Origin of the sequence: Ornithinibacillus californiensis (genome assembly GCF_001038485.1) — a bacterium.
Classification (GTDB): domain Bacteria; phylum Bacillota; class Bacilli; order Bacillales; family Amphibacillaceae; genus Ornithinibacillus; species Ornithinibacillus californiensis.
In genome coordinates this window covers 1-108,600 of the sequence record NZ_LDUE01000006.1, presented here as the reverse complement: position 1 = coordinate 108,600, position 108,600 = coordinate 1, and the positions used below count along the sequence as shown (strand labels likewise).

The 108,600-nt window shown below is 35.8% G+C and carries 106 protein-coding genes, 1 rRNA gene and 1 riboswitch; of the genes, 52 read left to right on the top strand and 55 right to left on the bottom strand.

All coding sequences use genetic code 11. From position 1 onward, the window contains the following. Window positions 1–116 (top strand): 5S ribosomal RNA (gene rrf / locus TE34_RS01280). A gap of 202 nt (window positions 117–318) precedes the next feature. Here the strand turns inward: rrf and TE34_RS01275 are convergent. From TE34_RS01275 to TE34_RS01265, 3 genes are all read right to left on the bottom strand, one after another. Continuing rightward, a complete protein-coding gene (locus tag TE34_RS01275) occupies window positions 319–1,899 on the bottom strand; it encodes a flotillin family protein (protein WP_047983014.1) in 1,581 nt (526 codons plus the stop codon). 48 nt (window positions 1,900–1,947) lie between these two features. Beyond that, window positions 1,948–2,484: a hypothetical protein gene (locus TE34_RS01270; protein WP_047983013.1), complete on the bottom strand. Its 537-nt coding sequence runs from the start codon at window positions 2,482–2,484 to the stop codon at window positions 1,948–1,950. Between the two features lie 163 nt (window positions 2,485–2,647). Beyond that, the gene (locus TE34_RS01265) at window positions 2,648–3,931 is read right to left on the bottom strand and encodes a S8 family peptidase (RefSeq protein WP_047983012.1); all 1,284 of its coding nucleotides are present in this window, start codon (window positions 3,929–3,931) and stop codon (window positions 2,648–2,650) included. Window positions 3,932–4,106: 175 nt separating this feature from the next. On the opposite strand from TE34_RS01265, the gene TE34_RS01260 reads away from it, so the two are divergent. Beyond that, complete coding sequence (locus TE34_RS01260) at window positions 4,107–4,334, top strand: hypothetical protein (RefSeq protein ID WP_047983011.1); 228 nt, start codon at window positions 4,107–4,109, stop codon at window positions 4,332–4,334. A 40-nt stretch (window positions 4,335–4,374) separates the two neighbouring features. On the opposite strand, the gene qoxD is transcribed toward TE34_RS01260, so the two are convergent. From qoxD to TE34_RS01225, 8 genes are all read right to left on the bottom strand, one after another. Then, window positions 4,375–4,659, bottom strand: a complete 285-nt coding sequence (gene qoxD, locus TE34_RS01255) for a cytochrome aa3 quinol oxidase subunit IV (RefSeq protein ID WP_047983010.1) — start codon at window positions 4,657–4,659, stop codon at window positions 4,375–4,377. Between the two features lie 2 nt (window positions 4,660–4,661). Then, window positions 4,662–5,258, bottom strand: coding sequence for a cytochrome (ubi)quinol oxidase subunit III (locus TE34_RS01250; protein ID WP_047983009.1), 597 nt, complete (start codon window positions 5,256–5,258; stop codon window positions 4,662–4,664). Then, window positions 5,258–7,204 carry a cytochrome aa3 quinol oxidase subunit I gene (gene qoxB, locus TE34_RS01245; RefSeq protein WP_047983008.1) on the bottom strand — a complete coding sequence of 649 codons (1,947 nt, stop codon included), beginning with the start codon at window positions 7,202–7,204 and terminating at the stop codon, window positions 5,258–5,260. The genes TE34_RS01250 and qoxB overlap by 1 nt, the downstream gene beginning before the upstream one ends. Window positions 7,205–7,255: 51 nt before the next feature. After that, a complete protein-coding gene (qoxA, locus tag TE34_RS01240) occupies window positions 7,256–8,167 on the bottom strand; it encodes a cytochrome aa3 quinol oxidase subunit II (protein ID WP_047983007.1) in 912 nt (303 codons plus the stop codon). Window positions 8,168–8,563: 396 nt separating this feature from the next. Continuing rightward, window positions 8,564–8,689: a YjcZ family sporulation protein gene (locus TE34_RS20515; protein ID WP_084710581.1), complete on the bottom strand. Its 126-nt coding sequence runs from the start codon at window positions 8,687–8,689 to the stop codon at window positions 8,564–8,566. A gap of 161 nt (window positions 8,690–8,850) precedes the next feature. Further along, on the bottom strand, window positions 8,851–9,627 hold the full coding sequence (locus TE34_RS01235) for a DUF2268 domain-containing protein (protein WP_047983006.1): 777 nt from the start codon (window positions 9,625–9,627) through the stop codon (window positions 8,851–8,853). A gap of 65 nt (window positions 9,628–9,692) precedes the next feature. Continuing rightward, window positions 9,693–10,148, bottom strand: coding sequence for an Hsp20/alpha crystallin family protein (locus TE34_RS01230; RefSeq protein WP_047983005.1), 456 nt, complete (start codon window positions 10,146–10,148; stop codon window positions 9,693–9,695). Between the two features lie 109 nt (window positions 10,149–10,257). Further along, entirely contained in the window at window positions 10,258–11,079 is an 822-nt protein-coding gene (locus TE34_RS01225) for an alpha/beta fold hydrolase (protein WP_047983004.1), read from the bottom strand. Between the two features lie 221 nt (window positions 11,080–11,300). On the opposite strand from TE34_RS01225, the gene TE34_RS01220 reads away from it, so the two are divergent. After that, window positions 11,301–12,500, top strand: coding sequence for a S8 family peptidase (locus TE34_RS01220; RefSeq protein WP_047983003.1), 1,200 nt, complete (start codon window positions 11,301–11,303; stop codon window positions 12,498–12,500). Between the two features lie 44 nt (window positions 12,501–12,544). Here the strand turns inward: TE34_RS01220 and TE34_RS01215 are convergent, their stop codons facing one another. Further along, entirely contained in the window at window positions 12,545–14,140 is a 1,596-nt protein-coding gene (locus tag TE34_RS01215) for a BCCT family transporter (protein ID WP_047983002.1), read from the bottom strand. Window positions 14,141–14,313: 173 nt separating this feature from the next. Between TE34_RS01215 and coaW the strand changes: the two genes are divergently transcribed. Further along, on the top strand, window positions 14,314–15,117 hold the full coding sequence (coaW, locus tag TE34_RS01210; RefSeq protein WP_047983001.1) for a type II pantothenate kinase: 804 nt from the start codon (window positions 14,314–14,316) through the stop codon (window positions 15,115–15,117). A 41-nt stretch (window positions 15,118–15,158) separates the two neighbouring features. On the opposite strand, the gene TE34_RS01205 is transcribed toward coaW, so the two are convergent. Further along, on the bottom strand, window positions 15,159–16,409 hold the full coding sequence (locus tag TE34_RS01205) for a DNA polymerase IV (protein WP_047983000.1): 1,251 nt from the start codon (window positions 16,407–16,409) through the stop codon (window positions 15,159–15,161). A gap of 164 nt (window positions 16,410–16,573) precedes the next feature. Here TE34_RS01205 and TE34_RS01200 point away from each other — a divergent pair, with 164 nt between their 5' ends. Beyond that, window positions 16,574–16,930, top strand: coding sequence for a hypothetical protein (locus TE34_RS01200; RefSeq protein WP_047982999.1), 357 nt, complete (start codon window positions 16,574–16,576; stop codon window positions 16,928–16,930). A gap of 47 nt (window positions 16,931–16,977) precedes the next feature. Here the strand turns inward: TE34_RS01200 and TE34_RS01195 are convergent, their stop codons facing one another. Then, a complete protein-coding gene (locus TE34_RS01195) occupies window positions 16,978–18,594 on the bottom strand; it encodes an amidohydrolase (protein ID WP_047982998.1) in 1,617 nt (538 codons plus the stop codon). Between the two features lie 307 nt (window positions 18,595–18,901). Here TE34_RS01195 and TE34_RS01190 point away from each other — a divergent pair, with 307 nt between their 5' ends. Together TE34_RS01190 and abc-f are read left to right on the top strand one after the other, a co-directional pair. After that, entirely contained in the window at window positions 18,902–20,626 is a 1,725-nt protein-coding gene (locus TE34_RS01190) for a methyl-accepting chemotaxis protein (protein WP_047982997.1), read from the top strand. 342 nt (window positions 20,627–20,968) lie between these two features. Beyond that, window positions 20,969–22,546: a ribosomal protection-like ABC-F family protein gene (gene abc-f / locus TE34_RS01185; protein ID WP_047982996.1), complete on the top strand. Its 1,578-nt coding sequence runs from the start codon at window positions 20,969–20,971 to the stop codon at window positions 22,544–22,546. A gap of 265 nt (window positions 22,547–22,811) precedes the next feature. Here the strand turns inward: abc-f and TE34_RS21570 are convergent, their stop codons facing one another. Both TE34_RS21570 and TE34_RS01180 read right to left on the bottom strand, forming a co-directional pair. After that, the gene (locus tag TE34_RS21570) at window positions 22,812–22,946 is read right to left on the bottom strand and encodes a hypothetical protein (RefSeq protein ID WP_269083140.1); all 135 of its coding nucleotides are present in this window, start codon (window positions 22,944–22,946) and stop codon (window positions 22,812–22,814) included. 15 nt (window positions 22,947–22,961) lie between these two features. Next, window positions 22,962–24,224, bottom strand: coding sequence for a helix-turn-helix transcriptional regulator (locus TE34_RS01180; protein ID WP_053074930.1), 1,263 nt, complete (start codon window positions 24,222–24,224; stop codon window positions 22,962–22,964). A 188-nt stretch (window positions 24,225–24,412) separates the two neighbouring features. On the opposite strand from TE34_RS01180, the gene dacB reads away from it, so the two are divergent. Further along, window positions 24,413–25,810: a D-alanyl-D-alanine carboxypeptidase/D-alanyl-D-alanine endopeptidase gene (gene dacB, locus TE34_RS01175; RefSeq protein ID WP_053074929.1), complete on the top strand. Its 1,398-nt coding sequence runs from the start codon at window positions 24,413–24,415 to the stop codon at window positions 25,808–25,810. 19 nt (window positions 25,811–25,829) lie between these two features. Here the strand turns inward: dacB and TE34_RS01170 are convergent, their stop codons facing one another. Next, window positions 25,830–26,306, bottom strand: a complete 477-nt coding sequence (locus tag TE34_RS01170) for an SRPBCC family protein (protein WP_047982995.1) — start codon at window positions 26,304–26,306, stop codon at window positions 25,830–25,832. Between the two features lie 192 nt (window positions 26,307–26,498). On the opposite strand from TE34_RS01170, the gene TE34_RS01165 reads away from it, so the two are divergent. Beyond that, the gene (locus tag TE34_RS01165) at window positions 26,499–28,670 is read left to right on the top strand and encodes a type IA DNA topoisomerase (protein WP_047982994.1); all 2,172 of its coding nucleotides are present in this window, start codon (window positions 26,499–26,501) and stop codon (window positions 28,668–28,670) included. On the opposite strand, the gene uraA is transcribed toward TE34_RS01165, so the two are convergent. Further along, complete coding sequence (uraA, locus tag TE34_RS01160; protein ID WP_047982993.1) at window positions 28,665–29,951, bottom strand: uracil permease; 1,287 nt, start codon at window positions 29,949–29,951, stop codon at window positions 28,665–28,667. The genes TE34_RS01165 and uraA overlap by 6 nt on opposite strands. A gap of 288 nt (window positions 29,952–30,239) precedes the next feature. Here uraA and TE34_RS01155 point away from each other — a divergent pair, with 288 nt between their 5' ends. Continuing rightward, the gene (locus TE34_RS01155) at window positions 30,240–31,520 is read left to right on the top strand and encodes a SpoIID/LytB domain-containing protein (protein ID WP_047982992.1); all 1,281 of its coding nucleotides are present in this window, start codon (window positions 30,240–30,242) and stop codon (window positions 31,518–31,520) included. A gap of 87 nt (window positions 31,521–31,607) precedes the next feature. Here the strand turns inward: TE34_RS01155 and TE34_RS01150 are convergent, their stop codons facing one another. Then, entirely contained in the window at window positions 31,608–32,051 is a 444-nt protein-coding gene (locus TE34_RS01150; protein WP_047982991.1) for a DUF2663 family protein, read from the bottom strand. Between the two features lie 163 nt (window positions 32,052–32,214). Between TE34_RS01150 and TE34_RS01145 the strand changes: the two genes are divergently transcribed. Further along, a complete protein-coding gene (locus TE34_RS01145; RefSeq protein ID WP_047982990.1) occupies window positions 32,215–33,426 on the top strand; it encodes an NAD(P)/FAD-dependent oxidoreductase in 1,212 nt (403 codons plus the stop codon). Between the two features lie 220 nt (window positions 33,427–33,646). Continuing rightward, the gene (locus TE34_RS01140; protein ID WP_047982989.1) at window positions 33,647–34,507 is read left to right on the top strand and encodes a VanW family protein; all 861 of its coding nucleotides are present in this window, start codon (window positions 33,647–33,649) and stop codon (window positions 34,505–34,507) included. 41 nt (window positions 34,508–34,548) lie between these two features. Here TE34_RS01140 and TE34_RS01135 read toward each other — a convergent pair whose 3' ends face one another. Further along, window positions 34,549–35,082: a YceI family protein gene (locus tag TE34_RS01135; protein ID WP_047982988.1), complete on the bottom strand. Its 534-nt coding sequence runs from the start codon at window positions 35,080–35,082 to the stop codon at window positions 34,549–34,551. Window positions 35,083–35,331: 249 nt separating this feature from the next. On the opposite strand from TE34_RS01135, the gene TE34_RS01130 reads away from it, so the two are divergent. The 6 genes from TE34_RS01130 to TE34_RS01105 all read left to right on the top strand — a co-directional run bounded on the left by TE34_RS01130 (window position 35,332) and on the right by TE34_RS01105 (window position 42,895). After that, on the top strand, window positions 35,332–35,607 hold the full coding sequence (locus tag TE34_RS01130; protein ID WP_047982987.1) for a phage holin: 276 nt from the start codon (window positions 35,332–35,334) through the stop codon (window positions 35,605–35,607). Further along, complete coding sequence (locus TE34_RS21355) at window positions 35,582–37,027, top strand: N-acetylmuramoyl-L-alanine amidase family protein (RefSeq protein WP_053074928.1); 1,446 nt, start codon at window positions 35,582–35,584, stop codon at window positions 37,025–37,027. Before TE34_RS01130 ends, TE34_RS21355 begins: the two co-directional genes overlap by 26 nt. A gap of 163 nt (window positions 37,028–37,190) precedes the next feature. Continuing rightward, a complete protein-coding gene (locus TE34_RS01120) occupies window positions 37,191–38,978 on the top strand; it encodes a M3 family oligoendopeptidase (protein WP_047982986.1) in 1,788 nt (595 codons plus the stop codon). 63 nt (window positions 38,979–39,041) lie between these two features. Continuing rightward, window positions 39,042–39,147: riboswitch (TPP riboswitch) on the top strand. 114 nt (window positions 39,148–39,261) lie between these two features. Further along, on the top strand, window positions 39,262–39,834 hold the full coding sequence (gene thiT, locus TE34_RS01115) for an energy-coupled thiamine transporter ThiT (protein WP_047983021.1): 573 nt from the start codon (window positions 39,262–39,264) through the stop codon (window positions 39,832–39,834). 185 nt (window positions 39,835–40,019) lie between these two features. After that, window positions 40,020–41,435 (top strand): hypothetical protein, encoded by a 1,416-nt coding sequence (locus TE34_RS01110; protein ID WP_047982985.1) that lies wholly within the window; start codon window positions 40,020–40,022, stop codon window positions 41,433–41,435. An 80-nt stretch (window positions 41,436–41,515) separates the two neighbouring features. Then, window positions 41,516–42,895, top strand: coding sequence for a Glu/Leu/Phe/Val family dehydrogenase (locus tag TE34_RS01105; protein WP_047982984.1), 1,380 nt, complete (start codon window positions 41,516–41,518; stop codon window positions 42,893–42,895). Window positions 42,896–42,940: 45 nt separating this feature from the next. Here TE34_RS01105 and TE34_RS20895 read toward each other — a convergent pair whose 3' ends face one another. The 13 genes from TE34_RS20895 to TE34_RS21565 all read right to left on the bottom strand — a co-directional run bounded on the left by TE34_RS20895 (window position 42,941) and on the right by TE34_RS21565 (window position 51,866). Beyond that, a complete protein-coding gene (locus TE34_RS20895) occupies window positions 42,941–43,099 on the bottom strand; it encodes a hypothetical protein (protein WP_157037555.1) in 159 nt (52 codons plus the stop codon). After that, window positions 43,096–44,355 (bottom strand): Ger(x)C family spore germination protein, encoded by a 1,260-nt coding sequence (locus TE34_RS01100; RefSeq protein ID WP_047982983.1) that lies wholly within the window; start codon window positions 44,353–44,355, stop codon window positions 43,096–43,098. The genes TE34_RS20895 and TE34_RS01100 overlap by 4 nt, the downstream gene beginning before the upstream one ends. Further along, the gene (locus TE34_RS01095; RefSeq protein WP_047982982.1) at window positions 44,330–45,439 is read right to left on the bottom strand and encodes a GerAB/ArcD/ProY family transporter; all 1,110 of its coding nucleotides are present in this window, start codon (window positions 45,437–45,439) and stop codon (window positions 44,330–44,332) included. The genes TE34_RS01100 and TE34_RS01095 overlap by 26 nt, the downstream gene beginning before the upstream one ends. An 11-nt stretch (window positions 45,440–45,450) precedes the next feature. Then, window positions 45,451–46,971, bottom strand: a complete 1,521-nt coding sequence (locus TE34_RS01090) for a spore germination protein (RefSeq protein WP_047982981.1) — start codon at window positions 46,969–46,971, stop codon at window positions 45,451–45,453. A 99-nt stretch (window positions 46,972–47,070) separates the two neighbouring features. Beyond that, the gene (locus TE34_RS01085; protein WP_047982980.1) at window positions 47,071–47,928 is read right to left on the bottom strand and encodes a DUF421 domain-containing protein; all 858 of its coding nucleotides are present in this window, start codon (window positions 47,926–47,928) and stop codon (window positions 47,071–47,073) included. A 15-nt stretch (window positions 47,929–47,943) separates the two neighbouring features. Then, entirely contained in the window at window positions 47,944–48,147 is a 204-nt protein-coding gene (locus TE34_RS01080; RefSeq protein ID WP_047982979.1) for a DUF1657 domain-containing protein, read from the bottom strand. Between the two features lie 14 nt (window positions 48,148–48,161). Then, entirely contained in the window at window positions 48,162–48,512 is a 351-nt protein-coding gene (gene spoVAE, locus TE34_RS01075) for a stage V sporulation protein AE (RefSeq protein ID WP_047982978.1), read from the bottom strand. 6 nt (window positions 48,513–48,518) lie between these two features. Next, on the bottom strand, window positions 48,519–49,523 hold the full coding sequence (spoVAD, locus tag TE34_RS01070; protein WP_047982977.1) for a stage V sporulation protein AD: 1,005 nt from the start codon (window positions 49,521–49,523) through the stop codon (window positions 48,519–48,521). Continuing rightward, the gene (spoVAC, locus tag TE34_RS01065; protein WP_047982976.1) at window positions 49,524–50,003 is read right to left on the bottom strand and encodes a stage V sporulation protein AC; all 480 of its coding nucleotides are present in this window, start codon (window positions 50,001–50,003) and stop codon (window positions 49,524–49,526) included. It lies immediately after the preceding gene. A gap of 20 nt (window positions 50,004–50,023) precedes the next feature. Further along, window positions 50,024–50,488, bottom strand: a complete 465-nt coding sequence (locus TE34_RS01060; RefSeq protein ID WP_053074927.1) for a hypothetical protein — start codon at window positions 50,486–50,488, stop codon at window positions 50,024–50,026. A 54-nt stretch (window positions 50,489–50,542) separates the two neighbouring features. Continuing rightward, window positions 50,543–50,749 (bottom strand): DUF1657 domain-containing protein, encoded by a 207-nt coding sequence (locus TE34_RS01055; protein WP_047982975.1) that lies wholly within the window; start codon window positions 50,747–50,749, stop codon window positions 50,543–50,545. A 165-nt stretch (window positions 50,750–50,914) separates the two neighbouring features. Then, on the bottom strand, window positions 50,915–51,631 hold the full coding sequence (locus tag TE34_RS01050) for a hypothetical protein (protein WP_053074926.1): 717 nt from the start codon (window positions 51,629–51,631) through the stop codon (window positions 50,915–50,917). Window positions 51,632–51,731: 100 nt separating this feature from the next. Continuing rightward, window positions 51,732–51,866: a hypothetical protein gene (locus TE34_RS21565; RefSeq protein ID WP_269083139.1), complete on the bottom strand. Its 135-nt coding sequence runs from the start codon at window positions 51,864–51,866 to the stop codon at window positions 51,732–51,734. A 110-nt stretch (window positions 51,867–51,976) separates the two neighbouring features. Here TE34_RS21565 and TE34_RS01045 point away from each other — a divergent pair, with 110 nt between their 5' ends. Beyond that, window positions 51,977–52,387 carry a YwpF family protein gene (locus tag TE34_RS01045; protein ID WP_047982974.1) on the top strand — a complete coding sequence of 137 codons (411 nt, stop codon included), beginning with the start codon at window positions 51,977–51,979 and terminating at the stop codon, window positions 52,385–52,387. A 34-nt stretch (window positions 52,388–52,421) separates the two neighbouring features. Here the strand turns inward: TE34_RS01045 and TE34_RS01040 are convergent, their stop codons facing one another. From TE34_RS01040 to TE34_RS01030, 3 genes are all read right to left on the bottom strand, one after another. Next, a complete protein-coding gene (locus tag TE34_RS01040; RefSeq protein WP_047983018.1) occupies window positions 52,422–53,753 on the bottom strand; it encodes a (Fe-S)-binding protein in 1,332 nt (443 codons plus the stop codon). Continuing rightward, window positions 53,753–55,165: a glycolate oxidase subunit GlcD gene (glcD, locus tag TE34_RS01035; RefSeq protein WP_047982973.1), complete on the bottom strand. Its 1,413-nt coding sequence runs from the start codon at window positions 55,163–55,165 to the stop codon at window positions 53,753–53,755. Before glcD ends, TE34_RS01040 begins: the two co-directional genes overlap by 1 nt. Window positions 55,166–55,247: 82 nt before the next feature. After that, complete coding sequence (locus tag TE34_RS01030; RefSeq protein ID WP_047982972.1) at window positions 55,248–56,363, bottom strand: CdaR family transcriptional regulator; 1,116 nt, start codon at window positions 56,361–56,363, stop codon at window positions 55,248–55,250. A 194-nt stretch (window positions 56,364–56,557) separates the two neighbouring features. Here TE34_RS01030 and TE34_RS01025 point away from each other — a divergent pair, with 194 nt between their 5' ends. Both TE34_RS01025 and TE34_RS01020 read left to right on the top strand, forming a co-directional pair. Next, on the top strand, window positions 56,558–57,922 hold the full coding sequence (locus TE34_RS01025; protein WP_047982971.1) for a TrkH family potassium uptake protein: 1,365 nt from the start codon (window positions 56,558–56,560) through the stop codon (window positions 57,920–57,922). A gap of 29 nt (window positions 57,923–57,951) precedes the next feature. Continuing rightward, the gene (locus tag TE34_RS01020; RefSeq protein WP_053074925.1) at window positions 57,952–59,901 is read left to right on the top strand and encodes a sensor domain-containing protein; all 1,950 of its coding nucleotides are present in this window, start codon (window positions 57,952–57,954) and stop codon (window positions 59,899–59,901) included. A 59-nt stretch (window positions 59,902–59,960) separates the two neighbouring features. Here TE34_RS01020 and TE34_RS01015 read toward each other — a convergent pair whose 3' ends face one another. The 3 genes from TE34_RS01015 to lepB all read right to left on the bottom strand — a co-directional run bounded on the left by TE34_RS01015 (window position 59,961) and on the right by lepB (window position 63,201). Beyond that, window positions 59,961–61,112: a S1C family serine protease gene (locus TE34_RS01015; protein ID WP_047982970.1), complete on the bottom strand. Its 1,152-nt coding sequence runs from the start codon at window positions 61,110–61,112 to the stop codon at window positions 59,961–59,963. Between the two features lie 21 nt (window positions 61,113–61,133). Continuing rightward, window positions 61,134–62,294, bottom strand: coding sequence for a hypothetical protein (locus TE34_RS01010; protein ID WP_047982969.1), 1,161 nt, complete (start codon window positions 62,292–62,294; stop codon window positions 61,134–61,136). Window positions 62,295–62,667: 373 nt separating this feature from the next. Next, on the bottom strand, window positions 62,668–63,201 hold the full coding sequence (lepB, locus tag TE34_RS01005; protein ID WP_047982968.1) for a signal peptidase I: 534 nt from the start codon (window positions 63,199–63,201) through the stop codon (window positions 62,668–62,670). A 160-nt stretch (window positions 63,202–63,361) separates the two neighbouring features. On the opposite strand from lepB, the gene TE34_RS01000 reads away from it, so the two are divergent. After that, the gene (locus TE34_RS01000; RefSeq protein ID WP_047982967.1) at window positions 63,362–63,556 is read left to right on the top strand and encodes an aspartyl-phosphate phosphatase Spo0E family protein; all 195 of its coding nucleotides are present in this window, start codon (window positions 63,362–63,364) and stop codon (window positions 63,554–63,556) included. Window positions 63,557–63,614: 58 nt separating this feature from the next. Here TE34_RS01000 and TE34_RS00995 read toward each other — a convergent pair whose 3' ends face one another. Then, a complete protein-coding gene (locus TE34_RS00995; RefSeq protein WP_047982966.1) occupies window positions 63,615–64,772 on the bottom strand; it encodes an aminotransferase A in 1,158 nt (385 codons plus the stop codon). Window positions 64,773–64,800: 28 nt separating this feature from the next. Next, window positions 64,801–65,697: a DMT family transporter gene (locus tag TE34_RS00990; RefSeq protein WP_047982965.1), complete on the bottom strand. Its 897-nt coding sequence runs from the start codon at window positions 65,695–65,697 to the stop codon at window positions 64,801–64,803. Between the two features lie 138 nt (window positions 65,698–65,835). On the opposite strand from TE34_RS00990, the gene TE34_RS00985 reads away from it, so the two are divergent. Next, window positions 65,836–66,195, top strand: a complete 360-nt coding sequence (locus TE34_RS00985; protein WP_047982964.1) for a hypothetical protein — start codon at window positions 65,836–65,838, stop codon at window positions 66,193–66,195. A gap of 95 nt (window positions 66,196–66,290) precedes the next feature. On the opposite strand, the gene TE34_RS00980 is transcribed toward TE34_RS00985, so the two are convergent. The 3 genes from TE34_RS00980 to TE34_RS00965 form a co-directional block, all read right to left on the bottom strand. Continuing rightward, entirely contained in the window at window positions 66,291–66,761 is a 471-nt protein-coding gene (locus tag TE34_RS00980; protein ID WP_047982963.1) for a YkyB family protein, read from the bottom strand. Between the two features lie 97 nt (window positions 66,762–66,858). Beyond that, window positions 66,859–67,446, bottom strand: coding sequence for an SCO family protein (locus TE34_RS00975; protein ID WP_047982962.1), 588 nt, complete (start codon window positions 67,444–67,446; stop codon window positions 66,859–66,861). A gap of 435 nt (window positions 67,447–67,881) precedes the next feature. Further along, the gene (locus TE34_RS00965) at window positions 67,882–68,733 is read right to left on the bottom strand and encodes a metallophosphoesterase (protein WP_047982960.1); all 852 of its coding nucleotides are present in this window, start codon (window positions 68,731–68,733) and stop codon (window positions 67,882–67,884) included. A 454-nt stretch (window positions 68,734–69,187) separates the two neighbouring features. Between TE34_RS00965 and cbpB the strand changes: the two genes are divergently transcribed. From cbpB to TE34_RS00930, 7 genes are all read left to right on the top strand, one after another. After that, the gene (cbpB, locus tag TE34_RS00960) at window positions 69,188–69,643 is read left to right on the top strand and encodes a cyclic-di-AMP-binding protein CbpB (RefSeq protein WP_047982959.1); all 456 of its coding nucleotides are present in this window, start codon (window positions 69,188–69,190) and stop codon (window positions 69,641–69,643) included. 169 nt (window positions 69,644–69,812) lie between these two features. Further along, entirely contained in the window at window positions 69,813–70,529 is a 717-nt protein-coding gene (dapD, locus tag TE34_RS00955; protein WP_047982958.1) for a 2,3,4,5-tetrahydropyridine-2,6-dicarboxylate N-acetyltransferase, read from the top strand. A 16-nt stretch (window positions 70,530–70,545) separates the two neighbouring features. Next, window positions 70,546–71,685 carry an N-acetyldiaminopimelate deacetylase gene (locus tag TE34_RS00950; RefSeq protein WP_047982957.1) on the top strand — a complete coding sequence of 380 codons (1,140 nt, stop codon included), beginning with the start codon at window positions 70,546–70,548 and terminating at the stop codon, window positions 71,683–71,685. A 59-nt stretch (window positions 71,686–71,744) separates the two neighbouring features. Then, complete coding sequence (locus TE34_RS00945) at window positions 71,745–71,987, top strand: YkuS family protein (protein WP_047982956.1); 243 nt, start codon at window positions 71,745–71,747, stop codon at window positions 71,985–71,987. A 161-nt stretch (window positions 71,988–72,148) separates the two neighbouring features. Further along, window positions 72,149–73,897 (top strand): ABC transporter ATP-binding protein, encoded by a 1,749-nt coding sequence (locus TE34_RS00940; protein ID WP_047982955.1) that lies wholly within the window; start codon window positions 72,149–72,151, stop codon window positions 73,895–73,897. 12 nt (window positions 73,898–73,909) lie between these two features. After that, entirely contained in the window at window positions 73,910–75,751 is a 1,842-nt protein-coding gene (locus TE34_RS00935) for an ABC transporter ATP-binding protein (protein ID WP_047982954.1), read from the top strand. Between the two features lie 96 nt (window positions 75,752–75,847). Continuing rightward, window positions 75,848–76,513 (top strand): potassium channel family protein, encoded by a 666-nt coding sequence (locus tag TE34_RS00930; RefSeq protein ID WP_047982953.1) that lies wholly within the window; start codon window positions 75,848–75,850, stop codon window positions 76,511–76,513. Between the two features lie 48 nt (window positions 76,514–76,561). On the opposite strand, the gene rnjA is transcribed toward TE34_RS00930, so the two are convergent. The 3 genes from rnjA to def all read right to left on the bottom strand — a co-directional run bounded on the left by rnjA (window position 76,562) and on the right by def (window position 79,607). After that, window positions 76,562–78,229 (bottom strand): ribonuclease J1, encoded by a 1,668-nt coding sequence (gene rnjA, locus TE34_RS00925; protein ID WP_047982952.1) that lies wholly within the window; start codon window positions 78,227–78,229, stop codon window positions 76,562–76,564. A 2-nt stretch (window positions 78,230–78,231) separates the two neighbouring features. Further along, window positions 78,232–78,441: a DNA-dependent RNA polymerase subunit epsilon gene (locus TE34_RS00920; RefSeq protein WP_047982951.1), complete on the bottom strand. Its 210-nt coding sequence runs from the start codon at window positions 78,439–78,441 to the stop codon at window positions 78,232–78,234. A gap of 614 nt (window positions 78,442–79,055) precedes the next feature. Next, the gene (gene def, locus TE34_RS00915) at window positions 79,056–79,607 is read right to left on the bottom strand and encodes a peptide deformylase (protein WP_047982950.1); all 552 of its coding nucleotides are present in this window, start codon (window positions 79,605–79,607) and stop codon (window positions 79,056–79,058) included. 202 nt (window positions 79,608–79,809) lie between these two features. On the opposite strand from def, the gene TE34_RS00910 reads away from it, so the two are divergent. From TE34_RS00910 to lpdA, 5 genes are all read left to right on the top strand, one after another. Further along, window positions 79,810–80,466, top strand: coding sequence for a YkyA family protein (locus TE34_RS00910; RefSeq protein ID WP_053074924.1), 657 nt, complete (start codon window positions 79,810–79,812; stop codon window positions 80,464–80,466). A 407-nt stretch (window positions 80,467–80,873) separates the two neighbouring features. Beyond that, complete coding sequence (pdhA, locus tag TE34_RS00905) at window positions 80,874–81,917, top strand: pyruvate dehydrogenase (acetyl-transferring) E1 component subunit alpha (RefSeq protein WP_201777664.1); 1,044 nt, start codon at window positions 80,874–80,876, stop codon at window positions 81,915–81,917. 3 nt (window positions 81,918–81,920) lie between these two features. Beyond that, entirely contained in the window at window positions 81,921–82,898 is a 978-nt protein-coding gene (locus tag TE34_RS00900; RefSeq protein ID WP_047982948.1) for an alpha-ketoacid dehydrogenase subunit beta, read from the top strand. 21 nt (window positions 82,899–82,919) lie between these two features. Next, entirely contained in the window at window positions 82,920–84,194 is a 1,275-nt protein-coding gene (locus TE34_RS00895) for a dihydrolipoamide acetyltransferase family protein (protein WP_047982947.1), read from the top strand. Between the two features lie 5 nt (window positions 84,195–84,199). Continuing rightward, window positions 84,200–85,606, top strand: a complete 1,407-nt coding sequence (gene lpdA / locus TE34_RS00890; RefSeq protein ID WP_047982946.1) for a dihydrolipoyl dehydrogenase — start codon at window positions 84,200–84,202, stop codon at window positions 85,604–85,606. A 60-nt stretch (window positions 85,607–85,666) separates the two neighbouring features. On the opposite strand, the gene TE34_RS00885 is transcribed toward lpdA, so the two are convergent. Continuing rightward, window positions 85,667–87,190, bottom strand: coding sequence for a glycine betaine uptake BCCT transporter (locus tag TE34_RS00885; protein WP_047982945.1), 1,524 nt, complete (start codon window positions 87,188–87,190; stop codon window positions 85,667–85,669). Window positions 87,191–87,354: 164 nt separating this feature from the next. On the opposite strand from TE34_RS00885, the gene TE34_RS00880 reads away from it, so the two are divergent. The 4 genes from TE34_RS00880 (at window position 87,355) to TE34_RS00870 (ending at window position 89,872) form a co-directional block, all read left to right on the top strand. Beyond that, window positions 87,355–88,257, top strand: a complete 903-nt coding sequence (locus tag TE34_RS00880; RefSeq protein WP_047982944.1) for a polysaccharide deacetylase family protein — start codon at window positions 87,355–87,357, stop codon at window positions 88,255–88,257. A gap of 144 nt (window positions 88,258–88,401) precedes the next feature. Next, window positions 88,402–88,518: a GapA-binding peptide SR1P gene (locus TE34_RS20505; RefSeq protein WP_084710578.1), complete on the top strand. Its 117-nt coding sequence runs from the start codon at window positions 88,402–88,404 to the stop codon at window positions 88,516–88,518. A gap of 117 nt (window positions 88,519–88,635) precedes the next feature. After that, window positions 88,636–89,598 (top strand): NAD(P)H-dependent flavin oxidoreductase, encoded by a 963-nt coding sequence (locus TE34_RS00875; protein ID WP_047982943.1) that lies wholly within the window; start codon window positions 88,636–88,638, stop codon window positions 89,596–89,598. A 7-nt stretch (window positions 89,599–89,605) separates the two neighbouring features. Beyond that, a complete protein-coding gene (locus TE34_RS00870) occupies window positions 89,606–89,872 on the top strand; it encodes a UPF0223 family protein (RefSeq protein ID WP_047982942.1) in 267 nt (88 codons plus the stop codon). Window positions 89,873–89,912: 40 nt separating this feature from the next. Here the strand turns inward: TE34_RS00870 and TE34_RS00865 are convergent, their stop codons facing one another. Next, the gene (locus TE34_RS00865) at window positions 89,913–90,527 is read right to left on the bottom strand and encodes a YktB family protein (RefSeq protein WP_047982941.1); all 615 of its coding nucleotides are present in this window, start codon (window positions 90,525–90,527) and stop codon (window positions 89,913–89,915) included. 220 nt (window positions 90,528–90,747) lie between these two features. Here TE34_RS00865 and TE34_RS00860 point away from each other — a divergent pair, with 220 nt between their 5' ends. Both TE34_RS00860 and TE34_RS00855 read left to right on the top strand, forming a co-directional pair. Beyond that, a complete protein-coding gene (locus tag TE34_RS00860) occupies window positions 90,748–90,939 on the top strand; it encodes a hypothetical protein (RefSeq protein ID WP_047982940.1) in 192 nt (63 codons plus the stop codon). 129 nt (window positions 90,940–91,068) lie between these two features. Further along, on the top strand, window positions 91,069–91,878 hold the full coding sequence (locus TE34_RS00855) for an inositol monophosphatase family protein (protein WP_047982939.1): 810 nt from the start codon (window positions 91,069–91,071) through the stop codon (window positions 91,876–91,878). Window position 91,879: 1 nt separating this feature from the next. Here the strand turns inward: TE34_RS00855 and TE34_RS00850 are convergent, their stop codons facing one another. After that, window positions 91,880–92,062 (bottom strand): DUF5325 family protein, encoded by a 183-nt coding sequence (locus TE34_RS00850; RefSeq protein ID WP_047982938.1) that lies wholly within the window; start codon window positions 92,060–92,062, stop codon window positions 91,880–91,882. Window positions 92,063–92,247: 185 nt separating this feature from the next. Between TE34_RS00850 and TE34_RS00845 the strand changes: the two genes are divergently transcribed. Continuing rightward, complete coding sequence (locus TE34_RS00845; RefSeq protein ID WP_047982937.1) at window positions 92,248–92,559, top strand: YlaH-like family protein; 312 nt, start codon at window positions 92,248–92,250, stop codon at window positions 92,557–92,559. Between the two features lie 91 nt (window positions 92,560–92,650). Here TE34_RS00845 and TE34_RS00840 read toward each other — a convergent pair whose 3' ends face one another. Next, entirely contained in the window at window positions 92,651–92,854 is a 204-nt protein-coding gene (locus TE34_RS00840; RefSeq protein ID WP_047982936.1) for a YlaI family protein, read from the bottom strand. 112 nt (window positions 92,855–92,966) lie between these two features. Here TE34_RS00840 and TE34_RS00835 point away from each other — a divergent pair, with 112 nt between their 5' ends. Beyond that, complete coding sequence (locus TE34_RS00835) at window positions 92,967–93,218, top strand: hypothetical protein (RefSeq protein WP_047982935.1); 252 nt, start codon at window positions 92,967–92,969, stop codon at window positions 93,216–93,218. Between the two features lie 37 nt (window positions 93,219–93,255). On the opposite strand, the gene TE34_RS00830 is transcribed toward TE34_RS00835, so the two are convergent. Together TE34_RS00830 and TE34_RS00825 are read right to left on the bottom strand one after the other, a co-directional pair. Next, complete coding sequence (locus tag TE34_RS00830) at window positions 93,256–93,867, bottom strand: YhcN/YlaJ family sporulation lipoprotein (RefSeq protein WP_053074923.1); 612 nt, start codon at window positions 93,865–93,867, stop codon at window positions 93,256–93,258. 139 nt (window positions 93,868–94,006) lie between these two features. Continuing rightward, complete coding sequence (locus TE34_RS00825) at window positions 94,007–94,489, bottom strand: molybdopterin-binding protein (protein ID WP_047982934.1); 483 nt, start codon at window positions 94,487–94,489, stop codon at window positions 94,007–94,009. A gap of 244 nt (window positions 94,490–94,733) precedes the next feature. Here TE34_RS00825 and TE34_RS00820 point away from each other — a divergent pair, with 244 nt between their 5' ends. The 3 genes from TE34_RS00820 (at window position 94,734) to pyc (ending at window position 99,773) form a co-directional block, all read left to right on the top strand. Beyond that, the gene (locus TE34_RS00820) at window positions 94,734–95,015 is read left to right on the top strand and encodes a YlaN family protein (protein WP_084710582.1); all 282 of its coding nucleotides are present in this window, start codon (window positions 94,734–94,736) and stop codon (window positions 95,013–95,015) included. A 148-nt stretch (window positions 95,016–95,163) separates the two neighbouring features. Continuing rightward, window positions 95,164–96,345, top strand: a complete 1,182-nt coding sequence (gene ftsW, locus TE34_RS00815) for a putative lipid II flippase FtsW (protein WP_047982932.1) — start codon at window positions 95,164–95,166, stop codon at window positions 96,343–96,345. After that, on the top strand, window positions 96,333–99,773 hold the full coding sequence (gene pyc / locus TE34_RS00810; protein WP_047982931.1) for a pyruvate carboxylase: 3,441 nt from the start codon (window positions 96,333–96,335) through the stop codon (window positions 99,771–99,773). The genes ftsW and pyc overlap by 13 nt, the downstream gene beginning before the upstream one ends. Before the next feature lie 94 nt (window positions 99,774–99,867). Here the strand turns inward: pyc and TE34_RS00805 are convergent, their stop codons facing one another. Further along, window positions 99,868–100,821, bottom strand: coding sequence for a COX15/CtaA family protein (locus tag TE34_RS00805; RefSeq protein WP_047982930.1), 954 nt, complete (start codon window positions 100,819–100,821; stop codon window positions 99,868–99,870). A gap of 831 nt (window positions 100,822–101,652) precedes the next feature. Here TE34_RS00805 and coxB point away from each other — a divergent pair. The 6 genes from coxB to TE34_RS00775 all read left to right on the top strand — a co-directional run bounded on the left by coxB (window position 101,653) and on the right by TE34_RS00775 (window position 107,133). Further along, window positions 101,653–102,705: a cytochrome c oxidase subunit II gene (gene coxB / locus TE34_RS00800; protein WP_047982929.1), complete on the top strand. Its 1,053-nt coding sequence runs from the start codon at window positions 101,653–101,655 to the stop codon at window positions 102,703–102,705. Window positions 102,706–102,756: 51 nt separating this feature from the next. After that, complete coding sequence (gene ctaD / locus TE34_RS00795) at window positions 102,757–104,607, top strand: cytochrome c oxidase subunit I (protein ID WP_047982928.1); 1,851 nt, start codon at window positions 102,757–102,759, stop codon at window positions 104,605–104,607. Window position 104,608: 1 nt separating this feature from the next. Further along, complete coding sequence (locus tag TE34_RS00790) at window positions 104,609–105,232, top strand: cytochrome (ubi)quinol oxidase subunit III (protein WP_047982927.1); 624 nt, start codon at window positions 104,609–104,611, stop codon at window positions 105,230–105,232. 3 nt (window positions 105,233–105,235) lie between these two features. Beyond that, on the top strand, window positions 105,236–105,550 hold the full coding sequence (gene ctaF / locus TE34_RS00785) for a cytochrome c oxidase subunit IVB (protein WP_047982926.1): 315 nt from the start codon (window positions 105,236–105,238) through the stop codon (window positions 105,548–105,550). Between the two features lie 157 nt (window positions 105,551–105,707). Then, complete coding sequence (gene ctaG, locus TE34_RS00780; RefSeq protein WP_047982925.1) at window positions 105,708–106,628, top strand: cytochrome c oxidase assembly factor CtaG; 921 nt, start codon at window positions 105,708–105,710, stop codon at window positions 106,626–106,628. Window positions 106,629–106,677: 49 nt separating this feature from the next. Further along, window positions 106,678–107,133: a DUF420 domain-containing protein gene (locus tag TE34_RS00775; RefSeq protein ID WP_047982924.1), complete on the top strand. Its 456-nt coding sequence runs from the start codon at window positions 106,678–106,680 to the stop codon at window positions 107,131–107,133. A 35-nt stretch (window positions 107,134–107,168) separates the two neighbouring features. On the opposite strand, the gene ytvI is transcribed toward TE34_RS00775, so the two are convergent. After that, window positions 107,169–108,212 (bottom strand): sporulation integral membrane protein YtvI, encoded by a 1,044-nt coding sequence (gene ytvI / locus TE34_RS00770; RefSeq protein ID WP_047982923.1) that lies wholly within the window; start codon window positions 108,210–108,212, stop codon window positions 107,169–107,171. Window positions 108,213–108,600 lie beyond the last annotated feature (388 nt).

The window sequence follows — 108,600 nt, the reverse complement described above, 5'->3', positions numbered from 1 at the left end:
TCTGGTGATGATGGCGAGAAGGTCACACCTGTTCCCATACCGAACACAGCAGTTAAGCTTCTCAGCGCCGATGGTAGTTGGGGCATTGCCCCTGTGAGAGTAGGACGTTGCCAGGCAATAGTAAACCAAGAGATGATTCATTCGTCTCTTGGTTTTTTTGTTAGCAATTTAATAACTAAACTTTCACCAGTATCTTATTCAAGAGTAGATAAGAATTTTCCTTTTAGCGAAGTGAGCTGATATCCTAATTGAGTGATTAGGCAACAATCCTCTGTCATTCCACTAAAAAAGCGCACCCTACAAGGTGCGCTTTGAATGTTATCGAGAAACTTCTTCTTCAGTCTTCTTTTCTGTATCGTTAGCTGTATTATTACTTGGTTCTTCTAACTCGAAAGATAATCCATCACGATCTGAAGCACCTAGTTTACTACTACCAGCTATACCTCCAAGAAGCTCTTTTACATCAATACCTGATGAAGCTTTCAGTGTTTCTTGCAAGGATGCCATTAAATCAGTAGCATAGCCAGTTACCTTGTTAGCACCGCCACCATTTTTCCCATTTCCACCAGTATCAACAACTGTGATCTTATCAATATTTCCTAGTGGACTAGCGATTTCTTTCGCATACTCAGGAAGCATTCGAATGACCATATCAAGAATGGCCGCTTGACCGTATTCCTCGAAGGCTTCAGCGATTTTTCGCTTCGCTTCAGCTTCCGCAAGACCTTTAAGGCGAATTACTTCTGCCTCAGATTCACCTTGAGCACGTTGAGCTTCGGCTTTTGCAAGACCATCTACACGTACTTTTTCTGCATCCGCTTTTGCTTGCGATTCAATTCTATACTGATTTGCATCTGCAGCAGCAATTTGTTTTGCTTTTTCAGCAATCGCCGCTTGCTCAACTGCATAACGATCAGCATCAGCCTTTTTCTTAACTTCTGAGTCGTATTGTCTTTCTCTACGTAAGATCTCTTTTTCTTCTAATTCAATTTGTTTCTGACGTTCAATGATTTTAATTTGCATTTCTTGTTCGGTTACTTCTTGTTGTGCACGAGCATTTTCTAAGTCATATGCTTGATCGGCGCGTGCTTTTGCAACATCTTGTTCACGTCTATATTCAGCAGTTTTTAGTTGGTTTTCTTTTTCTGCTTCTGCAATCTCGGTTGCACGTTCTAATTCAGCTTTTTTAGCTTCTTTAGCCGCCTCTGCTTGTTTAATTCGAGTTTCTTTGTCAGCTTCTGCTGTTGCAATATCAGCATCGCGTTTTACTTGAGCTATTCTCGGCTTACCTAACGATTCTAGATAACCATTTTTGTCTCGAACATCTTTAATGGTAAACGATACAATGTTTAACCCCATTTTAGCTAAATCTTGAGATGCAACACGTTGAACCTCTTGTGAAAACTTTTCACGGTTTTTATAGATTTCTTCAACAGTCATTGATCCAAGGATAGAACGTAGATGTCCTTCTAAAACTTCCTTTGCTTCATTTTCTCGATCTTCCTTTGACTTTCCTAAAAATTGTTCGGCAGCAGTTGCAATTTCATTAATAGTACCGCCAATTTTGATAATAGCAGTACCATCAGCCATAACAGGTACACCCTGTTCTGTATATACTTCTGGAGTCGTTACATCTATTTTACTAGATAGTAAGCTAAGTTGCTCTCCTTGCTGGAACACAGGCAGTACAAATGTTCCTCCACCGCGTATAATTTTAATTTTATTGCCTGATTCGTCGGTATGTACTGTTTTACCATTTCCTAAGTAACTACCAGTAACAATTAATGCCTCATCTGGTCCAGCTGTACGGTACTTTTTAATAAATACAGCAATAAGTGCAATTACAAGAAAGACAGCAATTGCAATAAGAATAGTCACTCCACCTAATAAATCTCCCATTAATTTTCCCCCTTAAAATATACTTAATACGGTATAATCCGTACTAGATCAAGACATCTCGGATTCTAAATCATACGGGATAACGTATAGAACACCGTCTTTAATATCCAAAATCAGTACTTCGGTTCCCTCAGGAATAGGGCTGTTTTCATAACTTGCTGCTGGTCTAGTGATCATGCCGCCCTTACCATCAATAACGATTTCTCCAAACCCGTTTTCAGGAACAGAAATAATAAGCTTTCCTACACGTCCTTTTAGCGATTCTTCGGTTAGTATAAGTGATTCTTCAGCTGATGCTAGCGGAATTAATACAAAGAAATTAAGTAATACATCCATTATTAGGGCGAATCCAATAGAAATAATGAGTATGATTACACTTGAGAAGGGTGTTATTAATTCCAATACATAACCAGATGATGAAAGGAATACTAGAAAGGCTAATATAAGTGTTGGGTTTAAGAAGGGGACTCCTTCGCTGGCAGCATCTAATACATCACCAAAAAAGATAAAAAGGACGGTTAGACAGCCAGAAATGATCAATGTAGTTAGATAAATAGTTTGGATATCAACGCCAAATAATGTCATAAGCATCATCCTATCTGTAGATTCAAAATTTCCGAGTAACTATTATACGTATCTATTGTAACTTAGGTTTCAAAAATTACAAACAATTTTTAAAAAAGTCAGGAATCTGCAAGTATTGTAGACTTACAGATTCCTGGAGATAATGAAAATAGTAGAATGCTATTTATAGTAGATTTGCTGCGTTTAGATAACCGCTTCCTTGTACATTAGGTGGTTGTCCAATATCCGTGCATGCTTGTAATAGTCTTTGTTTTACTTGATTAGGGTTTAGATGAGGTTCTTTTTGAAGTAGTTGTGCAACAATGCCCGCACATATTGGTGTTGCCATAGAGGTACCAGATAAGGAGATATAGTTTGTGCTAACTCGAGCGGCTTTGTTAGTTTTATCAAGAAAAGAACCAGGAGCTCTTAAAGAGGTAATATTTACCCCAGGTGTTATTAGGTCTGGCTTTATATTTCCATCAATTGCAGGTCCACGACTAGAAAACTCTGCTACGATATCGTCTGTACGGTTAGTAGATTCATTATCATCAGCCGCACCAACAGTTATTACTAATGGACTAATACCTGGACTTGCAATCGTTTCATATTTAGGCCCTGAATTACCAGCTGCCACACATACTACAATACCGCTTTCCCAAGCTCTATCAACTGCCTGAACTACTGGATCCTCTTTGGCGGATTCAATAGCTTCTGCGCCTAGCGAGAGGGACAGGATATCAATGTTATATTGATGCCTATTCTGCACACACCATTGAATTCCTTCTATTACAGTTGATAGCGTACCAGACCCCATTTTATCCAGTACTTTTACGCCTACTAAATCTGCCTCTGGAGCAGGTCCTATATAATTTCGATCATTGGAGGATAATCCATTTCCTGCAGCATCACCAGCACAGTGAGTTCCATGCCCGTTATCATCATAAGGATCTATTTGCCCATTAACAAAATCAACAAACCCAGTGATACGACCACTTAAATCTTCATGTGGGTGAATGCCAGTATCAACAATCGCAATTGTTTTACCAACTCCAGTATATCCTGATTGGTGTAATAGAGTTGATTGAACAGAGGAAGTTGCTGTATCGAGTAAAGCAGTTACTTCACGGTCGTAATATACTTTCTTAATCGAGGAACAGCTTTCAAGTAATTTTTCTAAATTTGCTAGAGACAGTTTGGCAGAACAGCAAGTGACAAGGGGGAACGTTTTCAAATTCTTACATTTTGCACTTTGAACTTCTTGTATTCCAGCTTCAAAGGACGTTTGTTCAAACTCGATAATGACTGGGTAGTTTTTAGTCCTTTTACGAATGGACTCTAGTGGCCTGTGTAGAAAACAGGGTACAGAGCGAAATGGTTGATAAAACTGGATTAACTCTTTTCGAAGTGTTTGGTCAAGTTTTTTTCCATTTCTTCTAACCATTTGAATGATAGAAAACCCTAGCATAATACTTCTCACTCCTTTTCAAAATATTTTTACTCACGATAGCATACGTGCCGACTAATGATTAGGAGTGAGTAATATGTACAAACCATATGAAAAGAGGCGAAACACTAAATGATAAAAGTTTGACAAATTTGTGAACGCGTTGAATAATATAAGAAAGAAGGGGGATTTATTTATGGTAAATTCTGCGAAAGTATTAAGGGCAGTTAGTATTCTTTGTGGCACATTAGTCATTGTTGGTATGCTAGCATTTTTATATGGCTATTTTGCAAACGGTTACGCAGCATTAACAGGAATTGGCATTGGTGTAGCAATGGGTGGAGTATTCATATTCATTATGGGGATTTTCTTAGTTGCTACAGAAGAAGTTGTTGAGAAAAATAAGCGAAAAACAATATCATAACAAAAGAAGCTCCGTCTACTTTGACAGAGCTTCTTTCTTTTTACATATAACCCCAAATTAGAGTTAACAGTGTACCAAATACTGTTACTAGTGCAATAGCTATTCCGTAATAAACGTTTGTGTAAATAGCCTTTTTATCCTCTGATTCTCCAGCATGCATAAAGAATACTAATTGAAGTGCTGCTTGGATAAATGCTGTAACTAACAAGATTGTTATACCCATTTCAAATGACATATCAAGGAAGTAAACAGTAAGTGCCACAGCTGTAAGAATGAGTGAGAAGACAAAGCCTATCACTTGTTTCGCTGGAAATAATTCTTTCATGTTTACATCATTCCTTTCAAGTAGATGAAGCTGAAGATAAAGATCCAGACAACATCTAGGAAATGCCAATATAGTGAGAAGATAAAGGATTTATTTGTTGTTTCAGGTGTAAATCCACGTTTTTTAATCTGTAGGAGGATAAAGAATCCCCAGAATAGACCAAATGTAACGTGGGCACCATGTGTCCCTAGAGTTGTTAAAAGAATAGCAGTGAACCCACTTGTTTGCAGGGTTGCACCAACATGATAATAGTGAATAAACTCGTAAACTTCGACACTTAAGAATGATAATCCTAACACTAGCGTAATCGCTAAGAACGCAAGTGTTGCTTTCTTATTGTTAATACGCATGGCATGGGTTGCCAGACCAATCGTGAAGCTACTAGTTAAGAGAATGATAGTTTCCATTAATACTGGTGTTATTTCGAATATCTCGGCACCACTAGGACCATTACCAACACCGTTTTCTAGTGTGAAGTAAGATGCAAAAAGTGTACCAAATAACATAATTTCTGCGCCTAAGAATATCCAAAAGCCTAGGATATTCATTTGGTTTTGATGTGTACCATATTCAAGAGGCTGCGAGTGATCAATTTTCATTATTTAGCACCTCCGTATTCTTTTTCTGTTTCTTTTATTTCCTCTTCAGAAATATAACGACCATGATCATTTTCAAATGATCGATAAGCCATTGTCCCAAGTATTCCTAGAGCTGAGACGATGACACCAATCCAAATACTAAAGACGAAAGAGAAACCAAAGATAAAGAAGAACCCAGCCAAGATAATTGGCATGCCACTATTATTAGGCATATGGATTTTTGTGATTTTATCTTTAAACAATTGGTGTCCGTTTTTCTTAGAGTCCCAGAATGCTTCTGAAGAATTGACTACCGGTGTAACAGCAAAGTTATACTCTGGTACTGGGTTTTGAGTAGCCCATTCAAGAGAACGAGCATTCCAAGGATCCATACCAACATTTCTAGGTGAATGACGGAAGCTATAATACACGTTGTATACAATAAGTGCAAATGCAATCGCCATAAGTCCTGCTCCAAAGAAGGAAAGCATATTTAAAGGACCGAATCCAGTTGCTTCAGAATACGTGTACATACGTCTTGCTTGGCCGTCTAAACCGGTAATATACATTGGGAAGAAAGCAAAGACGAATCCGATGGATAGGAACCAGAATCCCCATTTACCAATGCGCTCATTTAGCATAAATCCGAACATTTTAGGCCACCAGTACGTTAATCCAGCTAACATTGCAAATACAACACCTGGAATGATTACATTGTGGAAGTGAGCTACTAAGAACATGGTATTGTGATATTGGTAATCCGCACTTGCTATTGCTAGCATAACCCCAGTTACACCACCGATAGTAAATAAAGGAATAAATCCTAGAGAATATAGCATTGGTACTGTGAAACGGATTTTTCCTTTCCACATCGTTAATAACCAGTTGAAAATCTTAATTCCTGTTGGTACTGCAATTGCCATCGTTGTAATAGAAAAGATACCATTTACTAATGCACCATGACCCATGGTGAAGAAGTGGTGTACCCAAACAAGGAATGATAAGAATGAAATAATAACCATCGATCCAACCATTGATTTATAACCATATAAGTTTCTTTGTGAGAAGGTAGCGATAATCTCACTATAAATACCAAAGGCAGGAAGAATTAAGATGTAAACTTCAGGATGTCCCCAAACCCAAAATAGGTTGGCCCAAAGCATATCCATTCCGCCATTAGTTGATGCAAAGAAATGTGTACCAAACTGTCGGTCGAAAGTACCCATTAATAGAGCGATTGTTAATACAGGGAAAGCAAATACGATAATAACGTTTGTAATTAATGCAGACCATGTAAACATCGGCATTTTCATTAATTTCATGCCAGGTGCTCTCATTTTAAGAATCGTTACAATAAAGTTAATACCAGTCATTAAAGTACCGATACCAGAAATCTGTAAAGACCACATATAGTAGTTTACACCAACAGATTCACTAAAATCAGTTCCTGCTAGAGGGAAGTAATTCGTCCATCCTGCATCTGGAGAACCTCCAATGACAAAGGAGATATTAAATAACATTGCTCCTGCAAAATATAGCCAAAAACTAATTGCGTTTAAGCGAGGAAATGCAACATCTCGTGCCCCGATTTGTAGTGGAACAACGAAGTTCATTAAACCAATTACAAATGCCATCGCCATGAAGAAAATCATGACAACACCATGTGTTGTAAATACCTCATTATAATGCTGTGCATCTAAAAATGCATTATCTGGAACAGCAGTTTGTAAACGCATCATGACTGCATCTGCGCCACCTCGGAAAAGCATTAATAATGCTGAAATCATATACATAATTCCGATTCGTTTATGGTCAACAGTAGTTAACCATTCGCGCCATAGATAACCCCATTTATTAAAATATGTTATTCCGATAACAATGGCGATAAGTGTAAGGCCAATGGCAACCATTGATGCATAAATTAATGGACTAGGGTGGGGGATGGCAAACCGTTCAAAAAATTCCATTATGTTAACTCCTCTCGAGATTTTAATATTTGTGTAGTATCGTTCGTTTTATTAATGATTAGAATGGTCTTCAAGTCCTTCTTCTTGATCGTTACGTTCAATTTCTTCATCTGCGTCTCCATGATGGTGTCCAGCATTCTCACCTTCAGGGGCAGGTTTAAACTCTAGATGTGTTCCTGTAAACGTCATTTGTCCTAGGTGGCCAGGCTCTAATAACTCTTCATACTTTTCTTCTGTTAGAGGCTTAGCAGTAGATTGAATCTCTTCTACCCATTTATCAAATTCATCAGGTGATAAGGCTGTTGCGGTAAACGTATTTTCAGCAAAACCTTTACCACTGAAGTTAGCATTACGGCCAGCATAATCTCCTGGAACCTCTGCTACCATATTAATTTTAGTAACCATATCTGCCATTGCATACTTTTGTCCTGCAAGCTGAGGAATCCAGAAGCTTGTGATGGGACCGTATGAGTACAATCGGAATTCAATAGGGCGATTCGTCGGCAAGATAACATAGTTTAATGTTTCGATATCCTGCTCGGGATAGCTAAAATGCCATTTCCAGTTAGAAGAAGCTGCGTAAATTACCATTGGTTCTTGATTTTCGTAACCTTCTGGGATGTTTTCCACTTCGTATGTTGATTTCACAGAAACAATGGATAAGAATATAACAATTAAAACAGGGATCCCTATGATTATTGATTCTACAATAGGATTTCCTTCAATATGTGGTGGTTCATAATCCTCTTTTTGCTTGCTAGCTCGATATTTATACACGATGAATACTAGCATTGAAATAACTACAATAACGATTACCGCCATTGTAAATATGGATAGCCATATTACATTAGCTGTTGTCTCAGCTTGAGGACCTTTTGGGTCTAATACCAATAAAGGTTCACAACCAGCTAAAATTGTCGTAATCAATATAGCAAACGAAATAAATGCTAATTTAAGTTTCATTTTCTTTTACTCCCTTCACCATAATCTGGGTTGTTCATAAATTGGACAAACTTGTGTTTTTTTTCACAAAGTACCGCTACCATATCTTATTACGCTGTGAAGAATATTACAATGGATTGAGAAATACTTCACAAAATGTTCAAGAAGATTTGTCGTTTTCGTGGAAATGTCTGTAACAACGTGGTTTAGATGGGAAAAAGTGGGGGAGTAGGAAGCAATTAACCTCTTTACAACACAAAAAAAGTATCCCTATAAACGGGATACTTTTGCTCACTATAGTTTTAAAATTAAGGCCCACCTCTTGGCCGATAACTTAGAAGAAATATAGTTTCTTATCAATTACGCTAACTACGGACGGGGACTGGAACCCCGTCATATCGTAGTTTTATTCTTATATTATAGCCAAGCAGCACCTACGATGATTAGAAGGATAAATAACACAACAATTAAAGCAAAGCCATTGTTATATCCTCCGCCGTAGCCGTAACCGCCGCCATAACCACAGCCGTATCCGAATGACATTCTACATCCCTCCTAACGTACATTGTAAGATTTCAAGTGGAGTTGAAAACTCCGGAATTAAACACTATTTAATTAGTGTTTGTTAATACTATATGAAGGCTAAAGTTTATTGATTGGGATAGATACCTAGATTTCTGGGAATCGTTATAATTGCCTATAAATTAGTCAAAGGCTATTTCTTGAGCGGGTAAAGAGAGAAGTTCTTTACTTCGTTTACTTGTTTTCTTCATATACTGTTTGACAAGATAATAACCAACACTATATCCAACCATGTCTGGGTAAAAGCTAGATCCATATAAAAGTTTACTTGCTTTCCTGTTTGATTTTGGTAAATCCTTACTTGGAAGTATTAGGTCATTCCACATCTTTTCCAACTCAGTGTCTGAATAATAGGTAGTCCATGGGGCGAGGGGACGTGTACCAAACCTTTCTCGTACTGCATTTTCTGCTAAACCTTCTAATATTACAATATCAAGTAATGTATAGTTTTTTTCCTTAATCTTGTCATGGGTAAGTCTACATGAATGGTTGTATTCATGAGTAAATAGTGCTTTTATTTCTTCTTCTGTTGTTTCTTCAGATACAAAAAGGAATAATTTGTCTTGAAATGCTAGACCAGTTCTTCCGTTGTAATGCTCTCTAATCTTTCTATTGTATGAGTTTGAGGGAAAAATAAAGATGGGAATGTTTCTTCCATCCCATTCTCGTTTCAAGTTTTTCTCTTCTTGTTGGACAATGTCCCATATTTTTTTATTTCTAAGTGCCTGTATCATATTTTCCCCATTTGGTTCGGGCCGTTGATACATCCCATGACTAGTAAGTAGGGATGCAATCTCGGTAGAATTGTCATGATTAAAGTAATTTGTGAGTTTCTGAAACAATTTATCTGGAGTAGAATATGATTTTTCTAGCCATTTATCTGTTCGAATTACTGCCAATTGGTTCACTCCTCTTGTAAAAGCAAAGGGATTCGACGTTATGAGCATGTCGAATCCAAGTGGTATTAGGAATCTTCAATATCGATATACGAGTGATCTATTTTGGGTTTGCGAACGGATATTTTGAGTATGTCATTTTTAAACGAAGCTTTTACGTCTTTCTTTGGTATGTCGAATGGTAAAGTAATAACGCGCTCTTTCTTAGCGATGCTTTGTTTGTTAAACTTTAAGTTATTTTTCGTATCTTCTTGGTCGATAAATTGATAATCCTGTACACCTATTTGAACTTGATTTCCAACCAACTCGATTTCAATTTGCTCCTTTTTATATCCTTGTAGTTCTGCTTCAATGATGAAGTGGGTGTTAGTCTCTTTTACATCTACCCAAAAGGGTTTAAAGTGGAAATGCTCATTCATTTGTTTAAAGGAATGGTTGAAAAAAGAATCCATTTGTTTCATAAAGTCGTGTAAAGGAGTCATGTCAACATCGAAGCGGCTAGGTAGCTTCCTTCTAGATGGCATATAGCTCACTCCATATTTCAAAAATTTTACTATAGATTATGCGAAACCTAGTAAAAGTAGTGGGCTAATATAAGAAAATAAGGCCAGAGATTAAGTATGGACTTAATCTTCAGGCCTTTTCTGTAAAGGAAAGAATTTGCGAGAATATTTCTTGAGGTTTTTCTTCTGTTACTAAATGTCCTGCCTTTTCAAAAGTAAAAAGCTTGGCATTCGGTAAGTCTTTAGCTAACTTCTTGCCAATAACTAGTGGAACAACTTTATCTTCCTCACCCCAGAGGAGTAATGCAGGAGTCTGGATCTCCTTTAATTGTTCACTTCTTAAATCACCTTCACGATGACGTAGTAACCTAACCAATGACTTGGCAAAATTCTTGTCTTGGAGTGGTTTGCCGTATTCCTCAATTTGATCATTTGTAATTAACTTGTGGTCATAGAATACGTTTTTTAAGTTCCTCACCACGCTTTGTGAATTAATCTTTCGTTTTGCTAGGAAATGAAAGAAGGGGAGGTAGGATGAATAAATAAGGTAATTTTTTGCTCGAGGTAAGTATCCAGAGCTACAGAACAAAATTAGTTTATCTACTCTATTAGGTTCTTTTTTTGCAGTGTATAGTGCTATTTGTCCTCCCATTGAATGGCCAGCGATATATGCCCTCTTTATCCCGAAATAGTCTAAGCATTTAAGAACGAGGTTAGCATAGTTTTCAAATGAATATGTAAATGATGTGGACTTTTCACTCTTTCCAAATCCAGGTAAATCGATCGCGATTACAGAAAAGTCTTTTGTTAGTAAAGGTTTTAGTCGATTAAATGTATACGACGAAGCAACAAATCCATGGATTAGAAATATAGTTGGTTTATCAACCTGTATAGCGTATTCACAGTAAATGTTTGTATTTAGCAACTTAATATATTCTTTTGTATATTCCATTTAAATAATTCTTCACCACCGCTTGTATTGTATTTATAGTATAGACAAAATAACGGTCAAAGTTAAATAAAGAATGATTCTTCTATTGGATATGGTTGTTTAGTCCCGCAACTATTACTATATACAGACCTTACTTTCCCAACTTATTTAGGGTTAAGTGCTCATTATGATACCTCTTATCTCGAAGTATAATTAAACGTACATTCGAGAGGAGGAGTTTTATGAAGAAGAATTGGTTAGGTGGTTTTATCATTGCAGCATTAGTATTACTATTTCCAATTGTGGGAGCAGCTGCAGAAGAGGGGAAGCTAGAAAAGGTTGCAAGTAGTTCTACAACAGTATCTAAAGCGGATTATGTCAAAGGTGAGGTAATCGTAAAGTTTAAAGATAATGTTTCTGCTTCACAGAAAAACAACGCAGTAAAAAATGCTAATGCTAAAGTAAAAGCGGATGTGGATGCAGTTAAATCTCCATTTTTAGTACTAGAAGTTGGTAATGTGGATGCAGTTGTTAAGGCACTTAGTAATAATCCCAATGTTGAGTATGCAGAGCCAAACTACGTATTGAACGCAACGTGGACGCCAAATGATACGTATTTTAGCCCTAGTTACCAATATGGACTGTTTAATACTGATGCAGATTTAGCTTGGGATGTAACTAGAGGTAGCTCTAGTCAAGAAATCGCAGTTCTAGATACAGGAGTTGACTATAACCATCCTGATTTAGATGGAAAAGTAGTTTTAGGTTATGACTTCGTACAAAATGACTGGACTCCAAGTGATCAAAATGGGCATGGTACTCATGTAGCTGGTATTGCTGCTGCTGAGACAAACAATGGTACAGGAATTGCTGGTATGGCGCCTAATACAAAAATATTAGCCGTACGTGTGCTAGATGCTAATGGAAGTGGATCGTTAGCGGCTATCGCGGATGGAATTATTTATGCAACGGATGCTGGCGCTGAGGTTATTAATCTTTCTCTTGGCTGTAATTGTGATACGCAAACATTAGAGAACGCAGTTAACTATGCTTGGAATCGTGGTGTGGTTGTGGTAGCTGCTGCTGGTAATGATGGTGTACGTACAACATTCGAACCAGCTTCCTATACGAATGTTATTGCTGTTGGTGCAGTTGATTCTAGAAATCGCAAGGCTAACTTTTCAAACTGGGGTACTTGGGTAGATGTAATGGCTCCAGGTGTTGATATTGCATCTACTTATCCTGGAAATAGCTATGTCTATATGTCTGGAACATCTATGGCTGCTCCATATGTTGCAGGGCAAGCAGCATTACTTACTGGTCAAGGAAGAAATAATGCGCAGGTTCGAGCTGCTATTGAAAACACAGCTGTATATATGAATGGCGTTGGTCGCTTAGTTGACCATGGTTTAATTAATGTGAACGCATCTGTTCGTTATTAAAATACATCAAGAAAAGAGAGGAAGCGGCCAAATCGCTTCCTCTTCTATTTATTATTTGTATCCTCTTTCTTTTCGATATTTCTACGGTCTATATAAATGGTTGGGGAACGATACTCTTTCATTGCGCGTAAATCACTCCCTGCTGCTTTTACAAAAGATATCGCAAGTAAAAGCATAATAAACATAACTGGAAATCCTGCTACAATACTTGCAGTTTGTAAGGCTTCTAAATCACCGATAAACATTAGAACTAATGGTAGTAGTAATAATGTAAATGCCCAGAATAGACGATTCCAACGCAGTGCTTCACCACCAGGGACATGTTTTTGTACGACTGCTGCTAAAATGTAAGAAGCAGAATCAAAGGTGGTAGATAAAAAGACAATCGACAAGATGGTAAACACAATCACGATAAATCCAGAAATCGGTAACTGATTCAGGATTGCAATGATAGCTGCGGGTGCCCCGAATTCATTCATGTAGCTTATAACATCAAAAGAGCCGGAAAGCTGTAAATATAAACCAAAGTTTCCTAAAACGCCGAAGAACAGAATACTTCCTAGCGTCCCATAAATCATCGTTCCTAGAATCATCTCTTTGATGGTTCTTCCATAGGAGATTCGTGCAACAAATAACCCTACAAAAGGAGCATATACAACCCACCATGCCCAGTAGAATACGGTCCATGACTCTGGGAATCCTGTTGCAGGGTACGTGTCAATAGCTGCTAAGGGCTCTAGCCAAGTTGCCATATGGAAAAAGTTATCCATTAGAATACCTAAGCTAGAAAATGTTGCTTCACTAATAAAAACAGTGGGTCCAAATATGAAAATAAAGAGCAGGATAAATATCGCTAGCCAGAGATTGATATCACTTAGTATTTTAATTCCTTTATTTAATCCAGAATAAGCGCTAATCGCAAAGATCATCGTACACAAAAGCATAACCCCAGCTTGTAAAAGGAGTGTAACGGGAATTCCTGTAAAATCATGTATTCCTTCTGCAATCATAGGTGTCCCTAATGCAAGTGTGGTGCCAGCACCACCTAAAAGTCCAAAAATAAATAGAATATCAATGATGATACCAAGAGGTCCATCGGCAAGTTTACCTAATACCGGTTTTGTTGCTGCGCTAATCTTTAGTACTGGATTTTTTCTGACATAATAAAAATATGCGATTGGCAATGCCGGGAGCGTATAAATAGCCCAAGCAATTGGTCCCCAGTGAAATATCCCGTAAGTCATCGCGAGTTCTATCGCTTCCTTTGTCATTGGTTCAACACCAAATGGTGGACCTTGATAGTAGTAGGCCCATTCAATCATTCCCCAGTATAATATACTAGAGCCAATCCCAGCAGAAAATAGCATTGCTGCCCAAGAAAAGGTACCAAATTCTTTTTCGGTGCCGCGTTTTCCTAATTTGATTTTTCCATATTTGCTAAAGGCAATATAAAGCATAAAGATAAATGCGAGTAGTCCGAGAGCTAGAAAAAGAATACCGAAATTTCCGGTAATAAATTCATTGATTGTATTGATAACATTTGATCCGGCCTCAGGATAGAAAATTAATGGTAGTGATACCGCAAGTAAAACAACTAAAGCCCCTATAAAAGTAGGCCAATCAATCAGTTTGCTATTCATGCAGACATTCCTTCCTAATTAGTTACTTTCTTGGATATAGTTAATATGCTCATAAATTCCTATTTCCATTATTCTTTCCTTAAGTAGATCGATTTCTAATTTTTTCGCTTTTCTTTTTGTTTTCATTCATGTAAATTGAAGGTAAAGTTCAGGGGAGAGGAGGAGAAAGAATAATGGTTGACTATATTGGTATTGATGCAGGAGGATCATTGGTTAAACTTGCATATATTGAGCAAGGTAAATTACATACGAAAACTTTCTCTAATCAACATTTGGATGAAGTTGTTAAATGGTTGTCATTCTTGTCTCCTAGTGCTGAGCTTTTCGTTACTGGAGGAAAAGCAAGTTCATTAAAAAGTCTTACTCAGAATAACTGTCATTTCTTTAATGAGTTTCAGGCTGTAACAGCAGGAACGAAGTATTTATTAAAAGAAAATGGAGTAGTGAATGAGGAATTCATTCTCGTTAATATTGGAACGGGGACTTCTATTTTTCATGTTACTGCCAATTCGTTTGAACGTGTTTTGGGTAGTGGTATTGGAGGAGGTACCTTAATGGGTTTAGGTTATCTTATTACCCGACATAAAGATTTTCAAACCTTTATTAGAATGGCTTCAGAGGGTGATTCACGGAACAGTGACTTGTTAGTTCGGGACATCTATGCTCCTGAGGAACCTCCTATTCATGGGAATCTGACTGCTGCTAATTTAGGAAAAGCGCACTTGAATGAAGGTGCTACAAATAATGATCACCTTGCTAGTGTGATGCAATTAATAGGAGAAACTATTCTTTTATTAGCTAACCAAGTTGCTACGACAAAACAAATCTCTCAAATTGTTTTTGTTGGTGGTACGGTGACTAATAACCCTGAATTAAAAGATATCTTCATGCGATTTCGAGACATGATGTCCTATGAGCCAATCTTTCTAGACAAAGGCACTCATGCAGGTGCAATAGGGGCATTACTAAGTAGATGAAGTGTAGCCAGCATAACTAAAAGGCGAAAAAGTTTCGCCTTTTATGCGTAATGTCCACCGATTTTTTTACTGCGATCTAACGTAACGCCTGCATCGGTAAAACTGCTAGCTCGTAGAATGGCGGTTGTACCATATTTATCGCGAATGGCATCCATGACATATCCAATATCATTTTTCTTGGAACGATCTTCAAATAAATTTAATTGTGTTTCTGCTTTATCATACAGATTATCTAGCGTTACATAAACATGACGTATATTACTATGACCATCATAAAATTCCTGGAAAAGCTGCATGCAAATATGGTACATATCCATTGTAATATTAGTAGGAATTGGAATGGATCTAGAGCGTGAAAATCCACCTCCAGTTTCCTTTGAATAGGCAATTCCAAGATGGATGGTCTTACCAGTTTTATCTGCTGTGCGTGCTCTACGGCAAACTTCTTCACAAAGGTCTAAGATACAAACAGCAACCTCATCTTTTGTGTAGTCTCGTAAAAGAGCAATACCGTGGCCGAAACCTTTTTGTTCCTGCTTAACAAAATCCCCGAATACAGGACTGAGATCAATTCCCCATGCATGCCAATAGAGCTGTTCGCCCATCACACCAAACCTTTTCTTAAGATGATCCAAGTCAAATCTGGCAAGCTGACCAAGGGTAACAATTCCCATACGATTAAGATTTCGTTTCATCCTACTGCCAATTCCCCAAATTTTCTCAACAGGGTGTGGCCAAAGCTTTTCCTCGACATCCTCATATCGACATTCCGCGATACCAACCTTTTTCGCATGTAGATCCATGACAACCTTTGCTAAAAATTTATTATCACCAATACCAATGGAGCAGGTAATTCCAAAGTGATCGAGAATGTCTTGCTTGATTTTTTTAGCGATTTTTAAAGGATCGCCGAAAAGTTTTTCAAGTCCATCCAGGGTTACCCATACTTCATCAACCGAATATTGGTGGATAGCTTCTTTTGGGGCGTACTGATTAATGAGTCTTGTGATTTCAACGGAAACCTGAAGATAGTCAGCCATGTGTGCTGGAACAATACGAATAGCTGGGTCATTCGGCAATTCAAAAAAACGGCTAACATTGCTAATTCCGTACTTTTCTTTTAAAGCAGGCGACGCAGCGAGGACAATACTTCCAGATCTACTTGGATCCCCGACAACTGCTAGCATGGTTTTCATCGGATCCAACCCTAATTTAACTGCCTCTACACTAGCGTAAAAGGACCGCATATCAATACATAGCACATCATGACGTGGAAAAGTAGAATAATCCATGTATATCTCACCACCTAATAGGAACGTTTGTTCTAATATTATATGATGTTCCTAATTAATTATCAATGGGAATTTTATACATGATTAAATTAACTAGACAATTACCTTATAGGTTTAGCTTGCATATAGTGTTGTATGGGAAAATCTAGGGAGGGAAAATATAGATGTATTACTACTATCCCGTGTACTATTATCCGCCATATCCATATGCGTATAGCTATCGCCAGTATCCAGAGGTAAATCCAGGATTTTTATTTGAATCTGCTAATGAAACAAGAAAATTAATGAAAGAAGCAAGTATTGTTTTAGATAAGTTTGCAGAATCGAAAGAATTTGATAAGCAGGTGATGGCTGCTGCACAGGAATCTAATATGGATGAGGTTGAACGGTTAATTAAATCCATAGGTATCACCTCTGATGTGGACGTACAGTTTAACCCAGATGGATTACGGTTAGAATTTAATTCGAAGGTTCAGGATACAGATTGCTGTAAATTAACTGTGGCATTAAGGTGGAGATAAGGCTAAAGAAAAGTGCCAGTCAAGGAATTCTTGACTGGCATTAATATTTAAAATAAAGTAGTTGTTTTTGATTTTTGAAATTTAATGTCTCCACCAATAATAGTCATTTCAATCTCTGTATCTAAAAGCACATCAGGTTCATTTATTTCAAAAGGATTAGTAGAAAGGACGGTCATATCGGCTAATTTCCCTCTTGTCATCGTACCTTTTATTGTTTCCTCGTTGGTTGCATACGCAGTTAGTTCAGTGAAAAGACGAAAAGCATCCACCATAGATAATCTTTCATCGGGATTCCAGCCATCATGAGTTTCTTCAGGTGCTCTTCTAGTAACTGCAGCATGGATACCTAGTAGTGGATCGACTGGTTCCACAGGGGAATCGGAACCACCAGTACAAATTACCCCATTATTCATTAACGTTTTCCATGCATAGGAGAGTTCCATACGATTTGGACCGAGTCTTTCCATAACCCATGGGAAATCACTAACGACAAATCTTGGTTGAATATCGACCACTCTATTTGGCTTAGCCAATCGCTCAATCAATCCTTTCTGTAAAACCTGTGCATGAATTAGTCGGTCACGATAAGGAACAGCTGGGAACAAGTCTAGAACATCTAGGATATTTTCCAACGCTTTGTCTCCAATTGTGTGCACGGCAATTGGCATGGATAACTCACGTGCCCTCCTAACGATATCGGTAAGTGCTTCTTGATCAAACATTGCTTCACCATAATTAGTAGGCTCATCATGATAGGCTTCGGAAAGCAGCGCTGTTCTTCGTCCGAACGCTCCATCAACAAAAATCTTTACCGCTCCAATTTGTAAGGTGTCATTACCGTAGCCCGTGTACATACCAGCTTCTTTCATATCATCCAGAAAGTCATGATTAATTAATAAATTTGTACGTAGTCCAAGTTTTTCCTGGTTTAATAGTGAGTCAAAGATGTTATATGTTTGCTGTAAACCACCAAGAAAAAGTGGATCATTCGTGTGAACACTAGTTAACCCTTTTTGTAGTGCGAATTGTATGGCGGTGCGCATGGCTTGTAATAATTCCTCATAAGATTTTTGGGGGATCCTTTGCTTGAAGATCTCCTGAGCAGATTCTAAAATTAATCCAGTTGGTTGTTTCGAATATTTATCTAAAACTACACTCCCACCTTCAGGTATAGACATAGAAGAATGATACCCACTTCTTTCGAAAGCTTTGCTGTTAGCAAGAGCAGCATGGGTACAAATTCTAGTTAAGAAAAGCGGATTGTGAGGAGTAACATAATCAAGCTCTTCTATCGTAGGGATAAGTCCATCAGTAAAGAGATTTTCATCCCAACCACTACCTAATAACCATTCATTAGGTTTTAGAGTATCTGCCTTGGTTTGAATCTTTAGTAGCATTTCATTTTTTGAGGTGACGCCAGTTAAGTCAAGATTCATGAATTTATCTGCAATCAGTGATAAATGAAGGTGACTGTCTACTAACCCCGGTGTTACAGTATTTCCACATAAATCTATGACTTCACTATTACTGTTTTTCCAATGGATCAGCATGTCGTTCTGCGCTCCCATATCGATAAATCTCCCATTTTCTACAACCACCGCTTGGACAAGTGGTTTATTAGGATTAAATGTGTAAAACTTTCCGTTAATGAAGATTTTTCTCATGATGTTTCCCCCTTCGTAATTAGGAATTACTAGTATTCTATAGAATATAGTCTGAAATGGAAGCAGCTTATCAAGTACTAAAATATTAAGAACATCATACTAGTGAGCAAAAACTAAGTCAATGAATGAACAACTTACATAAAGTCTTTAGAAATTGAGTGGAAAAAGATGCTGTTTTAATCGAGATTTGTTGTAATTCGGCGATTCATCGATTATTATGTTCTTAGTGGATAAATACATAAACAAGCTATTCAACCAATCAAATTTGAATAGTTTTTTAATTGATTGATATACTTGGGGGATAAAAATGGGGAAAAAAATTCGACTTAGAAAGTTAAAACACCGAAATATAAGAATTGGTTGGAAATATGGCCTAACTGTAGCTATCATCATTTTACTATTTATTGGTTCATCAGCGTTTGTGTCGAATTCGATTATAGGGATTGGTAAAGACATTGAAGCACTAAACACGAAAAGTGATATGGCGATGAATATTTCTGAAATGGGATCCTTGACACGTAATATGAGTATATATATCGTCTCTTATTATCAAGTGCAAGATTCAAGTTTAATAGATACGTATAAAGAAAACCAGGTACAGTATAATGAATTGGCAAGTAAAGTTCGAGTTAACTTAAACTCCGAAGAGCAAAAAGAGATATTCCAACAAGTTGCTAAGAATAATCAAGAGTTATATCGAATGTTTACCAACTACATTGTATCAGCTATTCAAAATGGTAATACAAGTGTAGCAGAGTCATTTTTAAATCAGACTAATGAGCTTAGGGAAGAATCTGTTGCGTTATTAGATCAGCTTGTAGATACAGTGGATAATGAACGACAAACCGCAATTAGTAGTGCAATCGAAAGTCAAAAAGACACTTTTATAACACAACTATCTTTTTTAGCAGTATCAATTATTATTGGTGTGTTATTAGTCGTTTTCATTAGTCGAGCTATTTCTCGAAATCTCAAAAAAGTTGTTCAGGTAAGTAATCGAATAGCCGAAGGAGATTTAACCGTACCGGAAATCGATTATGTTGGAAAAGATGAAATTGGACAGTTAGCAGAATCAACTAGTAAGATGAGCACATACTTAAAAGATATCATTAAGCAAGTATCTACTGTTTCAGACACAGTTACTGCACAAAGTGAAGAACTGATGCAGTCAGCAGGTGAAGTTCGAGCTGGCTCTGAACAAGTCGCAACAACGATGCAAGAATTGGCAGCGGGCTCTGAGAAACAAGCTGATGGGGCTAGTAATTTAACACATACGATGCATCACTTTGCTGCAAGAGTTCAAGAGGCAAATGAAAATGGAGAACAAATACAACATTCGTCGGAATCTGTACTAAACTTAACAAGTCAGGGAAATCAATTGATGCAAGCTTCTGGCGATCAAATGAATAGAATTGATGGTATTGTCAAAGACGCAGTAGTAAAAGTTCGAGGATTAGATGAGAATTCAAAAGCGATTAGCCAGCTGGTATCAGTTATTCATGATATAGCCGATCAAACCAATCTCTTAGCATTGAATGCTGCTATTGAAGCAGCACGTGCAGGAGAACATGGTAAAGGGTTTGCTGTTGTTGCAGATGAAGTAAGAAGATTATCCGAGCAGGTATCCGTGTCAGTGACAGATATTACTACTATCGTGAAGAAGATTCAAGCTGAAACGACTGCGGTAACAGAGTCATTAGAAGAAGGGTATGAAGAAGTACAACAAGGAACAAACCAAATCATTCATACTCGAGAAACCTTTACAGACATTAATGAAGCAATAATGGAAATGGTAGATAGTATTAGAGTGGTTAAACAAAACCTAATCGAAATTGCTGGCACTACTCAAGAAATGAGCATTTCCATTGAAGAAATTGCAGCTATTTCGGAAGAGTCAGCAGCAGGTATTGAACAGACATCTGCATCATCTCAAGCAACTAGCAGTTCGATGGAAGAGATGGCCAATAGCTCAGAAGACTTAGCGAAATTAGCCGAGGAATTAAACACGCTGGTGAGGAAATTCAAACTTTAATTTTTATCATAAAGAATAGGTCAGCCTTGGGCTGACCTATTTTTCTATGGTTTGACAGAATTTCATGAATATTTTATAGTTAATATAAGAAAGTACGGAAAGGGTGTACCTCAAGCAGATGTTAAATTAATCCTATTTATACAATGAATTGAAAAATTGTTAAGAAAAATAAGGGGAAAAGCCCTTTTTTATGCATGCAATTTATTCAATCATAAAGAATAGGATTAAATCTGTGCAGGTCATTTCAATAAATGGTTATATCATTTGTTTATTTGGCATGGTTTCAGCTTCCTATTCATTGTGATTAGGGGCTTTTTTTTATGAGAAAAAAGAGGTGAAAGCATGCTTTTATTAGAAGCTCAAGATATCATTTATGAGGTAGATGGGAAAGAGATTATAAACGTAGAGAATTTAAAAATATCAAAAGGTGACTGTATTGGGGTAGTCGGCAAAAATGGGAGCGGTAAAACATCCTTAGTCCACATATTGACCGGAATACAGAAAGACTACGATGGTAGGGTTCAATCCATGGCTAGCGTAGAATTAATGCCACAAATAAAACAAATTAATACAACACAAAGTGGGGGAGAGATTACACAGCAATTTATCAATGAGGTATTAGCAAGAAAAAAGCAAATACTATTTGCGGATGAGCCTACTACTAACTTAGATAAAGAACATATTGAATCATTGGAGAATCATTTAAAACGATGGACTGGGGCTGTTGTTATTGTTTCCCACGATAGAGCTTTTTTAGACAGCCTTTGCAACAAAATATGGGAAGTTGAGAGTGGCAAAGTTACAAATTACCAAGGTAATTATTCAGCTTATCAGCAACAAAAGGAACTAGAAATACAAAAGCAACAAGATGATTATATGCAATATGTCACGAAGAAGCGACAATTAGAGAACGCACTAGAACTTAAAAAGAAGAAAGCGCAAAGAGCTACCAAATCACCTAAAAAGAAAACAGATTCAGACGCTATTCAAATGGGAAGTGCACCATATTTCGCTAAAAAGCAAAAGAAATTGGAAAAAACAGCTAATGCAATAAAAACCCGAATTGATAAGTTGGAAACGGTAGAGAAAGTTAGAGAAAATCCACCTTTAAACATGAACATTATAAATGAGGAAATGCTGGGTAAGAGAGCGATTATCCGTATTGAAGATTTGGAAGGGGAAATTAATAATAGGTTCTTATGGAATAACACTACCTTTCAAATTCGTGCTGGAGATAAAGTCGCTATTATAGGAAGGAATGGCGTTGGAAAGACTACTTTTCTAAAGAAGATTCTATCAAGGGAAAGTGGCATTGAAGTGTCAAAATCCGTTAAGATAGGTTACTTCAGTCAGAACTTAGATATTCTAGAAAATGAAAAGTCAATTTTGGAGAACATTACTATTTCTTCCTCCCAAGAAGTATCTTTAATTCGGACAGTTTTGGCAAGATTACATTTCTTCCAAGATGATGTTTACAAAAAGGTAAATGTATTAAGTGGAGGGGAGAGAGTAAAGGTTGCTTTTGCAAAGATTTTTCTTAGTGATATTAATACATTAATCTTAGATGAACCAACTTACTTCTTAGATATTATTGCTGTTGAAGCGTTAGAGTCTTTGCTAATGGAGTACAGAGGAACAATTCTCTTTGTCTCACATGATAGGAGATTCATTGAAAAAGTTGCAGATAACATTATTGCAATTGAGGATCAGGAAATGAAGCTGTTCAGAGGAGGTTACCAGGCTTATATTAATTACCAACCTAGGATTTTGGATACGTTAGAACAGGAATTAATGGTTCTTGAAACGAAACTCACAGATGTATTAAGTAGGTTGAGTATCGATTCAACTCCAGAGCTTGAAAAGGAATTTCAAGAGATAGTAAAGGAGAAAAAGGCATTATTGAATAGAGGAGAGTTGTAGGGATCCCTACAACTCTTTTTAATGAAAAGAAGTAAAAAATCCTGTAAATGGAGCATCTTAATAGATTTGATAGGGTAGGATAGGGCATTTAAATCAAATCTGAGTTGAAAATAATGTGGATATTTTCCTTGCCATTCTTAAGGGATAGAGTATGACTTAAAGAAGAAAAAACGGGGATGTGCTACAGTAGTCGTCTTACTCCCTGTTCATTCCTGATTACTTGGAGATGACAAGGAAAAGTTCACACTTTTTTTACCTAAAAAACTTATTTCTTTGGCCAAGGATATGGTTCTTCGTTATTTGCAAGATCATATTCCTGGTAAGAAAATAAACTACTTGCTGAAGCACTAGCAAATATTATTGCGATGGAAAGTAGTGCAAGTAGTAAGAACTTCTTCATTTAGTTCACCTCCTTTCAAGGACTTGAAGAAATGCTACTTAGCATTTTGTAATAAGTAGCTGCTAGTTTATATTTTCTATTTTCATAATAGTATTTTGCTAAAAGTTTTACATACTTAGATTCCTCAAAGTATAGTTGCTTCTCATTAAAGAAAGGTATGATATGATTTGTAATTAATGATTCAAAGGAATTATCTATTCCGTTAATTAAGTATTCATAAACCATAAATTCGTAAACATGGATAGATTCGCTTGGTTCTATTCCTTTGGACATTTCAATGCCCAATTCTAACCATATTTTGGAATTCACCATATCTCCTACATTATAGTACTCTTGCATTAAGCTTGAAATAGGTGTTAACTTTTTACGTATGTCATAATCTTTTCTTAACTCATAACTCTTTAAATAATTATTAATAGCTTCCTCTGAGTTCCCAATTGATGAAAAAACCTTCCCGTAATTTTGATAGTACAGTGTTAATAATCCAGTATCATCAATAGTATTTGCTATTTTGATGGCAAGATCAAAGCATTCCTTAGCCTTTTCAAAATCATTAATTCTACGATAGGAGATGCCTAATAATAAATGGCAATCAGCGCTTTTCTTCAAATTATAGTTCATCTGGTAATACTCCAAAGACTTATTAGAATATAGTAATGATAGGTGGGTTAGTCTATTCTTACTCGCCGCGGATGCGATTAAATAATAAAGATTATGAACTTCCTCTGAACGGTGGTAGAGATTTGATTTACTATTTTTTTCTGCTTTTTGATAGTATTCTAGTGCTTTTTTATAGTCTAATTGTTGATAGTGATAGCTACCAGCAAATTTGTATAAATAATAAGTTTCAGTCTCGTTAAATCGCTTTGAGCTTTTTTCGAGGGAGGACAGGCGTTCCCTTGCTTCATGCATATCGTTAATCAAAACATAATAGTATAGTTTGTGTATTTCGATAAGGAAGAATAGTTGTTTATCAATTGCATTAGCCAAACTATTTTTAATTCGATTGTAAAGCCGAATCGATTCATCTTTTTGAGAATGTAGTAAATGCTGGAACCACCGAATAATCGTTGATTCTGAAACATAATCATCAGATTCTATCAAATTTATTTCTAATCTATCTCCTAATTGTTCAATGACTTCTTTTGGTGGTTCCGCGGTACCATTTTCAATCTTGGACAAATAGGATACCGAAATAATCCCACTTGCTAAGTCAGACTGGGTCATATTTGCCCTTAATCGATTTATTTTTATAGCTTGTCCTATGTCAATTCCCATTTTTTTCACCCCTATGTCTATCATTATAATTAAAAAGAAGTTAAAATACTATACAATAGTGTCAATATTCAACAAAATTAGATTATAATAGAAATACTTAATGAAATAGAAAAAAATCAGGAAAATTTTCCTGAAATTACTATTAAAACTAAAATTTTATAACCTGAAAAAGGAAAAGGGGAATGTATATGGTAGAAAGATGGAAGAACTTTTACGACCAATTGGGAAAAGAACCTAAGCTTCAAGGAGCTTTAGCAGGCGTTAGTATTAGGTCGAGAGAAACTGGTGATTTACTATACGATCATATGGGGGATATTCGTCTACACCCAGCATCCAATATGAAGATTTTTAGTTGTGCCGCAGGGCTAGCTATACTGGGTGAAAGCTACACATTCTCAACTGAACTATGGATTGATGGGGAAACAGAAAATCAAAAACTAATTGGTAATTTATACTTAAAAGGAAAAGGAGATCCAACATTATTACAATCAGACTTTGATAATCTAGCAACAGTTCTGAAAGAAAAGGGGATTCGAGAAGTTCATGGGAATGTTATAGCGGATGATACGTGGTATGATAATGTTCGTTTGTCTCAAGATTTAAATTGGAATGATGAACATTATTATTATGGTGCACAGGTATCTGCTTTATCTGCCTCTCCTAATGAAGATTATGACTCTGGTACGGTGATGTTAACTATTTCACCTGGAAAAAGTGTTGGCGAAAAGCCTATTATTTCATTGAAACCAAATACAAAATATATTAATTTAATTAACAATGCAGTGACGGTTGAAATGCAGCATGAAGATGATGAAGCAGACATTACTGTCATACGAGAGCATGGAAATAATAATGTAGTTATAGAGGGGAATATACCATTTTATTCTGCTAGTATTCAAGAATATGTGGCAGTCTGGGAACCAACTGAATATGCATTGGAGTTATTCGCAAGGTCACTAAAACAAGTAGGTATTACTTATACAGGGGAGTTACATACTGGGACTACACCAGAACATGCAACACTTGTTTTTAGTAGAAAGTCTATGCCACTTAAGGATTTAAGTATACCCTTTATGAAATTGAGCAATAATGGCCACGGAGAAATAATAGTAAAAGAAATAGGTAAGGTAATGAAAGGAGAAGGAAGTTGGGAAGCAGGTCTAGTAGTCTTGAATAATGTACTAGAAAAATTAGGTGTGGATACTAGTAACATAGTACTTCGTGATGGTTCTGGAATATCGCATGTCACATTGATACCACCAAATGTCATTTCTAAATTCCTTTTCCGTATCCAAGATGAACCATGGTTTAATAGTTTTTATCGCTCTCTTCCAGTGGCTGGAAATGAGAATCGGATGGTTGGTGGAACATTAAACGACCGAATGTTTGGTTTGAATGTCCATGCAAAGACAGGCACAATCATGGGGGTTAGTACTCTCTCGGGATACTTAACTACGAATGAGGGGGAGGAGCTAATTTTCTCTATCATGCTAAATAACTTACTAGATGAAGAAGATGGCCCTGCCATTATCGATCGACTTGTTGACTATATTATAACTGAAGCAAGCAAAACAATCGTTACGTGATTGTTTTGCTTGCTTTTCTTTAGGTAAGTGACTCTATTGCCTCACTGTATATTTCAAACCAGTATTTCCAGTTATCCATTCGATCATTTACTTCTTCCTGATCTAGTAATAACCCGATAACATCTAAACAAACATGCCATCCCGCTAAATCTTTTGGCGTGTGTGTTGTTAATTCGGTAATTGTTTCAGTGAAAACTAAGTTACAATGATTAGATTCTGGTGTTAACTCAAAACGTACAAGGTTCTCATCCCAAGTGTATTCTAGAATATGATGATCCTTGAAATCGGTAATATCCATCCGTTGAAACGTACCATCACCCATATCGAAGTTGAAATAACCATCCTTACCTAGACGAGCAACACGAAGTTCGTCAAACCAAAGAGCTAATTTTTTATTATCAGTTAGCATAGCCCAAACCTCTTCTAATGAATGCTCTAAGTGACGTTCATATGTAACTAGATATTCGTTTCCATGTTTTTCAATCTTAGCCTGCATTTTCTTCACCTTCTTAAGCTTTTTTGTAAAGTAACTTACATATATTCTACATTACATATAAAATTTACGAACCAATTTCATTTTATAAATTAGAGATTTATATAGTATAATAGATTTTGTCCACAATTTTTCTCCAAATCAAAACCCGTATAAACCTTCCAAAACGCTTCAAAAATGAAAGTAGGTGAACGTATGAAACTAATTCTCGCAGAAAAACCCTCCGTAGCAAAGAATATCGCCGATGCCTTAGGAATCAAAGGGAAAAAAGACGGATACTTTGAAGGAAATCAATATATCATTACCTGGGCATTTGGTCATTTATTAGAGCTATTTGATGCCAAAGATTATGATAGTAAAATGGCAAGGTGGAAATTGGATAATTTTCCATTTATACCAGATAAGTTTGAATACAAAGTGAAAAGTAATCCAAGAAATAGGCAGTGGGCAGACCAAGGCGCGAAGAAACAATTATCTGTCATACATACTTTAATGAAACGAGCAGATGTGGATAGTATCATCTCAGCTTGTGACTTTGACCGAGAAGGGCAATTAATTGGAGACAGTATTATTTATCGAGCCAAGCCTAAAAAGCCAATATATCGTTTGTTATTAAATGAATGGACAAAAGATGAAGTTATCCGTGGCCTTAATTTAATGAAACCAAATGAGGAATTACGTCCTCTGCAAGATGCTGGTGTGAGTAGGCAATGGGCTGATTGGGTGATTGGGATTAATTTAACCTCAGTGGCTACCTTGAAATATCAAAAAGGGAAAGGGAAGGCTCTGAATATTGGGCGTGTACTACTACCAACCCTAAAGATAATATATGACCGTGATAAAGAAATTGAAAACTTTCTTCCTGAAGAATACTTTAAGCTTGATGTAATTTTTTCCACGGTGAAAAATGAGACGTATGAGGGGACATATAAAGAGGATTCAGAAGAAAAGTTTAAGCAAAAAGAAATGTTGGATCAGATTAACTCATTAATTCAGGATCGACAAGCATTGGTAATTGATAAGAAGGTAGAGAAGAAAAAAGAATTTCCACCTTTCCTGTTCAATCTATCCAATTTACAAGGGTTTATTACTTCGAAGTATAAGGGATGGACTTCTGATAAGGTTTTAAAAGTGGCCCAATCTCTATATGAAAAGAAATTTATCACTTACCCAAGAACATCAAGTACGGCTCTGGAAGAAACTTTAGTGGGGAAAACCGCTAATGTTCTTAAAACACTCACTGATGATCTACCTTATCGGGATGAAATTAAATTTATGAAAACGAAGCGTGTATTTAATAATGCGAAGGTTGAAAGTCACAGTGCCATCATACCTACTTATGTAAAGCCAAAGCGGCTAAGTGCTGATGAGCAAATTGTGTATACGGCTATAAAGAATCGATTCATTATGCAGTTTATGCCAGTGGCAGAGTATGAGGAAACAAAGCTAACAACAAAAATAACAGATGTTGACCTCAAGGGTAACTTTGAATCTAAAGGAAAAGTTCAATTAGTAGAAGGTTGGAAAAAGGTTGAAAACATCACCTCTAAAGATAAATTACTTCCAATAGTTGAGCAAAATGAAGTGGTAACAGTTGCTGAAACGGAAGTTACTACCCATGTAACGAAACCTCCAAAACCTCATACAGAAAAAACGTTATTACGGGTTATGGAAACTTGTGGTAAAGGGTACAAGGGTGATGACGATGAAGAGGAAGAAGGAAGTATTCTAACTGGTTTCAGCATTGGTACACCAGCAACTAGAGCAGAAACAATAAAAAAGCTAAAAGATGTCGGATATATCACAGCTCAAGGAAAAAATCTAATAAGTACTGACTTAGGAAAGAGATTAGTAGAAACTTTCCCAGTAAAAGCATTGTTTGACCTAGAATTTACTGGTCGTCTGGAAAAGACACTTTCTGATATTCAAAAAGGAATTGTGAAGAAAAACCTATTTCTTCAAACGATTTATCAATTTACAACGGAATCAGTTGAAACTATTAAAGCAGATCAAGAGGTTATCATCAATGAAGTTACTGGTAGTGCTAAATCTACAAATGAGGTTCTAGGTCGTTGTCCCAATTGTGGGGGAAACATCATCGAAGGTAGAAAAGGTTTTGGTTGTAGTAATTGGAAGAAAGGCTGTAAATTTGTAATTTGGAAAAACGACAAATATCTTGCAGCATTAAAGAAAAAGCCAACTAAAACGATGGTAAAAGCTTTACTCAAAGATAAAAAAGCATTCGTAAAAGGATTGACGAGCAAACAAGGTAAAAAATTCAATGCCTATCTTAGCTACGAAAAAAATCCAAACAATGATTACTATTCCTGGACCATGGAATTTGAAAAAACAAAAGCTAGTCTATGAGACTAGCTTTTGCTTTTTGTCATTATCATTTTCTTCATTGGAAAGTTTTAGAATATCGAATAGTTTAAATAAAATACTAAGCAGGATTCCGACTACAGTTGCTAGTCCCATCCCTGAAAGTCCAACTTCCCCTATTTTTAAGGTTGCTCCACTAATCCCAATTACTAAGATGACACAAGTTAGAATTAGGTTTTGAGATTTATTATAATCTACTTTCGCTTCAACAAGCATGCGAATACCACTTGCTGCAATGATACCGAATAGTAGTAAAGATATTCCTCCAAGAACAGCATTAGGGATGGAGGAGATAAGTGCCGCTAACTTTCCTACAAAGGATAGAAGGATAGATATAACTGCTGCCCCACCAATAATCCATGTAGAATAAACTCTTGTTACAGCTAGTACACCGATGTTTTCCCCGTAAGTAGTATTTGGAGTTGATCCTATGAAACTAGAAAGTATCGTTGAAATACCATTACCCATAAGCGAGCGATCTAGCCCTGGGTCTTTTGCTAAATCTTTTTTAACAATATTAGATGTTACAAACAGATGCCCGATGTGTTCTGGAATAAGAACTAATGCTGCTGGAATAATAATTAAAATTGCTGACCAATCAAACTGCATGGTATAGAAGGTTGGGACTTGAAACCATGCTGCTTCTTTTACTGTAGTAAAATCTACAAGACCAAAAAAGTAAGCAATAGCGTAACCTGCTACAAAACCAATTAGTATTGGGATGATTTTAAAGAATCCACGGAAGGTTACCCAACCTATAACCGTAATTCCTAGCGTAAGTAGAGCTACGATAATGGTAGTAGCGTCCAAATTATCTCCGATTAATCCTGCTTGACCTGCTGCTACTGGTACTAACTCTAATCCAATAACAGCAACGATAGCTCCCATCGCAGCAGGTGGGAAAAGAACATCAATCCATCCAGTACCTGCAACCTTAACTAATAGACCTACAAGTGTAAGAATAATACCAACTGCCAGGAAACCACCTAATGCATATCCGTATCCGAATTGACTTATTACTAATCCAACAGGTGCGATAAATGCAAAGCTAGATCCTAGATATGCAGGAATTTTCCCTTTTGTAATAAAAATGTACAACAACGTACCTACACCATTCATTAATAGAATAGTAGCGGGGTTGACTCCGAAAATAATAGGTACTAATACTGTAGCTCCAAACATAGCGAATAAGTGCTGAAAACTTAATGGTAGGCTTTGTAAAAATGGTAGACGTTGATCAACTTGAATTTCGTCGAATTTAGCCATGATTTTCTCTCCCTTATAATTTGTTAGCTCTACAGTTACCAGGTGAGAGATTAAAAAATAAAAAGCACCTTACCTAAATTAGGCAAGGTGCTCGTAAGCATGTGAATACAGAAATGGATACACCACTTCTATAAAAGACAGCCAAAACTGTCTTAACACCTTGCCAGTCTCACAGGACTGAATTAAAGGTAACCGTATGAACTTAACTAGATAATACACAAAAAGTGATGATTCGTCAATATATTTTTATCATGTATATTCCTAATGCTTTCCTGAAAAAATACACCTATGAGATACATTACATTTCTTTTAACAATCATAGGCATTTTATGTGCACCAACTTTGACTAGTGCTGAACCAATGGTCTCCGTTAAACTTGTTAACTATATTGGGAAAACTGATGAACTAAACATTAAAGTAAAAGGAGAATTTTTTAGTTTAGATCCAACATTAAAACTGTTAGAGGGAGTGAACTATACCATCTCAGTAGAAAAGGGAGAATTATATATCAAACAGAAGGGGCAGAAAAAACAAAAAATAAGTGGGGGATTAGTTCTAATTCCACAAACGTATGATTTAGAACATACAATATTTATCAATGAACGACCATATTTAGGTGCGATGGAATTTGTAATTGAAGGGAAAGACTCCATCCGTCCGATTAATCAATTACCTCTCGAAGATTATTTAAAAGGTGTTGTACCATTTGAAGTCTTTTCATCATGGGGGATAGAAACATTAAAAGCACAAACCTTAGCCGCAAGGACGTATGCCGTATCCAAATTAGGTCAAATCATTGATGATACTATCAGTTATCAGGTTTATGGAGGCTACGAATGGGATGTTAATACTACAAAGGCTGTGGAAGAAACAAAGGGCGAGGTAATTACATACAATAATCGATTAATAGAAACTTTTTACTCCGCTAGTAATGGTGGAATAACTGAAAATAATGCGAATGTGTGGGGAGGACAACCTATGCAATACTTCCCAATAAAAGATGATCCGTTTGACCCAACACACCCATGGGAGTTCTCCATTAATCAAACTCAAATCGATTACGACCAGATTGATTTTACTAATCCGAAATGGTGGGAAGAGACGAAAGAAACTGACCCTGAATTATCTAACACGATTAAAAAGTGGTTAAACCGAAATGGTTATCCAGGGGAAATAAAGCTTTTATCGATACCTGTATTTGAACTTAATGGTAATAAATTAGCCTCACAAAGAAGTGTTACAGGATCGATAACAGTAACATTTATGAGAAGAATATTGGATGGGTTAATTCTCTTTGAGCAAGCTGAACTAAAGGAAGTTAACCTTAATCGTATTCGTCCTATGATAGGTGGTACCATTTTTAAAAGTTATTTAATCGACTCTTTGGACTTAGTCAACAATGTGTATACGATGAAAGGAAGAGGTTATGGGCATGGTGTCGGAATGAGTCAGTGGGGAGCACACTTTATGGGAGAACAAGGGAAAAATTATCAAGAGATCATTGGTTTTTATTATCCTGGTACTACCATCATGGATATATCTGCGCCAACTTTACAAATTGCAAATTAAAAACAGAGGAAAAGAGTCCCCAAAAGTTAGGTTTTTGCTTTAAATTTCGGGGACAATACTCCCTCTGTTTTTTTATAGGCAATTGGGTTACTTGTTTTTTACATATAAATTGATATCATACTCATCCTTCATTAACTTTTTTATGGAATCTACTTTATCTTGAAGGTTTAAGTTTTTAGAGTCGTTGAGATGGTCAATGGCTTCCGCACGTACTTTATTTAGCTTTTCCTTCTCTTTTTTTAGTTTTTTTTGATAAAAGTTATAATAGACAAATGAAATTGATATCAAAGCAATCATTATTAAGTAGTTTGGATTTAATAGAATGTTTGCAAAGGTAGTAAATGGATCAGTAACTGATGAAAAGTCAGAAAGATACAGCATAGTCATTAAAACTAATAAAAGAATTAATGCACTTATGAGAGAAGTATTCCGTAACTGTTCATATCGCTCTTTTTTTCCTTGTTTTTTTATTACTTCTTTTAACAGGTTGGTAGTATCTGTCGAAAGATTTTCAAATGAATTCAATGGCATGTCAATCCCTCCTAAATCATATTTATGCTAGTCCTAATGAAAATAACCATACTTAAATGAAAGTAAGAAACTTATCGGATACAAATGGTGTTTATACATAATACTAATAATGCAACTTTAACCAATAAAGGATAAGCATAATTGCGAAAAGGGTGATATAGATATGAACACTAAGCCTAGAATTGTAGTATTAGGTGCTGGTTATGGAGGAATGATGGCAACTAAAAAGTTAATCAAAAATTTATCTCCAGAAGAAGCAGAAATTGTCTTAATAAATAAGCATAATTATCACTATCAAACGACCTGGTTACATGAGTTAGCGGCAGGAACAATTAATCCTAACCAGGTTCGAATTATGATTAGTGATATTATTAGTCCTAATCGAGTTCGCCTAATCTATGATACTGTTGAAGCAATTGATAAGGATAACCAGAAGGTATTATTGGAAAATAGTGAACTTACTTATGATTACTTAGTTGTTTCGCTAGGATATGAAACCAATACATTTGGAATTAAAGGGATGGAGGAACATGCCTTTTTTATAGAGGATTTTCAATCCTGCCAATTACTACGCGAACATATAGAGTATCAATTTGCAAGATATAATGTAGACTCCAATGCTGATGACGATAGTCTGGCAATTTTAGTTGGGGGAGGAGGATTTACTGGAATTGAGTTCATTGGGGAATTAGTAGAAAAAATTCCAAAGCTATGTAAAAAATATGACATTGATAGGGGCAAGGTTAAAATCATAAATGTAGAAGCGGCGCCTAGTATTCTTCCCGGATTTGATAAGGATTTGGTTACCTATGCTAAAAAGTCCCTGCAAGAACGGGGCGCAGATATAATGGAAGACACTAGAATCAACGAATGTACAGAGGAAGGATTTATTGTAGGGGACAACAACGAACTAATTAAAGCCGGTACGATTGTATGGACTGGTGGTGTCAAAGGGAGCTCGATTTTAAGTAAATCTGGCTTTGAGCTTACAAAAGGAAAAGTTACCGTGAACGGAGATTTACGTGCTCCTGGACACGACAATATTTTTATTATTGGTGATTGTGCATGGGTAATGGATAAGAAACAAGGGCGTCCTTATCCACCAACCGCACAAGCAGCAATGCAGCATGCAACAACTTGTGCTAATAATATAAAAGCACTGATGAACCAAGAACCGTTGGAGGAGTTTACTTTTAGTGATAAAGGGACGGTAGCCAGTCTAGGTGTTACAGATGGTATGGGGTCTATTTTGAATGGAATGAAATTATATGGGAAGCCAGCAGCAGCTATGAAAAAGGTTGTAGATGATCGTTATCTATTTTTATTAGGGGGACCGAAATTGCTACTGAAAAAAGGAAAAGTTCGACCATTTTAATTCTGATAGGAGAGGTGTATGTATGTCATGAAGAAAACATGGAAATGGTTGAGTATTGGAATAGCTACCATTATTGGCTACATGATTGCAAGCCGTAAATTAGAAGAGAATAGAGATTTTCACTAAACATTTCCACCTTGCTTACTTAAGTAGGGTGGTTTATTTATTCCTATACATGAAAAGTTAGCATCTTCAAATAATAAAAATAGGAGTTGATTATTTGAAACGAACATTGTTATTGATACTTTTATTTGTAATTATTAACACAAACTTTATTTCAGCTGACCGATTAGTGATATCTGATGGAGAAATAAATGAGACAATTATTCGTAATGATTTTGCTTATCATTACTTAGATAATCTATTTATTAATCAAGAAAAGTTGTCTCTTTTCATGGACAAACTAGCAGAACAAGTATATGAACCACCAACAAATGCATCTTTAGATGAATCCTGGTCAATTATTCCCGAGAAAAATGGATATGCCTTAGACCGTGAGAATTTCATACGCTTTTTCTACGAGTTCTACTATAGCAATGTTTCTTTCGAGATGAAGGTACCTAAAAAGAAACTATATCCTAAAGTAGATAGTGAATTATTATCAGATATACGTACAAACGAAATAGGGAGTTATTTGACATATTATCGAGCAGGTAATAAAGAGCGTTCCCACAATATTCGATTAGCTACTGAGGCGATAAATAATTATGTTGTTTTTCCAGGCGAGGAATTTTCATTTAATAAAGTTGTTGGGAAAAGAACGGTAGACAAAGGATACAAAAGGGCACCGGTTATTGTAAAAGGAGAGCTATCAGAAGATGTTGGTGGAGGGATTTGTCAAGTTTCCTCAACATTGTTTAATGCTGTTTCACTTAAGGGGATAAAGATTGTAGAAAGGTATTCTCATAGTCGCTCAGTTCCTTATGTACCTCCTGGCCGAGATGCAACTGTCAGTTGGTGGGGACCAGACTTTGTTTTCAAGAATGAGTACAGTCATCCTATATTAATTCGAGCAAAAGCAAATGATGGTAAAATGAGTATCCGAATCTATTCTTCAGACTCTGTTGAATACAATCAATAAGGGACTATTTCCTCTACCGGAGAAATAGTCCCTTACGTAATTTATGCTTGCTTATGTGCTTCTAGTTCGATATTGATTTTTACTTCTTCACCAACAAGTACGCCACCAGTTTCAAGGGCAGCATTCCATACTAAACCAAAATCTTTACGGTTAAGTTTCGTTGAACCACTAAATCCAGCAACTTCATTACCCCACGGATCTTTATGAACACCTTCCATTGTAAGATCAAATGTTACTGGTTTTGTAACACCACGAAGTGATAAGTCTCCTACAACATCATATTCATTATCAGACTTCTTCTTAATATCAGTAGCAACGAACGTCATTTTAGGATGGTTTTCGATATCAAAGAAATCATTAGAACGTAAATGATTATCACGATCCTCATTTCTAGTATCGATGCTCTTCAAGTCTACAGAAAATTCAACTGCAGCATCTGTTAAATCATTAACATCTGCCTCTACTGTTGCATCAAACTCGTTAAAAACTCCCTTTACTTTAGAAATCATCATATGCTTTACCGTGAACTCCAATGAACTATGGCTTTTATCAATGTTCCATACTGCTTTTGTCATAAATATTCCCCTCCAATAATTATTTTTTCACCTTAGCTTACTTTACGTAACCAATTATATATACATAATTGCTTAAAGTCAAGATGCTTTAATTAAAATATTATTAATTAAATATTATTATGTATCCTTTTTTTTTGTTTGTTTCGATTATTAATAATGGAAATACGCTGTATCTATTCATTAGCCGTTCCCCTTTAAGGGTGCAAAGAAAATAATAGTATTAACTTAAAGAATGGAGGTGAGAGAAAAATGGACAAAGGTACTATAATTCGGACGTCAATATTACTTCTGGCACTAGTAAATCAAATGCTTGTTATTTTTGGGAAATCACCACTTCCAATTGCTAGTGAGACATTGGAACAAGTTATTTCTGTAACTTTTACAACAATTAGTGCACTAATTACGTGGTTTAAAAATAATTATATAACAAAGAGAGGAATAGAACAGAGGGAGGTACTACGAGAAAAGGGATTAATCAAAGTAAAGGAGAGGAAATTAAATGGCAAGTCCAATCTTAATCATTGATCCTGGCCATGGGGGTATTGACCCAGGTGGTGGTACCAATCGTTATTGGAAGGAAAAGGATTTAGCACTGAAGATATCATTGTATCAATATAATCGTTATAAGGAATTAGGTGTTCCTGTCGCAATAACGAGAACAACTGATAAAACATTGTCCCCTGATGAACGCACTAGAATTGTCAGAAGTAGTGGAGCAAGATACTGTCATTCTAATCATCTTAATGCAGGTGGTGGAGATGGCGCAGAAGTAATCCACTCCATTTATGATGGAAAGGACATGGCAGAGAAAATTGCTCAGGAACTAAGAAGAGTTGGACAGAATATTCGTCGTGTGTTTACAAGAACTATGCCTGGTAACTCAAGTTTAGATTACTATTTTATGATACGAGAAACAGGTTCAGTTGTAACGAATATTATTGAATACGGTTTTGCGGACTCACCAGGAGACGATATTAACCAACTTCGCAATAATCATCTAGATTATGCAGAAGCAGTTGTTAAAGCCTTTTGTGAGTATGCTGGTTACACGTATCGAAGTCCTTCAGGTGATGTAGGGCATGTTAATGTGCCTATTAATCCTCCATCAGGAGGTGGAACAGGGGGCTCGGGTGGTTCTACTGAGTCAACCGGACAATACATTCACTTACCTGCATCAGAAAACTCGTGGCGTGTCTATCCATTAAACGTTGCACCAGTAAGAGGGAATGAAAAAGGATTCTTAAATCCTGCCAAATTTGGTGGTCTAACTTATGAGATATTAGGTAATCCTCAAGCCCATGTTTATACCATTGAAACGTCTGACTTTGGAAAAGTAAAAATATATGGTCATCCTAGTACAGGTGCTACGATCAATAAAACCAGCGGTACCCAAACTGGAAGCAATCCACAGCCAAGTAGCGGAAATACTAGTAGTTCAACAGGGAAACATTTACACTTACCTTCTAGTGAAACATCTTGGAGAGTATATCCACTAGGCGTATCCCCAGTGAAAGGAAATGAAGTTGGATTCTTAAATCCAGCTAAATTTGGTGGACTTTCCTATGAAATATTAGGAAATACTCAGGCCCATGTATATATCATTGAAACAAGTGACTTTGATAGAGTTCAAATTTATGCACACCCAAGTACTGGGGCAACCATTAGTGATGACGATAGTCGTGCGCCAACATCTACGTTAGAAAAACCAGGGGACCGATATTTACGACTACCTGCAGCAGAAAGTTCATGGCGAGTCTATCCTTTAAATAAAGCACCAGTTAAAGGAAATGAAAAAGGATTCTTAAATCCAAAGAAATTTGGTGGTTTAACGTATAAGATACTAGGTACAACACAAGCAAATGTGTATATCATTGAAACGGCAGATTTTGGTAGAGTGCAGATTTATGCTCATCCAAATACTGGAGCTACTATTACTAATAGATAGGTATTAAAGAAGATATCCCTTGGGGTTAATATCCTATAGGGGTATCTTCTTAATTTATTTCTAGTATAAAATATTTCGATAACAAAAATATTTTTAGTGAAAAATGTTGTACTTCTTGGTAATATATTAATTAGTTCAAATTTTTTAATTAAGGAGAGGTTTGATGCAACATACTAGGGAATACGAGATGACTTGGGATTTGGATGTGATTTTTCCAGGGGGAAGTGAATCTAAGGAGTTCCAATCTTATTTAGAAACTGTTAGTAACGACATGGAAGATTTATCAGCGATGGTTCATGCTTTTAATCCGGAAGACAAAGAGGGAATATCAAAGTTAGCTAATATTGTAAATAAGCTTGAAAAGACGATGAAAAAGCTTCGTGAATCATTTGCTTTTATTAGTTGCTTAAGCGCTCAAAATGTAAATGATACGAATGCTAGTTTACTAGTTGCGAAAAGAAGTTCTTTTGGTGCCCAAATGGGAGGTATCCGAACATCGTTAAATCAAAAACTTGCTGCTATTTCCGAGGAAGAATGGCAAGATTTACTTCAACATGAACAACTGCAAGAAGTTGCCTTTGTTTTAAACGAAACAAGGACTGCCGCGAAAGAAATGTTACCTGCAGAGCAAGAAGTGTTAATCAATGACTTGGCTGTTGATGGATACAATGCATGGGGCCAAATGTATGAAACAATAGTTGGGAAAATGATTGTAGAAATTGAAGAAAATGGTGAAACGAAATCTTACTCAGTAGGACAGGCTGCCAATAAATTAAGCAGTCCGGATGCTGAATTTAGAAAATATGTATTTAAACAAATCAGTAAGGCATGGGAAGATAATGCAGATTTATTCGGACAAACTCTTAATCATTTGGCAGGGTTCAGATTACAGAAGTATAAACATCGTGGCTGGGGAGATGTATTGAAAGAACCACTCAAAATTAATCGTATGAAAAGAGAAACATTAGATGTGATGTGGAATGCGATTTCCAATAATAAAAAGCATTTTGTAAAATATTTAAATAAAAAAGCGGAGCTACTTGGTAATGAAAAATTAAGTATATATGATATTAGTGCTCCATTATCAAAAACTGTTAATAACGTACCATACACGGAAGGTGCAAACTTTATTGTAGATCACTTTGGGAAATTTAGTCCTAAAATGGCAGAGTTTGCAAAAATGACCTTTGAGAAACGCTGGATCGAAGCAGAGGATCGTGCTGGGAAGCGTCCTGGTGGCTTCTGTACAAGTTTCCCTGATAGTGAGCAAACACGTGTGTTTATGACATATTCTGGTACAACTTCAAATATTTCAACGCTTGCTCATGAATTAGGGCATGCGTATCACCAGCATGTTATGAATGATGTACATGGCATGAATCAAGGCTATGCGATGAATGTTGCAGAGACTGCGTCTACTTTTGCTGAAATGATAGTGGCTGATGCAACCGTGAAAAGTGCGGAAAGTAAGGAAGAAAAACTAGAATTATTAGAAGATAAATTGCAACGAAGTATTGCTTTCTTTATGAACATTCATGCAAGATTCCTCTTTGAAACTAGGTTCTATGAAGAACGTAAGCAAGGAATGGTTTCCGTTAAACGGTTAAATGAATTAATGATCGAGGCACAAAAGGAAGCTTACTGTGACTCTTTAGATGAATATGATCCTAATTTCTGGTCTTCAAAATTGCATTTCCATATTACAGGAACACCTTTCTATAACTTCCCTTACACATTTGGGTACTTGTTTAGCCTAGGAATCTATGCTTACGCTGAAAAAAGTAATCGAAGTTTTGAAGATGACTACATCGCACTATTACGTGATACGGGTCGAATGAATGTTGAAGATTTAGCAATGAAGCACCTAAATGTAGATCTTACAAAGCCAGATTTCTGGGAGGATGCAATTGCACTTTGTGTGAGAGATGTAGAGGAATTTGTATCCCTATAAATTGGAAGGATTGCCAAAAATCTAAACATAGGCTACAATAACAGTAGCAAAAAAAGTGAATTTATAGTCCACAGGGGGAGCCAAATTGGCTGAGAGTGAACAGTAAAATGTTCTGACCCTTTGAACCTGTTAGTTAGTACTAGCGTAGGGATGGTGGCTTTTTTGATGGATTTGTAAGCAATGTGAGTGGAATTCCCCATCAGGAAGCTTCCCCTTGGCATTGCTTTTTTTGTGTTTAAAAATCTTTTTCGATTTTAGAATACAATCTGGGGAGGAATTTGATGTGAATTCAAAACGTACATTATTTTTAATTGAAGTAGCAATATTTACAGCTTTAGCATTAGTGTTAGATCTAGCTCCATTTTTATCTTTTAAGGTTTGGGCTCAGGGCGGTTCTATTTCACTCGCAATGATTCCAGTATTTATCGTTGCATTTCGTTGGGGAATTAAAGGAGGGCTATTGTCCGGTTTCTTATGGGGAGTACTACAAATAGCAGTTGGCCAAGCTTGGATTATGCATTGGTTACAAGGCGCAATTGATTACTTAGTTGCATTTACATTACTAGGATTTGCTGGGATATTTGCAAGTAAAATCAAAAATGCCTTAAAGGACGGTAATACTAGGGCTTATTTCTCTTATATTTTACTAGGTGTCATTCTTGGATCTATTCTAAGATTTGTTGCACATTTTGTTGCTGGGATTGTATTTTTTGAATCAGCAATTGAAGGCATGAATGTTTGGATGTATTCATTCTTGTATAATATTAGTTATATAGCTCCTTCTATAATAATTTGCACAATTGCGGTATACTTCTTATTTCACAAACAACCAAGAACACTGCTTTCTGCTGCATAATAAAGATAAAAATAAATTCTGCTCACATGGGTAATCTCTTGAAAAGAGGTTGCCCTTTATATTTTATATAACTTAATTTAGTGAGCGATATGTGTAAAAATACTTACATATTTTTGAATTACCCTTTCACCGCTATGTTGAGCTCCGCATAGGCTATAGCACAACGGAAAGAGAGGAAGATGTAAATGGAGCTTACTTTAGCCCATTGGCTTTATGGTATTTTTACACTAGCTATCATTGTAACAATGATATTCCGAAAAGGTGTCGTTCTTCCGACTCTATTAGGAACATTTATTATTGCTTGGGTGTATAAGGGAAGTATTGTAGATGGATTTACAGCTATCTTTAATGCGAACTTAATAGCCGCACAAGAGCTATTTAGTATTTTCTTAATTATTACTTTCATGTTAGCATTACTAAATTCTTTAAAGGATTTAGGAGCAGACGTAAGAATGATTCAACCGATCCAAAAAATCATGGTGAATGGACATATATCGTTTTTTGTATTAGTAGGTGTAACCTATGTAATCTCATTATTCTTCTGGCCGACGCCAGCGGTACCTTTGATTTGTGCTCTACTCGTTCCTGCAGCAGTAAGAGCAGGATTACCAGCTATAACTGCTGCTGTTGCGATTGCGCTTGCAGGTCAAGGAATGGCTTTATCATCCGACTATATTGTTCAGGTCGCACCAAGTTTGTCCGCCACATCAGCGGGAATTGATGCGGGGTTAGTGGCAGATAAAGCTTTGATGTTATCAGTAGTAGCTGGTGGTATTGCGATAATCCTTGCTTACTTTATGTATCGAAAGGGAATTCGATCAAAGGAGGATCCACGTAATGAGACAGACCTAAACACTTTAAATGCCGCTGAAAACACTACCAATGAAGCTAAGACGAATAATTTATCGAGATGGAGTAAAGTGTTTGCTATATTTGTACCACTTTCCTTATTAATTGTTGTAATTTATATGATGTATAATAAGTTATTTACTAATAGTGGTGGTTTAGTAGGTGGAGATGGAGCGGCATTTGTTGGTGGTGTAGCTGTTATATTGTTACTATTATCGACAGTGGCATTTGGTAAACATCATGCCCTCGATTATATTTCAAATCATATTACGGACGGTTTTGTCTTCGCATTCAAAGCAATGGGACCGGTTATACCAATAGCAGGTTTCTTCTTTTTAGGAAGCGGAGATTTTGCAGGAAGTATTTTGGGAGTAGAGGAGGGACCTTCGTTATTATTTGGTTTGGTCGAAGCTTCGCAAGAGTTTTTACCACAAAGTGCCATACTTGCGGCGTTTAGCGTATTAATTATAGGCATTATTACCGGACTAGATGGATCAGGTTTCTCAGGATTACCGTTAACGGGTGCTCTCGCAGCATCATTGGAGACCCAAGGTATGGATACTGCTACACTTGCTGCCATTGGCCAAATGGGAGCGATATGGACTGGTGGAGGGACGATTGTAGCCTGGTCCTCACTTATTGCGATTGCAGGTTTTTGTGGTGTTTCTGTGATGGATCTAGTTCGTAAAAACTTCCTACCAGTCATCATTGGATTGTTTGTCATGACATTATTTGCAATTTTTATTCTGTAAATTTAGATAATTATCATTGGTATCCAGGTTTGCATTTGTTACAATCATACTGGAAGTAATAATATGTTGGAGGTAATATTGTGGCAAATCAAACGGTTGATATTGTAAGTGATTCCTTAAAAGCATTAGTAGATGATAAAGATTTTTTACCAGAATTAACTGGAGAGGGGAGGAATAAGGCATTTTCTTCCTTGCTTTCCATCCTCTCCACACCAGATCATGTTAATAAATCCTATCTAAGGATTGCATTAGAAGACGGTCAAGTTGTTCGAATTCCTTCTTTTCGTGTCCAACATAATAATGTACTAGGTCCCTATAAAGGTGGAATACGCTTTCACGAAACGGTTAATGAGGATGAAGTAGTTAATCTTGCTTCACTCATGACACTTAAAAATGCACTTCACGAGGTCCCTTTTGGTGGGGGAAAAGGTGGCGTAGTAATTAACCCTAGAGATTATAATGAAAAGGATCTTTATGTGATTTGTAAGAAATATGTTCAATATTTTAGTGACATTCTTGGTCCAGATAAGGATATCCCTGCACCTGATGTTGGAACAGGTGAGCGAGAAATGGACTGGATGATGGCAGAGTACAAAAGCATTAGACCTGGTGAATCTTACCTTGGTAGTTTTACCGGTAAGAGCGTGGTCAATGGAGGTTCTTTAGGTAGAAGAGAAGCGACTGGTAAAGGAGTCTACTTCACGTTTCGGTATTTATTGCATGATTTTGTCTGTGATAAAGAAAATTGGTTAGCAGAACGGGATAATATCTTTGCTAAGACAGCTCTGTCTTTAAAGGAGAAGCCATTAAAGCTAGCAATTCAAGGTTTTGGTAACGTAGGATCAGTAGCGGCATTATCCGCCTATCAGTGTAATCACCTTAATAATAAGGTTGTAGCAGTTAGTGATCGAAATGTAACATTATATAATTCCGATGGACTAGACATTCCTTCATTAGTTAAGTTTGTTTCACTAAATAAAGGGGATCTTCCTATAAGTGACGAGCAATTGAATCAAGCTGAAATTAAAGCAACTATATTAAATCGTGAAGAAATTCTTATGCTCGATGTTGATGTGTTATTTTTGGCAGCACTAGAAAACCAAATTCATCAGGAAAATATGATGAGTATTAAGGCTGAGATAATTGTCGAGGGCGCCAATGCACCGGTGACAACAGAAGCAGACGATTACTTAAGTGAAAAAGGAATAATAATTATCCCAGATATACTAGCAAATGCTGGCGGTGTCATTGTTTCCTATCTCGAGTGGCTTCAGGGAAGAGAAACTCAATTCTATAGTGAGGAAGAAGTGTTCGAAAAGTTATATGATAAAATGAAAGAGACATTTAACTCAGTGTTACCACAGTTTTTTGGGGATCCTTTTCCATTAAGGCAGAATTGTTACATTCATGCTGTAATGAAGCTTTCAATAATTCTGTATCGTCAAGGAAAGTTATATTAATATCGCATGATGAGAATAGGCTTACGTGAATAGTGTAAGCCTATCTTATTTTAGAACAGCAATAAAGGGTGTTATCACTATGGCTAGAGCAAGGAATAGAACAGCAATCGACCCTTTCTTGCTATTTCCTTTCCAAAGTGTAATTGAAAAGCCAATTGTGTAAAAGAACATTATTAGCATAACAGCCCAAATAAATAATCTCAATCTCGAATCTCCTCAATCCTCGGTAAGTCACTTTGCCTACCAAATTTACCAAGTTTTATTTGTACAGAAACATTTGTATTCATGTCTGGATAGGTTTTCATCCAGTCAAAATTCTCCCATTCAGAAAGGGTACTAAATTTTTTCCTAGCTATTAATGACCAACCAAACGGTTCTGTTTTATATTCTTCTTGAGTTTTTCTTATAAGATCTTCAATTTTTTTGGTAAGACTCTCTTGTATTGACTTTTTGAGCTTGTTTCGCTTCTCAGCATCTTTTGGATAGTCTGTCATACTATGGTTGGATAGTACCTCAATAGTTAACGGCACGATTACATCGATATTTGGCGTACCGCTTTTAAGTTTCATGTCCACTTTTAACGGGCCATTATTTTCCACGCGAATCACTATTCGATATGTTTCATCAAAGGGATCTGGTAATGTTCCTAAAAAGAACCCTGGTTTCAAGGTTGGGTTTAATAAAATTGCTAATCTAGTTTCTTCAATCGTTAACGAATCAATCATTTGTCCTTCCTTGAATACGGCTGAACCTATAAATTGGGTTGTGTTTGTCTCACCTTCAAATTGAAATTCTCCGGCAGTAATTTGGTGTGGATCCTCACCTGATTGTTGTCTTCTTTCTTTTTCGGAAGAACTGTAGATTCCTAGGAACAAATCCGCATCCGCCTCGGTTATTCGGAAAAATTGGTTTAACTCGGATTTAGGGATGGTACCATTATTAAATCCAGTATTCAATATTTTTTCAAAGTATTCATGTGGTCTTGTCTCTAGTATAGGGTTATTAGTTTGGAAAAAAGTTGCAGTATCTTCTTTTGTTACTAGAAATTTAATGTCTCTCTTAATCTCCATTGCTTTTGTTGCATCATATATCCACCTAATAAATTGTTCATCTCTTGCAAACTCTTCTGAAACTGCAATCATTCTCAGTAAATCGTAAGTAATTTGTTTAGCAATAACTGAATTTGCTAGGTTTGTTGAAGAGATAAATTCGTCTGCAACAAAAGAAATAATTTCTCTCGGTTGTTCCCCAGACCCACCCCCTTGGGCGGTTGCACCAGCTTCTGGATTCGAGATTAAATAAGTTATTTTTACCCGATTCTCCTGATCTTCAGCTTTATCAATCCCGATACCAATTACATATGCTTGTTCTTCCACTTCCTTTTGATCCCAACATCCACTGAGCCACAATAATGCTAAAAGTGAGAAGATAATTCTACCCAACTTTTTTCTTATTGGCATTTTTATACTCTCCTTTAAGTTTTGCTACTAGCCACATAAGACAAGGTAAAAAGAAAAAAAGAGGTGATACGATTAGTATTAGATTTTCTCTTAGGTTGAAGATGGCAAAAGTGGGGCTTTCTGGGATCATACCTAAGAAAACGATTGAGGTTGCTAGTGATGGAATCAAGTATTCAAAGTGCTTAATCTTAAATAAATGTCCAAAAAGAATAGCAATCACATACAAATAAATACTAAATCTTACAAAAGAAGCAATTAGCCAAAATGGTAGAAATAATGCTTCCATATTTATCATAAAACCAAAAGTAATAGTTCGTATTACTTCATGATAGGGATAATTTAGTTGCATTATAGACTGATAATCAAATAAAAATACATAACAAGCCATTGAAATACTCATATTTATGACTATTAAAATAAAAGATAACCAAGTTCCTTTTTTGAATACTTTACTATTTTTAATATATGGGTAAAAAAGAAATAGATATAGGAAGTCAGCGTATATGGATAGTTTTAATGAGCTTTCTTTCACCACTTCCCAAGTTCCAGGTCCAAAGAGAGGGAATAGGAAGGCTGTATTTCCTTGGCCAATTGTTAAGATTAATGCTAGTAATAGCGATCCTTGTAAATATGGAAATACAATCCATGCAACCGATCCGATTTGTTCAAATCCTCTGGACGCACCGTAAGCACATACAAACATTAATATTCCATAGATAATGATAGTAGGTGTCTTACTAAAATACATGGTTCCGATTATATCTGTATAAATAGCAGTGTCGATTATAACTGCAGATAGTCCCACTGCTAAAAGTAATAACAAAATAAGGAAACTAAAGAATTTACCAAATAAATGATCGGTAACCTCTGCTAAATTTTTACTCTTATAGTTAGTTACTACCTTCATCAGAAAGTAAATTGGAATAATTGCAATAAGCCCATTAATAATAGGGGTCATCCAACCAGCATTCTTAACGTTTTCAAATATTATGGAAGGGGTATCATCGGTAAGCTTTGTACCAATCATTAATAGGGCAATTGCCACATATTCTTTTATTCCAATTAACTGTTTGGATTGCTCCATATATACCCCCCTTATCGCTTTTTGATATCTTTAGGTTTTACATAACCTGGTCTTAGTATTTCTTTCTGCAACACCTTCCTAAAGATTTTATCACCAGACGAGGCGTAAAATGGTGTTAAAGGTGATAAGTATGGTACACCAAAAGACTTGATGGAAACCATATAAAAAATCCCCATGGTAAACAATGCTGTTAGACCAAAAAGTCCCATGAAACTTGCGGCAAATAGTAATAATAACCTACCTATCCTAACCGTAAAATTCATACTAATATCACCAATTGCAAAAGAGCTCAATCCTCCCAAGGCTACAATAATAACTACAATGGGACTGACAATATTTGCCTGTACTGCGGCCTGACCTAAAATAAGTGCTCCAACAATACCAATAGTGGGTCCAATAGGACTAGGAACACGCAATCCTGCTTCTCTAATCAATTCGAAGGCAAATTCCATTAAAAATACTTCCACTGCAGCAGGAAATGGGACCTTTTCTCTAGTTGCAGCAATTGCTAGTAATAGGTCCGGTGGTACCATTTCGGAATGGTAGGTAACCACTGCTACATAAACAGAAGATGTAAACAGTGTAATAAATAAAGCCATTATACGAAGAAGCCTCGTAAAATTTCCATATGGGAACCTTAAATAGTGTTCCTCCGATGTATGAAAGAAGGACCAAAATGTAGCAGGTAACACTAGTGAATCAGGTGAATTATCCATCAATAAAACAATATATCCATCCTCTATAAAAGAAGCAGCTCGATCTGGCCGTTCTGTGTATAAGACGGTAGGAAAAATTGAATATTTTCGCTCTTCGATATGTTGTTCAAGCAGACTGAGATTTTGTACAGCATCAACGTCTAGAGAGTTCACTCGGTTTTTAACATTTTGTAGTAACTTGTCATCTACAAGGTCTTTTTCATAAACGATATATAAGTCATTTCTAGATCGTTTAGAAATAATTAGTGACTCTACAACTAGACTTTCACTTTTAATTTTTTTGCGAATTAAAGATATATTAGTAGCGGCCTTTTCGTTAAATGCTTCTTTTGGTCCTTTTACGACGTTTTCATTTTGTGTTTTCTCAACTGCTCTTCCTTCGAAATTTGATGACCCAATTAAGTAAGCATGTTTTTCACCATCTACAAAGAGTGCTGTGTTTCCATTATTGATATGGGTAACTATGTCACTTATTCTAGTATTTGTTTTCATCGATTGGACGGTAATTATATCTTCCACTTGTTTAGTGGCATCGTTGTTTTGCAACAATGGACTAACAATATAGTCTTCTATCGACATTGGATTTGTGATGGTGTTGATAAAAAATATAGCTGCGTTTTTATTTATACCTGGAATATGTATGGTCCGTAAGATAACGTCTTGATTATCAGAGTAGGAATAAAGAGATTTAAATAAATTAATTGTATTTTCTAAGTTTGCATCTATGTCTGACTCTTTTAACGTATTTTTTTCATTCGATGATTGCTCGTTTTTTACCTTTTTCCTGTGAGTTTTCCTAAGTAATCTATTCAACATGAGAGTAACAACTCCAACAATCTTTTTTCTAATACGTTTCCACTTAATAGGTAAAATTATGTAGATGTACCAAAAATAAAAACCCTAATAATTTAGGGTTTAACGTAAATAAGGGGAAATATGATCAATAGCATTTTGCAATTTTTCACTATTTCTTTGATATAAGTGTTTCGTTTCTTCGTTATTAGTCGCCAAAGCAAATAATTCTAAATCAGCCTGACATTTTTTCATTGTTGCAAGTAAAAGTGGCTTCTGGGAAGGACTAGGTACAGCTAAAGTATCATCATATAAATCAACAGTTAATTGCCCATCGCTATCTACTTGACCTAAAAATACATTTTCAATACTAACATTCATTTTTTCTAATTCGGTCTCAAGCCAAGTGGGGTTAAGCGAGATATTTGCCAATGATTCGAGTAGTGGCTTGCCATCCATAATAACGGTCTGTGGTTCACGATCAGGAGCGAGATTTAATGATAAGTCTTTAGCAGTTATGGGACGATTTTCTCTCTTTGGTAATACATTTAATTTACCAGTTGGTTCAAGAACAGCAAATTCAACATCTGCTACTTTAAATATATTTCTATCACGAAGACTCTCTAGTAAGTCATCTGTAGAATAATGTTCCTTTTTCAGGTTATCTTCCATAATCTTTCCATTCTGAATTACTACACGGCTTTTACCTTGAGTGAAATCTCGGAAAGGTTTACTCTTTAAGGAAATTAATTCGACCAGATAAGGAATAATAAACCAAATAAACATCGAGATTAATGCAAAATGGATAGGACTTTCCAATGTGCTAACATGGATAGCGACTATTCCACCTAAGACAATGCCAGTAATATATTCAAAGATATTTAGGTGTGAAAGTTGCTTCATTCCAAGCCATTTTGTAAAAAAGAATAAAATAACAAGGAGGGAGAGAGCTCGAAGTATGATCTGAATCCAATCTGGCATAGCAATATATCCTTTCTATTGGTTGTATTGTGGTTCCTCTCTTGCTAACATCAAGACTTGTTTTTCTAAATCATTCTTAATTTCTGTTATCATGGCTTCAGTTTCACGATACACATTTCTCGATTTAGCTTCATTTGTTTGATTGGCCAAAATTGCTAAAGTTGCTTCAATGTTTTTAATACTCGCATAGCAGGTTTTTACTTGTGAACCAACTGTCATGGTGAACCTCCTTACTAGCCTTTTGGTTTGAAAATCAACGCACCTATGAAACCAAATATAATTGCAGCAGATATACCAGAGCTAGTTACCTCAAACATACCTGTTACCACACCAATAATGCCATGTTTCTCTGCTTCTTGCATAGCTCCATGGACTAAAGAATTACCAAAGCTAGTGATTGGTACTGTTGCACCGGCACCTGCAAAATCAATCAATGGTTCATATAATCCTAATCCATCTAAAATAGCACCAGAAACGACTAAAATACTTAATGTATGTCCGGGGGATAATTTGAAAACGTCAAACATAATTTGTCCAATAACACAAATTAATCCACCAATAACAAATGCCCAAAAAAATATCATGAACAATCACTCCAGTTCTATAGATACTGCATGTGCAATACACGGAATTGGATCTTTTTGATTTACACTTAATGGGGAGTGTAGGGCCCCTGTTGCTACAACTAGTATTTTTTCCAATTCTCCCTTTTTCATTAAATCAAGGAAATGTCCATATGTTACGACGGCTGAACATGCTGGACCACTTCCCCCGGCTAACACAGGTTGATCCTCACGATAAATAGTAAGACCACAATCAACGAATTTTTCTAAAGGAAGCTTTACATCGTTTTTCTGAAGCAAGTCGTAAGCAACCTCTCTACCAATGTGTGCTAAATCTCCTGTGATAATTAGATCATAATAGGAGGCATCAACGTTTCTTTCCGTTAAGTGTGCAATTATGGTATCAACTGCGGCGGGAGCCATAGCACCACCCATATTGAACGGATCACTCATCCCCATGTCTACAATTTTACCGATGGTTGCCGAAGTGATTCGTGGTCCATCACCTGATTTTGCTACTAGTGCACAACCAGCACCAGTAACCGTCCATTGAGCAGTAGGGGGCTTTTGACCACCGTATTCTGTTGGATACCGGAATTGCTTTTCTGCTGCAGCATTATGGCTAGAGGTACCACTAAGGATATACTCAGCACCATTGCCATTAATCATGAATGCTGATAATGCCAAACTTTCCATGGAAGTTGCACAAGCACTAAATAGTCCAAAATATGGTGAACCGATTGTTTTCGCTGCGAAGCTAGTTGGTGTAATTTGATTAATTAAATCCCCACTAATAAAAAAGGAAACTTGTTCCTTTTCAATAGGGCTGTTTTTAATAGCATATTGGCTTGCTTCTTCCATCATCATTTGCTGTGCTTTTTCAAAAGAAGCTTGTTCTAACCACATATCATCATGTAGGATATTAAAAGCGTGAGGTATTTTACCGTTTGCTTCAAATGGCCCTCCTACAGTGCCAGTAGAGATAATGACCGGTTTATTTTCAAATATCCATGTACGATGTCCGGCAAGCATTTATAATCCACCCCACGTTATGATGATTGTTTTAATTAATGCCACAACAAATGCAGAGAATACCCCGAATAAAATAACAGAACCTGCTAATTTAAACATATTACCTCCAACACCAAGTACAAAGCCTTCAGTACGATGCTCAATTGCTGCAGAAATAACTGCATTTCCAAATCCTGTTACCGGCACAGCCGATCCAGCTCCTGCAAATTGTCCAATTCTATCATAAACACCAAAGCCAGTTAAAAGCATGGTAATAAAAATTAACGTTGCTGTTGTTGGATTCCCAGCAGTCTGTTCTGTGAAATTAAAGAAGTAAATGTAAAACGTGGATATGAGCTGGCCGATAAAACATATGAATCCTCCAACAAAGAATGCTTTGAGGCAATTTTTCATGATAGGTCGTTTCACTTCTCTTTTATCTTGGAAGTCTTGGTATTTTTGTGCTTGTGGAGGTAGGTTCTTTTTCTTTTTATCTGCCATAATTACCCTTCTTTCTTTTGCTATGTCTGTTCTTTTAACAATTTACTTATGTGTTTAAGTTGTTTCTTCAATTCTTTCTTTGATATCTCATTCTTCCTAAGTTGTCCTTCTAGTTTTTCTAATTCCAGCACTATTTTTTTATCTGTTGTTAGTTCAACCGTGAGGTCTTTAAACTTTTCATCCATTTCTTTGGATAAGTCTTTATTCACCTTTTTTAAATTAAACCGTTCATGATGCGGTACTTCAATGGCAATCACAAGCAATTTATCCGTATTTACAGCTACAACTTTTGTTATATCTTCTTTTTGGGAAAGAGTTTGTTTTGCTTCATTTGAAAAATGCTGATTATAATTATTTTTTGCAGAGATTTGAGTAATATTTACGGAATTATCCTTATTTCTCTGTGACGTGCTATCATCCGAACATCCAATGATAGATACCATTAAAATAATCCCGATTATGATCGCAGATGGTTTTATATGCATGTTCTTCACCTATTTCAAAAATGATGGGTAAAGGGGAGACAAACTCCCCTTTAGTTAAAAGCCTTTATATTGTGGTTCTTCTTGTTCGATTTGTTGTACACGAGGCTCAACGCTATCTAATATGCTTTGAGTTTGTTGTGCAGCTTGCTCATATAATTGTTTTGCTTGTTTGTTTTCAGTTTGTAATGCAAACTGTTCGAAGCTAGCCTGCACACTTTTTAAGCCTGCAACTGCCTGTTTCATTTGGCTTCCTACTGTCATGTGATATCCTCCTCAAGAGTAGCGTTCTTTATAAGCATTCGTGATACATATGTGAAATATACTTGTGAGGTGTTTCCATTCACAATAAAAAAGGTGCTCCTGTTGGAACACCTTTAGTAATTTGCATATATACAAGGAAATAACCCCGTAAAATAATACCAATACCTAGTCTGGGATGACATCATATACTATTTCGTTCATCTCATTATTGGGAATATCTGCTTGTTCATGATTTGTAGGTAGAGATTCAGGTACTGAGATAGAAATTGTTTCTTCATCTATCCAATTTGCAGCAATGATTGGCCAATTAAAATCAAACATATTACTCACAATCGCATCATTTTCTAATGAGAGTACTGCCCATTCTTTTAAATCAATGACAATGATAGTGGAAAGCGGATAATCTTGTGCTGACTCCCGATTGAACTTTACAAGAACTCTTGTTTCATTTGGAGAAAGGATAAACTGTTCAAAGGTAGACAAGTCAGCAAGTAAGATACCAGTATTCTCACTACTTTGATCGAGAAGTAAGTAGGAGCATGTATTATCACATGAAAATTCAAGTAAGTAAATATCATTATCTTCTTGTTGGAACAACTTCTGAATATCCATCTGTTGAATTACGTTCTGTGGATTTTTAACTCCTTGTAAATATGCATTTAAGATTGGAACTTGTTTTAGATTAACACGTACAACTTCATTTTCTAAGGTGAATTCTATAAACTCATCAACCACTTCATCTTCTGAAACTTCTTCAATTAATTCCGGTACTTCTGCAGTTTCCTCTGGAGGAGTATCTACTTTAACAATAGCTGGTTCATCATTGGAACATGCAACGAGAAATAACATGAAGAATAACATATAGCCAAGTTTACTTTTCATATAATTTGACACTCCTGTGAATGTATAATATCTGTTACAGAATACTTTATATTATACATTATCACTAGAAACTTTATATATGAATAATTTTAAATTATAATTATTGAGTATTGTTTGGTGGTTTTTCCAATTTATTATTATTTGTGGAAGGACTAGTTTTTAACCCGTGTGCTCGTTTCATAAGTATTACAATTAATGAAATGATAATAACAATTGTAACCCATAATGAGAGCATATCATTACCTCCATTTTTTGTATTAGTATGTCCTTAGGAATTAATAGTTATCATTAGCTAAAACTTTTGGTACACTTATCTTAATAATGGAAGGAATGGGAGGGAAGAAGATGAAAACATTTTTATTAAAAGCGTTACAAATTATGGAAAGCCAAAACGAAGAAATTATTAAAACAGATATTGAATTAATAGATGGTCTTATTATTAATAGAGAAGACGATAAGAACTCTTGGCTAATTGAAGCGTTAGTTGATAAAAAACACCTTGAATGGTTTGAGGATCTTAAGGCTAGACGTGATCAGGTTATGATAGAAGTCAAAATATCAAAAATTACTAATGCACCAGCAACTTTCATCACGTCAATCGATAGTATTAACAAAATAGGGAAACATATCAACATAATATTTATGGGAACTATCGTGGATAAGAGAAAAAGTAAGATAGAAGAGATGCTTGGGGAACTAATTGAACAGGGTTATCAGGGGGAGGAATTATTAGAGAAGTTCAAGAAGTTATTATAGAAAGGCTAGACATTGTATTAGCCTAGCCTCAGATCTAATTTATTGCTTTATTTTCATATGCTTCTAACAGAAAGTCAACAATATGAACAGCTCTTACTGAATTCGATAAACCTTCACGTTCTATTCCAAGTTTCATTTGTAGGAGACAACCAGGATTAGCTGTCACGATTGTTTTTGCATCTGTTTTTATTGTTTGTTGCATCTTATAATCTAGAATTTGCATAGACATCTCTGATTCAACAATGTTGTATATCCCCGCAGAGCCACAGCATCTACTTGCATCATACATTTCTACATAGGTAACACCTTGAATGGATTGTAATAATTTTCTAGGTTCCATAAATGTTTTTTGACCATTTTTTAAGTGACAGGAATCTTGATAAGTAACTACTTGATTCTCTAAATGTAGCTCCTCTTTATGGAAGTCTAATTCTACTAGAATACTTGTTATATCTTTTATTTTTACTGAGAACTTTGCAGCACGTTCTGCCCATTCTGGTTCATCCTTTAATAAATAACCATAATCAACTAGAAACGCTCCACAACCGCCTGCATTCGTAATAATATAATCTACTTCAGCTAATTCAAAAGCTTCGATATTGTTTTTTGCCATTTCTTTTGCCTTTTCACGTTCACCGCTATGACCATGCAAGGCGCCACAACAATTTTGTGTTTCTGGAATAACAATTTCGCATCCAGCATATTGTAAAAGCTTCATTGATGCATCATTAGTTTTCATAAAGACAGTATCCATTAAACATCCTGAGAAGAAGGCAACCTTTTTCTTTTGGTTAATAAGTGCTGGTAAGTAGTGTGGTCTGTTTCTTAATTCCTTCTTCTTAGGTACTGATGGAAGAATTTTTTCCATAGTACGTAACGTTTCTGGAAAAAAGTTCATAATGCCACTTTTTCGAGCTATTTTCTGTAGTCCTGATCGCTGGTAAAATCCTAGCAAACTGGTCGCTGCAACCATCCGGTTTTGGTGAGGGAATAGATCTTGAAACACTACTTTTCGAGCGGCTTTTTCCGGAACAGACTTCTTTTTACTTTGGTATATAATATCTCTTGCTTGTTCTAATAAATGACCGTACTTAACTCCAGATGGACATACTGGCTCGCATGCTCTGCAACCCAAGCATAAATCTAGAGAGCGCTTCACATCGTCGTCAGGCTCTAGTACACCATCGACAACTGCTTTCATCATCGCAATTCTTCCTCGAGGGGAGTGAGCTTCATCCATACCAGACTCAATATAGGTAGGACAACTTGGGAGACAGAAACCGCAGCGCATGCAATTGAGCAACTCGTCATAATCCATCTTTTCCTGGAATTCTTGAGTGATTCTTTCTTTTTCTGCTGTTTTCATCATTTTTGAACCACCACTCTTTTTCGTTCTAGTTCCTCAAATACTTTTCCAGGATTCATAATGTTATTCGGGTCAAAAGCTTGTTTTATATTTCGCATTACGTCTATGCCAGCTTCTCCGACTTTAAGATGGAGATATGGCAATTTCATCGCACCGACCCCGTGCTCACCTGTAATTGTTCCACCTAATTCAATCGCTTTATGGAAAATCTCTTCAAATGCATTCTCTACGCGTTTCATTTCATCTTTATCACGAATATCTGTTAGACAAGTAGGATGTAAGTTCCCATCTCCCGCATGCCCAAACGTACAAATGGTTACTTGATGCCGTTCAGAGATTTCTTGTATTGCGCTAACCATTTTGGCAATTTCAGAACGAGGTACTGTTGCGTCCTCTAGAATGGTTGTTGGTCGTAATCGTGATAGCGCAGATAAAGCAGAGCGCCTAGCAGTTGTTAATGCATCGGCTTCTTCGCTCGATTTAGCAAGAGTAACTTCAACCGCATCATTTTCGCGACAAATGGTCGCTATTAATTCCATGTCTTTGTTAACAACAGATTCAATGCCATCTTGTTCAATTAATAGTACAGCTTTTACATTTGTCGGTAAGCCTATTTGTGCAAAATCTTCCACTGCTTTTAGAGTAGGTTGATCTAGAAATTCAAGAGTTGCTGGAATAATACGATTTGCTATAATTGCAGAAACAGATCTGGCTGCTGCATCTAAATCTTGATAAAGTACTAGCATAGTCTTTTTCGTTTCAGGCTTTGGAACAAGCTTTAATGTCGCTTCTGTTACGATTCCTAAGGTGCCTTCTGATCCAACAAATAATCTTGTCAAATCATAACCGGCAACATCTTTTGCGAGTTTGCCACCAGTACGAATGATTTCACCATTGGGTAAAACAATCTCTAATCCCATCACATAGTCACGAGTTACACCGTATTTTAAACCACGGAGCCCTCCGGAATTTTCATTAATATTTCCACCAATTTGCGATATCTTCATGGAACTAGGGTCTGGAGGATAGAATAAACCTCTTTGCTCAATAGTTTCTATAAGTGTCTGAGTAATTACTCCAGGCTGCGTCCGCACTGTTAAATTCTCTTCATCAATTTCTAGTATTCTATTAAAATGCTTCATTAGTAATACGATTCCACCATGTAATGGAGTAGTACCAGCACATAGATTAGTGCCTGAACCTCTTGGTACAATAGGTATATTATGTTCGTTGCAGAGCTTTACAATTTTTGCAACTTCTTCTGAATTTCTGGGAGATACAACTGCATCAGGCAAAGATTGAAATCCAGGTGTAGCATCATAGGAGTACGTTAATAAACTAGTTTTTGAATCTTGAAAGTTTTCCTTACCAACGATCTCAAGTAATTCTTTTTTTATATGCTCTTGTATCATAGGCATTCTCCTAAGGTTTTTTCTCTATTCTAAAACACTGGACCAATGAGTGGAATGGGTTAATCTACAAAAATATCTTAATTTATTTCTTATTATTTAGATTTTCATCTAAAAAGTATAATGCGGTGTAGAATAGTGTGATTGCATAAGTGCTTTTTGGATTTAACCCGGTTAATTGTTCAATTCGATTTAATCGATAATGTAACGTATTAATATGGATATGGAGTTCAGATGCTGTTTGTTTTAAATTCATATTGTTATTTAAATAAGATCTTAATGTAAGGAATACATTTTCTTCTTTATATAACGAAGAAAAGATTTTATCCGTAAATTCCTTCCTTATATCTGTGCTTACTTCGTCTAGACAAAACTCTAATAGTAACTCATCATAAGCAGTAATTGTACCTGGTTTCCCAAGTTTTAGAGCTTTTGTTGCTTTTTGATAGGAATCACTAATTACATATGTGTTCGTAGTTGTTCCAATCCCAATTGTTGTCGTTAAACAGAATTTAGAGGCTAGATAGGATTGAAGCGAATGAAGTTGCATGGTTAAAGTGTTTAAATCTATTGTATCTTCTTCTGTAAGAAAAATAATTCGATTATGACCCCAACGAATTGGAGTACATGTTATCTTCAAGCTTAGTAGATCAAGGATTTCATTTAATCTATCCTTATATGAACGTTCAAACGCTTCAATTTCGATAATAGAGCAACGTAATGGGAAAGATAAATGAAAATCTAAAAGCTTTCCTCTATCTATAAAATGGGTGGGTATATCGTTCATTTGAACCCATTCGAAAAAATAGGCCTCTTTTGCTCTAGATTGCCATTCTGTTTCCTGAACTAGGATGTTTTCACGGATTAATATTTCTGTCATTTTCTTCATGAGTGAGGCGAAAGGAATAATCTCGGTTGGGTTTCCAGTAATACCAATAACTCCAATTACTTTATTCTCAATGGTTATTGGTAAGTTAACTCCTGGCAGGACACCTTTCATTGTAGTTAGGTGGGACTCAGTTAGAATAGTAGTGGACTTAGTTTGAATGGTTTGTAAGGCACCTTCATGAAAATCTCCAAGTCTTGAGGAATCGGTGCTAGCTATTATTATTGCTTTATCATTAACTATAATTATTTTTTCGTGAATTAAATTTCTTGTTTCGTTAATAATCTTTTGACCTAAAGTAGGGGTTAATTCCATAATTAGTCCTCCAAACTTTTTAACAAGTCTTTCCATTTTCGTATTTTTTCGTTATAATTCTTCAAGTATCATCCACTCTATTGTATAGTGGATATGATAAATTGTCGAAAATAGAGGAAATTATTTTGAATCGTGCTATAATTATGAAGAAAGAACACCTACCTAGTTTAGGTGGTCTAAGGAGTATATAACTCATGATCTTACCAAAGTCTTTTTTACGTTGGATAAATAAATTGTCACCAGTACGGGTGATATTGTTTTTTTACTTTGTAGCTGCCGTTTTTTCTACTGCTCTTATGAGCTTACCCCAAGTATATCAGGATGGGGTAGAGGTTGAATTTATCGATAAAGTATTTACTGCTGTAAGCGCTCTAAGCGTTACAGGTTTAAGTACGATAACCATAGCTGATACCCTCAGTACATTTGGGATATTTGTATTAGCATTCATATTACAATTGGGTGCTGTGGGAGTAATGGCTATTGGGACATTTATATGGCTTCTGTTAGGGAAAAAAATCGGATTAAAGGAACGTCAATTAATTATGACCGATCAGAACCAGACGAATTTTGAAGGCATGGTTCGTTTGATTAAACAAATTATGCTAGTTCTAATCACTGTAGAAGTTATTGCCTTTTTAGTTTTAGGTACATATTTCTTGAAATACTACTCAACCCCATCAGAAGCTTATTTGCATGGCTTCTTTGGTACTATTAGTGCTGTAACTAATGGTGGGTTCGATATTACAGGTGAGTCCCTTATACCTTATAGACATGATTACTTTATCCAGTTTATTAACATACTGCTAATCATTTTTGGTGCTATTGGATTCCCGGTTTTAATAGAGGTTAAGAACTTTTTATTTTCACGTCAACATAATCGTATGTTCTTGCATTTTAGTTTGTTTACTAAGGTTACAACATTAACGTTTGCAATTCTAATAGTAGTAGGAACAATCGTAATATATCTATTGGATATGAACCAATACTTTGTAGGGAAAAGTTGGCATGAGTCACTTTTTTATTCTTTATTCCAATCCGTAACTACCAGAAGTGGTGGGCTTTCAACGATGGATGTTAGTGAGCTTTCGGAATCAAATCATTTATGGATGTCATTTCTAATGTTTATTGGAGCATCACCAAGTAGTGCTGGTGGGGGAATACGTACGACTACTTTTGCACTTGCGGTTATATTTATCATTACATATGCAAGAGGGGGAAGTAGTATACGAATTTTTAGAAGAGAGGTACATGAAGAGGACCTACTGAAAGCCGTTACCGTCACCTTAATGGCAATATTTATGGTATTTGTTTCTGTATTATTCATTACTACTTATGAGCCTTTTTCCATCACAGAGATTATGTTTGAGGTGACCTCCGCTTTTGGTACCGTAGGATTATCCTTAGGCATAACATCAGAGCTATCTACTATAACAAAGATAATATTAATGCTCCTGATGTTCATTGGAAGAGTTGGGATTATTACCTTTTTGTTCATGTTTAAGAAAACGAAAAAAACTGGGCAATATCATTATCCAAAGGAACGAATTAGTATCGGTTAAAAATAGATTGCGAGTGAGGAGAATTCTTTATGCATAACGAACAAATTAGTTTTCCTTTAAATGTTCAGCTCTTGTCCTTTTTTACAGAACCCATTTTATTTGTCAAAGATAATGGGACAATTATTGAAGGGAACGACGAAGCGTATTCCATTTTGAATATCAATAAAACTAGCGGTAATTCAATTGCAGATTATATTGATTTTCATTTATTAAAGGAATCAACTCAAACTCACTTGTTAATGGAAATGAAAAAGGGAAATGGTAAGATATTAGAAGTAAAGTCGCTTCAGATATCAGGAGACTTATATTGCTTAATTGTAAATGAATTGTCTTTACAAAATAGGGCAGATGAGTTGAAACGCTATTTTAATCAAATATCTAATAATTCAACTGAAGGAATTGTCCTCTATACCAATTCAATCATATTAGACTGTGATGAGACCTTTGCTACGATGTTTAGTTATACAAAGGAAGAAATGTTAGATATTACGATGGACCAGCTAATCGAATCCAAAAGTTATAAAAAATTAAAAAATGATGATCGAGAGGTAATAGACGGGGTATTAGAGCTGAAGGGAGTACGTAAGGATGGTACAAGCTTCTATATTGAGATGGTTGAATACCCTTATTATAAGAATGGGAAGATAGTTCGTGCAGCAAGTGTGAAAGATATCACCGAAAGAATAGAGAATGAAAACAAAATCGAATATATGGCTTATTACGACGAATTGACCGATTTACCTAATCGCAATTTCTTTAATAAAGTTTTAAAAGAGGCCATTGTACAGGCGGAGGAAGCGGGGGAGCAGCTTGCAGTTTTCTTTCTAGATATCGATTATTTTAAAGAGATAAATGATACGCTAGGTTATTCTTTTGGGGATAAGCTATTACAAGCTTGTGCAGGCCGGTTAAAGTCATTCCTGCAAATGGATACATTTATTGCTAGAATGAGCGGAGATGAGTTTTTAATTCTACAGCGGAATACTACAAAGGCAGATGCAACTGAACTAGCAGAAAAGTTAATTTCTGAATTCGAGAAACCAATCACGATCGATGATTATGAAATTTATACAACAGTTAGTATAGGTATTAGTATATACCCTGACAATGGTAACAGTGTTTCTGACTTAATCAAACATGCAGATTCTGCAATGTATGTGATTAAAGAGAAGCATCGAAACTATTATAATTTATTTGAATCGTCTATTTCTGAAAATTTCAGAACCATGTTAACGATGGAAACAGAAATGAGGAAGGCGCTTAAGGATGGACAGTTTGAACTTCATTATCAACCACAAAAGGATCTAATGAAGAATGAGGTAGTTGGTTTAGAGGCATTAATTCGTTGGAATCATCCTGAAAGAGGGTATATAAGTCCGATAGAATTTATTCCTTTGGCTGAGAAGACTGGTCTTATCATTGATATTGGAGATTGGGTGTTATCAGAAGCTTGTCGGCAAAATAAAGAGTGGCAGGATAAGGGATTCACGCCAATTACGGTAAGTGTTAATTTATCAGCGAAGCAATTTCATCAACGTAATTTAGTGGAAAAGGTTAACGATATATTAGATGAAACAGGGTTAGATCCTCATTATTTAGAATTAGAAATAACAGAGAGAATGGCTATGTCTAATGAGGAAGAAATTCTAGAGACTTTGTATGCACTTAGAGAACTAGGGGTACTTGTTTCTATCGATGATTTTGGGACAGGTTACTCATCATTTAAATATCTTAGTGTGTTTCCGATTACCAAGTTAAAGATTGATAGGATGTTCCTAAATGAACAACAAAAGCAAAATCAAGCTATTGTTAAATCGATTATTCATATGTCGCATTCTTTAAATATGAAGGTCATAGCTGAAGGAGTAGAAACGATTGAACAATTAGATTTCCTCACAAGTGAACGATGTGACGAGATGCAAGGATACCTTTTCAGTAAGCCATTACCACCTAAAGAATTAACAAAGTTTTTAGCATAGACTATAAATAATAAGGACAGAAGCTCTGATTTGTTGGGCTTCTGTCCTTATTAATCTTATTATTCATTCGTATTGTTAACATAATCAATACCAATAATTTTTAATTGATCATTTTCATATCCAATATTGAATTTATATTGAATGTTTTCTTTAATTTGTTCTTCTTCGTTTGGTTGATTCTTTGTCAGTACAATATCTACTAGTACGGAAGCATGATTATTATCACCAATTAATGTGGATTGATGGGTATATTCTACATCTAATACTTGTATATAGTCTTCTCTAAAGCTAGAGTATGAATTGGTTGATTGAAGGGAATCACCTAACAAAGAGTAAGCTGCTACATAATCCCGGATAATAATACTGTCTAAAAAGTATTCCATTACATATTCAGCGTCCTGCATAATTTCCTCAGGGTCAATAGAATTCATTAAGTCTTCTGTGCTAGTGAAGGTTAACTGACTATTCTGTGCTTCATTAGACCATGTCTCAATATCTTGTATAACATCGATTATCGGAATACTAAATCCGATAGTACCATCCTCTGTTCCTACAGAATTAATTCCTATAACTTTTCCAGTATTTCGGTTAATTAAAGGTCCACCACTATTTCCATGCGTAATTGGTGCTGATATTTGATAGGCGTTATTATAGTCATAACCATCCACAGTGAAATTTCGTTCTGAACCGGAGATTATTCCAAGTGTAACGGTGTTTTGAAATCCATGAGGGCTTCCTAAAGCAATCACTTCATCTCCAATTTCTGCAAGGGCATCTGTATCCATAGCAAGACCGCTCATTCCCGCGAGCTGTGGGACTCTAATTACTGCAATATCCGTCTTGTCACCGATACCTATGACTGCAGCAGGATAAACTCTTGCATTCGCAGTTCTAACATAGATTGTCTCTGCATTTTGAATGACATGAGCATTCGTTATAATATCACCTTTTTCATTGTAAAGAAATCCTGAACCAGTTAATGTTTGATACTCATTCTTAGCTTCTATTTGTACTACGTTTTTTTCTGCTTCATGGACAATTGTCTTCAGATTAACTGTTTCGGATTCAGATTGTACTTTTTTAATAATAGGATTATTGATTAACACATTTTCGGACTGCCAACTGAAGTACATAAATAGAAGGCTAGCAATACCAACGACACTAATGATTATAGAAACGATAATTGGAAACTTTTTTTTCTTTTGTAACATAATTTCAACTCCAGAGATTACTTAATAATTTGTATACCAGGTAATCTTCTTGACGTTAATATCAATTGATTCAACCTCTTGACTAATATCATAATGAGTAAATTCGAATTTTCCATTCTCATTCGGATAAAGTGTATCTGGATATACATAAACGCTATTCGAAAGAAATTCTGTATCGTTCGTTAGTAGAGTGTATTCTACAAGAACAGAACTAATAGGGATTGTTGCGACACTTTTGACTTCACCTTTCACAACTAAATTACCTTGATCATCATTTTCAAGTTGTACAGAGACTACTTCTATAGCGTCAGTTTCATTCATCTCCCGCTCTTCTTCAGCCGTATCGATTGCCTGTTGAATGCGTTGCTGTTGTGTAATCTCAAAGGACACCTTTTCTTTTTCAATGGTTGTTTTAAGACTTAATAATTTCTCTGCATTAGGTGCGTATTTTAATCCATCATCTACAATAAACAGAGCATCACTGAACTGTTTTTCTGAAAGCTTTTCACTTGCCTTTGAATAGGTGAAATCAACAATTTGGCTACGTATATTTTCAGTGATTTGAGTTGCCTCATTACTTTTAATAGCATCTGCTTCCCAAAGCAGTACTTTTAGTTCGTCAACAGTTGGTTTAAGAGAGAGTAAGCTTTTTAACTGCTCGATTTTAACTTTATTTCGATGAATTACAATATCATCCACCAAGTTAGTCGTAGCAGCACCATCGAAATTTTTTAAGGAAGCTTCCGCATCGTTAATTAGTGATAGGGCAGTTTGGAAGTCTTTATTTTTTAATTCCTCATTTGCCTTTTCTAAGAGTTCTTTTATAGAAAATGACTTTTGTATGAACTCAAGTGCTATTTGTCCTTGTTTGAAATTAGGCTTTTCATCCATAGCATTTGTAAAATATTTTTTTGCGGTATCGTAATCTCCAACTGCTAGACTTTTTTCACCTAGTTCGTAGTATTTTTTAGCTTGTACGGATTGACTTTGTAGGAAACTATGGAATAAATTTACTGCAAGTAAAATGATTACAAGTGTTAAGAAAGGGATGAACCATAATCTATTAAACTTTTTTTCTGTTTTAGTACGCAGATGGATGTCTTTAGGAAGTTCTTCACCGCAGCTAACACAATACGCTTCTTCTTCTTTAACTAATGAGCCGCAATATGGACAATGTAACAAGTTTTCACCCTCTTCCTAAATTCGATAAATCTCGTCAATAAATTTACTTATATCTTAACATATTTCTCTTTATTTAGGGACTTAATGTGGTATGATATATAAGGTTATAAGTATTTTTTTAAAATAGTGAAATGATACATATATTAATGCTAGGAGGTGGCACATCATGTTTGAATTTGAAGCAGCTTTTGGCGTACTTTGCTTTGTAATCCTTTTATTTTTTATCGGTAGTTTTGTTTGGGATAATGAAAAATAATTAAGAAAAGCGCAGGGCGCCCGGAGCTAGACATCTCTGGATTTTATACCTTCTTTTCTTAAATTAAAAAGGGTTGTCTTCTAGAGTGATTTCTAAAAGACAACCCCATTTGTATGTTTATCTAGTTTTAGCCATTTCACCAAAAGGGTAAAAAACAAACTCAGATTTTCCAATAATCTCATCTTCCATGATAAATCCTAATCCATTTCTTGAATCTTTACTAATCGATCGGTTATCCCCCATGACGAAATATCTTCCATTAGGCACTTTAATCGGTCCGTAATTTCCGGTATGATTTTTAGCATCTTCTGTTAAAAAACGTTGGTCATACAATACATTATTGATATAAAGATTATGATTTCTAATTTCAATTGTTTCACCAGGTAAGCCAATTACTCGCTTTACGTAATTTTTCTCTGGACGATGAATGATGACAATGTCTCCTCTTTCAGGTTCATCAATTATGTAAACTAATTTGTTGAATATAACTCGTTCACCATCCTGAAGAGCTGGATCCATACTATCTCCTTCCACTATGGAAGTAGCAAAAATAAAAGTTCGTAGTAAAAATGCTAGAATGATGGCTATAACAATAGCTTTTCCCCATTCTACCCATTCATTTTTTTCGTTAACTTCGGCCAAAGAAGACATTCCTTTCATCATACAAAGTACATATAGTTATTTATTTATAGTATAACAAGAAAAATGTTATATAAGTGTTAAAAATTTAGGTAAAGATAAATTCTTTGTTAGAAGATGTTTATCTATGCTAAAGTAATAGAAATAGTAAAGGAGGTATTGTAGTTCATTTATGCACGATACTGACAAGCTCCTAAAAGAAATAGAAACATTAAGAAGTAAAATGAGTTCTACCGCATTAACGCAAGGAATTACTAGCTTAGAATCGATAGCACTTAGTCAAGAACTAGACCGCTTACTAAATATTTATGAAAAATCAAAAAAAGATCATACTCACTCAGACATAGAAGAAATAAAACTTAAGTAACTATCATATGGCTAATAGGAGGGATATCATGAACTTTTGTGTATCCCGTCTATTTCCATTAATAATAGGTTTGTACGTAATGTTCAATTCGGTCTAATCCCATCTGAAGTGTGTCTTGATGGTATGCATAGGATAACCTCATATATCCCTCTCCAAGAGACGAAAAACTAGTTCCTGGTACTAGTGCTACTTTACTCTTTTTAACTAAATCCAAGCCTAATTCAAACGATGTCATCCCTTGTTTAGAGAAGTGAGGGAAAAGGTAGAAAGCCCCATTGGGATTATTAACAGTTAGCCCCATTTTGACTAGACGATTTACCACATAATCTCTTCGTTGTTGATAGACCTCTTTCATTTTTATAGGATCAGCTAATCCATTTGTTAAAGCTTCTAAGGCTGCATATTGGCTAATAGACGAAGCACAGGACACATTGTACTGGTGCACTTTTAACATGTGGTTTGCAATCCATTGTGGTGCAAGAGCATAGCCAATTCGGAATCCAGTCATTGAATGTGACTTAGATAATCCATTCACTACGATGGTCTGTTCCTTTACCTCGGCAAAGCTTGAAATGGAAGTATGTTTAAAATCATATAGAAGTTCACTGTAGATTTCATCAGCTAAAATGAATATCTTTTTATCCTTTAATACATCAACAAGTTCTTTTAGTTCAGCAGTACTAAATGAAGCTCCTGTTGGGTTAGAAGGATAGGGGAGTACAACACATTTAGTTTTTTCCGTAATTGCGTTTTTTAAGACATCTTTTGTCAATTTAAAATTAGTCTTTGTTGTGTCAACTAGTACAGACTTCGCACCTGCTAAAGTGATCAGTGGCTCATATCCAGGATAGATAGGTGCAGGTAAGATAACCTCATCACCGGGATTTAATATGGTACGGAAAGCGATATCAATAGCCTGTGATGCGCCTGTTGTAACAATAATTTCACTCTCCGGATTAAAGCTTACATGATAGTTTGATTCATAATAATTTGCTATAGCTTTTCTTAACTCGATAATACCTGCATTATTTGTGTATGTCGTTTTATTAGATTGGATAGCAGTAATAGAAGCTTTTTTTATATGCTCTGGCGTATAGAAATCAGGTTGACCTATAGTAAGGGAGACTACATCCTTTTCACTAGCTACCAGATTGAAAAACTTTCTAATCCCAGATATTTCGATGGATTGTACGTGATGATTCAATAATTCATTCACTGTTTTTCCTCCAAGTTGATTAATAATATTAAATTTGTACGTAAGAACCACGATTCTTTGATTTGGTTTGCATTAGTATAACTGCACCTATTATAAGTGACATCCCTATCATTTGTACAAAGGAAAAGGCTTCATGAAAGACAAATATCCCAATAAGTGTTGCAACAACTGGTTCTATAGTGGATAGAATCGATGCCTTTGAAGCTTGCGTGTTATTCAAACCATAGGTATAAACGATATAAGCGATTGCGGTTGGAAAAAGTCCTAGGCCAAACGCAAGTAGTAATACTTCTGGTTCCATTAGTAGCTTTAGTTTTTCACCATACGGAAAGAAAGGTAGCAGAGACAAGGATGCTACTATAAAAGTGAAGGTAGTAATACTCAAACTTGTATATTTTTGTAGAGCATATTTACTGAAAATACTATATAAGGCATAGCCAATACCAGAACCCAGCCCGAACAGGATACTCTGAAAGGGAATTGCGTTCAAATTAAGAGGTATTAACCCTACTACAAAACACGTCCCAATAAGGGTTCCGGCTAGTGCTATCAGTTTTTTTCTAGTAAATGCTTCCTTGAATAAGAAAAATGAAATGATAGATACAAAGGCTGGAGCGGTATACAATAATGCCGTTGCAATAGGAATGGTTGATAGGTCAATTGTTGTAAACATGCAGTAATTAAAGAGTATAATACTAAATATTCCAGTGCCAATAAAGTATTTAACATCAGAAAATCTTGATAATTTTAATTTCTGTGGTGATATGATTAACAAATATGTAACTAATATAATTGCAGTTGTTGCTGCTCGAAGTGTTACGACCTCCATTGGAGTAAAACCATATGTATATAAATTCTTTACGAACCAGCCGATGGTACCCCACAATGCTGCACCTAGCATGATATAGAAAATTGCTTTATTCAATAGAACAACCACCTCTCTAGTTAGCTATATTAATTATAGCAAATTTAGTGAAAATTAATTAAATACATACGAAACTAGTATAGTTTTCTTTTATTCCGTTTACAATGATAAATAGGTTAAGTATGAGGTGGTGTGAACATGAATATTCCTTTTTATATGATTGATTGGATTAAAATTTCTCAATTGGAATCATTAGGAATTACTAAAGAAGCATTTTACACATTAGTAATTTTTCTTGGGATAATGGCTTGTTATTATATTATTCGGCCGGTATCGATGGTTTTAATTTCCTTACAATCTGAAAAACTTGTAAGTTACCTTCTGAGCGGGTTGTTATTTCTCGTTATCTTTTTTTCCATTGTATTGTTTGTAGGGGAGATACAATTGTTCACTTACCAGTTATTAAAAATTTCCTTACAAGCTTTAGCTGTGTTTGGGTTGTTATTATGTGTTGTTCATGTAGTTAGACAGTTAATAGGGAAAAGTAAGAAAATTTGAGGTTTTTTTATTCGTTTAGTTGTTACGGGGTTTAAAAGAAAAATCTAAAAAGGATGTCTCTTTGTGAATAAGTTCACTGTAAGAGACATCCTTTTTTAACGAAAGGTTTTCCGTGGAGGCCATTCCATTTTCCCGAGTGATGATGGTGTGAAATAGGATGAGGAATGCGGTTTTTTAGTTGGTTTTTTATTAACTGGTTTCCAGTCAATATATTGATAGATTATCTTCTTGGCTTGCGATAGTGACATTTTTGTTTGGGGATTTCGATAATTTTGATCGAGTGCTCCTAAATGTTTCAGTTCCTTGAAGTCTTCCTTCGTCGGAGGAATATGAAAATAATAATCTTCCACCTGAACTAAGAGGGTTGAATGCTGGTTACTAAGCTTTGGGTGTTCGGAGAAGTGTAACCCAACTTTTTTAGCATGGTTTTCCTTTAGCAAACGTTTAATAGTCTCTTTTTTTATATAGTATAAATGTTGTGGTTCTGGTGCGGTTTTTGCATGGCGATTAACTGTATAAATAGCTTTTGCTAGTTCTCTTAGAGAGACAGTTTCATTCTTTGTCATCAGTTTACCTCCTTTCATTTATAATCTCGTTTATTTAATAGTATCTTAAAGCTTGTCCACTATCAAATAATAAAGATAAGAAGCCATTTCTGGCTTCTTATCGCATATCGTCAATAAAGTTTACAGCATCAGCAATCTGTTCTTCTGTTAAATACATTCCATTATAACTCTTTATAGCATTGCCTTCAGGACTAATAATATAAAGTAGTACGCCATGTATGAATGTATCGTCTTCCATTGGCTCTACTATTGTCTTAAACGATTTAACAGCAAATTCTTTAATTGTTTGAGCATCATATCCTGTTAAAAAAGTCCAATTGTCCTTATCAAATTCGATACCGCGAACCTCGCCATATTCTTTTAAAACTTCTGGTGTATCATGCTCTGGATCGATACTAAAGGATACAAATTCAACATCTTCAATGCCTTCCTCATGTAATGCCCTTTCAATTTTTTGTTTATTATAAGTCATTTGTGGGCATTCAGTTTCACATGTAGTATAAATGAAATCAGCAATCCATATTTTCCCTTCCAAGTCACTTTTACTAACTTGTTCACCATCTTGGTTTGTATAGGTGAAATCCTGAATCTCATATGAAAAATCACCTTCATATTTCGGACCACCGCATGCTGCTAGGAGAAGGATGAGACCAATTACTACTATCAGTGGTATCTTTTTAATCATTATATAGCCTCCATTATGTAAATTCTTTCTATAGTTTACCATGTTGGAGAAGTTAAAACTATGGATAAACTGTTACAACTAGGTAGAGAGGCTGGATCAAAAGTAATTCTATCAAAAGTAAATCCGAACATTATAGTGCACATAACCCGCCCCGGAAATATACTACGCTTTCCGTGGGCGGCTGGTGAGCCTCCTCAGAGCTATCGCTCTTGCGGGGTCTCACCGATGCCTATCCTCCCACAGGAGTCTCCGTATATTTCCGGGGCTAATATGATGATTGTTCGCATTTACAACCTTTGATTCAGTTATATCCCAGCCTTGTTGGTCTAATAATATCTTAAAGTCTAACCCGTACCTGTAGTATGGACTTGGGACTGGATAATAGGGTGATGCTTATTTTTATATATGCCTAAGTAAATATATTGGGGAGCCTGGTTATTTAGACTTCAACGTGAACAAAGTAATTTCAGGTTTGCAAAGGAAACGATATGGTAGTCTTGTTGTACCAATTCCTCTACTGACATAAAGATTCATCTTGCTGGATTCGAATGAATATTTCCCATCTACATACTTTTCCGCATAAATAGGTGTGTATAGATGACCTACAAAAGGGAGCCGGACCTGTCCACCGTGACTATGTCCAGATAATTGCACATCGATTGGATGTTTCTGAGAAATATCGGCAAAGTCCGGTTCATGGGCAAGAAGAATGGTGAATAAATCTGGGTTTGTATTTTCTAAAGCTTTTGTAAGATTGGGACTCCCGAGCATGACATCATCAATACCTGTAAGTATGATTCGATCTACGTCCTGTTCTATTGCCTGATGACTATTTTTTAGCAGCTTGAAATTCGCTTGTCCCATTACGTCCTGTATAACTTCAGTTCCATAGCCTCCATGATCATGGTTTCCATATATCCAGTACTTTCCCTGTGGTGCTTGTAGATTAGCTAATATTTCGGTAAGTTTCGGTGTCCAATTGTATTGGTTTGGTCGATCTACTAGGTCACCAGTAAAGACTAGTAAATCTGGTTGTAAACTATTAATTTTCTCGGCTAAATCTTGAAATTGTTCTAGTGTGTAATGAAAACCTATATGTGTATCTGAAAACTGAATTATTTTAAACCCATTAAATGACGCAGGAATTCTATTAGATTCAATGATTTCTTTATTAACAGTAAGTAAATTAGGTTCTATATTTCTAGCATAGTAATACGCACTACCAGTCATTCCGAAGAGTGCGAGTGTACTACCTAAAAATTTTTTTAAAAAAGACCTTCTGTTCATGCTTTCACCTTCGTGAATCATAATTTTTATAAATTATAGCATAGCTAGCTATATAGTACAGTATGTTTTGAAAGTCTGTAACATGAGTTTTGGTTAGTTTATTTCTAACTAACTTATCAGAATGGATTATCGGTATGGAGAAGTTGTTGCAGTGGAAGGTAGACAAAGGTTTTATAAAAAACTAAATAACAAGCTTTTTGCTGTAGTATAAATTGGACTCAACAAAACAAGTCATATAGACATAGTATATAACAAATGAAAGTTGATGAATCCCAATAAGGCTATAAAAATTGTCAAAGTTTATCTGTACTAATACTTTTTATGCATAAAGTTTTGTGCATGCTAAAACAAGCTAAAGTGTGTTACACTATTATTGGCTGGTAAATAAGTGAAACTATGAAACCCCTTTCATAATCATGTGTATAAAGTAGTATGGTAAAAAGGAGTGGGTATGATGAGTTTGTTACAAGATAGGGAATTAACGACATTAACAGTTGCCGATAAGATGATTCCCGCAGAGAAAGTTGCCCATGTTCAAGTTAATAACCCATTGGAACACGCTCTTTTAGTTTTAGTCAAATCTGGTTATTCTGCCGTGCCTGTTCTAGATACAGGATACAAGCTAAAAGGTACAATAGGTAAAACTAAAATCCTCAATGAAATATTAGGATTGGAACGATTTGAAATTGATAAGTTGTCACAGTTGCAAGTAAAAGATGTAGTAAATACAGATATTCCTAGAGTATTAAAAGAGGACACATTAGTTGATGGTCTTAAAGCTTTAATAAATTATCCATTTATATGTGTAGTAGATGAAGAGGGGTATTTTGACGGTATCCTAACTAGAAGAGCAATATTAAAGGAAATTAGAAAAGATATTTATTCGGATAGAAACAAACAAAACCAATAGTAAGAGCTCCTTTGCAACCAAAGCAAAGGGAGCTCTTTTTTGTAACTAAGAAAGAAGTCCATCTTGAAGTACTTCCATGCAATGATACGAGCAATGCAAGTAATTCTAATTGCTCAAATCAGTACAGAATGTTAAAGTGAAAATTATAAAAATTAGGAGGTGGCTTACCATGAAAATGATGGATGCCAAAGAAATTATTAACTTTATCTCAAATAGTAAGAAGAGTACGCCTGTAAAGGTTTATATAAAAGGTGATAAATTAAATACATTGTCATATGATTCTATACAAGCGTTTGTAGAACAACATAGCGGTGTGCTATTTGGGGAATGGGCTGACATATCAGTGTTTCTTGATAAGAATAAAGATGCTGTTACAGATTATGTGGTTGAAAACGATCGTCGTAATTCAGCAATTCCTTTATTAGATTTAAAAAATATCAATGCTAGAATTGAACCAGGTGCAGTCATCCGCGACCAAGTTATGATTGGTGATGGCGTAGTGATTATGATGGGCGCTATGATTAATATAGGTGCTGTTATTGGAGAAGGCACGATGATAGATATGAATGCGGTGTTAGGAGGCAGAGCTACAGTAGGTAAGAATTGCCATATCGGCGCAGGGACTGTATTAGCTGGAGTTATTGAACCACCATCAGCAAAACCTGTTGTTGTAGAAGATGATGTAGTAATTGGAGCGAATGTTGTTGTATTAGAAGGTGTAACGATTGGAAAAGGTGCAATAGTGGCTGCTGGAGCAGTTGTTACGAAAGATGTCGCTCCATACACATTAGTTGCTGGAACACCTGCTAAAGTACTTAAGGAAATTGATGAAGGTACGAAGGCGAAAACAGAAATTATGCAAGAACTTCGAAAACTAGATAATTAGAGCAAGGAGAAACAGGATGGAACTTGCTAAACTGAAGGATATACGTCGTGACTTACATCAAATACCTGAAATAGGTTTTCAGGAATATAAAACTCAGCAATATTTACTTCGATTGATTCAAGAAATGGCTACGGAAAGGGTCGAAGTAAAAACATGGCAAACGGGAATCTTAGTACGGGTCTCGGGTGAAGATCCGAAGCAAATGATAGGGTATCGTGCCGATATAGACGGACTACCAATAGATGAACTTACTGGGTTTGATTTTTCTTCACAACACGAGGGAAGAATGCATGCTTGTGGCCATGACTTTCATATGACGATTGCCTTAGGCACGTTAGAGAACCTTATCAAACATCCGATTCAGGATGATGTCTTATTTATATTTCAACCTGCTGAGGAAGGGCCTGGTGGTGCATTACCAATGATGCAATCAGAAGCCTTTTTAAAGTGGAGACCAGACTGTATCTTTGCATTACATATTGCACCTGAATACCCTGTCGGTACAGTTGCTACTAAACCAGGGTTACTCTTTGCCAATACTAGTGAGTTATTTATTGACTTTACAGGTAAAGGTGGTCATGCTGCTTATCCTCATTTATCAAAGGATATGGCCGTGGCTGCAGGTACTTTTATATCACAGGTCCAAGACATTGTTTCTAGAACAATAGATCCACTTGATAGCGCGGTCGTAACTATTGGAAAAATGACGAGTGGTCATGTTCAGAATGCTATAGCAGAAACTGCAAGGTTGGAAGGTACCATTCGTACTTTGCGACCAGAAGTGATGCTTCAGGTAAAACAGAAACTCGAATCGGTTGCTAGAGGATTTGAAATAAGCCATGATTGTGATGTGCGTATAGATTATGGTTCAAACTATTTTCAGGTCTATAATGATAAGAGATATGTTCAGCAATTCCAAGAAGTTATACAACAAACAGAATATAGCTTTGTTGAAGCAAAGAAAGCCATGACAGGGGAAGATTTTGGATTCATGCTAAAGGATATACCCGGCTTTATGTTTTGGTTAGGTGTTGATTCTACTTATGGGTTGCATAATGCACAATTAAATCCAAAAGAAGAGGCTTTACAAGTTGGAGTTACTATAGTAACAAAAATGCTTCAATCCATATCTGCCAATAGAATTAAAATCGAATAACTTCTTTCCTTTTGGTCAAACTAAGCATGTAAATTTGCATACTTAGAGGAGTGAAGATAATGGCTAGAATCGGAGTAGAAGAATCCCTTACGGATGTAAAAGAAGCATTAATGGCTATGGGTCATGAGGTCGTTGAACTCAAATCCGAGGCAGATACTGCACATTGTGATTGCTGTGTTATTTCGGGTTTAGATAAAGATGTCATGGGAATGGCAGATACAAGTATTGCCGGACCAGTAATTAATGCAAGTGGACAAAATGCTGAAGAAATTGCTCAAATCGTAAATGAAAAATTAAGTTAATCGAAAAAGGCTTCTTTCTAAGGAGCCTTTTTTAAATGTCTTTTCAAACATTATAAAAAATTTTAATAAATTATGAAAAAGTTGTGGCAATTTATTTCGGAAACCGTTATATTAGTTATTATGTGAAAGAAAGAATTTTAACTTCAGGGGGAGGCGAATGTATGGATACATTTAAAAAACTAAAGCAATTTTACTGGCCTTATAGAAAGTACTTCATTGGATCATTATTCTTCTTATTTTTTGTAACGGTTATTACAGTTGTGTATCCTATCATTTTACAATTAACAATTGATGAAGTAGTAGCGAAGGAACAATATGAGTTAATTCCTTATATTGCTACAGTCTTTGTTGTTTTAATGCTAATTAAAGGAATTGCTACGTTTTACCACCAGTTTTTAGGGGATCGTTTTGGAGTAAGTACGGTCTATGCTTTACGTGATGCATTATATAAAAAGCTTCAAGTATTATCATTTAAATATTATGATAATGCAAAAACAGGGGATATTATGTCACGGTTGACAGCTGACGTAGAGGGGTTCCGCTTTTTCTTATCATTTGGCTTTGCTGAATTGATAAGAATTATTTTGCTCATAGCAATAAGTTTAAGTGTTATGTTTTATTATTCTGTACCACTAACGCTTGTAACGATGGCTGCAATGCCTTTCCTAATTATTGTTGTAATTAAATTTGAGAAAGTAGCACACCCAGCATTTAGAGGTATCCGTAAATCATTCGGGAAACTGAATACAAGGGTTCAAGAGAATATTAGTGGAATGCATACAGTAAAATCATTATCTCGAGAAGATTTTGAGATTGGTAGGTTTTCTACTAGTAATGATGATTATCGTAAGAATTACGTTAGCACATCAGAACTATGGGCAAAATACTTTCCGTTAATGGAGTTCATTGGGAATGTATGTGCTGTAGCCTTACTTGCTTTTGGTGGTTATCTAGTAATTAATGATAGTTTAAATCCTGGAGAACTACTCGCTTTCTTTAGTTTAGTTTGGTACATCATGGGACCGCTCATGAACGTCGGTTATGTGATCAATATGTTCTCTCAAGCAAAGGCTTCAGGCGAACGACTTAGAGAGATTTTAGAAGAAAATGAAGATATCGTTGTTAAAGAAGAAGCGGTTAAAAAATCAATTAAAGGCCATGTTACATTTAAGGATGTGACATTAACGTATACAAAAGACGATGATTCGGCCTTGAAAAATATAAGTTTTGACGCTCCTCCAGGTAAGACGATTGGGTTAATTGGTGGTACTGGTTCAGGTAAAACTAGTATTACACAATTAATTACGCGTTTCTATGAGCCGGAGAGTGGCGAGGTACTGGTTGATGGAAAACCTGTTCAAGATTACGATTTAAAAACGTTAAGAAATCATATCGGGTTTGTTCTACAAGAATCGTTCTTATTCTCCACTACTATTCGTGAGAATATTGCATATGGTAATCCAGATGCAACAGATGAACAGATTATCGATGCAGCGAAAAGGGCACAAGCCCATGACTTTATTATGGAAATGCCAAAAGGGTATGACACGTTACTTGGGGAGAGAGGCATGGGGCTTTCAGGTGGTCAAAAGCAACGTATCGCTATCGCTCGTGCCATTTGTGTTGACCCTAGTATTCTAGTTTTAGATGATGCAACTTCTGCAGTTGATATGGAAACGGAGTTCCGTATTCAACAGGCGTTAAAAGAGGTCATGAAGGGACGTACATCGTTTATTATTGCACACCGAATATCTTCTCTAAAACATGCTGATGAAATTATTGTTTTAGATGATGGTGGAGTTGTAGAGAGAGGAACACATGATGAGTTGCTACAGCTCAACGGTGCTTATAGACGAATTTATGATATTCAATATCAGGATCATGATACTATCATGAATGCTGTGAATTAAGGGGGGATAAAGATGGCTAATAAGAAGGGGAGTACCCCCGAAAAACGACATTTAAAACGATTTTATTATACGATTGATCAAGCGATTGAAAAGCCCTTTAACTGGAAGCAAATATGGCGTTTGCTTGTATATTTAAGGCCTTATACAAAAACTTATTTGCTTGGTGCAATAATCGCAATGGTAGTATCTACTGCTGTTCGTTTAACGATCCCAATACTAATTGGTAAAGCTGCATTTGATATTGCAATTGCTAATAAGGATACGGACCTATTAATCTATCTAGTTATTATCATAGGGGTTCTTTACTTAATCAGTTACATTGCAAACTATTTACGAATAAAATGGGTAAACTTACTTGGCCAAAACGTTATTTATGATTTAAGGCAACACTTATTCACCCATGTGCAAAGCTTATCTAATAACTTCTTTGATAAACGTTCAGCAGGTTCGATCTTAGTACGTATCATGAATGATACGAATTCACTGCAAGAGCTATTTTCTAACGGTATTATCAATTTACTAATGGATATCTTGACATTACTCGGGATTGTAACCATTCTGTTTGCACTAAGCCCTAAATTAGCGCTTGCAGTATTGGTTATCCTACCTTTGATGTTCTATATTACGACGGTACTCAGAAGAAAGATTCGGCGTACATGGCAGGAAGTTCGTATTCAACAATCTAGAATGAATTCCCATTTGAATGAAAGTATTCAAGGAATCCGAATTACGCAATCCTTTACACAAGAAAAGGAAAATACAGAATACTTCAATGGATTAAATACCGATACTTTTTCTGCTTGGATTGATGCAACTAAAAAGAGTGCTATGTTCCGTCCGTTTGTTGAAATGAGTAATGCTATTGGCACCGTTATTTTAATTGCATATGGAGCTCATTTAATTATCATAGGGCCAGAGGCTGGAGGGATTGAACCTGGTACATTTATCGCGTTTGCTTTCTTCTTAGGTATGTTCTGGGATCCAATTTCACGATTAGGCCAAATGTATAACCAACTACTTGTAGCAATGGCCTCTTCTGAACGTATATTTGAATACTTAGATGAGAAGCCGAACGTGGATGAAGTAGAGAATGCTTATGAATTTGATACAATGAAAGGGCATATTGAATTTGATAAGGTTCAATTCTCATACAATAGTGACCGTATTGCTTTACATGAAGTTTCGCTTGAGATGAAGCCAGGTCAAACGATTGCTTTAGTAGGTCATACTGGAAGTGGTAAATCAACAATTGCTAACTTAATTAGTAGATTCTATGACCCTACGAAAGGGCAGGTTAGAATTGATGGTCATAACTTACGAGAAGTATCATTAAAGAGCTTACGTAACCACATCAGTGTTGTTTTACAAGATACCTTTATCTTTTCTGGAACGATTATGGATAATATCCGTTTTGGTCGACCTGATGCAACTGATGAAGAGGTTATCGAAGCTGCCAAGGTAGTAGGGGCGCATGATTTTATCAAACGTTTAGCAAATGACTACCAAACAGAAGTGGAAGAGAGAGGTAACATCCTCTCAGCAGGTGAAAGACAATTATTATCATTTGCACGTGCATTGCTAGCAAATCCAAGTATTATTATTTTAGATGAAGCTACAGCAAGTATTGATACTGAAACGGAATTGAAAATTCAAGCTGCTCTAAAAAGGCTGTTAAATGGTCGAACTGCAATCATTATTGCTCACAGACTTTCTACTATCCGTGAAGCTGATAATATCTTTGTATTAGAGCATGGTAAAATACTTGAAAATGGAAATCATGCAGAGTTAATGGAGAAAAAGGGAGAGTATTATCATTTAGTTCGCTCCCAATTCCAAATGCTAGATGCGATGTAACCTTTAAAAAAGAAGCAATTTCGATACTAGAAATTGCTTCTTTTTCATTCAATTGATAAAGTAATAAGTATAAGATGAATTATCTGGAGGAACGAAATGAGAAAAGAATTTGCAGTAATTGGCTTAGGTAGATTCGGGGGAAGTATATGTCAGGAATTAAGCCGTGAAGGGATGGAGGTTCTCGCTATCGATCGTGACGAAGAGCGAGTAAATCAGTATAAAAATATAGCCTCCCACGCGGTAATTGCTGATTCAACGGACGAGACAACTTTAAAGGAATTAGGTATTAAAAATATTGATCATGTCATCGTTGCTATAGGTGATAATATACAGGCCAGTATATTGACTACTGTAGTCTTAGTAGAATTAGGTGTGGAACGAATAACAGTGAAAGCGCAGAATGACTATCATGCAAAAATCTTAAATAAGATTGGTGCACATCAAGTTGTTCACCCAGAGCGGGATATGGGAAGAAGGATTGCTCATAGTATCATATCGAATAATATAGTAGATTACCTTGAACTTTCAGACGATCATAGCATTGTTGAAGTAAAAGCTGGAAATAAGATGGCAGGGAAGTCAATTATTGAGCTAGATATTCGTGCGAAATTCGGCTGTACTGTCGTTGCAATCAAGCAAGGACCACATATCAATGTTTCTCCAACTCCTGATGATATTTTGACAAGAGATGATATATTAGTAGTTGTTGGTGCAGACAAAGATATTGCAAGGTTTGAAAGACAGTTAGTTATTGATGAATAATCCAAAAAAGGAAGTCAGCCTAGGTTTTAACCTAGGTGACTTCCTTTTTTACACTTCCATTATGATTGGTAAAATCATTGGACGACGTTTTGTCTTTTCATATAAGAATGGAGCAATTGTATCTGTGATTTCATTTTTAATTTCAGACCATTGTGTTGTCTTTCTCTCCATTACTTTATTTAGATGTGTAGAAACTAACTTCTGTGCCTGATTAATCATATCTTCGGATTCACGCATATAAACAAATCCACGTGAAATGATATCAGGACCTGCAGCTATTTTAAACTCTTTCATATTAATACTAACGACTACTATTACTAAACCTTCTTCAGAAAGGATGCGGCGATCTCGAAGTACGATATTTCCTATATCTCCAATACCACTACCATCGACATATACTGAACCTGAAGGTATCTTACCAGCAACTTGAGCACTATCTTTGCTTAGTGCTAATACATCACCAATATCCATAACAAAAGAATTCTCGAAGCTTACTCCACACATTTCTGCAAGCTTCGTGTGTTCAACTAACATGCGATATTCACCATGGATCGGCATGAAATACTTCGGATTCATTAGACGTAGCATTAATTTTTGCTCTTCTTGGCTACCATGACCAGAAGTGTGAATATCATTTAATTTACCGTGGATGACGTCTGCTCCAGCACGATATAACATATTGATAGTCTTACTTACACTTAATGTATTTCCTGGGATTGGTGAAGAGGAGAATACAACAGTGTCACCTGGGATAATTTGAATCTGTCTATGAGTACCATTTGCTATTCTTGATAATGCTGCCATTGGTTCGCCCTGGGAACCAGTACAAAGAATGGTTACTTCATTAGCAGGTAAACGATTAATTTCATGTGCATCGATAAACGTATCTTTTGGCGCCTGGATATAACCTAATTCTTGACCAAGTGCTATTGCAGACTCCATACTGCGACCAAAAACTGCTACTTTACGATTATAACGAACGGCAGCTTCAACCATCTGTTGTAAACGATAGATATTAGATGCAAAGGTTGCAAATATTATTCTTCCAGATACTCGACTAAAGATATCACTTATGTTAGCTCCAACAACTTTTTCAGACAAAGTAAAACCTGGTACTTCACTGTTAGTACTATCAGAAAGAAGGCAAAGCACTCCTTCTCTTCCTATTTCTGCCATTTTTGCTAAGTTAGCTGGTTCCCCAACAGGTGTAAAGTCGAATTTAAAGTCCCCAGTATGAACAATATTTCCTGGAGGAGTTTTGACGACAATACCATATGCGTCAGGAATACTATGTGTAGTACGGAAAAAGCTTACGGATGTTTTACGGAATTTAATGATGTCATCTTCTTGAATGGTATTTAATTTTGCATTTCTTAATAATCCATGTTCTTCTAACTTATTTCTAATTAAGCCAATCGCAAGCTTACCTGCATAGATTGGTATATTAATTTCGCGCAGTAAATAAGGAATTCCACCAATATGGTCTTCATGACCATGAGTCACTATTAAGCCTTTAATTTTATCTTGGTTTTGCACTAGGTACGTATAATCAGGAATTACATAATCAATCCCTAATAGTTCATCTTCAGGAAATTTAATTCCAGCATCAATTAGGATTATTTCATCTTGGAATTGTACGCCATACGTATTTTTTCCAATTTCACCTAATCCACCTAGTGAAAATACAGCTGCTTGATCATTTTTTACAAACTTCATCTTTAGACGCTCTCCACTTTAAAATCTTCGGATTGTTTTTCATATTCCAAATGTGCTTCATCTAGTGGCTGGATGTATTCAATATTAAGTCCGCGATCACTTAATTTCTTTCTAATATCCTTCTCGGAATCGGCCTCGAAATAAAGGCTTTTTGAGCGTTCTCGTACTGGTACTTCATACGAGGATTCTTGATAAATAACTTTAAAAATCATACTATCTCTCCTGTCTCTCTCTATAACTTTTTTTACCATTCCATTCATAAAAAGAAAGGCTATCTTCTATAAAATAGTTCTAATGCTTTTTATGTAAGAATCCCTGGGGGTACCAGAGAACTGTGTAGATCATTGTACATCATTCCGTATTTAACATTCCCGTAAACATAGTATAGCTTAACAAAAAAGACAGGTTAATAATGCTATAAGAATAAAATCATTATCGGTAGATCGGCACTTCATTATACCCTGCCTGTACTTATTCTTTATTCTTTAAAAGTTGTAGGTACACGTCCTCGGCCTAAAAAATCCTTCCAACGCTTCTTTAGCTTTTCTTTTAGGCGACGTAACATAAGGACATACACTCCTTTCTAAAAGATTAAAGAAAAGCATATAAAAATTTCTACCGTCCAATCCCTCTTACCTATAGTATAGTATGGATTTAAAAATATTGAAATAAAAATCATTGATTTACTAAAAAAAACATTTTTAAAAAAAGCTATCGAACGTTAGACAGACAAGATGACCTAGTTACTTATGTATATTTTTCTCATTTATACGGATTCTATTCATGGCACAAAAAAGACCTGACTAAACGAGCCAGGCCATATTTTTTATTCAATTGGTTTAGAGTTTTCTGGAATTGCAAATGGATCTTCTTTATTGATATGATCGTAGAACATAATACCATTTAAGTGATCAATTTCATGTTGGAATACGATAGCAGCGTATTCCTTTAAACGGAGCTTAATTTCATTACCTTCTATATCAGTAGCTCTTACCGTAATACGAGCATATCTTGGAACAAATCCTTCAACAGTTCGATCCACGGATAGACATCCTTCTCCAACAGTTAAATAAGCTTTTTCCACAGAATGACTGATTATCTTTGGGTTGAATAATCCGTAACTATATAACTTTCCATTAGAATCTTCGAAATGAACTGCAACCATTCTTTTGGCAATACCTAACTGTGGGGCAGCAATCCCAACTCCTGGTCTTAAATTATATTTAGCACAAATCTTTTCGTCTTGGCTATTTTTCAAGAATTCTAGCATACTGCTTAACATGGATATTTCATCATCAGTTGGGGGTAGGACTACCTCTTCAGCAACTTGTCGCAAGGAAGGATGACCTTCGCGCACAACATCCTCCATAGTTAGCATGTTAATCACTCCATCTCTATATATGTCATAGTTTATCATATTACAATCATTTAAATAGTTTATCATATTATTAGTTAATAAGGCATAATTTTACTATAGATAGGCTTGTATTTTATAAGGTCGCTATTACAAATTTATGATATACTAATTATCAGTTCTACAGAGACGCTTTATACATCATGTAAGAGGGGGATTAAGAGACGTGAGGTCCAAACAATTTGTAGTGTTTGTTATGTTAGGAGTAGTAATTTTCTTAGCATCTTGTGGGAATAGCCCAGAAACACAAATTTATAATCATTTAGAAGAAGCTGTTCACCTAGAGGTAGGGTTTCAGGAATATCAAGATGAAATTATACAGTTAGAACAGGAAGAACAAGAACTATATAAACAAATTATTGAGTTAGGAATAGACGAGTTAGACAAAATAGAAGAATTAGCCGGACAAGCACTTTCTTCCATTGAAGAAAGAACTGAGTTAATTAAGTCTGAAAAGGAAAGCTTAGCTGCATCGCGTGAAGAATTTGAAAAAGCTAAAGTATTGATAGAAGAAATAAAGGATGAAGAAACCAAGGATCAAGCAAAGACCATGTATGAGACAATGACAAATCGTTTTGATGCTTATGAAACACTCCATCAGGCGTATAATGAATCCCTGAAATTGGAAAGAGAACTATATGAAATGCTTCAGCGAGATGACTTAGAGCAAGAAGAATTGCAAGCCCAAATTGAAAAAGTTAATTTAAAATATCAAGAAGTTATTAAAGCTAATGAAACCTTCAATGAGTTCACTACCAAGTACAACAACTTAAAAAAGGAGTTCTATGAGGTAGCAGAGATTAATGTTAAATATGTTGAATAGATATGGCTTATATATAAAAACTCATCGATTATTCGATGAGTTTTTATTTTGGTGAAAATGTAACAGGTCTAACGTTAAACTATAACAGCTTACAGTTAGTTATAAAAATATTAAAAAACGAGTAATAAAATAAAACAAAGTAGTTGACCGAATGGAATTGTATGCGCTACACTTTAAATGTAATCATATTGTACCAGTTATTTTTGCGGATTTTATGTAACAGCCTGTGACTGTTCCTCAACGTAAGATTACAACCGATTTGCAATTAAACATAAATATAAGCAAATGGGTACAGATTTCCCATATTTTTGGGAAGGATAATAAAGATAAATATTAAAGGATATAAAGAAAGGAAGAGGTGAACTATTTTGAAACACGTATTAGAGAGTGTTGAAAGTCAGTTCGAAATGTTCCAGATTCTTAATGAGGATGGAGAAGTTGTCAATAAGGATGACATGCCGAATTTATCGGATGATGAATTAAAAGAGCTAATGAGAAGAATGGTTTATACCCGTATCTTAGATCAACGTTCTATCGCACTTAACCGTCAAGGTCGTTTGGGGTTCTATGCTCCTACCGCAGGTCAAGAAGCATCACAATTGGGTAGCCACTTTGCCTTAGAGAAGGACGATTTTATTTTACCTGGATACCGTGATGTGCCTCAGTTGATTTGGCATGGATTACCACTTTATCAAGCTTTTCTTTTCTCTAAGGGCCATTTCCATGGGAACCAGATGCCAGAGGGTGTTCATGCATTACCTCCACAAATCATCATTGGTGCTCAATATGTCCAAGCTGCCGGAGTTGGTTTAGGCCTTAAAATGAGAGGTAAGAAAGCAGTTGCTATTACTTACACTGGAGATGGTGGAACATCTCAAGGTGACTTCTACGAAGGAATGAACTTTGCTGGAGCGTATGGGGCACATAATATTTTTATAGTTCAAAATAATGGTTTTGCTATTTCAGTTCCTAGAGAAAAACAAACTGCTGCAAAAACTTTAGCACAAAAAGCAGTTGCGGCTGGTATTGAAGGTCTTCAAGTAGACGGTATGGATGTTTTAGCAGTATATGCTGCTACAAAACATGCTCGCGAACGCGCGATTGCTGGTGAAGGGCCAATGTTAATCGAAACGATTACTTATCGTTATGGTCCTCATACAATGGCTGGTGACGATCCAACTCGCTATCGTTCAGCTGACCTTGATTCGGAATGGGAGAAAAAGGATCCATTAGTACGTTTCCGTAAATTCCTAGAAGGTAAGAATTTATGGTCTGAAGAAGCTGAAAATGAAGTTATTGATAAAGCAAAAGAAGATATTAAAGAAGCAATTAAAAAGGCGGATCAATATCCAAAACAGAAGGTAACAGACTTTATTTCTAATATGTTCGAAACACTTCCAAATAATTTAGTAGAACAAATGGAAGAGTATAAAGCAAAGGAGTCGAAGTAAACAATGGCACAAATGACAATGATTCAAGCAATCACTGATGCACTACGCGTGGAACTCAAAAAAGATGAAAACGTATTAGTGTTTGGTGAAGATGTCGGCCAAAATGGTGGTGTATTCCGTGCTACGGAAGGTCTACAAAAAGAATTCGGGGAAGATCGTGTGTTTGATACACCATTAGCTGAATCAGGAATTGGGGGACTTGCGATCGGTTTAGCATTACAAGGATATCGCCCAGTACCTGAGATTCAGTTCTTCGGCTTTGTCTATGAAGTTATTGATTCTATTAGTGGTCAAATGGCACGTATGCGTTATCGTTCTGGTGGGACACAAACAGCTCCTATCACAGTACGTTCACCATTTGGGGGTGGGGTACACACACCAGAACTTCATGCGGATTCCTTGGAAGGATTAATGGCACAACAACCTGGATTAAAGGTAGTTATTCCATCTACTCCTTATGATGCTAAAGGTCTTTTAATCTCAGCAATTCGTGATAATGATCCAGTTATTTATTTAGAACATATGAAATTATACCGTTCATTCCGTGGTGAAGTCCCAGAGGGAGAATATACGATTGAGATTGGAAAAGCTGATGTAAAACGTGAAGGGAAAGATGTGACTATTGTAACTTACGGTGCAATGGTGCATGCATCCTTAAAAGCAGCAGAAGAACTGGAGAAAAATGGAATCGATGTTGAAGTAATTGATTTGCGTACTGTATCACCGATTGACATGGAAACCATTTTGGAATCAGTTAAGAAAACCAATCGTGTTGTAGTAGTACAAGAAGCACAACGCCAAGCTGGTATAGCTGCGAATGTTGTTGCAGAAATTCAAGAAAGAGCAATTTTACATTTAGAAGCTCCAGTATTACGTGTTACTGCACCTGATACGGTGTATCCATTCTCAGAAGCGGAAGAAGTATGGTTACCAAACTATAATGACATCATTGAAAAAGTAAACACTGTAGTGAATTTCTAAAAGTAGAAGGAGGCTATTTAAATGGCTTTTGAATTTAAATTACCAGATATTGGAGAAGGAATCCACGAGGGTGAGATTGTTTCATGGATGGTAAAAGAAGGCGACGAAGTAAAAGAAGACGATATTCTATGTGAAGTACAAAACGATAAAGCTGTCGTTGAAATTCCTTCTCCGGTGGAAGGGACGGTTACTAAAATTTTCGTGCAAGAAGGGGAAGTTGCGATCGTAGGCGATACGCTTATCTCTTTTGATGCTGAAGGATATGAAGATGCTAGCAGTGATAATTCTAGTGAAGTAATTGCTGAAGAAGTAAAAGAAGAATCACCTAAAACAGATCCAGCTCCTAACAATGCACAAGCAGACAGTAATGTAGATGAAAGCAAACGTGTAATTGCGATGCCGTCTGTTCGTAAATATGCTCGTGACAATAATGTCAATATTAAACAGGTAACTGGTTCTGGAAATAATGGACGCATTACAAAAGAAGATATTGACACTTTCTTAAGTGGTGGAGCACCTGTTACAGAAACTGCTACTCAAGAAACACCACAATCAGACGAAAAGATTGCAAAAACACCTGTATTAGAAGGTAGCTTCCCAGAGACTCGTGAGAAAATGAGTCCGATTCGTAAAACAATTGCTAAAGCAATGGTTAACTCGAAAACAAAAGCTCCTCACGTAACATTAATGGATGAAGTAGATGTAACAGAACTTGTTGCACATCGTAAGAAATTCAAACAAACTGCAATTGATCAAGGTATTAAGTTAACGTATTTACCTTATGTAGTAAAAGCATTAGTTTCTGCTCTAAGACAATACCCTATTCTTAATGCTTCCATTGATGATGCTACAGAAGAGATTGTACAGAAACATTATTACAATATCGGAATAGCAGCAGATACAGATAAAGGATTACTTGTTCCTGTAGTAAAAAATGCAGATCGCAAATCCATCTTTGCCATTTCGGCTGAAATTAATGAATTGGCAGAAAAAGCTAGAAGTGGTAAACTAGCACCAGATGAGATGAAAGGGGCTTCAAGTACAATTTCTAATATTGGTTCGGCTGGTGGTCAGTGGTTTACGCCTGTTATTAACTATCCAGAAGCAGCAATCTTAGGAATTGGTCGTATTGCTGAGAAACCAGTAGTTCGTAATGGGGAGATAGTTATTGCTCCAGTACTTGCTGTTTCATTGAGCTTTGACCATCGTATTGTTGATGGCGCAACAGCTCAATTGGCCCTAAATCAAATCAAGCGATTATTAAATGATCCACAATTAATCATGATGGAGGCGTAAGGATTATGGTAGTAGGAGATTTTCCAATTGAATTAGACACATTAGTTGTCGGTGCAGGACCTGGGGGATATGTTGCTGCAATTCGTGCTGCACAGTTAGGTCAAAAAGTTACAATCGTTGATAAGGGTGCACTAGGTGGCGTTTGTTTAAATGTAGGCTGTATTCCATCCAAAGCATTAATTGAAGCAGGACATTCTGTAGAAAAGGCTCATGGTAATGAAGCACTTGGAATTAAAACAGATAATGTTTCTGTGGACTTTACAAAAGTTCAGGAATGGAAAGCATCCGTTGTAAATAAACTAACTTCTGGTGTAGAAGGTCTATTAAAAGGTAATAAAGTGGATATCTTAAACGGTGAAGTATACTTTGTTGATAAAAATACAGCTAAAGTAATGGATGAAAAGTCATCTCAAACTTATACATTTAAGAATTGTATCATTGCGACTGGCTCATCACCAATCGAAATTCCAACATTTAAATTCTCTGATCGTGTATTAGATTCTACTGGTGCATTGAATCTAAAAGAAGTACCTAAAAAATTAGTAGTTATTGGTGCTGGTTATGTTGGTAGTGAGTTAGGATCAGCGTATGCTAATTTTGGTACGGAAGTTGTATTCCTAGAAGGTGCCAAGGATATACTAAGCGGATTTGAAAAACAAATGACACAATTAGTTAAAAAAGGCCTTAAGAAAAAAGGTGCAACTATCATTACTGAAGCGATGGCAAAAGGTGTAGAAGAAACAAAAGACGGTGTGAAAGTTACGTATGAAGCTGGCGGTAAAGAAGAAACTGTGGAAGCAGACTATGTACTAGTAACAGTAGGTCGTCGACCAAACACAAGTGAGATTGGTTTAGAACAAGTTGGTATTGAGTTAGACGAACGTGGATTAATTAAGATTGATAAACAATGCCGTACGAACATAGATAACATCTACGCAATCGGTGATATTGTTGCTGGACCACCACTTGCACACAAAGCTTCTTATGAAGGTAAAATTGCTGCAGAAGCGATTAGTGGTGAGAAATCTGAAATTGATTATATTGGTATTCCTGCAGTTGCATTTGTTGAGCCTGAACTTGCGACCGTTGGTATGACGGAAAAAGATGCTAAGGATGCGGGTTATAATGTGAAAGTGGCTAAGTTCCCATTTGGAGCAAATGGTCGCGCATTATCATTGAATTCAACAGACGGTTTCTTGAAACTAATTACACGTCAAGAAGATGGTTTAATTTTAGGTGGTCAAATTGCAGGGCCAAATGCAAGTGACATGATCTCTGAAATTGGTTTAGCCGTCGAAGCTGGTATGACAGCTGAAGATATCGCACTAACAATCCATGCTCATCCAACGCTAGGTGAGATTACGATGGAAGCTGCTGAGGTAGCTTTAGGAACTCCAATTCATATGCTTTAATGTAGAGTAGAGTGATGTATGACTTCTTCATACATCACTCTTTCTTTTTGTATTTAAAAATTAGCTTTTTCTTCTTAATTCAAGTTCCTTTATTTCTTGTTTAAATGATTTTAGCAGTGATAGAACAACTAACAGCAAGATGATGGTAAACGGAAAAGCGGCTATAATGGAAGCTGTTTGAAGTGCTTGTAAACCGCCTTGCCATAGTAGTACAGCAGCTGCACCTGATTGAATGATACCCCATATCAGTTTTACCGAATTTGGTGGATCGAGGCGTCCACCAGTAGTTTGCATCCCTAGTACAAATGTAGCTGAATCAGCTGATGTAATGAAAAATGTACTAATTAATAGAATCGCAAGGATAGACATAGTGGCTCCTAACGGGAAATGCTCTAATACGGCAAATAAGGCAACTTCTTCACCAAGTTCACTTACATTACCATAAATATCTTTTCCTTGAAAAAATTCAAGATGGATTGCAGAACCACCAAAAACAGTAAACCAAAGTGCACCGAAAATGGTAGGGACGAGTAATACCCCGAGGACAAATTCTCGAATGGTTCTACCGCGTGAAACCCTTGCTATAAAAGTTCCAACAAAAGGTGCCCATGCAATCCACCAAGCCCAATAAAATATCGTCCAGCCTTTAATCCAGCTCGTGTTATCCTCATTAAAGGGCGTCATTCGGAGACTCATACTTGGTAAATTTTGAATATAGTTACCAAAGCTCGTAGTGAATAAATTCAGGATAAAGTTTGTTGGTCCGATAAATAGTAAAAAGCTCATCAAAGCTATCGCTAAAATGATATTGGAATTACTTAGAAACTTAATACCTTTGTTTAATCCAGTAGAGGCGGAAAGCATGTATAAAACGGTAACAATCGCTATGATAATCAATTGTAATATAAAGGTTTGCTCCATTCCAAAAACGAATGATAATCCACCACTTATTTGAATTGCTCCAAACCCTAGTGATGTTGCAACACCGAATACAGTTGCAAATACAACAATAAAATCAACTAGTGTCCCCCATATCTCTTTTCCCCTTTCGCCAAACAATGGGACTAAAATGCCACTTACTAAACCAGTGGAATGCTTTCTAAATTTAAAGTAGGCAAGTGCAAGAGCAATCGTTGCATACACTGCCCAAGGGTGAAAACCCCAATGAAAGAAACTGTATTGCATTGCTGTTTTTGCAGCACTATTAGTAGTTGCATCTCCGTAAGGAGGGTTATGAAAGTGAGAAAGGGGCTCTGCAGCTCCCCAGAATACTAAACCAATTCCCATTCCAGCACTGAACAGCATAGCAAACCAAGTAATGTATGAATATTCCGGTTTATCGTTTGGCTTACCGAGCTTAATACCTCCATACTTTGAAAAGATTAAGAACAAGGAAAAAATGAGAAAGAGAGAAGCACTAATTAAATAAAACCAACCAAAAGTATCAACTATATAAGTCTGAATTATTGAAGTTACGTCCTCGAGGTTTCCATTTGGTAGGACTGAATCTGGTATGACACCCCAAATGATAAATAAAATACTAACAATGATTGAGATATAGAATACCATTGATACCTTTTTCATAACTAAAATTCCTTTCTATTCTGTGGGATTTCGTAAAGTAACTATGTCCTTACTATTTCCAATAATGAAAGGAACTATCGGGACAAAATATTAAGGTTGTCTTCTTTTTATTGGTAGCTTAAACTAAAGATGTATTAGGTTAAATGACATCAGGAGGGAAAGACATGAGAGCTGTAGTAATAATCCTAACATCATTCCTTGTTTTATTTTTAGCTGCTTGTAATAGCTCAGAACAAAATAAGGTGCAGGAAGAGGCAAGCCCAGATTTAGTAGAAGAACAACCAAATGATAAAACCGGGGAGGAAAAACAAGAAAGCAATTCTGAAGAATCACCTACAGAAACAGAAGAGCCGATTGAAGATGATTCGGAAGAAGAACTTGGTGTTGATGAAGAAGTAACTGCACAATATCGAGTATCTGAGAATTGGTCACTTGTGCCGATAGAAGAAGGAACTAATGAGAATGTTGTGTTACTAACTATTGATGATGCTCCAGACCAATATGCTCTTGAAATGGCAAAAATATTAACTGAGTTAGACGCAGATGCAATCTTCTTTGTTAATGGCCATTTCATTGATACACCTGAGGAAAAAGAGGTGTTGAAGCAAATTCATGAAATGGGATTTGAAATTGGTAACCATACTTACTCCCACGTAAACTTAAAAAGTATAGAGAATAATCCAGAAAAACAACGAGAAGAAATTGTTCAGTTAAATGATGTAATTGAGGAAATAATTGGCGAACGACCTAAGTTCTTCCGAGCACCACATGGTGTCAATACAGATACATCAAAGAAAATAGTAGAAGAGGAAAATATGGTATTAATGAACTGGTCTTATGGCTATGATTACTTTACCCCTTATATGGATAAAGAGAAATTAGTAACAGCAATGGTAACAGGAGAAGGTCCAGAGGTCGATGTGCCATACTCTCTACTCAAGCCTGGAGCTAATCTTTTGATGCACGATCGAGAATGGACTAAAGAGGCTTTGAAGGAAATTGTTATAGGACTTAGAGAGCAAGGTTATGAGATACTTGACCCAAGACTAATAGAAACAAGTAAATAGCAGGCGGAAAAGTTTACCAGTAGAAATATTCTACTGGTTTTCTTATAATTAAATGTGTTATACTAATTAGCAAATATGTTGTATATGTTGCATACTATAAAACATAAGGTTATACACTACTTTTTTGGGGAGGAATCTGAAATTATGGGCACTATTGTTTGTGGGCAATGCCAAGAAACAATTGAGCATTATGAGAATGAGAAGGTAGTAGTACTTTATGGAACATGCCCAACGTGTAAATCTAATGCAAACAATCAATAGAAAAAAATGATGATTATATTCGATAAAAACAAGTTGCACACCATGTGCAACTTTATTTTTTGGAATCTATTGCTGAAAATGATAGGATTAGAATAGATTCAGAATAGGGGGATTTGAATGGAATGGAATACTAGAATTACCGAACTACTTCATATAAAATATCCTATCATTCAAGGTGGGCTAGCATACTTAGCATACGCTGATTTGGCGGCGGCTGTTTCTAATGCTGGTGCATTAGGGCAAATAACAGCAATGAGTCTCGAGGGACCTGAGGCACTAAGAAATGAGATTATTCGAGTTCGGGAACTTACAAATAAACCGTTCGGTGTTAATTTTGCAATAGGTCAGCATAATCGTCCCTTTGAACAAATGGTACAAGTTGCTATCGATGAGAAGGTTCCAGTTGTATCTGTGACCGGTGGTAACCCTAAGGGTGTTCTTGATATGGTAAAGAACCATCCTATAAAAACTCTTGTTTTAGTTGCGGCTAAACGACAAGCGCAGAAGGCAGAGCAATTAGGGGCAGATGCAGTTATTGTCGTTGGATATGAAGGAGGTGGGCATCTGGGGAGAGCAGATACAAGTACGTTTGCGTTAACACCTCAAGTTGTTGATGGCGTGTCTATCCCAGTCATTGCATCTGGGGGAATTGTAGATGGAAGAGGTTTAATGGCTGGTTTAGCCTTAGGTGCAGAAGGAATTGAGATGGGAACGCGATTCATTGCAACGAAAGAATGTATCCATGCGCACGCGGTTTATAAGCAATCGTTACTGGAAGCAGATGAAAATTCTACCGTTGTTATTAAACGATCACTTGGCATGCCTGCACGTGCACTTAAAAATTCGTGGACAGATAAAATTTTAGAATTAGAAGCAGACAATCTAGGTTATGAAGAATTAAAAGAGTACATAAGTGGACAGGCAAATAGGAATTATATTTATAATGGAGAAACAGAACGAGGTTTTGGCTGGGCTGGCCAAGGTGCAGCAAGCATCCATGATGTGCCTTCTGTTAAAGAACTAATTGATCGTATTGTTGCAGAGGCAGAGCTCATACAGGAAAAATGGAATAAGAGGTGAATAACAGATGAACTATTCTTATCCTTTCGATACAAGTTGGACTAAAGAAGAGGTAATTGATGTAGTACAGTTTTTCTCCTTAGTTGAGAAGGCTTATGAAAAAGGTATGGACCGGCAAATATTACTTGCAGGATATAGGAAATTCAAGCAGGTAGTGCCATCGAAGAGTGAAGAAAAGAAGTATTTTGCAGAATTTGAAAAGGACTCAGGCTATTCTTGTTACCAAACAATAAAGAAGGCAAGAGAAACTGAGAATGGAATTGTTAAAATGTAATAAAAGCATCATCTCTCACTTGAAGAGAGATGATGCTTTTTTATGATTGTAGCGCTATACGGTAAAAAGGTATTAAATGTTGATAAGTATCTTTGATTAGTTTAAGAAGCTGTTCACCGTTTGATACTACCGGATCCTCTGGAGTGACATGTCTTCCAATGAGAAATTCTCCTTTTTTCACATCTCTAAAACGTTCTAAATGACTTTTCTCTAAATCTTTCAGAGCAAACGAATCCTTCTTCATATGATCTAAAGACACAACAAAGTCGGCGGGTAACTGCTTTAATTTGTTGTAGTTTGCAAGAAAGTTTTTAGCTATATCTGTTTTGCTATCTAATTCGTAAATGCATGCTAGCCAAATAAATAGATGGTCATCAAATAGACCTACTTGAAAATGCGGATGCTTTTTATAGCCTCTGTTATTGTGGGATATGGCAAGCCATGTATCCTTAGGTGGGTTTACAGTTCTTCTCGCATGTTTCGCAATATGTAGATAGACCTCATTCCCGAGTTGTGCAGAAAGAAAGTCTACAAGCTCTTGACCAATTTCATTAAATTTAGGTTGTATACGCTTTTGGATCGCTTCCATTCGAGCGTCTAAACCTTCTATTTGGAATGTGTCAAAGTCAGATTTGACAAACCCTTTTATACTCATAATAAATACACCTTTCTGTAAGAAAAATTAATGATATTTATTATTATGAACAACTAACTATAAACAAGTCAAGTAATCAAGACAACACATATTTCTCACTCTCGTTTATGAACGATTTTTAAAAAAACTCATATATATAAAGAAAACAAACAGAAAGTTCACGAAAACTTGGACAACACAAGTAGTTTTTTATCAATACAATTGAAAGGGTGAGGGGCTGTTGAAATATATATTAGAAGAGGTTAGAAGGCAGGAAGAAAAAGAAAAGATACCTGTGGTTAGAATGGAAATCGATTATGAATTATTAACTTTATACGATGCTTTGCAAGAACAAGATAGTGTACAAATCATAAAATCAAAAGAGAGATTGAAACAATTAAGAATGAAATTACTAGAACTTCAAAAAAAATAATATCAATAGCTCAAGGAATGACGTACTCTTCCTTGAGTTATTTGTGCTAATGAAAGTCTTTTGATGTATGACGTAATTAGGTTATTCTGATACTATTGCTATAAAGATATTATGATGGAGGCACTACTTATGGAAATTGCAATTCGAGACAACATATTTAATTTTGCTAAAAAGTGGATTTTAGAAGCGGGTAATATTATACGTCAGACAATCGATGATCCAATCGAGGTAGGTACTAAATCTAATCCAAATGACTTAGTGACTACGATGGATAAAAATACAGAAAAGTATTTTGTGGAAAAAATAAAAACTACTTTTCCCGATCATTTACTACTTTCTGAAGAAGGATTTGGTGATGAGGTAAAATCTCTAGATGGCACCGTTTGGATTATAGATCCAATAGATGGAACGATGAATTTTGTTCAACAAAAACGAAACTTTACGATATCAATTGGAATCTACCATGATGGTGTGGGGGAAATTGGTTTAATATACAATGTGATGGAAGATGAATTATATTCCGCTATTCGTGGAGAGGGGGCCTTTAAGAATGACAAGAAGCTACCTTTTCTTAGAAAGGAACAAATTTTAGAAGAGTCCGTAATAGGATTAAATCACCTATGGTTATGCGAGAATCCATTAGTGGATGAAAAAGTAATGCAAGATTTAGTTAGAACCGCTCGTGGTTCTAGAACTTATGGTTCAGCAGCATTAGAGTTTGCTTTTGTGGCAGAAGGTATTCTAGAGGGGTATTTAACCATGGGACTATCTCCGTGGGATTTCGCAGCAGGGATAATTCTTGTTAATGAGGTAGGTGGTATAACCTCTACAATTGATGGAGCAGAAATTAATATGGTAGGAAGAAATTCTGTTTTTACTGGTCATCGAGCAGTACATAAACGAATTATTGAAGATTTTATTAAAAAAGGAAGAAAGTGACTCATGCAGGTGAGTCACTTTTTTTCTTTTTATTTGCAATTGCTGTACCCATAATACCAAAGCCTAATACAATAAATAGAAGAACAAGCCATATGTTACGATAAGCTATTGCAAGGCCTACTCCAATAAACATGGAAACGACTAGTATAGCTAGAAGTAATGCTGGGATATTTACTTTTTTCATTAAAGTCACTCCTTCAGTTATAACATATTAAGTATAAACTTTTTCTAATACTAATCATAGTAATTAGTTAATACCCTTTAATAGAGGAAATTCACTAAAGGTTCAAGTCTTAAATCCATGCTAAGACTAGCAAGTTTACCATAAATTTAGTATGATAAGTGGAGTATACATAATGGGGGATTCATATGGTTTATGATTTAGTAATGGAACGATTTGGTGTAGAGCAAGTATTTAATATTTTATATATTGTTAATTTAGTATTAGCTGCATTCGCATATAAATTAGGTTTTGCAAAGAGGCTTCCTATTTTAAAATCAGTAGTTGTATATGCTTTACTTGCTGTTGGGATTTTTATATTGAACATTTTATTTATTATATTACCAGCAACTTTAGCTGCACAACCACTGCCGATGACGGAAAGCTTAGTGGTAATATGTGTAGTGTTAGCTATTTATAGAGTTAGACTGTTTATACAAAGACAAGCCAAAAAAGCTTAACATATTTACGAATATAAACAATCTGTAATTTAAAATAATAATCATATTAAACAAAGGGTGTGAATCTCATAAGATTCACACCCTTTTAAATTTATATTAACTCGTCCACTTTTTCCTTTTCCTTATATAAACGAAACTTTCCTGTTGACAGTCGATCTAATGTTTTTTCTTTAATTCGCTCATTACATTTTTGGCATAAGTACATATATGTTTTTTTATTTCTTAGTTTTTTTGCTTGTGGGGAATTATCTTCTATGTTTTCTACGATATCGCATATTACACATTTTACCTGCATCTAACCACCTCATAATTGTACTGTTATATTAACTATACCATAACTGATTAGAATATGTTTAATTTCTATTCAGTTGAGGAACATTAATAACAAGAACAGAAAGGATGATAGAGTGAAGAAACGTTACATTGTCTCAGCACTTGGGGTTGGAGTAGCAGGATATTTAATAGGTAATAGAAAGGCAACTGATCATACTTCAATAAATGAAAAAAATGAGATTGATGAGGATTTAACACTGTATAACGCAGGTAAACCAGACCAAGTAGATGATTTAGAATTAGATCAACTAGAAAATGCAAAGATGGTTTCGGAAGGTTCACAATTTGGAGTACAATATTATAATAATATTAAAGAAAATGAATAAAGTAACGAGGTATCCCCACTTGGATACCTCGTTACTTTTATTCTTCACGTTTTTCTCTTTTGTTCTTTGACTGATCGTCTACTATATCATCCATTTTTTGTTGTTCTTCTTCATCATTAATAATTTTTCTGTTTTGGTCGGGCTCTTCCGGCTGATCTTCTGGTAAAGGAATATCTGGCATATACCTTCCGACAATAGCTGCTACTTCATCTACTATACCTTGTATTGGGTAACCTTGTCTTATTTTATCATTCATCCCTCGGATTCTTTCAGTAATATCACCATCAGCGACTACAACAGCTGTCCGACCGTACGGGTCATGCTGAAGTGCTTCAAGAACAGAGTATTTTATGGTACCTACACGAGACCTATCTAGTTCTTTATCTACATCAATTCCAACTACAGCATAAGGTCCAACAACAATTGCTACTGCATCATCGACTTGTGGAACATCACTCGCAATATGTGCTAAATGATTTGCAACCTCTTCATTAGAGAAATCTTTCTTTTCATTTGGTGCCGAATTCTTTACATTAATAATTCGATCATTTGGGTTTTCCTTCTCACTAGGTAAAGCATGATCCTCATTATTTTGTCCGCATCCTATAAGAAATAAGCATATTCCTAATATACCAATACGAAAATACATCTAACACTCCTCCTAGAAAATGTAAATACAGGGCAATAACTATATCGTTATTTTGAGTATTAGGTGCTAAATTATACAATATAAAAAGATACTACTACAGTTGAGAGAGTATCTATCTACTGTAGTAGTATCTTTTATGTTAATTAATTATTAATTTCTTTATCCCTTTAATTGGATTCTCTTTGTTAGAACCATCTTTGTATAATAAGTGAACAGGACCATCTTCTCTTAATGGTTTTCCGTCCCGAGCGAACATTAGATAGCTATTGTATAAATCAGACAAAGGTATAGTTATGTCTTTCTCTTCAGTTACTAATGTAACATGAGTGGCTTCAGGCTTTACTTCTGCATGGTTCAAAAAATCGGTTATAGGCATAACATATGAATATTTAAGGATATTCTCACGTTCATGCTTTGTTAAACTTTTATTCACTGGGGGTTTAGAGAAATTACCTATAGCTCTTTCCCATCGTTCTGCAGCGAGTTTTGTCTCGTCTATATTTTCCTTCTCGTTGTTATCAGAGAATGCTTCCTCTAATATAATTTTGCGGTCATCAAATATCCATACGGTAGGATCCATTGTAATTTGGTATGTAACTTTACCAATGATTGGGACAATCATGCTTTTCCACCTTTCCCTGAAAAAATATGTATTACTTATTAAGGATATCAGACAAACTCTATAAATGAAATGACAAAGCATTCACCTTAGTGTGGGTAGAAACTTAAAGAAACTAACATTTGCATTTTATAGTAGTAAACGATAATATAATATTAGAAGAAAAGTAAAGTTTCATAAGAAGAAAACAAGCTTAAAATTCTATTTAAGGGTTGACGAGTTTGTTTTGGTGGAGGGGATATTATTGATACATAAGGTAACGATAGATCATCGTGAAAAAGCCTATGCCCTTCTTAAGGCTGATGCTGATAAAATCCTGCGGCTAATTGAAGTGCAAATCGATAATTTAACGATGCCGCAATGTCCGTTATATGAAGAGGTTTTAGATACGCAAATGTACGGTCTCTCTAGGGAGATTGATTTTGCAGTTCGTTTAAAATTAATAAATGAAGATGAAGGTAAGGCTCTACTTGAGAATTTAGAGAGGCGTCTTAACATTCTTCATGAAGCAGCACAAAAATCTGGGTAATACTACACCTGTTTCGTGTGGAAGGATTTTGTGGTAAAAACTTTGCCTGCATGTGAAATGGCAAGGTTTTTTTGTTTAAGATATACCTACTTAATAAATTATATAAATCAATAGTTATGTAAGTTTTCTAGTTGGAGAGGGACACAATATGTTGCGGAAAATTAAAAATTGTGATTTTACACTCTTTATAACTCCACTAATTTTAACAGGATTTGGGGTTGTAATGATTTATAGTGCTAGCATGGTATTAGCAGTTGTTGAAGGACTCGAAAGTAACTACTATTTACTACGACAAACACAATGGTTTGGAATAGGTCTTATTGGTTTTTTAATTTGTACGTTCTTTCCTTACAAAACCTATCAAAAATTTATTCCATTTATAGTCATAAGTATTATTCTATTGCTTATTGCCGTATTTATATTTGGAGATGTTCGTAATGGTGCTAAATCATGGATTTCTATTGGTCCACTAAATCTTCAGCCTTCAGAGTTTGCTAAGCTTGGTATTATCATGTACCTCGCATCTGTTTATTCAAAAAAACAGTCATACATAAATAATTTTAATAGGGGTGTATTACCACCTTTAATCTTGACGGGCTTAATCCTTGCGTTAATTGTAGCGCAACCTGATATTGGTACGGCCTCTATAATTTTCTTAATTGCTTGTTCTGTCATTTTTAGTTCGGGTATACGCTTTAAGCATTTATTTGTATTAGTTGCAATAGGATTATTAGTGGTAGCTATTGCAATACCTAATATGATAACGGAAGAACGCTTAGGGCGTTTCGCTGGCGCCTACGCACCATTTGAATCACCGGCTGATGACGGATATCAGTTAATTCAATCTTACGTTGCTATAGGAGTAGGGGGACTAACTGGTGAAGGCCTTGGCCAAAGTGTACAGAAATTAGGTTATCTATACGGACCTCATACAGACTTCATTATGGCTATCATAGCAGAGGAGATGGGGTTCTTAGGAGTAGCAATTACGATAGGTTTACTAGTAACGATAGTTTTACGAGGAATATACATTTCTCGTAAATGTGAAGATAGTTTTGGAGCATTACTAGCAATTGGTATTTCTTCCATGGTTGGGATTCAAGCTTTTATAAATTTAGGCTCAGCAAGCGGGATTTTACCAATTACTGGAGTAACACTACCATTTGTTAGCTATGGAGGATCATCGTTATTAGTATTGCTAATATCCATGGGAATCTTAAATAATATCGCAATGACAGTTAAGCGAAAAGAAAGGGAACCAGTTCCTGTGAAGAAAAATGATATTCCTAATAATCCGTTTAATAAAGGAGGAACAAGATGGTCAAGTTAAATAAAATTAAAAAGGTTTTAGTTGCTAATCGTGGGGAAATTGCAATTCGTGTGTTTAGGGCTTGTACGGAATTAAACATCCGTACAGTAGCTATATATTCTAAAGAGGATTTAGGATCGTATCATCGCTATAAAGCAGATGAGTCTTATCTGATTGGTGAAGGTAAGAAACCAATAGATGCCTATTTAGATATTAATGGTATTATCGAGATTGCTAAGCGTGTAGGGGTAGATGCTATTCACCCTGGCTATGGGTTCTTATCGGAAAATATTGAGTTTGCTAAGCGCTGTGAAGAGGAAGGTATTATTTTTATAGGTCCAAAGAGTGAACATTTACATATGTTTGGAGATAAAGTGAGGGCAAGAACGCAGGCATTACATGCTGGTTTACCTGTAATACCAGGAACAGATGGTCCAGTAACCTCTCTAGAAGAGGTGGAAGCATTTGGAGAGCAACATGGTTATCCAATTATTATAAAGGCGTCACTAGGTGGTGGCGGTCGTGGTATGCGTATCGTTCGGAGTGCAATTAATGTACGAGAAAGCTATGAGCGAGCAAAGTCTGAAGCAAAAGCTGCTTTTGGTAATGATGAAGTGTATGTTGAAAAGTTAATCGAACAACCAAAACATATTGAAGTTCAAATTATTGGTGACCAACATAACAATATTGTGCATTTGTATGAGCGAGATTGTTCTATTCAAAGAAGACACCAAAAATTAGTTGAAGTCGCACCAAGTTTATCTCTTACAGATGAGCTACGTGAGAGAATTTGTGATGCAGCAGTTCAGCTTATGAAGAATGTTGATTATTTAAATGCTGGAACTGTAGAATTTTTGGTTAAAGATAATGAGTTTTATTTCATTGAAGTGAACCCACGTATTCAGGTGGAGCATACTATTACTGAGTTAATTACTGGTGTTGATATTGTTCAAACTCAAATAAAAGTTGCTGAAGGTCAAAATATACATGAGCCATCTATTGGTATTCCAGCTCAGGGTAAGATAACTACGCAAGGTTATGCGATACAGTCTCGTGTTACTACCGAAGATCCATTAAATAACTTTATGCCAGATACTGGTAGAATTATGGCGTACCGTAGTGGTGGAGGATTTGGCGTTCGCTTAGATGCAGGAAATGGTTTCCAAGGTGCGGAAATCACCCCGCATTATGATTCCTTGTTAGTAAAAGTATCTACTTGGGCACTAACATTTGAACAAACTGTCCAAAAGATGGTTCGTAACCTAAAAGAGTTCCGTATCAGAGGAATTAAGACGAATATCCCATTCTTAGAAAATGTCATGCTTCATAAGCAATTCTTAACCGGGGAATACAATACGACCTTTATTGATGAATCACCAGAGCTATTTGTGTTTCCAAAACGTAAAGACCGTGGTACTAAAATGCTATCTTTCATTGGAGAAACTACGGTTAACGGATTCGAAGGAATATCAAACAAACAAAAACCTAATTTTGATAAGTTACTTATCCCTAACGTTGAATCAGTTCCTTTTGAACATGGTACGAAGCAAATTTTAGAAGAAAAAGGGCCTGAAGCATTAGCAACTTGGCTTAAAGAACAAAATGAAGTATTACTAACTGATACAACATTTAGGGATGCTCATCAATCGTTGTTAGCAACTCGGATTCGTACAAAAGATTTATTGAAAATTGCAGAACCGACATCAAAGCTACTACCAAACTTGTTTTCCGTGGAAATGTGGGGAGGAGCAACCTTTGATGTGGCTTATCGATTCTTAAAAGAAGATCCATGGGAGAGACTGCTAAAATTACGAGAAAAAATGCCTAATGTACTATTACAAATGCTCCTTCGAGCGAGTAATGCCGTAGGATATAAAAACTATCCAGACAATTTAATCGAAGAATTTGTTGAGAAAAGTGCAAGAGGTGGTATCGATGTATTCCGGATATTTGATAGTCTCAATTGGGTAGATGGAATGAAGCCAGCGATTCAAGCAGTTCGTGACAACAATAAAATTGCAGAGGTATCTATCTGCTACACTGGAGATATCCTAGATCCAAATCGTACGAAATATGATTTAGCATATTATACAAGTCTAGCAAAAGAACTAGAGCAACTAGGCGCACATATTCTAGGCATTAAAGATATGGCAGGTCTATTGAAACCGGAAGCGGCGTATCGATTAATCTCAGAACTAAAGGAAACCGTTGATATACCAATCCATCTTCATACGCATGACACAAGTGGGAATGGTGTTTACACGTATGCTCGTGCAATTGACGCAGGTGTAGATGTTGTAGATGTGGCTAATGGCCCGATGGCTGGGCTTACTTCGCAACCTAGTGCTCAAACCCTATATCATGCGTTAGAAGGTAAGGATCGTCAACCTAAGGTAAATATAGATAGCTTTGAGAAGTTAGGTAATTATTGGGCTGGAGTCCGGGATTATTACCAAGAATTCGAAAGTGGGATGAAGGCACCACATACTGAAATATATCATCATGAAATGCCTGGTGGCCAATACTCTAATTTACAACAACAAGCAAAAGCTGTAGGATTAGGCGACCGTTGGGAAGAAGTTAAGGCAATGTTCCGCCGGGTAAATGATTTATTTGGTGATGTTGTAAAAGTGACTCCTTCTTCTAAAGTCGTTGGTGATATGGCATTATTTATGGTTCAAAATAATCTCTCTGAGGATGATATTTATGAAAAAGGAGAGACAATTGATTTTCCGGATTCTGTAATTGAATTTGCAAGTGGTTATATCGGCCAACCGTACCAAGGGTTTCCGAAAGAGTTGCAACGAATCATTTTGAAAGGCAGAAAACCAATTACAGAGAGACCTGGCCAATTATTAGAACCTGTTAATTTTGACCATTTAAAGGAAACTCTATTTAAAACGTTGGAACGACAAGTTACTAGCTTCGATATGATTGCCTATGCATTATATCCGAAGGTATTTATGGATTATCATCATTTTTATGAAACATATGGTGATGTATCTGAACTAGACACACCAACATTTTTCTATGGAATGAAAATTGGAGAAGTCGTAGAAGTCGAGATTGAACAAGGGAAGACGCTTATTGTTAAATTAATTTCTATTTCTGATCCAAGAGAAGATGGAACTAGAGTGGTATATTTTGAATTAAACGGTCAGGCTCGTGAAGTTTTTATTCGTGATCGAAGTGTTCAAACATCAAGTACAACAAGACAAAAGGCAGATAAGGCAAATAGTAAACAGATTGGTGCAACTATGCCAGGGACAGTTTTAAAGGTAGTATGTAATAGCGGTCAATCTGTTGAAAAAGGTGATCAATTAGTCATTACAGAAGCAATGAAAATGGAGACAACTGTACAGGCACCTTTTAGCGGTGTGATTAAAGCTATTCATGTACATGATGGTGACACAATCGAAGTAAATGATTTATTGCTTGAATTTGAATAGATAAACTTTCAAGCTGTTTATTGCAGCAATCCATTAACTATCTAAAAAAACAGCCAAAATAAAAGAAGAAGGAGCTAGTTAGCTCCTTCTTCTTTTATTTTATATTTGAAGTTATTTCTTCGGGTATTGCGTTGTTACGCTCCATCACTGCACTTCTAGTTGATAGTAGACAGAAGTAACTTAACATACCGAAGTAGCAAGTGATTACTAACGCATGCATTAGCGCAATACCAAGATTTAATAAAGTGAAAATAATTAAAGCACCAAACAATACTTGTAATGTGATTAAGGAGAAGGTCACAATCCAACCCCATCTCATGATATAGCTAGTTCTATAGTTTTTCATGATTCGGATGAACAGTGTTAAGGTCCATAGGAATAATAACCCTGCAGCTAGTCGGTGACCCATTTGAACCCATTGTTCAAAACTATAAGATGAAAAATCTAATGGAGAAACGTTTGAACAAAACGGCCAATCACCACAAACCAAATTAGCATTCACATGTCTTACAAGTGCTCCTGTATATACAACAATAAGTGTATAAGTAGTTAGAGCGTAAATCTCAATTCTATGTTTCTTTTTAATATATAAGGAATCTGCATCAAATTTCTTATCAATTTCAAATATTAAAAGCATCAATAGAAATATCGTAGCAAACGAAATTAAAGAAATTCCAAAGTGCGCTGCTAATATAAAATCAGATTGCCCCCAAATAACTGCTGCGGCACCAATTAACCCCTGCAGAACTAGGAAGAGTACTGAGAATATAGCTAGAAACTTTACTTCTCTAATTGTGCCGATATGCTTCCAAGATAAGTATGCCAATATAAGTACAATGATACCAACAGATCCTGAAACTAACCGATGACTTAATTCAATTATTAATTCCATGTCTATTTCGGACGGAATAAGTTCACCCTTACAGAGAGGCCAACTATCTCCACAGCCATCACCTGACTCTGTTTTCGTTACTAGAGCACCACCGATAAGCACAAAGGTCATACCTATGACCGCTAGAATAGAGAGCCATTTTAATGTTTTAATCATAAACCATTATCCTCACTTTATATCTATGTTGTTATATCTTTCTACATAGTTAATATACCAACCTTAATGATAATCTTTTTTTTAACAATAAAGCAATCATTTTAGGTAATATATTACTAATTGACACAGAATTGTTAAACTATATTCTTAATTAACTAAGGAACTAGCTGAAATAGTAAAAAAACCTTGCAAAGTTTTTCATTGTCTGCTAGAAATAATATAGGGGATATACTGTGATTTCGCGGTTAGACTTCTGGTTGAACAAATACATATATGGCTGATATTTTTATAAGAAGGCGGTTTAGCCTTTTATTTGTTTACATCACAAATTTCACAAAATTGTCAGAAGTTCTCGTGAATTTTGACAGTTTTATCCTAGGGGCAAATGGTTTGTAAGATGGAACCGTGATACAATAAGTATTAAAATGGCGCACTTTACTGAATATTTTAAAACGATTCATAAGGTATGCCTATTTTAAGTGTCCTATAGCATGAGGATTAAAGGGGGGGATTTCACAATGGATTTTATGAAGACAACTTCCTCACTCAATAGGAAATGCTTATTGTTAGACGGGAATAAAAAATGTATGTAAATTACTAATAGTTTTTCTTACAAGTAGTAATAAAGCCTTTTATCATGTCTTTTCCTTTTAGTTACAATATTTTTAGGCTTTTTAGGAATATTAAATATTGTCACCTTTTGTACTAAAGGGATATTTGGTCTTCTAATGGGAAAAAAGTGAGTAGAAATCAACTTGCTACCCATAATAATTGATCCTTACTAAAGTTACTATATATTAAGGAAGGAAAATAGAAAGAGAGGTATAAAACATGAAAGGTTGGATGGGAAAATTAAAAGTATTCTCCCTTTTAAGTTTAGTAGCATTATTTCTTTCAGCCTGTGGTAGAGAAAACCTGACAGCATTGGATCCCAAAGGTTATGGTGCTGAAAAAGCATTAGATCTAATTATTCTACCCACTGTTATCATGACTGTTGTACTATTAATTGTTATGGTTATATTTACAATAGTGCTTATCAAGTTCCGTAAGAAAAAAGGACGCGAGGATTATATTCCAAAGCAAGTTGAAGGGAACCATACACTGGAAACGGTTTGGACAGTTATTCCGATTTTACTACTGATCGTTATTGCTGTACCAACAGTAATTTATACCTTTGATCTAGCTGATGAAACGGATGCTAGTGATTCTCTAAATGTCAATGTTACTGGTAATCAGTACTGGTGGCATTTTGATTATGAAGGATTAGAGATTCAAACAAGTCAAGACGTATATATCCCAGTAGGTAAAAAAGTTTACTTTAATATGTTATCTTCAGACGTAATCCATTCTTTATGGGTTCCAACACTTTCTGGTAAATTAGATGTTAACCCAGAAAATGAAAACACTCTATTTATTGAAGCATATGAAGAGGGTGTTTATTGGGGGAAATGTGCTGAGTTATGTGGACCATCACATTCTTTAATGGACTTTAAAGTAGTTGTAGTTAGTCAAGAAGAGTTCGATCAATGGGTAGCAGATATGCAAAACTTTGATCCGGAAGTAGCGCCTGAATCTAAGATGGCTGTTGATGGTAGAGCGTTATTTGAAGAAAATAACTGTATCGGGTGTCACGCTATTGGTTCCTCACCTGCTGCAATTGGTCCTAACTTAACTAACTTTGCTGACCGTTCTAGACTCGCTGGTACAGAAGAAATGACAAAAGAAAATATTATTAAGTGGATTGTAAATCCTGAGGAAATGAAACCAGGAAATAAAATGACTGGCAAGTATCCTGAAGTAAGTGATGAAGACGCTGCATTAATTGCAGAATACTTACTACAACTGAGCCCTTCTGAAATAACAACAGAAGATGCTGGTGAATAATTAATTTATTTGTTTATTTGATTTGCAAGATCAATTAGGGAGGTTTATTTTGTGAGTACAGCAACTGCTCAGAAAACAAGCTTCGCTGCCGTAATATGGGATTATTTAACAACTGTTGACCATAAAAAGATAGGTAAGTTATATCTTTATGGTGGAGGTTTCTTTTTCCTACTCGGTGGATTAGAAGCTATGATTATTCGTATTCAATTAATTAAACCAGAGAATAATTTTATTTCTGCTGGTTTATACAACGAAATGATAACTATGCATGGTACGACGATGATTTTCTTTGCCGCCATGCCGTTATTAATCGGGTTAATGAACGCTGTCATGCCTCTCCAAATAGGAGCACGTGACGTAGCATTCCCGTTTCTCAATGCTTTAGGTTTTTGGTTATTTTTATTTGGTGGAATTATGTTAAACGTCAGCTGGTTAACTGGAGCTCCAGATGCTGGTTGGACTTCCTATACGCCACTATCAACATTGTCCCCAGGACACGGTGTTGATTACTATGTTTTAGGATTACAGATATCGGGGGCAGGTACGTTAATGGGGGGGATTAACTTCCTAGTAACAATTGTAAACATGCGTGCACCTGGTATGACTTATATGCGTATGCCATTATTTACATGGACTACATTCGTTGTCAGTGTATTGATTTTATTCGCATTTCCAGCTTTAACAGTTGGTTTATTCTTACTAATGTTTGACCGTATGTTTGATTCAGCATTCTTTGATGTAGCATTAGGTGGTAACAGTATCATCTGGCAACATTTATTCTGGATCTTTGGGCACCCAGAAGTTTATATTTTAATCTTGCCTGCATTTGGTATTTTTAGTGAGATTTTTGCTACATTCTCTAGAAAGCGTTTATTTGGTTACACTGCAATGGTATTTGCAACAATTTTAATCGCATTCTTAGGATTCATGGTGTGGGCTCACCACATGTTTACAGTAGGTATGGGGCCAGTTGCGAACTCGATTTTTGCAATAGCAACGATGGCAATTGCTGTACCAACGGGTATTAAGATATTCAACTGGTTACTTACCTTATGGGGCGGTAATATTACGATTAACAGCGCAATGCTTTGGTCATTAGGATTTATTCCATCATTTACAATTGGTGGTATGACAGGGGTTATGGTTGCTACTTCAGTAGCGGACTATCAGTACCATGATAGCTACTTTGTAGTTGCCCACTTCCATTATGTAATTGTTGGTGGGGTAGTATTTGGTATCCTTGCAGCATTACATTATTGGTGGCCAATTATGTTTAGAAGAATTCTAAATGAAAAATTAGGTAAGCTTGCATTCTGGACATTCTTTATTGGATTCCACTTAACATTCTTTATCCAACATTTCTTAGGTCTAATGGGTATGCCTCGTCGTTATTGGGTATTCTTAGAGGATCAAGGATTAGAATTAGGTAACTTAATTAGTACAATCGGTGCATTCTTTATGGCATTCGGTGTTATTGTTTTCCTTTATAATGCCATCTATGTTTGGTTTAAAGGGGAACCGGCACCACAAGATCCATGGGATGGACGTACTTTAGAATGGGCTGTAGCTTCACCAGTACCACACTATAACTTTAAGCAGTTACCACTAGTACGTGGTTTAGATGCACTTTGGATTGAAAAAATGGAAGGCAATGGCAAGTTGACTCCTGCTGAACCTGTTGGCGATATTCATATGCCTAACGGATCTATCCTACCATTCTTGATGTCTGTAGGATTCTTTATTGCAGGTTTTGGATTTATTTACCAAACCCAAACTAACTTTGCATATATCTTCCTATTTGGTGGTATGGCATTAGCATTACTTTGTATGCTAATACGTTCATTAAAAGACGATCATGGATATCATATCCATAAAGAAGAACTAGAAAAGGAGGCTGAATAATATGGCTCACGATCATTCCTTAAATCCAGAAACAATGCCACATCATCCTGAAAAAGCAACGCTTGAAGGGAAGAATAAGTTTTTAGGATTATGGTTTTTCCTAGGTGGGGAAACAGTATTATTTGCCAGCCTTTTCGGAACTTATCTTGCACTTAAAAATTCAACTGCTGGTGGACCAACATCAGAGGAGTTATTCGGTCTTGAATTAGTTTTCCTTATGACAATGCTACTATTAACTAGTTCCTTAACTAGTGTATATGCTATGTATCATATGAAGAATAATGATTTTAAGAAAATGCAATTGTGGTTAGGTATTACTGGACTACTTGGTGTTGCATTCCTAGCTTGTGAAATTTATGAGTTCTATCACTACATTCATGAGTATGGTTTTACATTTAGATCTTCTGCGTTCGGTTCTGCTTTCTATACATTAGTTGGATTCCATGGTGGGCACGTTCTATTCGGTCTTTCTTGGTTAGCCGCTATAATGATTAGAAATGCTAAACGTGGTCTAAACCTTTATAATGCACCTAAGTTCAACACATTCAGTTTATACTGGCACTTTATTGACGTTGTATGGGTATTCATTTTCACAGTGGTATACCTAATGGGGAAGGTGGCGTAAATTATGACAAATCACACCAAATCCAATGAATTTCATAAACAACAGAATAAAGAGGAAATGAAAAAGCAGCTTATTACATTTGCTACAATGATTATTTTTACCATTATCGCATTCATCATTGTAGGTAGTGGTTTGATGAGTAAAATGCTTGCCATACCATTACTGCTTATTCTTGCTTTAATTCAAGTAGCATTTCAATTCTATTACTTCATGCATATGAAGGATAAGGGTCATGATATGGTTGCTATTATGATTTATGGCGGAGTATGGGCTGCAATTTTAACAGTTGCTGCACTAAGCTTAGTAATATGGTGGTAATAATTAAATGAAGGATCGGGGAAAGTATTTCCCTGATCCTAATTTTTTGTAATTAACATACTAGTCTTTTGAAAAGTTGTCACAGTTAGTCTGTGTTTCGACTAGTATTTTAGGTTATAATGAAGGGTAGAAACTTGAAAGCTATGGAGTGAATAACATGTGGCTTAATTTACAATTATTTGGATTTCGTGCATTATGGAGTCCGTATTTCTTACTGTTTGTAATTGCTGTAGGTGTTACATATTTCTTAATTACAGGTCCTTTACGACATAAATTTGGAAACCATGATAATCCAACAGCAAAACAACAAAGCTTTTTCTATATTGGTTTAATCTTGTTGTATATTGTGAAAGGTTCACCAATTGATCTTTTGACTCATATTACACTGACAGCTCATATGATTCAAATGGCTATTTATTTAATTGTATTTCCTATTTTAATGATAAAAGGAATTCCAACTTGGGTATGGAAACGAGTGTTATTGAAACCAATAATAAAACCATTGATGAAAGTACTAACTTTTCCACTGATCTCGATATTATTATTTAATGCATTATTTTCGCTATACCACTTACCGTTTATTTTTAATCTGACGAAAGCATCACCTTTTGTTCACACTTCGTTTCATTTAGTGCTATTATTATTTGGATTTTTAGTATGGTTCCCAATCATGTCACCGATTAAAGAATGGCAAATTTCACATCCGCTTGGAAAAATCTTTTATATTTTTGGTAATAGTGTACTTATTACTCCTGCTTGTGTATTAATCATCTTTGCTGATGTTCCGTTATTTGCTGCATATAGTTCTAGCGGAGCATGGATACAAGCATTAGCATTATGTGTGCCTAGTGATATTTTGACTGGTTTAACTTCTTCATTCCAAATATCTGGACCAGAAATGTTCTCATCAATGAGTACTTTAGAAGATCAGCAACTAGGTGGAATCATAATGAAAATCATGCAAGAGATTATTTATGGTGTTATACTAGCAAAAGTATTCTATGCATGGTTCAGTCCTGAAACATTAAAGATAGATCCATTACCTAAAACTGTCATTAATACGAATGATGTAAATTGAAGGGAGGGCTACTTTCCTCCCTTATTTAAATAGAAAAGGGGATAATTAGATGGCTGTATTACCTACAATTAGTACTTTCTTTATTTTTTTAAGTGCTGTATTCATAGCATTAGGATGGCGCTTTATTGCTACTGATAGACCTAAGGCCCACAAAAATATGATGATTGCTGGAGCAATAAGTGCTTTAGTATTCTTTATCATCTATATGTCTCGAACTATATTCATAGGAAACACTAGCTTTGGCGGACCAGAAGAGCTAAAAATATACTACACCGTCTTCCTAATCTTCCATATTGCGCTAGCAACTACTGGTGCTGTATTTGGGGTGGTTACTCTATATCTAGCCTTTAAACGTAATATAACGAAGCATCGTAGAATAGGTCCAGTAACGGCAATGATTTGGTTTGGCACCGCAATTACTGGGATTGCAGTATATTTATTGTTATACGTGCTATATAGTGGTGGTCAAACTACTAGTTTAATAAAAGCAATACTAGGTACATGAAAAGAGGGATAGCGCTATGCTATCCCTCTTTTTATCTAAAACTTAATGTTTAGTCTTATTATTTCAGCTTCCCGTGCTGATATATAAATAATTAATAGTAATGGACCAATAATAAAACCTAACAGCCCAAATATCTTTAGACCTAAAAACATGGAAATTAGTGTTGCAAGAGGGGATAGGCCCATATGTTTCCCCATTACCTTTGGCTCTACTGTTCTTCTAATGGCAAGTAATATTATTGCAAGAACAGATAGTTCAATTCCCATCTGTATATCACCGGCCATAAACATGATTAATGCCCAAGGACCTAGCACAATAATGGACCCAATAATTGGGATTAAATCAATAACCCATATAAAGAGAGACATGATTAACGCAACTTCGGGTGCGATAATAAATAATCCAATTAACGATACAGCAAAGATGATTAAGCTAACAAGGAATTGAGCTTTGAAGAAGCCAACAATTACACTCCTAATTCTACTATTCATATAAGTTACTTTTGCCGCTGTTTCCTTCGTAAATAAGTTAAAGGTCTTTTCTCTAAGTATTGGTAACTCTAGCATAAATAAAAATAGGGCTATTAAATATACTAGAATACTAACTATATATTGGGGTATTTGAGAGAAGATCCCCGCAATTCTGCTAATAGTCAGTTGCTCTTTCAAGGTTGTATTTAGTTGATTAACATATGTATTAAAACTATCTGTTACAGAATCTACAAATTCATATGGCAAATCCTTACCGTATTCACTTATTCTACCTTCCCATTCGTCGTACACTTTATTTATCTTATTAATGTGAGATGGAACATCTTCAACAAAATTAATAGCTTGACCTACAGCTTTCGTTACGATTACTGTACCCGCAACTCCAACTACAACTAAGAATAATAGGAAAACGATAATAACTGCAGCTTTTCGATTGAATTTAATGCGATTTTGCACAAGGCGTACCAATGGATTTAAGGCTAGTGCCGTTAAAAATGCAATAATTAAAGGAATAGATAGGGATAATACGAAATATCCAACAATTATTAATGTGATAATGAGTAAAAATAAAACTATTCTTCGTAACAAAAAAGTAACTCCTTTCAAGAACCGGAAATTTCTGTATTATACATATACAAAATATAGCATGAATTTATGCATCTGGATAGGACTTTAACCTTATATGTACAAAGAAAACAAAAAATAAAGAGGCTGGGACAAAACCCCAGTAAATAATTAAAGACGTAGCGCTAACCATTTAAAATGGTAAGTGCTACGTCTTTTTTAATATTCTTACTCTTTTTAGTAAACAAAAAGGACACCCTCTGATAAAATTAAAGTAACCACACAATAACCTATCAGGAGGTATCCCTATGTTCAAACATTATACCATGAATCAAGTTGTTTTGCCGATAGATTTAGAAATGAAATTACAAGAAAATGATGTTGCTTACGCTGTTAATGATGTGGTGGAGAG

Coding starts and splice junctions, on each gene's coding strand:
- TE34_RS01275 (WP_047983014.1), bottom strand. CDS start 1,899: ATGGGAGATTTATTAGGTGGAGTGACTATTCTTATTGCAATTGCTGTC.
- TE34_RS01270 (WP_047983013.1), bottom strand. CDS start 2,484: ATGACATTATTTGGCGTTGATATCCAAACTATTTATCTAACTACATTG.
- TE34_RS01265 (WP_047983012.1), bottom strand. CDS start 3,931: ATGCTAGGGTTTTCTATCATTCAAATGGTTAGAAGAAATGGAAAAAAA.
- TE34_RS01260 (WP_047983011.1), top strand. CDS start 4,107: ATGGTAAATTCTGCGAAAGTATTAAGGGCAGTTAGTATTCTTTGTGGC.
- qoxD (WP_047983010.1), bottom strand. CDS start 4,659: ATGAAAGAATTATTTCCAGCGAAACAAGTGATAGGCTTTGTCTTCTCA.
- TE34_RS01250 (WP_047983009.1), bottom strand. CDS start 5,258: ATGAAAATTGATCACTCGCAGCCTCTTGAATATGGTACACATCAAAAC.
- qoxB (WP_047983008.1), bottom strand. CDS start 7,204: ATGGAATTTTTTGAACGGTTTGCCATCCCCCACCCTAGTCCATTAATT.
- qoxA (WP_047983007.1), bottom strand. CDS start 8,167: ATGAAACTTAAATTAGCATTTATTTCGTTTGCTATATTGATTACGACA.
- TE34_RS20515 (WP_084710581.1), bottom strand. CDS start 8,689: ATGTCATTCGGATACGGCTGTGGTTATGGCGGCGGTTACGGCTACGGC.
- TE34_RS01230 (WP_047983005.1), bottom strand. CDS start 10,148: ATGCCATCTAGAAGGAAGCTACCTAGCCGCTTCGATGTTGACATGACT.
- TE34_RS01225 (WP_047983004.1), bottom strand. CDS start 11,079: ATGGAATATACAAAAGAATATATTAAGTTGCTAAATACAAACATTTAC.
- TE34_RS01220 (WP_047983003.1), top strand. CDS start 11,301: ATGAAGAAGAATTGGTTAGGTGGTTTTATCATTGCAGCATTAGTATTA.
- TE34_RS01215 (WP_047983002.1), bottom strand. CDS start 14,140: ATGAATAGCAAACTGATTGATTGGCCTACTTTTATAGGGGCTTTAGTT.
- coaW (WP_047983001.1), top strand. CDS start 14,314: ATGGTTGACTATATTGGTATTGATGCAGGAGGATCATTGGTTAAACTT.
- TE34_RS01205 (WP_047983000.1), bottom strand. CDS start 16,409: ATGGATTATTCTACTTTTCCACGTCATGATGTGCTATGTATTGATATG.
- TE34_RS01200 (WP_047982999.1), top strand. CDS start 16,574: ATGTATTACTACTATCCCGTGTACTATTATCCGCCATATCCATATGCG.
- TE34_RS01195 (WP_047982998.1), bottom strand. CDS start 18,594: ATGAGAAAAATCTTCATTAACGGAAAGTTTTACACATTTAATCCTAAT.
- TE34_RS01190 (WP_047982997.1), top strand. CDS start 18,902: ATGGGGAAAAAAATTCGACTTAGAAAGTTAAAACACCGAAATATAAGA.
- abc-f (WP_047982996.1), top strand. CDS start 20,969: ATGCTTTTATTAGAAGCTCAAGATATCATTTATGAGGTAGATGGGAAA.
- TE34_RS21570 (WP_269083140.1), bottom strand. CDS start 22,946: ATGAAGAAGTTCTTACTACTTGCACTACTTTCCATCGCAATAATATTT.
- TE34_RS01180 (WP_053074930.1), bottom strand. CDS start 24,224: ATGGGAATTGACATAGGACAAGCTATAAAAATAAATCGATTAAGGGCA.
- dacB (WP_053074929.1), top strand. CDS start 24,413: ATGGTAGAAAGATGGAAGAACTTTTACGACCAATTGGGAAAAGAACCT.
- TE34_RS01170 (WP_047982995.1), bottom strand. CDS start 26,306: ATGCAGGCTAAGATTGAAAAACATGGAAACGAATATCTAGTTACATAT.
- TE34_RS01165 (WP_047982994.1), top strand. CDS start 26,499: ATGAAACTAATTCTCGCAGAAAAACCCTCCGTAGCAAAGAATATCGCC.
- uraA (WP_047982993.1), bottom strand. CDS start 29,951: ATGGCTAAATTCGACGAAATTCAAGTTGATCAACGTCTACCATTTTTA.
- TE34_RS01155 (WP_047982992.1), top strand. CDS start 30,240: ATGAGATACATTACATTTCTTTTAACAATCATAGGCATTTTATGTGCA.
- TE34_RS01150 (WP_047982991.1), bottom strand. CDS start 32,051: ATGCCATTGAATTCATTTGAAAATCTTTCGACAGATACTACCAACCTG.
- TE34_RS01145 (WP_047982990.1), top strand. CDS start 32,215: ATGAACACTAAGCCTAGAATTGTAGTATTAGGTGCTGGTTATGGAGGA.
- TE34_RS01135 (WP_047982988.1), bottom strand. CDS start 35,082: ATGACAAAAGCAGTATGGAACATTGATAAAAGCCATAGTTCATTGGAG.
- TE34_RS01130 (WP_047982987.1), top strand. CDS start 35,332: ATGGACAAAGGTACTATAATTCGGACGTCAATATTACTTCTGGCACTA.
- TE34_RS21355 (WP_053074928.1), top strand. CDS start 35,582: ATGGCAAGTCCAATCTTAATCATTGATCCTGGCCATGGGGGTATTGAC.
- TE34_RS01120 (WP_047982986.1), top strand. CDS start 37,191: ATGCAACATACTAGGGAATACGAGATGACTTGGGATTTGGATGTGATT.
- TE34_RS01110 (WP_047982985.1), top strand. CDS start 40,020: ATGGAGCTTACTTTAGCCCATTGGCTTTATGGTATTTTTACACTAGCT.
- TE34_RS01100 (WP_047982983.1), bottom strand. CDS start 44,355: ATGCCAATAAGAAAAAAGTTGGGTAGAATTATCTTCTCACTTTTAGCA.
- TE34_RS01095 (WP_047982982.1), bottom strand. CDS start 45,439: ATGGAGCAATCCAAACAGTTAATTGGAATAAAAGAATATGTGGCAATT.
- TE34_RS01090 (WP_047982981.1), bottom strand. CDS start 46,971: ATGTTGAATAGATTACTTAGGAAAACTCACAGGAAAAAGGTAAAAAAC.
- TE34_RS01085 (WP_047982980.1), bottom strand. CDS start 47,928: ATGCCAGATTGGATTCAGATCATACTTCGAGCTCTCTCCCTCCTTGTT.
- TE34_RS01080 (WP_047982979.1), bottom strand. CDS start 48,147: ATGACAGTTGGTTCACAAGTAAAAACCTGCTATGCGAGTATTAAAAAC.
- spoVAE (WP_047982978.1), bottom strand. CDS start 48,512: ATGATATTTTTTTGGGCATTTGTTATTGGTGGATTAATTTGTGTTATT.
- spoVAD (WP_047982977.1), bottom strand. CDS start 49,523: ATGCTTGCCGGACATCGTACATGGATATTTGAAAATAAACCGGTCATT.
- spoVAC (WP_047982976.1), bottom strand. CDS start 50,003: ATGGCAGATAAAAAGAAAAAGAACCTACCTCCACAAGCACAAAAATAC.
- TE34_RS01060 (WP_053074927.1), bottom strand. CDS start 50,488: ATGCATATAAAACCATCTGCGATCATAATCGGGATTATTTTAATGGTA.
- TE34_RS01055 (WP_047982975.1), bottom strand. CDS start 50,749: ATGACAGTAGGAAGCCAAATGAAACAGGCAGTTGCAGGCTTAAAAAGT.
- TE34_RS01050 (WP_053074926.1), bottom strand. CDS start 51,631: ATGAAAAGTAAACTTGGCTATATGTTATTCTTCATGTTATTTCTCGTT.
- TE34_RS21565 (WP_269083139.1), bottom strand. CDS start 51,866: ATGCTCTCATTATGGGTTACAATTGTTATTATCATTTCATTAATTGTA.
- TE34_RS01045 (WP_047982974.1), top strand. CDS start 51,977: ATGAAAACATTTTTATTAAAAGCGTTACAAATTATGGAAAGCCAAAAC.
- TE34_RS01040 (WP_047983018.1), bottom strand. CDS start 53,753: ATGAAAACAGCAGAAAAAGAAAGAATCACTCAAGAATTCCAGGAAAAG.
- glcD (WP_047982973.1), bottom strand. CDS start 55,165: ATGATACAAGAGCATATAAAAAAAGAATTACTTGAGATCGTTGGTAAG.
- TE34_RS01030 (WP_047982972.1), bottom strand. CDS start 56,363: ATGGAATTAACCCCTACTTTAGGTCAAAAGATTATTAACGAAACAAGA.
- TE34_RS01025 (WP_047982971.1), top strand. CDS start 56,558: ATGATCTTACCAAAGTCTTTTTTACGTTGGATAAATAAATTGTCACCA.
- TE34_RS01020 (WP_053074925.1), top strand. CDS start 57,952: ATGCATAACGAACAAATTAGTTTTCCTTTAAATGTTCAGCTCTTGTCC.
- TE34_RS01015 (WP_047982970.1), bottom strand. CDS start 61,112: ATGTTACAAAAGAAAAAAAAGTTTCCAATTATCGTTTCTATAATCATT.
- lepB (WP_047982968.1), bottom strand. CDS start 63,201: ATGTCTTCTTTGGCCGAAGTTAACGAAAAAAATGAATGGGTAGAATGG.
- TE34_RS01000 (WP_047982967.1), top strand. CDS start 63,362: ATGCACGATACTGACAAGCTCCTAAAAGAAATAGAAACATTAAGAAGT.
- TE34_RS00985 (WP_047982964.1), top strand. CDS start 65,836: ATGAATATTCCTTTTTATATGATTGATTGGATTAAAATTTCTCAATTG.
- TE34_RS00980 (WP_047982963.1), bottom strand. CDS start 66,761: ATGACAAAGAATGAAACTGTCTCTCTAAGAGAACTAGCAAAAGCTATT.
- TE34_RS00975 (WP_047982962.1), bottom strand. CDS start 67,446: ATGATTAAAAAGATACCACTGATAGTAGTAATTGGTCTCATCCTTCTC.
- TE34_RS00965 (WP_047982960.1), bottom strand. CDS start 68,733: ATGAACAGAAGGTCTTTTTTAAAAAAATTTTTAGGTAGTACACTCGCA.
- cbpB (WP_047982959.1), top strand. CDS start 69,188: ATGAGTTTGTTACAAGATAGGGAATTAACGACATTAACAGTTGCCGAT.
- dapD (WP_047982958.1), top strand. CDS start 69,813: ATGAAAATGATGGATGCCAAAGAAATTATTAACTTTATCTCAAATAGT.
- TE34_RS00950 (WP_047982957.1), top strand. CDS start 70,546: ATGGAACTTGCTAAACTGAAGGATATACGTCGTGACTTACATCAAATA.
- TE34_RS00945 (WP_047982956.1), top strand. CDS start 71,745: ATGGCTAGAATCGGAGTAGAAGAATCCCTTACGGATGTAAAAGAAGCA.
- TE34_RS00940 (WP_047982955.1), top strand. CDS start 72,149: ATGGATACATTTAAAAAACTAAAGCAATTTTACTGGCCTTATAGAAAG.
- TE34_RS00935 (WP_047982954.1), top strand. CDS start 73,910: ATGGCTAATAAGAAGGGGAGTACCCCCGAAAAACGACATTTAAAACGA.
- TE34_RS00930 (WP_047982953.1), top strand. CDS start 75,848: ATGAGAAAAGAATTTGCAGTAATTGGCTTAGGTAGATTCGGGGGAAGT.
- rnjA (WP_047982952.1), bottom strand. CDS start 78,229: ATGAAGTTTGTAAAAAATGATCAAGCAGCTGTATTTTCACTAGGTGGA.
- TE34_RS00920 (WP_047982951.1), bottom strand. CDS start 78,441: ATGATTTTTAAAGTTATTTATCAAGAATCCTCGTATGAAGTACCAGTA.
- def (WP_047982950.1), bottom strand. CDS start 79,607: ATGCTAACTATGGAGGATGTTGTGCGCGAAGGTCATCCTTCCTTGCGA.
- pdhA (WP_201777664.1), top strand. CDS start 80,874: ATGTTCCAGATTCTTAATGAGGATGGAGAAGTTGTCAATAAGGATGAC.
- TE34_RS00900 (WP_047982948.1), top strand. CDS start 81,921: ATGGCACAAATGACAATGATTCAAGCAATCACTGATGCACTACGCGTG.
- TE34_RS00895 (WP_047982947.1), top strand. CDS start 82,920: ATGGCTTTTGAATTTAAATTACCAGATATTGGAGAAGGAATCCACGAG.
- lpdA (WP_047982946.1), top strand. CDS start 84,200: ATGGTAGTAGGAGATTTTCCAATTGAATTAGACACATTAGTTGTCGGT.
- TE34_RS00885 (WP_047982945.1), bottom strand. CDS start 87,190: ATGAAAAAGGTATCAATGGTATTCTATATCTCAATCATTGTTAGTATT.
- TE34_RS00880 (WP_047982944.1), top strand. CDS start 87,355: ATGAGAGCTGTAGTAATAATCCTAACATCATTCCTTGTTTTATTTTTA.
- TE34_RS20505 (WP_084710578.1), top strand. CDS start 88,402: ATGGGCACTATTGTTTGTGGGCAATGCCAAGAAACAATTGAGCATTAT.
- TE34_RS00875 (WP_047982943.1), top strand. CDS start 88,636: ATGGAATGGAATACTAGAATTACCGAACTACTTCATATAAAATATCCT.
- TE34_RS00870 (WP_047982942.1), top strand. CDS start 89,606: ATGAACTATTCTTATCCTTTCGATACAAGTTGGACTAAAGAAGAGGTA.
- TE34_RS00865 (WP_047982941.1), bottom strand. CDS start 90,527: ATGAGTATAAAAGGGTTTGTCAAATCTGACTTTGACACATTCCAAATA.
- TE34_RS00855 (WP_047982939.1), top strand. CDS start 91,069: ATGGAAATTGCAATTCGAGACAACATATTTAATTTTGCTAAAAAGTGG.
- TE34_RS00850 (WP_047982938.1), bottom strand. CDS start 92,062: ATGAAAAAAGTAAATATCCCAGCATTACTTCTAGCTATACTAGTCGTT.
- TE34_RS00845 (WP_047982937.1), top strand. CDS start 92,248: ATGGTTTATGATTTAGTAATGGAACGATTTGGTGTAGAGCAAGTATTT.
- TE34_RS00840 (WP_047982936.1), bottom strand. CDS start 92,854: ATGCAGGTAAAATGTGTAATATGCGATATCGTAGAAAACATAGAAGAT.
- TE34_RS00830 (WP_053074923.1), bottom strand. CDS start 93,867: ATGTATTTTCGTATTGGTATATTAGGAATATGCTTATTTCTTATAGGA.
- TE34_RS00825 (WP_047982934.1), bottom strand. CDS start 94,489: ATGATTGTCCCAATCATTGGTAAAGTTACATACCAAATTACAATGGAT.
- ftsW (WP_047982932.1), top strand. CDS start 95,164: ATGTTGCGGAAAATTAAAAATTGTGATTTTACACTCTTTATAACTCCA.
- pyc (WP_047982931.1), top strand. CDS start 96,333: ATGGTCAAGTTAAATAAAATTAAAAAGGTTTTAGTTGCTAATCGTGGG.
- TE34_RS00805 (WP_047982930.1), bottom strand. CDS start 100,821: ATGATTAAAACATTAAAATGGCTCTCTATTCTAGCGGTCATAGGTATG.
- coxB (WP_047982929.1), top strand. CDS start 101,653: ATGAAAGGTTGGATGGGAAAATTAAAAGTATTCTCCCTTTTAAGTTTA.
- TE34_RS00790 (WP_047982927.1), top strand. CDS start 104,609: ATGGCTCACGATCATTCCTTAAATCCAGAAACAATGCCACATCATCCT.
- ctaF (WP_047982926.1), top strand. CDS start 105,236: ATGACAAATCACACCAAATCCAATGAATTTCATAAACAACAGAATAAA.
- ctaG (WP_047982925.1), top strand. CDS start 105,708: ATGTGGCTTAATTTACAATTATTTGGATTTCGTGCATTATGGAGTCCG.
- TE34_RS00775 (WP_047982924.1), top strand. CDS start 106,678: ATGGCTGTATTACCTACAATTAGTACTTTCTTTATTTTTTTAAGTGCT.